Annotated in this window: 110 protein-coding genes, 3 tRNA genes and 5 pseudogenes (1 of these 118 running past the window's edge); 62 read left to right on the top strand and 56 right to left on the bottom strand. The window is 70.5% G+C overall.

Annotation, left to right across the window (positions count from 1 at the left end; all coding sequences use genetic code 11):
• The 3 genes and pseudogenes from ACWGKQ_RS04535 to ACWGKQ_RS04525 form a co-directional block, all read left to right on the top strand.
• Positions 1–1,039 carry the 3' portion of a GAF domain-containing protein gene (locus tag ACWGKQ_RS04535; RefSeq protein ID WP_453290374.1) on the top strand. The gene continues 218 nt to the left of window position 1, outside the view, so 1,039 of the gene's 1,257 nt are visible here — the last part of the coding sequence; the start codon falls outside the window, past its left edge; the stop codon is at positions 1,037–1,039.
• 96 nt (positions 1,040–1,135) lie between these two features.
• Positions 1,136–2,659 (top strand): aldehyde dehydrogenase, encoded by a 1,524-nt coding sequence (adh, locus tag ACWGKQ_RS04530; RefSeq protein WP_453290373.1) that lies wholly within the window; start codon positions 1,136–1,138, stop codon positions 2,657–2,659.
• Positions 2,660–2,748: 89 nt separating this feature from the next.
• A pseudogene (locus tag ACWGKQ_RS04525) lies at positions 2,749–2,853 on the top strand (IS5/IS1182 family transposase); the annotation flags it as partial.
• An 82-nt stretch (positions 2,854–2,935) separates the two neighbouring features.
• Here ACWGKQ_RS04525 and ACWGKQ_RS04520 read toward each other — a convergent pair.
• A complete protein-coding gene (locus ACWGKQ_RS04520; RefSeq protein WP_453290372.1) occupies positions 2,936–3,277 on the bottom strand; it encodes an ArsR/SmtB family transcription factor in 342 nt (113 codons plus the stop codon).
• Between the two features lie 96 nt (positions 3,278–3,373).
• Between ACWGKQ_RS04520 and ACWGKQ_RS04515 the strand changes: the two genes are divergently transcribed.
• A complete protein-coding gene (locus ACWGKQ_RS04515) occupies positions 3,374–4,108 on the top strand; it encodes an SDR family oxidoreductase (protein WP_453290371.1) in 735 nt (244 codons plus the stop codon).
• Positions 4,109–4,200: 92 nt separating this feature from the next.
• On the opposite strand, the gene ACWGKQ_RS04510 is transcribed toward ACWGKQ_RS04515, so the two are convergent.
• Positions 4,201–5,199 (bottom strand): aminoglycoside phosphotransferase family protein, encoded by a 999-nt coding sequence (locus ACWGKQ_RS04510; protein WP_453290370.1) that lies wholly within the window; start codon positions 5,197–5,199, stop codon positions 4,201–4,203.
• Between the two features lie 38 nt (positions 5,200–5,237).
• Between ACWGKQ_RS04510 and ACWGKQ_RS04505 the strand changes: the two are divergent.
• Positions 5,238–5,467, top strand: a pseudogene (locus ACWGKQ_RS04505) (IS5/IS1182 family transposase); the annotation flags it as partial.
• A gap of 182 nt (positions 5,468–5,649) precedes the next feature.
• Here ACWGKQ_RS04505 and ACWGKQ_RS04500 read toward each other — a convergent pair.
• Complete coding sequence (locus ACWGKQ_RS04500; protein ID WP_453290369.1) at positions 5,650–6,270, bottom strand: TetR/AcrR family transcriptional regulator C-terminal domain-containing protein; 621 nt, start codon at positions 6,268–6,270, stop codon at positions 5,650–5,652.
• A gap of 64 nt (positions 6,271–6,334) precedes the next feature.
• On the opposite strand from ACWGKQ_RS04500, the gene ACWGKQ_RS04495 reads away from it, so the two are divergent.
• A complete protein-coding gene (locus ACWGKQ_RS04495; RefSeq protein WP_453290368.1) occupies positions 6,335–7,054 on the top strand; it encodes an alpha/beta fold hydrolase in 720 nt (239 codons plus the stop codon).
• A gap of 424 nt (positions 7,055–7,478) precedes the next feature.
• On the opposite strand, the gene ACWGKQ_RS04490 is transcribed toward ACWGKQ_RS04495, so the two are convergent.
• The gene (locus ACWGKQ_RS04490) at positions 7,479–8,414 is read right to left on the bottom strand and encodes a LysR family transcriptional regulator (protein WP_453290367.1); all 936 of its coding nucleotides are present in this window, start codon (positions 8,412–8,414) and stop codon (positions 7,479–7,481) included.
• A gap of 104 nt (positions 8,415–8,518) precedes the next feature.
• Between ACWGKQ_RS04490 and ACWGKQ_RS04485 the strand changes: the two genes are divergently transcribed.
• Positions 8,519–9,616, top strand: coding sequence for an FAD-dependent monooxygenase (locus ACWGKQ_RS04485; RefSeq protein ID WP_453290366.1), 1,098 nt, complete (start codon positions 8,519–8,521; stop codon positions 9,614–9,616).
• 747 nt (positions 9,617–10,363) lie between these two features.
• Here the strand turns inward: ACWGKQ_RS04485 and ACWGKQ_RS04480 are convergent.
• Positions 10,364–11,800, bottom strand: a complete 1,437-nt coding sequence (locus ACWGKQ_RS04480; protein ID WP_453290365.1) for an MFS transporter — start codon at positions 11,798–11,800, stop codon at positions 10,364–10,366.
• Between the two features lie 129 nt (positions 11,801–11,929).
• Here ACWGKQ_RS04480 and ACWGKQ_RS04475 point away from each other — a divergent pair, with 129 nt between their 5' ends.
• Positions 11,930–12,562 carry a TetR/AcrR family transcriptional regulator gene (locus ACWGKQ_RS04475; protein ID WP_453290364.1) on the top strand — a complete coding sequence of 211 codons (633 nt, stop codon included), beginning with the start codon at positions 11,930–11,932 and terminating at the stop codon, positions 12,560–12,562.
• A 145-nt stretch (positions 12,563–12,707) separates the two neighbouring features.
• Here ACWGKQ_RS04475 and ACWGKQ_RS04470 read toward each other — a convergent pair whose 3' ends face one another.
• The 5 genes from ACWGKQ_RS04470 to ACWGKQ_RS04450 all read right to left on the bottom strand — a co-directional run bounded on the left by ACWGKQ_RS04470 (position 12,708) and on the right by ACWGKQ_RS04450 (position 16,821).
• Complete coding sequence (locus ACWGKQ_RS04470; protein WP_453290363.1) at positions 12,708–13,010, bottom strand: hypothetical protein; 303 nt, start codon at positions 13,008–13,010, stop codon at positions 12,708–12,710.
• A gap of 117 nt (positions 13,011–13,127) precedes the next feature.
• The gene (locus ACWGKQ_RS04465) at positions 13,128–13,958 is read right to left on the bottom strand and encodes an IS5 family transposase (RefSeq protein ID WP_453290362.1); all 831 of its coding nucleotides are present in this window, start codon (positions 13,956–13,958) and stop codon (positions 13,128–13,130) included.
• A gap of 82 nt (positions 13,959–14,040) precedes the next feature.
• Positions 14,041–15,168, bottom strand: a complete 1,128-nt coding sequence (locus ACWGKQ_RS04460) for a hypothetical protein (protein WP_453290361.1) — start codon at positions 15,166–15,168, stop codon at positions 14,041–14,043.
• 604 nt (positions 15,169–15,772) lie between these two features.
• Positions 15,773–16,405 (bottom strand): DUF1345 domain-containing protein, encoded by a 633-nt coding sequence (locus ACWGKQ_RS04455; RefSeq protein WP_453290360.1) that lies wholly within the window; start codon positions 16,403–16,405, stop codon positions 15,773–15,775.
• A gap of 137 nt (positions 16,406–16,542) precedes the next feature.
• Positions 16,543–16,821, bottom strand: coding sequence for a hypothetical protein (locus ACWGKQ_RS04450; RefSeq protein ID WP_453290359.1), 279 nt, complete (start codon positions 16,819–16,821; stop codon positions 16,543–16,545).
• A gap of 467 nt (positions 16,822–17,288) precedes the next feature.
• Between ACWGKQ_RS04450 and ACWGKQ_RS04445 the strand changes: the two genes are divergently transcribed.
• On the top strand, positions 17,289–17,813 hold the full coding sequence (locus ACWGKQ_RS04445; protein ID WP_453290358.1) for a hypothetical protein: 525 nt from the start codon (positions 17,289–17,291) through the stop codon (positions 17,811–17,813).
• Positions 17,814–18,266: 453 nt separating this feature from the next.
• Here the strand turns inward: ACWGKQ_RS04445 and ACWGKQ_RS04440 are convergent, their stop codons facing one another.
• Positions 18,267–19,751 carry a UDP-N-acetylmuramoyl-L-alanyl-D-glutamate--2,6-diaminopimelate ligase gene (locus tag ACWGKQ_RS04440; RefSeq protein ID WP_453290357.1) on the bottom strand — a complete coding sequence of 495 codons (1,485 nt, stop codon included), beginning with the start codon at positions 19,749–19,751 and terminating at the stop codon, positions 18,267–18,269.
• A gap of 406 nt (positions 19,752–20,157) precedes the next feature.
• Positions 20,158–20,360 (bottom strand): annotated as a pseudogene (locus ACWGKQ_RS04435) (GNAT family N-acetyltransferase); the annotation flags it as partial.
• A gap of 520 nt (positions 20,361–20,880) precedes the next feature.
• Here ACWGKQ_RS04435 and ACWGKQ_RS04430 point away from each other — a divergent pair.
• Together ACWGKQ_RS04430 and ACWGKQ_RS04425 are read left to right on the top strand one after the other, a co-directional pair.
• Positions 20,881–21,288, top strand: coding sequence for a hypothetical protein (locus ACWGKQ_RS04430; RefSeq protein ID WP_453290356.1), 408 nt, complete (start codon positions 20,881–20,883; stop codon positions 21,286–21,288).
• A gap of 147 nt (positions 21,289–21,435) precedes the next feature.
• Positions 21,436–22,617: an MFS transporter gene (locus tag ACWGKQ_RS04425; RefSeq protein WP_453290523.1), complete on the top strand. Its 1,182-nt coding sequence runs from the start codon at positions 21,436–21,438 to the stop codon at positions 22,615–22,617.
• Between the two features lie 549 nt (positions 22,618–23,166).
• Here ACWGKQ_RS04425 and ACWGKQ_RS04420 read toward each other — a convergent pair.
• The 3 genes and pseudogenes from ACWGKQ_RS04420 to ACWGKQ_RS04410 all read right to left on the bottom strand — a co-directional run.
• A pseudogene (locus tag ACWGKQ_RS04420) lies at positions 23,167–24,426 on the bottom strand (tyrosine-type recombinase/integrase); the annotation flags it as partial.
• An 11-nt stretch (positions 24,427–24,437) separates the two neighbouring features.
• Complete coding sequence (locus tag ACWGKQ_RS04415; protein ID WP_453290355.1) at positions 24,438–24,737, bottom strand: helix-turn-helix domain-containing protein; 300 nt, start codon at positions 24,735–24,737, stop codon at positions 24,438–24,440.
• A 151-nt stretch (positions 24,738–24,888) separates the two neighbouring features.
• The gene (locus tag ACWGKQ_RS04410; RefSeq protein WP_453290354.1) at positions 24,889–25,452 is read right to left on the bottom strand and encodes a helix-turn-helix domain-containing protein; all 564 of its coding nucleotides are present in this window, start codon (positions 25,450–25,452) and stop codon (positions 24,889–24,891) included.
• 267 nt (positions 25,453–25,719) lie between these two features.
• Between ACWGKQ_RS04410 and ACWGKQ_RS04405 the strand changes: the two genes are divergently transcribed.
• The 5 genes from ACWGKQ_RS04405 to ACWGKQ_RS04385 all read left to right on the top strand — a co-directional run bounded on the left by ACWGKQ_RS04405 (position 25,720) and on the right by ACWGKQ_RS04385 (position 31,614).
• Positions 25,720–27,255 carry a DnaB-like helicase N-terminal domain-containing protein gene (locus tag ACWGKQ_RS04405; protein ID WP_453290353.1) on the top strand — a complete coding sequence of 512 codons (1,536 nt, stop codon included), beginning with the start codon at positions 25,720–25,722 and terminating at the stop codon, positions 27,253–27,255.
• Between the two features lie 294 nt (positions 27,256–27,549).
• A complete protein-coding gene (locus ACWGKQ_RS04400; RefSeq protein ID WP_453290522.1) occupies positions 27,550–28,839 on the top strand; it encodes a hypothetical protein in 1,290 nt (429 codons plus the stop codon).
• A gap of 241 nt (positions 28,840–29,080) precedes the next feature.
• A complete protein-coding gene (mobC, locus tag ACWGKQ_RS04395) occupies positions 29,081–29,488 on the top strand; it encodes a plasmid mobilization relaxosome protein MobC (protein WP_453290352.1) in 408 nt (135 codons plus the stop codon).
• Complete coding sequence (locus ACWGKQ_RS04390; RefSeq protein ID WP_453290351.1) at positions 29,485–31,155, top strand: mobilization protein; 1,671 nt, start codon at positions 29,485–29,487, stop codon at positions 31,153–31,155. Before mobC ends, ACWGKQ_RS04390 begins: the two co-directional genes overlap by 4 nt.
• 66 nt (positions 31,156–31,221) lie before the next feature.
• Entirely contained in the window at positions 31,222–31,614 is a 393-nt protein-coding gene (locus tag ACWGKQ_RS04385; protein WP_453290350.1) for a hypothetical protein, read from the top strand.
• Here ACWGKQ_RS04385 and ACWGKQ_RS04380 read toward each other — a convergent pair.
• Positions 31,556–31,942 carry a DUF317 domain-containing protein gene (locus ACWGKQ_RS04380; RefSeq protein ID WP_453290349.1) on the bottom strand — a complete coding sequence of 129 codons (387 nt, stop codon included), beginning with the start codon at positions 31,940–31,942 and terminating at the stop codon, positions 31,556–31,558. The two genes, ACWGKQ_RS04385 and ACWGKQ_RS04380, sit on opposite strands and share 59 nt — an antisense overlap.
• Before the next feature lie 4 nt (positions 31,943–31,946).
• Entirely contained in the window at positions 31,947–32,090 is a 144-nt protein-coding gene (locus tag ACWGKQ_RS04375) for a hypothetical protein (RefSeq protein ID WP_453290348.1), read from the bottom strand.
• A gap of 574 nt (positions 32,091–32,664) precedes the next feature.
• Here ACWGKQ_RS04375 and ACWGKQ_RS04370 point away from each other — a divergent pair.
• From ACWGKQ_RS04370 to ACWGKQ_RS04305, 14 genes and pseudogenes are all read left to right on the top strand, one after another.
• Complete coding sequence (locus ACWGKQ_RS04370) at positions 32,665–33,015, top strand: DUF190 domain-containing protein (RefSeq protein WP_453290347.1); 351 nt, start codon at positions 32,665–32,667, stop codon at positions 33,013–33,015.
• Between the two features lie 382 nt (positions 33,016–33,397).
• Positions 33,398–34,012, top strand: a complete 615-nt coding sequence (gene crcB / locus ACWGKQ_RS04365; protein WP_453290346.1) for a fluoride efflux transporter CrcB — start codon at positions 33,398–33,400, stop codon at positions 34,010–34,012.
• 97 nt (positions 34,013–34,109) lie between these two features.
• Complete coding sequence (locus ACWGKQ_RS04360) at positions 34,110–34,448, top strand: DUF190 domain-containing protein (protein ID WP_453290345.1); 339 nt, start codon at positions 34,110–34,112, stop codon at positions 34,446–34,448.
• Positions 34,448–34,801: pseudogene (gene crcB / locus ACWGKQ_RS04355) on the top strand (fluoride efflux transporter CrcB); the annotation flags it as partial. The gene ACWGKQ_RS04360 and the pseudogene crcB (ACWGKQ_RS04355), both read left to right, overlap by 1 nt.
• 914 nt (positions 34,802–35,715) lie before the next feature.
• A complete protein-coding gene (locus ACWGKQ_RS04350; protein WP_362648685.1) occupies positions 35,716–35,946 on the top strand; it encodes a hypothetical protein in 231 nt (76 codons plus the stop codon).
• The gene (locus ACWGKQ_RS04345; protein ID WP_453290344.1) at positions 35,924–36,436 is read left to right on the top strand and encodes a DUF6879 family protein; all 513 of its coding nucleotides are present in this window, start codon (positions 35,924–35,926) and stop codon (positions 36,434–36,436) included. Before ACWGKQ_RS04350 ends, ACWGKQ_RS04345 begins: the two co-directional genes overlap by 23 nt.
• Positions 36,437–36,459: 23 nt before the next feature.
• Positions 36,460–37,305: a helix-turn-helix domain-containing protein gene (locus ACWGKQ_RS04340; protein ID WP_453290343.1), complete on the top strand. Its 846-nt coding sequence runs from the start codon at positions 36,460–36,462 to the stop codon at positions 37,303–37,305.
• Positions 37,306–37,404: 99 nt separating this feature from the next.
• Positions 37,405–37,791 carry a hypothetical protein gene (locus ACWGKQ_RS04335; RefSeq protein WP_453290342.1) on the top strand — a complete coding sequence of 129 codons (387 nt, stop codon included), beginning with the start codon at positions 37,405–37,407 and terminating at the stop codon, positions 37,789–37,791.
• A complete protein-coding gene (locus tag ACWGKQ_RS04330) occupies positions 37,788–38,330 on the top strand; it encodes an NUDIX domain-containing protein (RefSeq protein WP_453290341.1) in 543 nt (180 codons plus the stop codon). Before ACWGKQ_RS04335 ends, ACWGKQ_RS04330 begins: the two co-directional genes overlap by 4 nt.
• An 82-nt stretch (positions 38,331–38,412) precedes the next feature.
• Positions 38,413–38,658 carry a hypothetical protein gene (locus tag ACWGKQ_RS04325; protein ID WP_453290340.1) on the top strand — a complete coding sequence of 82 codons (246 nt, stop codon included), beginning with the start codon at positions 38,413–38,415 and terminating at the stop codon, positions 38,656–38,658.
• Positions 38,659–38,719: 61 nt separating this feature from the next.
• Positions 38,720–39,520 (top strand): diaminopimelate epimerase, encoded by an 801-nt coding sequence (gene dapF / locus ACWGKQ_RS04320; protein WP_453290339.1) that lies wholly within the window; start codon positions 38,720–38,722, stop codon positions 39,518–39,520.
• Entirely contained in the window at positions 39,517–40,608 is a 1,092-nt protein-coding gene (locus ACWGKQ_RS04315; RefSeq protein WP_453290338.1) for a D-alanine--D-alanine ligase family protein, read from the top strand. The genes dapF and ACWGKQ_RS04315 overlap by 4 nt, the downstream gene beginning before the upstream one ends.
• A gap of 37 nt (positions 40,609–40,645) precedes the next feature.
• Complete coding sequence (locus ACWGKQ_RS04310) at positions 40,646–41,170, top strand: C39 family peptidase (protein ID WP_453290521.1); 525 nt, start codon at positions 40,646–40,648, stop codon at positions 41,168–41,170.
• Positions 41,170–41,532, top strand: a complete 363-nt coding sequence (locus ACWGKQ_RS04305) for a glutamate ligase domain-containing protein (protein WP_453290337.1) — start codon at positions 41,170–41,172, stop codon at positions 41,530–41,532. Before ACWGKQ_RS04310 ends, ACWGKQ_RS04305 begins: the two co-directional genes overlap by 1 nt.
• Positions 41,533–42,345: 813 nt before the next feature.
• Here ACWGKQ_RS04305 and ACWGKQ_RS04300 read toward each other — a convergent pair.
• The 5 genes from ACWGKQ_RS04300 to ACWGKQ_RS04280 all read right to left on the bottom strand — a co-directional run bounded on the left by ACWGKQ_RS04300 (position 42,346) and on the right by ACWGKQ_RS04280 (position 47,089).
• Positions 42,346–43,095 carry a sulfite exporter TauE/SafE family protein gene (locus ACWGKQ_RS04300; protein WP_453290336.1) on the bottom strand — a complete coding sequence of 250 codons (750 nt, stop codon included), beginning with the start codon at positions 43,093–43,095 and terminating at the stop codon, positions 42,346–42,348.
• A 145-nt stretch (positions 43,096–43,240) separates the two neighbouring features.
• Positions 43,241–44,605: a rhodanese-like domain-containing protein gene (locus ACWGKQ_RS04295; protein WP_453290335.1), complete on the bottom strand. Its 1,365-nt coding sequence runs from the start codon at positions 44,603–44,605 to the stop codon at positions 43,241–43,243.
• 188 nt (positions 44,606–44,793) lie between these two features.
• Complete coding sequence (locus ACWGKQ_RS04290) at positions 44,794–45,489, bottom strand: rhodanese-like domain-containing protein (RefSeq protein ID WP_453290334.1); 696 nt, start codon at positions 45,487–45,489, stop codon at positions 44,794–44,796.
• Positions 45,490–45,778: 289 nt separating this feature from the next.
• Positions 45,779–46,381 carry a helix-turn-helix domain-containing protein gene (locus ACWGKQ_RS04285; protein ID WP_362572679.1) on the bottom strand — a complete coding sequence of 201 codons (603 nt, stop codon included), beginning with the start codon at positions 46,379–46,381 and terminating at the stop codon, positions 45,779–45,781.
• Positions 46,382–46,450: 69 nt separating this feature from the next.
• Entirely contained in the window at positions 46,451–47,089 is a 639-nt protein-coding gene (locus tag ACWGKQ_RS04280; protein WP_453290333.1) for a class I SAM-dependent methyltransferase, read from the bottom strand.
• A 137-nt stretch (positions 47,090–47,226) separates the two neighbouring features.
• Between ACWGKQ_RS04280 and ACWGKQ_RS04275 the strand changes: the two genes are divergently transcribed.
• The 4 genes from ACWGKQ_RS04275 (at position 47,227) to ACWGKQ_RS04260 (ending at position 51,814) form a co-directional block, all read left to right on the top strand.
• Complete coding sequence (locus ACWGKQ_RS04275) at positions 47,227–47,577, top strand: hypothetical protein (protein WP_453290332.1); 351 nt, start codon at positions 47,227–47,229, stop codon at positions 47,575–47,577.
• Between the two features lie 10 nt (positions 47,578–47,587).
• A complete protein-coding gene (locus ACWGKQ_RS04270; RefSeq protein WP_453290331.1) occupies positions 47,588–48,649 on the top strand; it encodes an NAD(P)/FAD-dependent oxidoreductase in 1,062 nt (353 codons plus the stop codon).
• Positions 48,650–49,273: 624 nt separating this feature from the next.
• Positions 49,274–51,112, top strand: a complete 1,839-nt coding sequence (locus ACWGKQ_RS04265) for a GmrSD restriction endonuclease domain-containing protein (RefSeq protein ID WP_453290330.1) — start codon at positions 49,274–49,276, stop codon at positions 51,110–51,112.
• 495 nt (positions 51,113–51,607) lie between these two features.
• Positions 51,608–51,814 carry an IS1096 element passenger TnpR family protein gene (locus ACWGKQ_RS04260; protein WP_453290329.1) on the top strand — a complete coding sequence of 69 codons (207 nt, stop codon included), beginning with the start codon at positions 51,608–51,610 and terminating at the stop codon, positions 51,812–51,814.
• Between the two features lie 60 nt (positions 51,815–51,874).
• Here ACWGKQ_RS04260 and ACWGKQ_RS04255 read toward each other — a convergent pair whose 3' ends face one another.
• The gene (locus tag ACWGKQ_RS04255) at positions 51,875–52,288 is read right to left on the bottom strand and encodes a DNA-binding protein (protein ID WP_453290328.1); all 414 of its coding nucleotides are present in this window, start codon (positions 52,286–52,288) and stop codon (positions 51,875–51,877) included.
• Positions 52,270–52,554 (bottom strand): hypothetical protein, encoded by a 285-nt coding sequence (locus ACWGKQ_RS04250; protein WP_453290327.1) that lies wholly within the window; start codon positions 52,552–52,554, stop codon positions 52,270–52,272. Before ACWGKQ_RS04250 ends, ACWGKQ_RS04255 begins: the two co-directional genes overlap by 19 nt.
• A gap of 82 nt (positions 52,555–52,636) precedes the next feature.
• Here ACWGKQ_RS04250 and ACWGKQ_RS04245 point away from each other — a divergent pair, with 82 nt between their 5' ends.
• The gene (locus tag ACWGKQ_RS04245; protein ID WP_453290326.1) at positions 52,637–53,215 is read left to right on the top strand and encodes a GAF domain-containing protein; all 579 of its coding nucleotides are present in this window, start codon (positions 52,637–52,639) and stop codon (positions 53,213–53,215) included.
• 106 nt (positions 53,216–53,321) lie between these two features.
• Positions 53,322–53,831 (top strand): DinB family protein, encoded by a 510-nt coding sequence (locus ACWGKQ_RS04240; protein WP_453290325.1) that lies wholly within the window; start codon positions 53,322–53,324, stop codon positions 53,829–53,831.
• Positions 53,832–53,853: 22 nt separating this feature from the next.
• Here ACWGKQ_RS04240 and ACWGKQ_RS04235 read toward each other — a convergent pair whose 3' ends face one another.
• The 5 genes from ACWGKQ_RS04235 to ACWGKQ_RS04215 form a co-directional block, all read right to left on the bottom strand.
• Positions 53,854–55,665 carry a copper resistance CopC/CopD family protein gene (locus ACWGKQ_RS04235; RefSeq protein ID WP_453290520.1) on the bottom strand — a complete coding sequence of 604 codons (1,812 nt, stop codon included), beginning with the start codon at positions 55,663–55,665 and terminating at the stop codon, positions 53,854–53,856.
• A 212-nt stretch (positions 55,666–55,877) separates the two neighbouring features.
• Positions 55,878–56,651, bottom strand: a complete 774-nt coding sequence (locus ACWGKQ_RS04230) for an SDR family NAD(P)-dependent oxidoreductase (protein WP_453290324.1) — start codon at positions 56,649–56,651, stop codon at positions 55,878–55,880.
• Positions 56,648–57,121, bottom strand: coding sequence for a cupin domain-containing protein (locus ACWGKQ_RS04225; protein WP_453290519.1), 474 nt, complete (start codon positions 57,119–57,121; stop codon positions 56,648–56,650). Before ACWGKQ_RS04225 ends, ACWGKQ_RS04230 begins: the two co-directional genes overlap by 4 nt.
• The gene (locus ACWGKQ_RS04220; RefSeq protein ID WP_453290323.1) at positions 57,108–57,734 is read right to left on the bottom strand and encodes a GNAT family N-acetyltransferase; all 627 of its coding nucleotides are present in this window, start codon (positions 57,732–57,734) and stop codon (positions 57,108–57,110) included. The genes ACWGKQ_RS04225 and ACWGKQ_RS04220 overlap by 14 nt, the downstream gene beginning before the upstream one ends.
• Positions 57,727–60,465 carry a penicillin acylase family protein gene (locus ACWGKQ_RS04215; protein WP_453290322.1) on the bottom strand — a complete coding sequence of 913 codons (2,739 nt, stop codon included), beginning with the start codon at positions 60,463–60,465 and terminating at the stop codon, positions 57,727–57,729. The genes ACWGKQ_RS04220 and ACWGKQ_RS04215 overlap by 8 nt, the downstream gene beginning before the upstream one ends.
• Positions 60,466–60,600: 135 nt before the next feature.
• On the opposite strand from ACWGKQ_RS04215, the gene ACWGKQ_RS04210 reads away from it, so the two are divergent.
• From ACWGKQ_RS04210 to ACWGKQ_RS04195, 4 genes are all read left to right on the top strand, one after another.
• On the top strand, positions 60,601–61,227 hold the full coding sequence (locus ACWGKQ_RS04210; RefSeq protein ID WP_453290321.1) for an HhH-GPD-type base excision DNA repair protein: 627 nt from the start codon (positions 60,601–60,603) through the stop codon (positions 61,225–61,227).
• Between the two features lie 94 nt (positions 61,228–61,321).
• Positions 61,322–61,972, top strand: a complete 651-nt coding sequence (locus ACWGKQ_RS04205; protein ID WP_453290320.1) for an HdeD family acid-resistance protein — start codon at positions 61,322–61,324, stop codon at positions 61,970–61,972.
• A 112-nt stretch (positions 61,973–62,084) separates the two neighbouring features.
• The gene (locus ACWGKQ_RS04200) at positions 62,085–62,432 is read left to right on the top strand and encodes a hypothetical protein (RefSeq protein WP_453290319.1); all 348 of its coding nucleotides are present in this window, start codon (positions 62,085–62,087) and stop codon (positions 62,430–62,432) included.
• A 59-nt stretch (positions 62,433–62,491) separates the two neighbouring features.
• The gene (locus tag ACWGKQ_RS04195) at positions 62,492–62,632 is read left to right on the top strand and encodes a hypothetical protein (protein WP_453290318.1); all 141 of its coding nucleotides are present in this window, start codon (positions 62,492–62,494) and stop codon (positions 62,630–62,632) included.
• 55 nt (positions 62,633–62,687) lie between these two features.
• On the opposite strand, the gene ACWGKQ_RS04190 is transcribed toward ACWGKQ_RS04195, so the two are convergent.
• Positions 62,688–64,274 carry a helicase HerA-like domain-containing protein gene (locus ACWGKQ_RS04190; RefSeq protein ID WP_453290317.1) on the bottom strand — a complete coding sequence of 529 codons (1,587 nt, stop codon included), beginning with the start codon at positions 64,272–64,274 and terminating at the stop codon, positions 62,688–62,690.
• 112 nt (positions 64,275–64,386) lie between these two features.
• Here ACWGKQ_RS04190 and ACWGKQ_RS04185 point away from each other — a divergent pair, with 112 nt between their 5' ends.
• A complete protein-coding gene (locus ACWGKQ_RS04185; protein WP_003999914.1) occupies positions 64,387–64,683 on the top strand; it encodes a type II toxin-antitoxin system VapB family antitoxin in 297 nt (98 codons plus the stop codon).
• Between the two features lie 111 nt (positions 64,684–64,794).
• Positions 64,795–65,463: a LytR C-terminal domain-containing protein gene (locus ACWGKQ_RS04180; RefSeq protein WP_453290316.1), complete on the top strand. Its 669-nt coding sequence runs from the start codon at positions 64,795–64,797 to the stop codon at positions 65,461–65,463.
• Positions 65,464–65,540: 77 nt separating this feature from the next.
• Here ACWGKQ_RS04180 and upp read toward each other — a convergent pair whose 3' ends face one another.
• Positions 65,541–66,176, bottom strand: coding sequence for a uracil phosphoribosyltransferase (upp, locus tag ACWGKQ_RS04175; RefSeq protein ID WP_453290315.1), 636 nt, complete (start codon positions 66,174–66,176; stop codon positions 65,541–65,543).
• Between the two features lie 134 nt (positions 66,177–66,310).
• On the opposite strand from upp, the gene ACWGKQ_RS04170 reads away from it, so the two are divergent.
• The 4 genes from ACWGKQ_RS04170 (at position 66,311) to ACWGKQ_RS04155 (ending at position 68,058) form a co-directional block, all read left to right on the top strand.
• The gene (locus tag ACWGKQ_RS04170; protein ID WP_453290518.1) at positions 66,311–66,508 is read left to right on the top strand and encodes a hypothetical protein; all 198 of its coding nucleotides are present in this window, start codon (positions 66,311–66,313) and stop codon (positions 66,506–66,508) included.
• 384 nt (positions 66,509–66,892) lie between these two features.
• The gene (locus ACWGKQ_RS04165; protein ID WP_453290314.1) at positions 66,893–67,420 is read left to right on the top strand and encodes a tRNA adenosine deaminase-associated protein; all 528 of its coding nucleotides are present in this window, start codon (positions 66,893–66,895) and stop codon (positions 67,418–67,420) included.
• Positions 67,421–67,476: 56 nt separating this feature from the next.
• The gene (tadA, locus tag ACWGKQ_RS04160) at positions 67,477–67,908 is read left to right on the top strand and encodes a tRNA adenosine(34) deaminase TadA (protein WP_453290313.1); all 432 of its coding nucleotides are present in this window, start codon (positions 67,477–67,479) and stop codon (positions 67,906–67,908) included.
• A gap of 65 nt (positions 67,909–67,973) precedes the next feature.
• Positions 67,974–68,058, top strand: a tRNA-Ser gene (locus ACWGKQ_RS04155).
• Between the two features lie 45 nt (positions 68,059–68,103).
• Here the strand turns inward: ACWGKQ_RS04155 and ACWGKQ_RS04150 are convergent.
• A complete protein-coding gene (locus ACWGKQ_RS04150; protein WP_167449904.1) occupies positions 68,104–68,307 on the bottom strand; it encodes a PLDc N-terminal domain-containing protein in 204 nt (67 codons plus the stop codon).
• A 211-nt stretch (positions 68,308–68,518) separates the two neighbouring features.
• Between ACWGKQ_RS04150 and ACWGKQ_RS04145 the strand changes: the two genes are divergently transcribed.
• From ACWGKQ_RS04145 to ACWGKQ_RS04130, 4 genes are all read left to right on the top strand, one after another.
• Positions 68,519–68,695, top strand: a complete 177-nt coding sequence (locus ACWGKQ_RS04145) for a hypothetical protein (RefSeq protein WP_189262746.1) — start codon at positions 68,519–68,521, stop codon at positions 68,693–68,695.
• Positions 68,696–68,712: 17 nt separating this feature from the next.
• Positions 68,713–69,006 carry a Dabb family protein gene (locus tag ACWGKQ_RS04140; protein WP_453290312.1) on the top strand — a complete coding sequence of 98 codons (294 nt, stop codon included), beginning with the start codon at positions 68,713–68,715 and terminating at the stop codon, positions 69,004–69,006.
• Positions 69,007–69,196: 190 nt separating this feature from the next.
• Positions 69,197–70,117, top strand: coding sequence for an RNA polymerase sigma factor SigF (locus ACWGKQ_RS04135; RefSeq protein ID WP_453290311.1), 921 nt, complete (start codon positions 69,197–69,199; stop codon positions 70,115–70,117).
• 351 nt (positions 70,118–70,468) lie between these two features.
• Entirely contained in the window at positions 70,469–71,395 is a 927-nt protein-coding gene (locus ACWGKQ_RS04130; protein ID WP_453290310.1) for an RNA polymerase sigma factor SigF, read from the top strand.
• 277 nt (positions 71,396–71,672) lie between these two features.
• Here the strand turns inward: ACWGKQ_RS04130 and ACWGKQ_RS04125 are convergent, their stop codons facing one another.
• A complete protein-coding gene (locus ACWGKQ_RS04125; protein ID WP_453290309.1) occupies positions 71,673–72,041 on the bottom strand; it encodes a hypothetical protein in 369 nt (122 codons plus the stop codon).
• Between ACWGKQ_RS04125 and ACWGKQ_RS04120 the strand changes: the two genes are divergently transcribed.
• Entirely contained in the window at positions 72,031–72,273 is a 243-nt protein-coding gene (locus tag ACWGKQ_RS04120) for a hypothetical protein (protein WP_453290308.1), read from the top strand. The genes ACWGKQ_RS04125 and ACWGKQ_RS04120 overlap by 11 nt on opposite strands.
• A gap of 96 nt (positions 72,274–72,369) precedes the next feature.
• Here ACWGKQ_RS04120 and ACWGKQ_RS04115 read toward each other — a convergent pair whose 3' ends face one another.
• Entirely contained in the window at positions 72,370–72,573 is a 204-nt protein-coding gene (locus ACWGKQ_RS04115; protein ID WP_453290307.1) for a hypothetical protein, read from the bottom strand.
• Positions 72,574–72,779: 206 nt separating this feature from the next.
• On the opposite strand from ACWGKQ_RS04115, the gene ACWGKQ_RS04110 reads away from it, so the two are divergent.
• From ACWGKQ_RS04110 to ACWGKQ_RS04095, 4 genes are all read left to right on the top strand, one after another.
• Complete coding sequence (locus ACWGKQ_RS04110) at positions 72,780–73,364, top strand: MarR family winged helix-turn-helix transcriptional regulator (protein ID WP_453290306.1); 585 nt, start codon at positions 72,780–72,782, stop codon at positions 73,362–73,364.
• 20 nt (positions 73,365–73,384) lie between these two features.
• A complete protein-coding gene (locus ACWGKQ_RS04105; RefSeq protein WP_453290305.1) occupies positions 73,385–75,946 on the top strand; it encodes an MFS transporter in 2,562 nt (853 codons plus the stop codon).
• A 130-nt stretch (positions 75,947–76,076) separates the two neighbouring features.
• Positions 76,077–76,898 carry a YceI family protein gene (locus ACWGKQ_RS04100; protein WP_453290304.1) on the top strand — a complete coding sequence of 274 codons (822 nt, stop codon included), beginning with the start codon at positions 76,077–76,079 and terminating at the stop codon, positions 76,896–76,898.
• Between the two features lie 54 nt (positions 76,899–76,952).
• Positions 76,953–77,426 carry a PPOX class F420-dependent oxidoreductase gene (locus ACWGKQ_RS04095; RefSeq protein WP_350782099.1) on the top strand — a complete coding sequence of 158 codons (474 nt, stop codon included), beginning with the start codon at positions 76,953–76,955 and terminating at the stop codon, positions 77,424–77,426.
• A gap of 98 nt (positions 77,427–77,524) precedes the next feature.
• Here ACWGKQ_RS04095 and ACWGKQ_RS04090 read toward each other — a convergent pair whose 3' ends face one another.
• The 8 genes from ACWGKQ_RS04090 to ACWGKQ_RS04055 all read right to left on the bottom strand — a co-directional run bounded on the left by ACWGKQ_RS04090 (position 77,525) and on the right by ACWGKQ_RS04055 (position 87,682).
• On the bottom strand, positions 77,525–78,256 hold the full coding sequence (locus ACWGKQ_RS04090) for a TetR/AcrR family transcriptional regulator (RefSeq protein ID WP_453290517.1): 732 nt from the start codon (positions 78,254–78,256) through the stop codon (positions 77,525–77,527).
• A 158-nt stretch (positions 78,257–78,414) separates the two neighbouring features.
• Positions 78,415–79,797, bottom strand: coding sequence for an MFS transporter (locus tag ACWGKQ_RS04085; RefSeq protein WP_453290303.1), 1,383 nt, complete (start codon positions 79,795–79,797; stop codon positions 78,415–78,417).
• 132 nt (positions 79,798–79,929) lie between these two features.
• Positions 79,930–82,191: a glycosyltransferase family 39 protein gene (locus ACWGKQ_RS04080; protein ID WP_453290302.1), complete on the bottom strand. Its 2,262-nt coding sequence runs from the start codon at positions 82,189–82,191 to the stop codon at positions 79,930–79,932.
• The gene (locus ACWGKQ_RS04075) at positions 82,188–83,687 is read right to left on the bottom strand and encodes a glycosyltransferase (RefSeq protein ID WP_453290301.1); all 1,500 of its coding nucleotides are present in this window, start codon (positions 83,685–83,687) and stop codon (positions 82,188–82,190) included. The genes ACWGKQ_RS04080 and ACWGKQ_RS04075 overlap by 4 nt, the downstream gene beginning before the upstream one ends.
• A gap of 14 nt (positions 83,688–83,701) precedes the next feature.
• Positions 83,702–85,345 (bottom strand): ATP-binding protein, encoded by a 1,644-nt coding sequence (locus ACWGKQ_RS04070; protein WP_453290300.1) that lies wholly within the window; start codon positions 85,343–85,345, stop codon positions 83,702–83,704.
• Positions 85,342–86,082 (bottom strand): response regulator transcription factor, encoded by a 741-nt coding sequence (locus ACWGKQ_RS04065; protein ID WP_150134013.1) that lies wholly within the window; start codon positions 86,080–86,082, stop codon positions 85,342–85,344. The genes ACWGKQ_RS04070 and ACWGKQ_RS04065 overlap by 4 nt, the downstream gene beginning before the upstream one ends.
• Positions 86,083–86,337: 255 nt before the next feature.
• Entirely contained in the window at positions 86,338–87,222 is an 885-nt protein-coding gene (locus ACWGKQ_RS04060; RefSeq protein WP_453290299.1) for a DUF2797 domain-containing protein, read from the bottom strand.
• Positions 87,223–87,313: 91 nt separating this feature from the next.
• Positions 87,314–87,682, bottom strand: a complete 369-nt coding sequence (locus ACWGKQ_RS04055; RefSeq protein WP_453290298.1) for an HGxxPAAW family protein — start codon at positions 87,680–87,682, stop codon at positions 87,314–87,316.
• A gap of 135 nt (positions 87,683–87,817) precedes the next feature.
• Here ACWGKQ_RS04055 and ACWGKQ_RS04050 point away from each other — a divergent pair, with 135 nt between their 5' ends.
• Positions 87,818–88,309, top strand: coding sequence for a MarR family winged helix-turn-helix transcriptional regulator (locus ACWGKQ_RS04050; protein WP_453290297.1), 492 nt, complete (start codon positions 87,818–87,820; stop codon positions 88,307–88,309).
• Positions 88,310–88,339: 30 nt separating this feature from the next.
• On the opposite strand, the gene ACWGKQ_RS04045 is transcribed toward ACWGKQ_RS04050, so the two are convergent.
• A complete protein-coding gene (locus ACWGKQ_RS04045) occupies positions 88,340–88,894 on the bottom strand; it encodes a YcxB family protein (RefSeq protein WP_453290296.1) in 555 nt (184 codons plus the stop codon).
• Positions 88,895–88,970: 76 nt separating this feature from the next.
• Between ACWGKQ_RS04045 and ACWGKQ_RS04040 the strand changes: the two genes are divergently transcribed.
• Together ACWGKQ_RS04040 and ACWGKQ_RS04035 are read left to right on the top strand one after the other, a co-directional pair.
• A complete protein-coding gene (locus tag ACWGKQ_RS04040) occupies positions 88,971–89,639 on the top strand; it encodes a class I SAM-dependent DNA methyltransferase (protein WP_453290295.1) in 669 nt (222 codons plus the stop codon).
• Between the two features lie 30 nt (positions 89,640–89,669).
• Complete coding sequence (locus ACWGKQ_RS04035) at positions 89,670–90,314, top strand: methyltransferase domain-containing protein (protein WP_453290294.1); 645 nt, start codon at positions 89,670–89,672, stop codon at positions 90,312–90,314.
• Here ACWGKQ_RS04035 and ACWGKQ_RS04030 read toward each other — a convergent pair.
• Positions 90,306–91,562, bottom strand: coding sequence for an MFS transporter (locus ACWGKQ_RS04030; RefSeq protein ID WP_453290293.1), 1,257 nt, complete (start codon positions 91,560–91,562; stop codon positions 90,306–90,308). The genes ACWGKQ_RS04035 and ACWGKQ_RS04030 overlap by 9 nt on opposite strands.
• Positions 91,563–91,607: 45 nt before the next feature.
• Here ACWGKQ_RS04030 and ACWGKQ_RS04025 point away from each other — a divergent pair, with 45 nt between their 5' ends.
• A complete protein-coding gene (locus ACWGKQ_RS04025; RefSeq protein ID WP_453290292.1) occupies positions 91,608–92,630 on the top strand; it encodes an ArsR/SmtB family transcription factor in 1,023 nt (340 codons plus the stop codon).
• A gap of 182 nt (positions 92,631–92,812) precedes the next feature.
• Here the strand turns inward: ACWGKQ_RS04025 and ACWGKQ_RS04020 are convergent.
• The 4 genes from ACWGKQ_RS04020 to ACWGKQ_RS04005 form a co-directional block, all read right to left on the bottom strand.
• Positions 92,813–92,885 (bottom strand) — tRNA-Arg (locus tag ACWGKQ_RS04020).
• A 135-nt stretch (positions 92,886–93,020) separates the two neighbouring features.
• The gene (locus tag ACWGKQ_RS04015) at positions 93,021–94,529 is read right to left on the bottom strand and encodes an ABC transporter substrate-binding protein (RefSeq protein WP_453290291.1); all 1,509 of its coding nucleotides are present in this window, start codon (positions 94,527–94,529) and stop codon (positions 93,021–93,023) included.
• Complete coding sequence (locus ACWGKQ_RS04010) at positions 94,526–96,511, bottom strand: hypothetical protein (RefSeq protein WP_453290290.1); 1,986 nt, start codon at positions 96,509–96,511, stop codon at positions 94,526–94,528. Before ACWGKQ_RS04010 ends, ACWGKQ_RS04015 begins: the two co-directional genes overlap by 4 nt.
• Positions 96,512–96,711: 200 nt before the next feature.
• Positions 96,712–96,802: transfer RNA gene (locus ACWGKQ_RS04005), tRNA-Ser, on the bottom strand.
• Positions 96,803–97,007: 205 nt separating this feature from the next.
• Here ACWGKQ_RS04005 and ACWGKQ_RS04000 point away from each other — a divergent pair.
• Positions 97,008–97,466: an SSI family serine proteinase inhibitor gene (locus ACWGKQ_RS04000; protein ID WP_453290289.1), complete on the top strand. Its 459-nt coding sequence runs from the start codon at positions 97,008–97,010 to the stop codon at positions 97,464–97,466.
• A gap of 255 nt (positions 97,467–97,721) precedes the next feature.
• Complete coding sequence (locus ACWGKQ_RS03995; protein WP_453290288.1) at positions 97,722–101,855, top strand: PAS domain-containing protein; 4,134 nt, start codon at positions 97,722–97,724, stop codon at positions 101,853–101,855.
• Between the two features lie 100 nt (positions 101,856–101,955).
• Here ACWGKQ_RS03995 and ACWGKQ_RS03990 read toward each other — a convergent pair whose 3' ends face one another.
• The 8 genes from ACWGKQ_RS03990 to ACWGKQ_RS03955 form a co-directional block, all read right to left on the bottom strand.
• Positions 101,956–103,599, bottom strand: a complete 1,644-nt coding sequence (locus tag ACWGKQ_RS03990; protein WP_453290516.1) for a long-chain fatty acid--CoA ligase — start codon at positions 103,597–103,599, stop codon at positions 101,956–101,958.
• A 163-nt stretch (positions 103,600–103,762) separates the two neighbouring features.
• Positions 103,763–104,332 (bottom strand): SigE family RNA polymerase sigma factor, encoded by a 570-nt coding sequence (locus tag ACWGKQ_RS03985; RefSeq protein ID WP_453290287.1) that lies wholly within the window; start codon positions 104,330–104,332, stop codon positions 103,763–103,765.
• Positions 104,333–104,550: 218 nt separating this feature from the next.
• Entirely contained in the window at positions 104,551–105,717 is a 1,167-nt protein-coding gene (locus tag ACWGKQ_RS03980) for a lipid-transfer protein (protein WP_453290286.1), read from the bottom strand.
• Positions 105,714–106,175 carry a MaoC family dehydratase gene (locus tag ACWGKQ_RS03975; protein ID WP_453290285.1) on the bottom strand — a complete coding sequence of 154 codons (462 nt, stop codon included), beginning with the start codon at positions 106,173–106,175 and terminating at the stop codon, positions 105,714–105,716. The genes ACWGKQ_RS03980 and ACWGKQ_RS03975 overlap by 4 nt, the downstream gene beginning before the upstream one ends.
• A complete protein-coding gene (locus tag ACWGKQ_RS03970) occupies positions 106,165–107,190 on the bottom strand; it encodes an acyl-CoA dehydrogenase family protein (RefSeq protein ID WP_453290284.1) in 1,026 nt (341 codons plus the stop codon). Before ACWGKQ_RS03970 ends, ACWGKQ_RS03975 begins: the two co-directional genes overlap by 11 nt.
• A 1-nt stretch (position 107,191) precedes the next feature.
• Positions 107,192–108,172: a bifunctional MaoC family dehydratase N-terminal/OB-fold nucleic acid binding domain-containing protein gene (locus ACWGKQ_RS03965; protein WP_453290283.1), complete on the bottom strand. Its 981-nt coding sequence runs from the start codon at positions 108,170–108,172 to the stop codon at positions 107,192–107,194.
• Positions 108,156–109,337: an acyl-CoA dehydrogenase family protein gene (locus tag ACWGKQ_RS03960; RefSeq protein WP_453290282.1), complete on the bottom strand. Its 1,182-nt coding sequence runs from the start codon at positions 109,335–109,337 to the stop codon at positions 108,156–108,158. Before ACWGKQ_RS03960 ends, ACWGKQ_RS03965 begins: the two co-directional genes overlap by 17 nt.
• A gap of 153 nt (positions 109,338–109,490) precedes the next feature.
• Positions 109,491–109,808: a hypothetical protein gene (locus tag ACWGKQ_RS03955; RefSeq protein ID WP_362559575.1), complete on the bottom strand. Its 318-nt coding sequence runs from the start codon at positions 109,806–109,808 to the stop codon at positions 109,491–109,493.
• A gap of 361 nt (positions 109,809–110,169) precedes the next feature.
• Here ACWGKQ_RS03955 and ACWGKQ_RS03950 point away from each other — a divergent pair, with 361 nt between their 5' ends.
• Positions 110,170–111,045 (top strand): bifunctional DNA primase/polymerase, encoded by an 876-nt coding sequence (locus tag ACWGKQ_RS03950; RefSeq protein ID WP_453290281.1) that lies wholly within the window; start codon positions 110,170–110,172, stop codon positions 111,043–111,045.
• Positions 111,046–111,458 lie beyond the last annotated feature (413 nt).

Here is a 111,458-nt window from a genome sequence, read left to right as displayed (position 1 = left end):
GGCGGAGCATCCGCTGGCCCGGGTGATGCCGCTGTTCCGGGAGCTGATGGGCACGTTCGCGGCGGACGGCGAGCATCTGCTGGCGGTGTGCGACGCGGACGGCAGACTGCTGTGGGTCGAGGGGCATCCGGCGACCCGGCGCCGGGCGGACCGGATGAACTTCGTGCCGGGCGCCCGCTGGTCGGAGGCCGCGGTCGGGACCAACGCGCCGGGGACGGCGGTGGCCGTCGACCGGCCGGTGCAGGTGTTCGCGGCGGAGCACTTCATCCGCCGGGTGCAGCCGTGGACGTGCGCGGCGGCCCCGGTGCACGATCCGCGCACCGGACGGGTGCTGGGTGCCGTCGACATCACCGGCGGCGACCGGCTGGCGCACCCGCACAGCCTGGGCTTCGTCCAGGCGGTCGCGCGGGCCGCCGAGTCGCAGCTGGCGCTGCTCGATCCGCCGGTGCCCGCCGACGAGGAGCCTGCGCTGACGGCTCTCGGCCGGGACGAGGCCGAGCTCCGCCTGGACGGCCGCCGGCTGCGGCTCGGCCGCCGGCACAGCGAGCTGCTGGTACTGCTGTCCCGCCACCCGGAGGGGCTGACCGGCGATGAACTGCTGTGCGCGCTGTACGAGGACGAGTCGGTGACGCCGGTGACACTGCGAGCGGAACTGGTCCGGCTGCGCCGACTGCTGGGCCCGGGACTGCTCGCCTCCCGGCCGTACCGGCTGACCGCGCCGGTCGAGTCGGACGCGACCGTGGTGGAGCGGCGGCTGGAGGCGGGGGCGGTGACGGCGGCCGCGGGCGCGTACACCGGGCCCCTGCTGCCGGGTTCGCAGGCGCCCGCGGTCGTACGGCTCAGGCGGCGGCTGGCGGACGGGCTGCGGGCCGCGCTGATCGGGTGTCAGGACCCGGATCTGCTGGCGGACTGGGCGCACGCGCCGTGGGGCGAGGACGACGTCGAGGTGTGGCGGGCGCTCGCGGCGGTGCGGCCGACGGCGCTCGTACGGTCCCGGCTGGCGGCCCTGGAGGCGGAGCTCGCGGCGCCGGCCGGCTGACCTGCGGCGCAACGTGTTCGCAACGTCCGCTCCCCTAGCCTCCGCGCCGAGAGCTGCCCAACGGCGGGCAGCGCATCTGCAAGGAGGCAGGCCACCATGACCCGTTTCGCGGCGCCCGGCACCGAGGGCGCGATCGTCTCCTACCAGGCGCGCTACGACCATTTCATCGGCGGCGAGTGGGTGCCGCCGGCCCGCGGGCAGTACTTCGAGAACCCGTCGCCGGTGAACGGGCAGCCGTTCACCGAGGTGGCGCGGGGTACCGCCGAGGACGTGGAGCGGGCGCTGGACGCTGCGCACGCGGCCGCGCCGGGCTGGGGCCGTACGTCGGTGGCGGAGCGCTCCGACATCCTGCTCAAGATCGCCGACCGGATGGAGGCCCACCTCGAACCGCTCGCGGTCGCCGAGAGCTGGGAGAACGGCAAGCCGGTGCGCGAAACGCTGGCCGCCGACATCCCCCTGGCGATCGACCACTTCCGGTACTTCGCCGGGGCGATCCGAGCCCAGGAGGGTTCGCTGAGCGAGGTCGACGACGACACGGTGGCGTACCACTTCCACGAGCCGCTGGGCGTCGTCGCACAGATCATCCCGTGGAACTTCCCCATCCTGATGGCGACCTGGAAGCTCGCGCCGGCCCTCGCCGCCGGGAACGCGGTCGTCATCAAGCCCGCCGAGCAGACCCCGGCCTCCATCCACTACTGGATGAGCCTGATCGCGGACCTGCTGCCGCCCGGCGTGGTGAACATCGTCAACGGGTTCGGCGTGGAGGCGGGCAAGCCGCTGGCGTCCAGCCCGCGGGTGGCGAAGGTCGCCTTCACCGGTGAGACCACCACGGGGCGGCTGATCATGCAGTACGCCTCGGAGAACATCAAGCCGGTCACCCTCGAACTCGGCGGCAAGTCCCCGAACATCTTCTTCGACGACGTGTGGGCGCACGACGACGACTTCCGCGACAAGGCCCTCGAAGGCTTCACGATGTTCGCGCTCAACCAGGGCGAGGTGTGCACCTGCCCGTCCCGGGCCCTCGTCCAGCGCGGCCACTACGCCGAGTTCATGGAGGCGGCGGTCGCCCGCACCCGCCTGATCAAGCCGGGTCACCCGCTCGACACCGACACGATGATCGGCGCCCAGGCCTCCAACGACCAGCTGGAGAAGATCCTCTCCTATCTGGACATCGGCCGACAGGAGGGCGCGAAGGTCCTCATCGGCGGCGAACGCATCGACTACGACGGTGAGTTGAAGGGCGGCTACTACGTCCAGCCGACCATCTTCGAGGGCGACAACCGGATGCGGATCTTCCAGGAGGAGATCTTCGGTCCGGTCGTCTCGGTGACGTCCTTCGACGACTTCGACGACGCGATCAAGATGGCCAACGACACGCTGTACGGCCTCGGGGCGGGCGTCTGGACCCGCGACATCAACACCGCCTACCGCGCGGGTCGTTCGATCCAGGCGGGTCGGGTGTGGACCAACTGCTACCACGCGTACCCGGCGCACGCGGCGTTCGGCGGCTACAAGCAGTCGGGGATCGGCCGAGAGACCCACAAGATGATGCTGGACCACTACCAGCAGACGAAGAACATTCTTTGTTCTTACAGTCCTCAGAAGCTTGGCTTCTTCTAGAGCCTCAAGTCGGGTTGCCTGGAGGCATCGTTGGGCTCCAGGCAACCCGATACGACAGGTACCCGCTGTAGTCAATCGGGTCCTTCAAGCTGCTGTCTGACATCCAAGACGAGTTGTGGGCGGTGGTCGAGCCGCTGTTGCCCAGAGTCGAACGGCGGACCCGGCATCCGGGGCGCAAGCGGCATCCGGACCGGTGCGAGCGGACGGGACAACCACCAGTATCGGCGCAGGAGTTGTCCCGCCGCCGTCGAAAAGGCGATGGCCTGGCGGTCCGAGTCACCGCGTGCCGATACGTTCCGGGGCGGTGGCGAGCACCGCGTTCAGGAGGCCGGGGAAGTAGGCGTCGAGATCGTCTTTGCGCAGGCTGAGCATGCGCCGGGCCCCGTCCACCCGGACCTTGAGGACGCCTGCTTCGCGGAGCACCCGCTGGTGGTGGGAGAAGGTCGACCGGCTGATGGTGAGCCCCGCCGCCTGCTGCAACTCCGTGCATGGTGATTCGCCTATCGCGGCCAAGGCGCGCACGGCGCTGAGTCGCGCGGGGTCGGCCAGTGCTGCCAGGACTGTGGCCAACCGCAGGTCGGCCGAGTTCGGGTGCGGTGTCTCGATCGGCGTGCTCACTCTGGCGAGCGTAGTGGAGGCTTGCCGTCATGTCGATGATCATCGTAGTGTTCGATGACTATCGACATGATGGCTCCCCAACGGAGGCGGCTCAGTATGAGCATCGAGAAGGTAGCCCTGGTCACCGGCGGATCCCGCGGCATCGGAGCGGCCATCGCCCGGCGCCTGGCCAGCGATGGTCTGCGGGTGGCACTCACCTACTCGGCTTCGCCGGACCGTGCGGATCAGGTCGTACGGGAGATCGAACGCGCTGGCGGACGTGCGCTGGGTCTTCGTGCCGATGCCGCCGATCCAGACGCGGTCACGGCAGCGGTTGAAAGAACAGCCGCTGCTTTCGGGCGCCTGGACGTTCTTGTCAGCAGCGCCGGTGTCGCCAGTGCCGGCCAGGTGGAGGAACTCGAACCCGAACAGATCGATCGGATGATCGATGTGAACGTGCGCGGTGTCCTCCACGTCATCAGGGCCGCACTTTCCCACCTCGGTGAGGGCGGACGGATCATCACCATCGGCAGCATGATTGCCGAACGCGTGCCCTTCGCCGGGGGCGCCGCCTACGCCATGACCAAGGCCGCCATCGCCGGACTGGTGCGCGGCCTGGCAAGGGACCTGGGCCCGCGGGGCATCAACGTGAACAACATCCAACCCGGCCCCACCGCCAACGATCGCATGTCGGCCGACAGCCCGGCCGCGGACGCCATGCTCCAGTGGCTCGCACTGTCCCGCATTGCGACCCCGGATGAGATCGCCGGACTGGTCTCCTACTTGGCCGGCCCAGAGGCCGGCTACATCACGGGGGCCAGCCTTTCCATCGACGGCGGTTTCACCGCCTGACCCGGGGCGGGGCCACCGCGGGTCACTTGGCCCCTGATGCTGACCGAGCAGAAGAGCGCAGGCGGGCAAGCTGCGGCCGGCGGCCCCGACATTCAGATCGGTGGCTCGGCGAAGAGTTGCAGCAGCCAGTCGGCGCTTTCTGCAGCGCCTGTGGTTGTGGTTGCTCCGGGGAAGAGACGGCCCCAGGAGCACGCGCGGCCAAGAGCGCTCAGTCGCCACGCCAGAGTCACCGCGCGTCGCAGTTCTGCGCTCGTCCGACCACCTCCCGTCCAGGGTTCCAGGTAAGCGTCCCGTAGCCGTGGCAGCACTTCGGACCCGTATCGTGCACTGGCCGCCCGGGCCGGGACCAGGAAGCTGCAGAAGGGGTGGGAGACCGCAGCGTCGCCCCAGTCGAAGAACGTGAATCGATCTGGCTCTGGGTTGAACAGCTGGCCGTCGTGCAGGTCGGAATGGTCGAGGGAGTCAGCGATGCCCACGTCGGCAAGTTCCGTGCACCAGTTCACGAGACGCGGCCGGAGTTCGTACAGTTTGCTGAGGTCGTCCGACTGAAGTGTGGTGTTCTCCGCGATGACTCGGTCGAAGAGGTCAGGAAGCGCAGTGGTACGTGCGCTGGGGACACCGAGCAGCTCGATCTCCTGAGTGTGCGGGACGAGCGCGTGCTGCATGCTCGCGTACCGGCGCAGCGGCTCCTCCCAGGCGCGTGGATCGGCGGGGCTGCGGTTGAGCACGTCCCTGAACAGCTCGCCGCCGTGGGGAAGCAGCGACCAGCCGTGGTCGACATCGACGGCGAGTGGTTCCAGTACGTGCTCCGGCACCCAGTGGGCCAGAGCTGAGGTCAGCGCCGCCTCGAAGGCACTGGCGGGCGGGTTGGCTTTGAACCATACGGCGTTGTGTTCTTCAACCGACATGCGCAACAGCACAGACCACGGTCGTAGTCGCACTCTCCGTTGCCCTGTCTCGCGTAGGCCGCGAGCGGTGAGCTCGCGCTCAGCCCATCCGAGGGCGGCGTCTCGCCAGGCCTCTTGCTCCCAGGGCGTGACCGCATCCTGGTATTGGCCCCGGTCCACGACCATCGACGCGTCACGTTGCATCGCGCCATCCCAGCACCGCGCCCGCCAGTTCTCCATCGATTTCCGCGGTCATCTTCGTGGCCACCTCCGGCTGCACCTGGAACCAACTGTCCTCGGGTTTCAGGCTGTCGGGGGTGACCGCCTTCCGCCGGTTCACCGAGTGGACCGAGGCCGCGTGCGAGCCAAGCTCCACCACCTGGTCCTGGACGAACTCGGTTCCCGGGGCGGCCTGCTTCTGTCGATCGGTGTCTCCGCGGCGAACCTCCACGACGGCCAGGCCCTGATCCCGGGGAGTCCTGTCGGCCGCAACGCTGTCCGGGACGTCCTGGCGGGATGACCAACAGGTCTGTGGCCGGCGGGTTCGTGAACGACTGCACGATGCGTCCGAACCAACCGGTGCCCTCCGCCCGGCCGGGGCCCGGGCGGACGTGGGCTGCAGGGGAGTGCGGGCGGGTCCGGCTGGTGAGCCGGTCACGCACTTCGTGTCGGGCTGGGCGACACCTCCGCGCAGGCAAGGGCGTACGGCCAGATCGCAGCGCCGATCTCCTCGGGTGTGCCGGGGCAGCCACGGCGCAGCCAGTCGATGACCGTGCCCAGGACGGCGCCTGCCATGAACGCGGCGACCGGGTCATGGGGTGCCTCGGCGGAATGGTCGGCTCCAGCGGACGGAATCTCGTCGGTCAGGCCGCGGCTGATGCGGGCGGCGAGCGCGATGCGGTGGAGCAGGTGGTTGATCATCCGGGCGCTGCCCTCGTCGCACAGGAGGGCCCGGTAGAGGGGTGCGTGTTCGGCCACGTGGGCGAACAACCCGGGCATGGGGTTGCTCAACGTCCCGCCGTCAGGGTCGACCGGCCCGCGCGGAATCGGCGCGACGGCCACCAACCGGTCATAGGTCGCGGTGCACGCGGCGACGGCCAGATCATGGACGTCCACGTAGTGCTCGTAGAACGTCGACCGGTTGACGCCGGCGCGTTTGGTGAGGTCGGCGACAGAGATCTGGCTCAGCTCCCGCTCGGTGACCAGCTCGCGCAGAGCGGCTTCGAGGGCGGCACGGGAACGAAGAACACGACGGTCCGGGGGTTGCGCTGGCATACGTCGACCGTATCCTGTCCCACACCTGATGGATATCCGACAGGTGTTGGACAGGAGGCTCTCCATGGCCACGTACGTACTCGTCCACGGCGGCAGTCACGGCGGGTGGTGCTACCAACGCGTCGCCCGCATCCTGCGCTCGGCCGGCCACGACGTGTTCACCCCGACCCTGACCGGCGTCGGCGAGCGAGCGCATCTGCGCAGCCCCGACATCGACCTCGACGTCCACATCACCGACGTCGTCCAGGTCCTGCGGTACGAGGATCTGAACGACGTGATCCTGGTGGGCCACAGCTACGGGGGGATGGTCGTCACCGGCGTCGCCGACCGTGCCCCCGACCGCGTCGGCCACCTCGTCTACCTGGACGCCGCCACACCAGCGAACGGCCAGTCCCTGGTCGACCTCGCACCGGAGCTCATGACGGCCTCCCGCGCCTCGACCCGGGTGATCGACGGTGTGGAACTCGTGAACTTCCCCGGCGAGGGACCCATGCCGCACTACGGCCTGACCGATCCGGACGATATCGCCTGGCTGGAACCGAAGCTCACTCCCCACCCCTGGAAGTGCTTCGCACAGCCGTTGCGCCTGGCGAACGAGGCGAGCCTGCGCACCATCCCGCAGACTCTGATCGTGTGCACGTCGACCCTGCCCCACCGCGACCCGGCCGACCTGGAGGCCGCCCGTACGGCCGGCCGGCTGTGGGACATCGACACCGGCCACGACCTGATGATCACCGAGCCCGAAGCCGTCGCCGACCTCCTCCTGCGCGTCGTGACTGCGTGAGTTGTGCGCCAAGAACGGTCGCAGCCGCTCCCACTCCGCCGATCCCCACCCATGCCGGGAGCAACGACCGGATCAGCTCTTGGCTCTGTGCCGCGATGCCGGGCAGGAAGATGTCGACGCAGGCGATGAACTGATCGCGGTCATCGTGCTCGCGCAACCGTGTCGTCGCCGCGTATACGAACGGGTACCGGCTGGGGCCCAGTTGCGCCCATTGTTCGGCGGCGTTGTCCAGGAAGGGAGCTCGGTCCCTGTCGCTGCCGGCGTGGCGCCTGGCGTTCGCGGCGTTCTGCCCGGCGACGCCCATGACGGCTTCCACGGGGGTGTCGGCACCGCGAGGTGATCATCGCCCCGAGGACCAGCACCGGGCGACCTACTGTCCGTCGGACTGACCGACAGGATCGGCTGACCGACGACGCGGCCACGGCTACGCAGGGCCGTCGAGCGGAGCCGTGCCGGCGGGGTCCGGGACGTGCGTGAGGGCGGTGAGGGTCCTTGTGGTCAGGTCACGGAGCCAGCGGTGGCCGGCGTCGCGGTCGTGGCGGGCGTGCCAGGCGACGACGAGCGGGACGGGCTCGGCGGGCTCCGGCAGGGGGTAGGCGCGTAGTCCGGCGGGGAGGGAGTCCGTGCCGAGCAGCGTCGTGGCGACCGTGATCAGGTCGTCGCGAGCGGCCACCGTGCGCAGTGCCAGGGCGAGTGTCGGCACCGTGAAGGCGACCTTTCTACGCAGGCCGTGACGCTCCATCAGGTCGTCGAGCCGGTTGCGGGTGCGACCGCGCCGGGAGACCACGACGTGCGTCAGCGCGGCGAGGCCCTGCCAGGTCGTGGGGTCGTGCGGCAGCTTCCGGCGGCCGACCACGACCAGCGTGTCGGTGAGCAGGGTGACCGAGCGCGTGTCGGCGTGGTCCGGGGTCTCGTCGGAGATCCGGAGGTCGACCGAGCCACGCCGTAGCTCGTCCACGGTGGCGGCGGCCTCGCCGAGCACGCGCAGGCAGACGCCGGGCGCGGTGGCGGCGAGCGGGGCGGCGAGACGCGGCAGCAGCGCGCCGGCCACGATGTCGTTGCACTGCAGGGTGAAGGTGCGCTCCAGCGTGGCGGGGTCCACCTCGGCGGTCGGGGCGAGGACGACCTGGGCGCGGGTGACCAGGTGGTGGACCTCCTCGCGGATCTGCTCGGCGTACGGCGTGGGCAGCATCGAACGCCCGGCGCGGACCAGGATCTCGTCGCCGGTCGCATGCCGGATCCGGCTCAGCGTGCGGCTCATGGCGGGCTGCGAGAGGTGCAGCCGGTCGGCCGCGGCGCCGACGCTCCCCTCGTCGAGCAGGGCGTCCAGCGCGGTGAGCAGGTTCAGATCCAGATGCATGCAGGTAATCCTAGGCATCAGAAGTATGCATTTGAAGTTATCTGTTGCCAGGCCTTCACTGGATGTCGGGCGCCGACCGGTGCCGGTAACGGAAGGAGCGAGTCATGCGCACTGTCATCGCCGGAGGCGGCCTCGTCGGGCTCACCACCGCGGCGTCTCTCCAGTCGATCGGACACGACGTGACGGTCCTTGAGCAGGCACCGGAGGTACGAGCCGCAGGGGCGGGCATCGGCCTGTGGCCGAATGCGCTGCGGGAGTTCGACCACATCGGCATCGGCGCGGCCGTCCGCGGCATGGGCAGTGAGATCGACACCTGGTTCTTCGACGCCGCCGGCCGCCCGATACGCGCCGCCGGCTCCAGCGCGAGCGACCACCGGTTCCTGCTCGTGCCGCGACCCGCGCTGAACAGCCTGCTCGCCGATGCCGTCGGCCGGGAGCGGATCCGCCTCGACGCCCGCGTGGCCGGGTACACCGAGAAGGAGTCGGAGGTCGTCGTCCATCTCGCCGACGGCGAGGAACTGCGGGCGGATCTGCTGATCGGCGCGGACGGTGTGTACTCCCGCGTACGGGCCCAGCTCGTACCCGGCAGCGACGCCGTTGAGCACGCCGGACACTACGCGTGGCGCGCGATCGTGCCCGCCGGCGACGAGCATCCGCAGGGCTCGGTGCTCACGGTCGGCCGGGACCGCACCCGCGGCGGGTACGCCCGGGTCGCGGCGGGGCAGACCATGTGGATGGTCAACCAGTTCGAGGCCGGCCCGCTCACCGGCAGCAAGCGGGAGCGTGCCCTGCACCGCGCCCGGAACCTGGCCGAGGCGGGCTGGCACGACGACCTCCTGGAGATGATCGCCGCCACCCCCGAGGACGCCATCCTGGAGAACCAGATCATGTTCGTCCCTCCGCTGCCGTACTGGACGAGCAAGCGGATCGCGCTCATCGGGGACGCCGCGCACGGCCTGTCCCCGCACATCGCCGCGGGCGGCACCCTCGGCATCGAGGACGCCGGTGTCCTGCGCGCCGTCCTGTCTGCCGAGCCTCATCTGCCCCAGGCACTCGTCCGGTACGAGGCCGCCCGCACCGCCCGGTTCGACGACGTCCGCGAGCACGCCGTCGCCGTCGAACAAGCCACTGATGCCGCCGAGTTCGCGCTGCGGTACACCGACTTCAGCCACTGGATGCTGACCACGGCACCCGCCACCTGAGTCGGCCCGGCCGCTGACGTGGCCGCTCGGCCCAACAGCGTACGGGCCGGCACAAGCCGGGATGCCTGCGGAACCGGTGAAGGCTGGACTGCCGACCTGGCACGTCATCATGAACCGGGCATGACGCGACTACGAAGGGGCTGCTGGAGCCGGCCTAAGGCCCGAGCCGTTCGTAGCCGCGATCGGCGTACAGCCGTTTGGGCCGATTGCGGGGGCGACCGCGCAGTCCCCGGATACGTGGGATCGCTTCCAGCAGCGGCATCAGCCGGCCTTGGTCCAGTCCCGAAGCCGACGCCGACTGGTCACCCCTGAGCAGCCGACGACCTGAGCAGGAACATCCCGCCATGCGACGCCCTACCGCAGCACGCAGACGATGCCGGCCGGAGAAACTCGGTCCGGTACCGGCAGTCGCCCAGAATTGCGGTACCGCCGAGAACACCGCGGTGGGAGCGACGGAACTATCCGCTCCCACAGGTCATCAGGAACAAGATCGGCGGACATTCGGCAAAGCCTGCCCTGCCGCACCTTCAGCCGGGAGTCGTTAGAGGGCGGTATGCGAGTTGCTAGGCGATTTGTTGTCACCTGAATGTGTGGGACTGTGGCATTCCAGCCGGTCGGCGGACTCGGGCGTGCTGACCTGAACACCATGAGCGAGCGCAAGCTGTACAAGACCGACCGCACGGCGTAGCAGCGAAAGCGGCCGCCCCGGATGTGGCGGCCGCCTCTGTGGCCATCCGCGGCTTCCGGTCACGCCCGAGCGGTCGACGTTCCCCGGTCGGAGGCGGGCGCCTTGTCCTCGGCCCGCTGCTGCCTAGGCAGCGCCGCTGTCAGCGCCAGGGCCAGCAGCGTCACCCCGATGCTCACCATGAACGTCCTGACGGTGGCGGACTGGTATCCGTGGTCCGGTAGTAGGGAGAAGAACACCGTGCCGAAGAGCGCGATCCCCGAGGCCTGGCCAACTTGGGCGGTGGTGTTGACCAGGCCGGAGGCGGCACCGGCCTGCTGCGGCTGGATCTGCGTGAACGCCGTGCCGAACAGCGAGTTGAGCACGCCGCCGATGGCGAAGCTGAAGAAGATGATCGGGCCGAGTATCTGCCAGACGTTCAGGTCGTCGCCCGCGGCGTGGATCACCAGGGCGATGGAGGCCAGGCTCGCCGCCAGCACCGCGGTCATGGCCGTGACGAAGGGGCGTCCGATCTTGGCGGCCAGACTCATGGACAGTGCGTTGCCGACGACGATGCCGAGGACCCCCGGGGCGAAGGACAGCGCGGCCTGGACCGGCGAGAAGCCGAGCCCGAGCTGCAGGTACAGAGTCAGCATGAAGAACACGCCGATCGCCATCTGGGTGGTCAGCATCACGGCCAGGCTGGACGCCAGGCTGCGCTTCCGCATCATGGACGGCGGGACCATCGGCTCGCCGCCCCGCTCCTCCTGGCGGCGCTGATGCAGGACGAACAGGCCGGCCAGTGGCAGGGCCGCGACCATGAGCAGGATCGACCACAGCGGCCATCCCTGCTCACGGCCCTGCACCAGCGGATAGAACACCGCGAACCCGGTGACGGTCAGCAGCGCCAGACCGCCGATGTCCAGCCGGTGGCGCAGGAACCCCGGCCGGGCCTGCATGGTCGCCAGGGCGCCTACCAGGCCCGCCACCCCGATCGGGATGTTGACCAGGAAGATGGCGCGCCACCCTAACCCGAACAGGTCGGCCTCGGTCAGCACGCCGCCCAGGAGCGGCCCGAGGAGCCCGCCGAGCGGGAAGGCCGCGGCGTACAGGCCCATGGCCTTGGGTCGCTCGGCCTCGTCGAACTCGGTGTGGATGAACGACAGTACCTGCGGCACCATCAGGCCGGAGCCGATGCCCTGTACCACCCGGGAGGCGATCAGCAGGCCCGGCTCCGGGGCCACCCCGGCGCACAGCGAGGCCAGAGTAAAGACGCTCATGCCGGCCAGGAACATTTTCTTGACGCCGTACTGGTCGCCCAGTCGGCCGCCGGCGATCAGGGTGAGGGCGAATCCGAGGGCGTAGCCGGCGGAGATCCACTGCATCGCGGCCTCTCCGGCGCCGAGGTGGCGGTGGATGGCAGGCAGTGCCACGGCCACGATCTGGTTGTCGATCATGTCGACCAGGACGGCCAGGACGCATACCGCCAGCGCCCACCACCGCAGCGGGTGCTTTTCCATCACTTACTCCTTGGCTCGACCAGTGGTACCTGGCAGCCCACAATCAATGATCAAAACGACTGTGTCAACCAGTTGTTTGATTAAGCTGCCTCTGCGATTGATTCGGCCACTTGTGTGTATGGTTTGGGTATGACCGTGTCGAAGCCCCGCCGCTCCCCGAAGCCGTCGGAGCGGCAGCGCGATCCGGAGCGCACGCGCAAGCTGATTCTGGACGCGGCGGTGGCGGAGTTCGCCGCGCACGGCTACGCGGGCGCCCGCATCGCGGCGATCGCCAAGCGGGCGGGCGTCAACCAGCAGCTGATCTCCTACTATTTCGACGGCAAAGAGGGCCTGTTCCAGGCCATGTCGGACAGTTGGGGCGAGCGGGCGAGCAAGCTCGTCGAACCCGGCACCCCACTGCCCGAGCAGCTGCGCCGCTATGCGCTGGAGGCGCTGGAAAACCGGGACGGCATGCGGCTGCTGGCCTGGGGCGGCCTGGAGTACACCGGCCCGGAGGCGGACCCGGACCACGCGCCCCGCGCCGAGCGCCTCGCCCAGTCCGTGGCCGACATCCGTGAACGGCAGGCGGCCGGGGCCCTGCCGCAGGAGATGGACCCGGGCTGTCTGACCGTCATGCTGATGGCGGCGGCGATGGCCCCCGTCACCCTTCCGCACGTCATCGCGGGCGTCTGCGGGGACGACCCGCAGTCCCCGGAGTTCATCGAACGCTTCGCCGACCAACTCGCCCTACTGGTCCGCCGGCTCGGACTTGATACCGATTAAGGCGCCGGCCACGCGGCCCCAGCCGCGCCGGACCATCCCGGGGATGAACGTCCGCGCGACGCGCCAGCCGCCCAACAGGTTCACCTCTGACAGAGCGGTGCGTGAGCTGATGTCTGTTTCGCCGGCTGCGGCGTCGCCAGGGTTGCTACGGCCGCGGGTGGGTGAACAAGCCCTGCTCGGTCTCGATCAGGATTTTGCGCTCGGTCAGCCGCTTGTGTTTGAGGCGGGTGTTGTTGATGTTGTTGGGCGCGATCTCCAGGTCCCTCGCCTCGCACACCTGCCGCGCCCGCAGCGGCGCGTCGGCCGCGGCGAACATCGCCATGATCTGCTGGTAGGCCGGATGATCCGGCAGCTGCGGGGCCAGCGGCGCGGGCGGCTGCCGATCGGGCAGCCCCAGCAGCGTCGTGCGGGTGATCCGGACCCTCCTCGGCGGCCCGGCCGAGCTCATCCAGCCGTGCGGTCAGCTGCGCGATCTGCTCCCCCGTCGCCTCAGCCTGCGTGGCGATCTCCCGTTCCCGCTCCTCCATCCGCACCAGAACCGCCCCGAGGGTCAGCTCCCCGCCGGTCATGTGCTGCGCCAGGCCGCAGCGGTGGCCCCGGTCAGCCGGCGCAGTATCACCGCGGTCATCGCCCAGTACACCCGTGACTCCGAACTGCGTGGCAGGTGCTCGTGGTCGCGCACCAGCCGACGGTGCAGCATCAAGATCCCGTAGGCGCGCTCCACGATCCACCGTTTGGGGATCGGCACGAACCCGGTCTGGCCTGGGTTGCGCTCGACGACCTCCACCCCGATGCCCACCGTCTGGCCGTGTGCGACCACGGCGTTCTTGAAGCCCTGGTCGACCAGCGCCTTCTGAACGGTGTCGGTGTCGGCAGCGACCTTGTCCAGCAGCGCGATGCCGACGGCGTTGTCGTGCACGGATGCGGCGAGCACCACCACCGCGATCACCAGGCCCAGCACGTCAACGGCCAGGCCGCGCTTGCGGCCCGGTACTTTTTTTGCCGCATCACACCCCGTCGACTGTGCGGGCACCCCGGCCGCCGCGTGCACGCTCTGGGTGTCGAGCACCACCAGGCTCGGGTCCGCCTTCCGCCGAGCTTTCTCCCGCACCTGCCAGCGCAGCAGGTCGTGGATGGTCTGGTCGGTGCCGTCGTCGCGCCACTTGGTGAAGTAGTACATCACCGCGCCGCGCGGCGGCAGATCGTGCGGAAGCAGGTCCCACTGGCAGCCGGTACGGCCCTGGTAAGGGAGCGCGTTGACGATCTCCCGTATCTCGTACCGGCCCTGATGGCCGCTTACCGAGCGATGCGCGGCCTTCCACACGACGATCACGGGTTCAACCAGAACCCACTGCTCGTCGGACAAGTCGGTCTTGTAGGGCTTGCGCTCGCTCACGGTGTTCAACCCAGCACGCCCGAGCCCGCCGACCGGCTGGAATGCCACAGTCCCACACATTTAGGTGACAACAAATCGCCTATCAACTCGCATACCGCCCTCTTACATCGACCGGTGCCCGAAACGACCGACTCGCCTCTCGGTTTCCGAAAGCCGGATACCCCGGCAGCGGGGGCACGTCCCAGCCTCCCGCGATCTCACGCGACAGCAACCGCATCGTCTCCGCGAACGCCGGGAACTCCTCCAGCGTGCTCGCCATCTCCCAGCGATGCCTCAGCACTTGGCGCCTCGTCGGGACCGGACGCCTAGTGGGGTGCAGCGGCGCGTCCTCCACTGCGCGGGGCAGCAGCCGAACCGTCGCGTCCACCGTCCACACCGCTACGGCCTGCCTCATGCCCGCCTGCCACACCTCGTCCTCGGCCAGTGCCGGGTACACACCGACGACCTCCGCGCGATACGCCTGCTCGATCTCCGCGGCCGTCCCGGCAGGCAGGGTGAAGACGCACCAGCAGCTGGAGAACGGCATCCGGCAGTACGCGGCCGTCAGGAACACGGACTGGTAGCAGGCCGCCTCGAAGTCGATCAGCCGCAGCCCCTCCGGGGTGAGCAGGTTGTTGTCGGGGCAGGTGTCACCCGGGGTGAAGGCCGGATACTCCTCCCCACCCGCTGTCCCGATCCGGGCAAGCTCCTCTGCAAGGCCCGCCGGAACCGCGATTCCGGCGCCGTCGAGCAGCGCGGGCAGATCAGTGACCCGCTGCGCGATCCACGGCTCGTCCTCCCAGGACGGCATGCCCTTGTCGTACCGGGACCACAGCTGCGCGAGATCGGCACGCCGGTGCACAGATTCGGCAGCCAGCCGCCCGAGCCCACGAGCCCAGGCCAACAACCCGCTTTCCGCGACCGTCGGATCGCTCCCGAGCAGAACGTCCGCCAGAGTAGGCGCGTTCCCGAGATCCGCCATGACCAGCAAGGGGACCTCGGGGTCCACACCCAGAAGTTCGGGACCGGCGATCCCAAGAGACAGCCCGGCGGCCTCCGCCGTGAAGCAGCGCAGGGACTCCGGCTCACTGCTGAACGCCTTGACGATCACACTGCCGCCGCCGGCCCTCTCGCAGCGCAACACGGTGCTACGCGAGCTGCCACCGAGGTCGACCGGGCCGGTCAACTCGACATCCAACAGTTCACCGGCGGCGCGCAAGATCGACTCCACTCCGGCATTCTGCCACCAACACCTTGGACGCCCGTAGGCCGCTATTGACCGCCAACCATTTTGAAACGATCAGTAAGGCCTGCTACGGCTTCCAAACCCGTTCTTTTGTCCGCCTGTTGAGGGTGGGGTATCCCCCAGGGCAGAGACTGGAGTGAGCCCGCCGGAGCGGCTATGGGCATCGAACCTGGTCTCTGGCGCATCGCCAAAAGCGCCGCCACCTCGGGAAGGACGCCGCCGCCGCGGTACTGAGACTGCTGCCCGAGACGTGCGACGCCTAGGGCTGTGCCTTTCCGGCGGGATGTGGCGCGCGCCTTCCGGGACTTGGCAGACGACCTCGCGGCCGGGCACGTACGGGTCCAGGAAACCCGGCGTCGATGGCTTCCGCACACCACGAACAAGCGCCAGGCGCGCCGCAGTGGCTGTCGCCGACTCGGCTGGTTCAGGAGCACCTGACGGCAGTTCCCAGCTGCCCTTCTCGTCCACCAGCGGCAGACGCCCGTCGTACGCGACGCCCGCGTCCACCACGCTCCTGGCGGCCCGCTCCGTCTGACTGCCGGCCGGCCGGCCGGCCACGTCAGCGCGACCCTGCCCCGGAGTCTCCACCTCAGCCGCTGACGATTCCCACGACGAGATTGATGGCGGTGGCGAGAATGCCGGTGCCGAAGACGTAGGACAGCAATGTGTGACGCAGCACGATCGCCCGGATCGCCGAACTCGACACATCGGTGTCGGACACCTGGTAGGTCATGCCGAGGTTGTAGCTGAAGTAGAAGAAGTCCCGGTACGCCGGAGGGTCGTCCGAATTGAAGTCGATCCCGCCCCCGGACTCGTAATACACGTAGGCGTAACGGGCGGCGTACATCAGATGCAGCGCGGCCCAGGCCGTGAAGACGCCGCACAGGGCGGTCGCCGCCGCCACATGGCCGGGGTCGGACTTGCCGCGCACGAGCAGCAGCACGATGGCGGCGAGTCCGCACAGGGCCACCGCGACCACCACGAGTTCATCGGTCACGGGACGGAAGTCCTCACGCCGTGCATTGCGGTGGGTGGCCGTGGCGTCCATCGGCCACAGCACCGCCCAGCCCGCCAGGACGAAGGACAGTTCCGTCGCGGCGATCGCGGCCAGTGCGCCCAGGGCTCCATCGGTCGCCAGCGCCACGGCCACGCCGACCACCGATCCGACGATCGCCGCGCCGGTGAGGCGGGGCACGGCATCCAGGGGCAAGGAGCGTCTCATGCACCATCACGGTAGCCGCGTCGCCGCCGGTCAGCGCGCTTCACGGCATCTGATCGACACGGCAAGGCGCTGTGCCGTCCCAGTGGTGAGCGGCAGGAAGACGGTGGGGCGGCGACGTCAGGCAGTCGGTATGCCGGTCAGGTCTCAATCACGGCATCGCAGTCGGGGCAGACCACGGATGCGTATTCCTCGGGGTACCAGGGCGCTCCAGGGTGCTCGGAGGGCTTCCAGCGGGTCGTCTCCATCGCGAAGGTGTCCCTGCCGCAGAGGGTCCTCGGTCCCGTCGCGGTGGGCGCCCCTGGGACGGCGGGCGCCGCGTGCACCCTGCGCACGTGCCGGTGCTCACCGCTCGGCGCTCCCGAGGAGGACCGCGTGGCCACCGACTTGTCGAGCTCGTAGACGACGATCTCGCTCATGTCTCTACCGTAGGCGCTCGCGCGGCCGAACCGCCCACAGCCTCGGGCCGGTGGCTGCGATCGGGAGGGCGGGGCTCTCGTGCTCAGTGCGGCGGCTTGCTTGGCCGGTGGGGAGGAGTGCGGGCCTTTACCGCGCTGGCGCGCGATGCTCAGCACCCGGATCGCCTCGACCACGCCGCCCCGGCTCCTGGGGACACCTGTGGTCCGCCGCGCGAGTACGGCCGTCGCGGCGGCGTGGGCGTCGACCAGGTCGGACTTGCCCTTCCCCTTCATCCGCCCGGTCTTGCGTCAGGCCGGTCCACGTCGACGACCGTGACCCCGGCCGCCGTCAGTACACGGGCCGGCTCGGCCACGTGGGCGCGCATCCAGTCCAGCAGGTCGGGTGGATATCGGGGAGCGCTCAATTCCACCCCGACTCCACCCATGGGTCCAGGTGCTCCGGGCCTCGTCGCAGCAGTCTTGAGGGCATGACAACGACCGAGTGGATCACCGACATCGCCCTCATCCTCGTCGTCTTCCGGCAGCTGCGGGAAGGCCGACTCGACCTCAAGTCCTTCCTGATCCCGTTGGGGATCGTGGCCTTCGTGGCCCACTCGTACCTGGACAGCGTTCCCACCGCGGGCAACGACCTGGTACTGATCGGGGTCCTGATGAGCGCGGGTGCCGCGCTCGGCATCGCCGGCGGCATCTACACCCGGATCCGCAGCGTCGGCGGGCACGTCCTGATCAAGGCCGGTGCGGTGTCGGCGATCCTGTGGGTAGTGGGCATGGGGGCGCGGATGGGTTTCCAGATGTGGACCGAGCACGGCGGTGGCGCCGACGACGTCGCCCGGTTCAGCACCACTCACCACATCACCAGCGAGCAAGCCTGGGTAGCGGCGTTCGTGTTGATGGCCCTCACCGAAGTGGTCACGCGGCTGGCCACGATCTTCATACGAAGCCGGACCCGGACGGTGACCCACCCCGTGCTCGTCCTCGACCGTACGGCCTGACACGGTGCACCATGTTCTGCCCTTGTCCGCAACCCAGAGCACCCCGCCCCATGGGAACGCTGCGGCTCAGGGAGCGGGCCCGCGGCAGGTTCCTGGACACGACCCGTGCGTGCAGTGGGTGCTGACCCTCGCGGTCATCGTGGTCGGAATCCCGACGTGCGGAGGGCAGCCAGTGACCCGCCGCTCCCGACGCTCCGCCGCATCCGGCGCGGGCGCAGCGGACCGCTGCACAGTGAGCGTCGGATCAATGCGTACCTTGCGGAGCACGCGCCGGTTCCAGAGGTGGGCGATGCGAGCGGCCTCCCACGTCGCCCAGGTAGCCGCAGGGCCACAAGGTCTCGCGGGTAGCGGGCAGCGGGTCCCTGACGGCGCTGGAGGTCGGCGTGTGGAGCAGCTGCACGTCCTCGTGCCCGGCACTGCGACCAGCGCCGGGCGTCAAGAAGGCCGGTATGCCTACCGCGTGGCGAGTTCGCGTACCGTCGCCATGTCGCTGAACGGCAGCAGTTCCTCGTTGACGATCTGGTAGGGCTCGCTGCCCTTGCCCGCGATCAGGATGACGTCGCCGTGCCCTGCGGCGGACAGGGCGAAGGAGATGGCGCGGCGGCGGTCGGTGAACCGCTCGAAAGTGGTGCCGCTCGCGAGCAGGCCCGGGACGATCTGATCCATGATCGCCCGGGGGTCCTCGTTCCGGGGATTGTCCGAAGTGAGAACACACAGATCGGAGTAGGTGCCGGCGATCTCCCCCATCCGGGCGCGCTTGGTGACGTCCCGGTCCCCGCCGCAGCCGAATACCGTGACGACCCGGCCAGAGGCGAAGCCGCGGATGGTGGTCAGCACCTTCTCCAGTGAGTCCGGGGAGTGCGCGTAGTCCACGATGACGGACGTGCCGTCCGGGGTCTCGTAGCGTTCGAACCTTCCCGGGATCGGGGGCATCTGCTCGAGTGCGGCAACCAGTCCGGCCAGATTGGGCCCGAGGAGGTGGCAGGCTGCGACAGCGGCCAGTGCGTTGGAGACGGAGAAGCGTCCAGGCACGGGGATCGCCGCCGGATACTTGTGGCCGGCGTGGTGCAGGGTGAAGCGGGTGCCGACTGCGTCCATGGCGAGGTCGGTCGCCCGGTAGTCCGCCTCCGCGTCGATGCCGTACGTGACGACAGCACCGGGCATCATCGCCCCGATGCAGGCTCCGACCGGGTCGTCGGCGTTGACCACCGCACGCCGGCACAGCCCCTGGAACAGACGCATTTTGGCGTCGCGGTAGTTCTCCATGGTGCCGTGGTCGTCCAGGTGATCCTGCGTCAGGTTGGTGAACACCCCTATGTCGATGAACGAGTGGTCGAGGCGGTGGGTCAGCAGGCCCATCGACGTGGCTTCGAGCGCCACGGTGCCGACACCGCGGTCGCGCATGCACCCGAGCAGATACTGGAAGTCCGGCGACTCCGGTGTGGTCAGTACCGACCTCGGCATCGGGATCAGTTCGTCGCCGAACCGGCTGCCGCCCGTCCCGATGACCCCCACCCTGGCGTGCTCGGCGACCCTCAGCACCGACTCCACCATGGAGGAAACCGACGTCTTCCCGTTGGTGCCCGTGACGGCCACCATCTTCATCTGCCTGCCTGGCTCCCCGTGGTAGCGGGAGGCGACGACCGCGGCCGCCTTGCGCGTGTCCGAGACGGCTACCACGCATACACCGGCTGCCGACGCCCAGGTCGCGACCGGAAGTTGTGCCGCCGCGGAGTCGATGAGTATCGCCACCGCGCCGCGTGCGAGAGCCGGTCCGACGGACTCGGGGCCGCCCTCGCGATGGCCAGGTACCGCGATGAACAGGGATCCCGGAGCGGCGCGGTAAGCGTCGAAGTGGATGCCTCCGGTGATCCTCGTCTCCGGCTGGCCCTCGATGACTTCATGATCGTGCCCGGCGAGCAGCTCGCTCAGGTTCACAGGGGTCCTCTCGAAGATGCACCGGCTGCCGGTCATCCGGCGGTCGGCGCGCTGGCGGCGCCAGGGCACCAAGGGATGACGAAGCAGGGAATTGTGGCGAGGACCGTCGCCGTGCGGTCACGGAGGTGGGAGGGGTGGCCGCGCAGAAAATGGTCCGCCTACAGGGGCGGAATGATCTGGGAAATGCCGAGAACTGCCCGGAATCGCTAGCCGTGGCCGTGCAACGCGCGACAGCAGATCGCCGGCGCGTTCACCGGGCCGACGGCCGTCGCGCACGCGGCGGACGGGCACAGGGCACGAGCGGCCTGGAACAGGCACTCCCCCACTGCGCATGTGCGACCCATGTGTGGAGTGTACGTCCAGCCGCGGGGGCGATCGCCCATCGCCGCTTGTTCGCACAGCTGCGCTACTGCTGCCGCACTGTCTCCGGCATCCGCGCCATGAGGAACGCCGTGCGGTGGCGCAGCCGCAAGCCCAGCGACCCGTACAGCCGGACGGCGTCGGTGTTGCGCGCGGAGGTGTGCGGGAAGGGCCTCTCGTCGCGGGCACGGACGCCGGGGCCACCGCCAGGACCAGGCGGGTGGCCAGGCCCTGCCCGCCGAAGCCCGGGGGCGATGTGGACCGCACTGCCCGAGGAGCCCGACAGCGAGCCGCTGAGTGGAGCCGCGGACGACACCGAGGAGCTCACGACTCACTGACCGATGATCAAAACGATCTTGGTCGGGTGACAACTCCGGTGACGGACCGTGAAGGGGACGCTCCGCCCCGCAAGCACCGCAGCAATGTTGCCTACCTCCACCCCAAGCCGCCCCCTTCGGCCTTGGACATGCCTCCGGGGACTCGATCCCTGATCCCGGATGTCCGTCGAAGCAGCCCAGGCCCAAGACCCGCCGTCTCGCCCGTACGGGCACCACTCGCGCCGGCCACCCCCTCCCGACGTGCTGTGATGGGCTTCACCGTAAACATGAGGCCCCCCTCGAGTACGCTGGGCAGCGCCGAACATGAGGACCCCCTCAGGATGACCCCCACAGCTCGGCACCGGCTGATCCGGAATCTCCGGGTCGCACAACATGAACATGACAGCGACCGCCACATCGGCGGAATCGCAACACCTCACAAGGAATCGACTATGAACACGTGGATCAGGCGCGTCTCGATCGCCGTTGCTTCTACGACAGTGGCGGGCGGAGCCCTCCTCGGAGCCGTCGGCTCGGCATCGGCGGCGACGGCCTCGGGACCCGCGGAGCACACGCGATCCTCAGTCACCGGCCTCGCGACCGGCAGCGCCCGTGACGGCCACCGCGAGGACGGATACGAGAGCGGCCACCACGGGGAACAGGACGACGGCTGGGACGCACTCCGTGGCCGGTCCGACAACGACGACCGGCACCACTACCTCTCGCAGGAAGAGCGTCGGGACGGCCGCCACCTGTACGTCTGGGACGGGCACCGCTGGCAGCAGACGACGACGCGGTACGGCGTCGGCGACGACCGCTGGTACCTGGACCAGGTCGCCTGGTATCTGCACCAGCGCTGATGCGCCCGCAGACCGTCGCGGGGGGGGGGGGGGCGGGCCGGCCCGCCGCGGGGGGGGGGGGCGCGGCCCGCGCCGGGCGGACGCCCACGCCCCCCCCCGGCCCCCCGCCCCCCCCCGCGGCCCCCGCCCCCCCCCCCCCCCGCCGCCCTGCCTGCCCTGTGCGCCACTCAGATCACCAGCTGGGGAATCGTCTACTACGCCTTCCCCGTCCTGAATCCGCAGATCACCGGGGCCACGGGCTGGTCGGCAACCGCCACCACCGCCGCCTTCTCGGGCGGGCTCCTGGTCTCCGCCCTCACCGGCATCCCCGTCGGCCGCATCCTCGACCGCCGAGGCCCGCGCGCCGTGATGACCACCGGCTCCGTCCTAGGCGTCGTCGCCGTCCTGGCCATCGCCTACGCACCCAACCTCGCGGTCTTCACCGCCGCCTGGCTGCTGGCCGGCGTCGCCATGGCAGCCACCTTCTACCAGCCTGCCTTCGCCGCCCTCACCCGCTGGTGGGGCGAAGACCGGGTCCGCGCCCTCACCGTCGTCACCCTCGCCGGCGGCCTGGCCTCCACCGCCTTCGCCCCACTGACAGCCACGCTCGCCGAGCACCTGAGCTGGCGCACCACATACGCCGTACTCGCAGTACTCCTGGCCCTCGTGACCATCCCCGCTCACGCCCTGGCGCTACGAGCGCCCTGGCCGCCCGCGCCGGCGCCGCCCTCACCACGGGACACCCACAGCGGCTCGGTGGTCCGCAGCCGCCCCTTCCTGATGCTCGCCACCGCGCTCACGCTGAACAGCTTCGCCATGTACGCCGTCGTCATCGCCCTCGTCCCCCTGCTGATCGCTCGCGGAGCCAGCCCCACGGCCGCCGCCTGGGCCCTTGGGCTCGGGGGTGCGGGACAGACCCTCGGCCGCACCCTGTACGCCACCCTCGCCCGTCGTACCGGCGTCAGGACCCGCACCGTCGTCCTGATCGTTCTGGGCGGGATCACCACCGCCGCCTTCGCGATGGTCTCCGGCCCTTTCCCCCTCCTCGTGGGCATCGCGATCGTGGCCGGCATGGTGCGGGGCAACCTCACCCTGCTCCAAGCCACTGCCGTCACCGACCGGTGGGGCACAACGCACTACGGGCGTCTGTCCGGGCTGCTGGTCGCCCCGGCCACCATCGCGTCCGCCCTCGCCCCGTTCGCGGGAGCCGCGCTGGCCGAGCCGCTCGGCGGATACCCCGGCCTGTTCATCGCGCTCGCGCTGGCCTCCGCCGCCGCAGCCCTCTTCGCGGCGGGAGGCACACCGAGCAACCCTCAGCACCACGCCGACAGCACGTCTGCGGGTCCGTAACGGGCGGTGGGCTGCACCGTTCCCGGTACAGCCCACCCACTTCGTCTCCGGCTACCGCCCGTTGCTGTCGCCGTACTTACTCGGATCCTTCGCGCGATCCACAGCCTGTGCGCACGCCGCCGCAAAGGCCGCTGCTACGGCGCCTTCGTCCGTGCCGCTCGCCCGAACATCGATCTCCCCTCCCCGTCGGCGAACGGTGCTCCAGCGCACCACTTGGTCGGTGTAGAGGTCCGTTTCGAACTCCCAGGCGTCCACCGACCAGGGATCGGGACGAGTGGCCGATTCACGCGCCCCACCAGGCAGGAAAGCCGCCTGGGCGTGGTGCACGACGCGGCGGTCGGGAAGGCGGTCGCGGACGGCGCCCAGGCCACCAGCGCCCTCCCGCTCCCACTTCCGCCGGTCCCACTCCTCCATCTCGGCCATCTGCCCCGGCCGTTCGGAGCGCCAGCGTTCCACGAGGAGGTCGGCGTGCCCACGATCGCGGAAGGGGACGAGGTGCGCGCCTACGCGAGCGACGTACACCAACACCCCCGTAGGAGCGTCGGCCGTTTCGGCACGCTCTTCTCCCCCGCCGGCGACGGCAGGCCACAAAAGTCCGCCGACCTTGGCTGCCGTGTCCCTCAGAACGCGACCGGTCAGGTGCTGGTAGCGGCGGCGCATCCGGGCGGAGTTGCCGGGCTCCCAGCCCATGATCCGGTCGACCACGGCATCAGGGACGCCGAGGATGAGCAGCACGGTCGCTGCCGTGTGGCGGGCGTCGTGAAGGCGGCCGTCTCGGACATCGGCAGCCTTCAACAAGTCCTTCCACCGGTGGTAATCGGTGTTGGGGTTGAGCGGCTCGCCGGTCGGCGAGGTGAACACGTACCCCCTCTCCACCCACAGGTCGCGGGCGAGGGCGCGCTCGCGAGCCTGCTCCTCCTTGTGCTGCTGGAGCAGCTTCAGCAGCTCCTCGGGCACACCGATCGGGCGCTTGCCCGCCTTGGACTTCGTCCCTTTGGTCTCCTTGCGGATGTTGACCTTCTGCGGGCAGTACCCGGGCTTACGGCCGCAGCGATTGCCGCAGCCGTGCTTGTAGCGGGGCCGCAGGCGGCTCTGCCGTACACGGATCACAGCGGCATCGAAGTGGACGTCCTCCCACGTCAGGCCGAGGACCTCGCCCTGGCGCAGGCCGAGTGCGAGGGCGATGACCCAGCGGGCGGTGTTGCGGTGCTTCTCGGCTTCGAGGAGCAGACGCTGGACCTCTTCGATGGTGTACGGCTCGACCTCCTCTTCCTCCATCTTCGGCGCCTTGGCGATCGAGACGGGGTTGAGGGTGATGTGCCGCCGCCGTACGGCCTCGTTGAGGGAGGTGTTCAGGGTGCGGTGGGCCTGGTGCGCGGTGCCGGCGGCGCTGCCGGCCTCCTGCATCGTCTTGTAGAGCCGCTCGATGTGCTCGGGCTCCAGCTTCTCCAGGCGATGGGCTCCCAGGCCGGGGATGAGGTGGCGGTACACGGCGACGCGGTAGCCGTCGATCGTGTACTCGCCGACGCTCGGCGCGGCGATGTTCTCCACCCAGTGCGTGAGCCAGGTCTGCACCGTCCAGTGCTGGCCGGCCTTGCGGACGCTGCCGGCGTCGCGCTGGCGTTCCAGCTCGCGTACGACCTTGGTGATCTCGGCGCGCGTCTTGCGGCTGGCGTGGCGGCGGTCCGGGCTGCCGTCGTCCTTGACGCCAACGGTGACGCGGCCGTGCCAACGGCCGTCCTTGCCGAGGTAGATGGTGGAGGCGCCGTTGGGCTGCCGGGACGTGCGGGGCTTCTTCGGCTGTGTCATGCGCGCCCCGCTCAGGCCGCGGCGCCGAAGTCCGTGGTCCGATAGCGGCGGGCTAGGAATTCTCCGACCGCCTCGGCGGGTATGCGGCGCAGACTGCCGATCTTGACGGAGCGGATCTCGCCGGACGAGACATACTCGTACATCTTCGTCCGGCCGATGCCGAGGCGGCGGGCGGCCTCCTCGACGGTGAGCCCGACGAGGGTGGGGTCACCGGGTACGTCGTCCCGGTCGGGCATCAGGGCGCGCAGGGCTCCCTCGGGGATGCCGAGCAGCTGGGCGATCTGGGTCACGGGCAGGGGGAACTCGGGCAAGAGGGCTCCTCACCCCGGTCACGTACGGAGCGCCAACTCCGGTCGGACCGGTCAGTGGTGGTGTGTGGTTGGGCGGTTGCGCATACGCGCGAAAGTGCCGCACTGGAGGGCCCTGGGTGTTCGCAGCGCCGAGGGCCTTGCGGCGGGTGGGTTACTTGTCGACGTCTGCCTCGGCGGCCTGCGGGCTGAAGGCGTCGCCGAGCCAGCGGATCAGACGGGAGCGGGCTCCCTTGTGGCGGTGGAAGTCGCCGTTGGAGGCCGCGTCCAGTTCGTGGGCGAGCAGGTTGCGGACCATGGTGTCCTGGTCCGGGTTGGCCTTGGTGTACTCCCCGAGCTGGTCCTGGACGGCGTCCATGGACTTACCCAGGGAACGCCATTCCTTCCACAGCTCGACGTACTCGCCGACCAGCCGACGGATGATCGGGTTGGCCATCTGCCCTGGCGGGCTGGCCAGTTCGTCGAGGGTCATGTCGAAGACCTTGCAGAAGCCGAGCGCCTCGTCGGTGTTCACGCGGCGGCGGGGCTTGCCGCTCTCGATACGCCAGATCGCGGACTGGCCGATGGGGTGGCCGGCCTCGGCCATTTTCTCGGCCAGGGTGACCGAGCTCCAGCCGCGCGCCTCGCGCTCCAGCTTCACGCGCTCGGCGATGTTGTCCTCGACCGGAGGCCGCGCATTCGCCGCGCGGGCATCGTCGTCGCCCTTGCCCTCGGCCATCTTCACCTCCTCGTTGCGGGCCGAGCCGTACGGCTGTGGCCCAGGGTGAACTAGTTAACATCATTTGGAAGCCGAATGCAACTAGATGTTTCCCGAATGCCTGCGGTAGACTTATGGCGTCCGGCGGTGAACGCGGCTGGACAAGCAGAAACCCCCGGTGCTGGAACACCGGGGGCGAAGCGGAAACCCTCACAACCGCCCAACCATGACGATCTGGACCGGTGGCCGGAGTTGGCGCTCCATGTGGCCTGCCGGGAGAGGAGTCCTATGGCCCAGAGTACGGGCCCCCTGCCGGAGATGCCATCCCACTTCGGATACGGCCCCGAGCCGTCTCCGGACGAGCCTGGACAGGCTCCGTTCAACCTGGACGCCGAACGCGCGGTGCTCGGCGCCTGCATGCACGACTGCGACGTCATCGACACCGTGCGGCCCATCCTGGGCGAGGACGCCTTCTACCGGCCCGCGCACGAGACGGTCTGGCGCGCGCTGCTGGCCCAGCGCCGCGAGGACAAACCGACCGACCCGATCGTCCTGACCGAGCTGCTCCAGCAGCAGGGGGACCTGCAGCGTGTCGGCGGCGCCGTCTATCTGCACCAGCTAGCCGACGTGCACTACGGCAGCGGCAGCGCGGTGCACCACGCGGAGATCATCCGCGAAAAGGCCAACCTGCGCCGCCTGCTCGCCTCGGCGATACGCACCGTTCAACGCGCCCAGGAGCCCGGTGCCGACCCCGAGGCGATACGCAGCGAGGTCGAGGCGGAGATGCGGGCCGAGCGCGAGCGGGCACTCGCCTCGGGCCAGGGTCGTCTGAACCGCTTCGCCACCGACGGGTGGTCCTTCGTCAAAGAGACCGGCGCGGACGCCGAGCCTTTGTGGGGCACCCGCGAGAAGACCGTCTGGGCGCCGGGCGAGAGCCTGATGATCGTCGGCGCACCCGGGGTCGGCAAGACCACCCTGGCCCACCAGGTGGTCTTCGCCCGCCTGGGCCTGCAGGAGACGGTCCTGGAGATGCCGGTCGCCCCGAGCAGGCGGATTCTCTACCTGGCCATGGACCGGCCCCGGCAGATCGCCCGGGCCATGGACCGCCGTGTCTTCCCCACCGACGAGAAGATCCTGCGCGAGGGACTCGTCGTCTGGGAGGGTCCTCTGCCCGCCACCCTCGACAAGGAGCCCGACCTCCTCGCCGACCTCGCCGCCGTCCACCGGGCCGACACGATCGTGATCGACAGCCTCAAGGACGCTGTGAGCACGATGGTCGACGACAGCCTCGCGGTCGCCTTCCACAACGCCCGCAACCGCGCGCTGCGAGGCGGCGTGGAGATCCTGGAGCTGCACCACCAGCGCAAGGCCACCGCCGACGCCCCACGCGGCCAGCGCCCCAGCCTGGACCAGGTCTACGGCTCCACCTGGTACGTCTCCGGCGCAGGCAGCGTCCTGTTCGTCACCGGCAAAGCTGGCGACCCCGCCGTCACCCTGCACCACCTGAAGACCCCCACCGGCGAGATCGGCCCGCTGGACGTCACCCACGACCACGTGCGCGGCACCACCACGGTAGACCCCACCAAGGACCCCGCCGTCCTGATCCGCAACGCCCCGAACGGGATGACCGCCCGAGATCTGGCAGTCGCCCTGCTCGGCGGGGGCGACCCCGACCGCGCCGACGTGGAGAAGGCACGACGCCACCTGGGCCGCCTCGTCGACAGCGGCCTGGCCACCAAGGCCGACGGGATCGCCGGAGGAGCCGGAGGCGGGCAGCAGACCCGCTACTACGCCTCCGCACGCCACCTCACCGCCGTCGGCTGAGCCCCACAGGCCCTCACGAAGCGATCACGCGACCGTACACGCGGCCCCTGCGCACCGACGCCGCCGTGAACCGCTCACAGCGCGCATGATCACCGCAAAACCGCAGGTCAAGCGATCACGCGAGCGTCCACGCCGTACACGCGCCCAAGCGATCACGCGCGGGCCCCCCTTTAGAAGGGGGCCCGCGTGAACGCCCCCTCCGTGAACGCCCCTCACTCCATCGCCTTCCTTCCCTTGGAGACCGTCTGCATGACCCTCGGCAACACCGCACACGTAAGCGCCGACAGCGGCACCATGTCGCTCCTGCCTCACTGGACCACCTCGTCGGCGGCCGACGCAGTCCTGCCCCTCGTCGTGGCCCTGCTCGCCGGATGGCTGCTGCGCCGACGCAACCGGACGCCCAGTGTCGGGGAGCGCCGTGGCACCGCTGCCATCCCGGTCGCCGCAGTCGCCGCGATCGGCTGCACCGCCTACAGCGCGGACACCAGCTGGCGGTTCGCCGCCGACTACCTCAACATGGGCAGCGCCATCGAGCGGGCCGCGATGTTCGCCGCCGCCGAGCTCGCCCTGTTCGCCACCGCCCTGCTGGCCCGGCAGAACCTCAACAGCCCGAAGCAGGCGCCCGGCCTGCCCGGCACCCTCACCTGGGTGATCACCGCCGTGCAGATCGTGCCCGCCTACGCCGAGTCCGGCCCGGTGGGCGGCACCGTACGGGCCTTCGTCGGCCCGGTCCTGGCGGCGATGCTGTGGCACCTGGCCATGGGCATCGAACTGCGCAACCGCAGCCCGCACGCCGACTCCCACAGCCTGGCCGCCGTCCTCGCCCGGCAGATGCGGGAACGGCTGCTGGCCCGCCTGGGGATCGCCGACCGGGACGCGGACGCCGCCCGAATCATCCGCGAACGCGCCCTCGACCGGGCCGTCACCCTGATACTCCGGGCAGAGGCCATGACGCCCGAACGGCGTGCCAAGGGGCGAGGCCGGCGCCTCACCCGCCGCCTGCACCAGGCACTGGAGCAGGCCGACGTCGACCGCGACAACCGCCAGGACGAGCTGCTGCTGCGCAAACTCGCCACCCGGCAACAGGCCCTCGCTCTGGCCTCCATTCCCCTGCCCCGGCGCTGGCCCGCCCTCACCGCGGGCACGCCGAGCAGCTCCACGCCTGCCCGCCCGCGTGCCACAGCGACGAGGCGGGCAGAGAATCCGGGCCGCCCGCCCGAGAACGATGCGGGCGATGACACGGCCCACCGGGCTGCCCACCCGGAGCCCAAAAACCGCCCGCACCGGCCCGCCCGCACCACCACGAGCCCGGAACCGAAACCGGGCGAGGAAGAGCCCGATGCCGATCCGGGCAAGGCCGCACGGGCGAAGCCGAACCGCCCGGGCCCCAAACCGCGCGCGACACGGGAAGTTCTCACCGCCTACGCCCACCGCATCCACCGCGAGACCGGACGTCTCTCCCGCGATCTGCTGGAGGACACCGTGCGCGAGGACGGCTACAGCGTCGCCAGCGACACCGCCGGGGAGGTCGTCCGCACCGTCAAGGCCGAGCTACAGGCCGCTCGCGCCGGCCACCCCCACTGAACCCGCTCCACCCACAACGCCCAAGGAAGACCGCCCAATGCACGACTCGCACCACGAACTACCCGCCAGCCAAAAGGAGATGACCACCCCAACCACCAGCCCAGCAAGTTGTCGGGTAAGGAGTCCTTACCCGGCCTCCGCCCTGAGGGAGGCGGAGGCATCCGGCGCAGGGGCACCGGACTCGGCCGGCCCAGGGGGACCGACGGAGGAAGGGAACGAGACCAAGTCGTCGTCGCACTCTGTGCGATCGTCCACGCCGTACCGACGACTGCGCCAGCCGCGTCTGCGCGAGCGTCGCGTCCACCCCCGCTACGCCGACAGCGAGTTCGCCGAACTAGCACACGCCGCCGCCCTCAGCCGCATGCAGATCGGCGGCTACGTCGCCGAGGCATCACTCACCGCCGCCCGCGCCGAAGACCCCACCGCGGCGATCGCCGACTATCGCGCCCTGGTACAGGCGCTGATGGCTGCCAACCGGCAGCTCGCCGGCGTCGGCAACAACCTCAACCAGCTCACCTGGCATCTCAACAAGGACGGCGCCTGGCCCCAGCCTGACACCGTCCACCATCTCCTCGCCCGCATCGAGGCATCGATCGCCGACCTGGACACCGCCATCGCCCAGGTCACCGAGGGACGGTCAGGCCGGTGATACCGAAGATCATCACAGGCAAGGGCAGTACCCGTCGCCTGATCGCCTACCTCTTCGGCAAGGGCGACGCCAACGAGCACGTCGACCCACACCTGGTGGCGTCCTGGAACGACTTCGCCCCCGACCCCGGCCGCAGCCCGCACCGTGACCCGAAGGAGGTGGCGAAGCAGCTCTACACCCAGCTCGACCAGCCGGTGACCATGCTCGGCCCCCGGGCTCCCAAGACCACCGTCTGGCACTGCCCGGTCCGTGCCGCTCCCGAGGACCCGATCCTGTCGGACACCCAGTGGGCGGAGATCGCCCGCCGGATCGTGGCCGCCGCCGGCGTCGCTCCCGCCGGGGACACCGAAGCCTGCCGTTGGGTGGCCGTACGGCACGCCGACGACCACATCCACATCGCCGCCACCCTCGTCCGCCAGGACGGCCGCCGCCCCAAGCGCGACTACGACATCCGGGCCGTCCAGCGCGAAGCCCGCCAGATCGAAGTCGTTTACGGGCTCAGGCGGTTGAAGCCGGGCGACGGCACCGCCGCCAAGCGCTCCACCAGCAAGGAACACTTCAAGGCCAAACGCCTGGGCCAGGACGCCACATCCCGCGAGATCCTGCGCCTGCGTGTCCGTCGTGCGATGGCGGCTGCCTCCACCGAGGCCGACTTCTTCGCCCTGCTGGAGGCGACGGGTGTGACCGTGCGCCTCAAGCATGGCCCGTCCGGCGACGCGCTCGGCTGCAACTTCGCCCTGGCCGGCGACACCAACGCCAAGGGCGAGCCGGTCTTCTACGCAGGCTCCACCCTCGCACCCGACCTCTCCCTCCCCAAGATCTGCCAACGCCTCGCCACCACCAACCCCGAACCGGCCGCCGTCCGGCCGGGCAACCCCTGGCACCAAGCCACCGCAGCCACCGAACGCATCCCCCACCACCTCGCTCACAGCAACGGCGAAGTGGCCCAGGGCCAGCTGGCCGCACTCGGAGCAGCACTCGACCTGCTCCCGCTCACCGCCCCTGCCGCAGCGCGTGCCGAACTCGAACGCGCCGCCGTCGCCTTCGAGCGCGCCACCCGCTCACGCACCGCGGCCGACCACGCCAGTGCCCGCGTCCTGCGCCGCAGTGTCCAGGCGATCTGGAAGGACCCCGCACGGCATGGCGACGGTGCCGGGCTGGCGATGCTGCTGGACGTCGCGCTCACAGCGGTCGCCTACGCCATGCACTGGCACCGCACCCGCCACAACGCCCAGCAGCAGGCGGCAGCCGAGCAGACCCTCATTCACCTGCAGGCCGCGTACGCGCAGGTCACCGGGCCAATCCTGGCCGGCCTCGCCAGCCGGGCACCCAGCCCGCAGACCAAACGCCGCTACGCCCGCCACCTCCAGCACGCGGTCCCCGAGCACGCCGAACGCATCCTGACCGACCCCGCCTGGGACGCCCTTGCCACCGTGCTCGCCGAGGCGGAAGCAGCCGGACACAACCCGGCCGCGATCCTCGACCGGGCCCTCAACCAGCGCACGCTCGACGACGCCCACAGCCCCGCACGAGCACTGACCTGGCGCATCCGCCGCCTCGGCGAAAGACACGCACCCGGCCCACGAGCCCAGGCAGCCAACGCGCACCACACCGCCATGCCCGCCACCGCTCCGCGCCCGCACGAACCCCAGACACGGCGGCGCTGAACACCCCTACGCCGGACGCCGCCATCACCGACGCCGATCACAACGACACCGCACAAGGAACCGCGCATGCCCCAGCCCTCTGTTCGCCCCGACGTCGTCGTCCTCCTCACCGAAGTGGACAGCACCCGCCACGATGACCAGTGGCGCCTGTATCGCCCCGATGGGACCGCGTTCACCGCCGCCGAGCACGACCTGATCTACACCGCTACCCCGGCAGAGATGACCGCCGCGAACGCACAGCGACGGCTTGAGAACGAGTGGGCGCGTGAAACCCACGAGATGCAGAAGGCCCTCGCCGACCTGTTCACGAAGTACGCCGACCAACTCGCCGACGGCTCCCTGTGCAGCAACATCTACGCCACCATGACCGACGAGGACTACGCGGAATACGAGCGCTTGGTCAAGATCGTCGACGCACGAAACGGCTTCGAATACCGCGCCGAGCACGAAGACAACTGACCGGACGCACACCAACGGCGGCCCACCCGGTGGGCCGCCGTTGCGGCACGACTGAAGCAGCTGGCGGGTACGCGGAATGTGCCTCCGCTCGGGGATTTGCGACGAGCCGCCCGCTAGCGGCTCCTCCAGGTGCAGGGGCTTCAGTGCGGTGGACGACGGTGAGTCGGCCTTCGGCAGTCTTGGGCACGGTGCTGCGGGGCACCGGGACAGGTGACGCAAGCAAGGAGGCGAAGGCGGCGACCCGGCCGTGGGGGACGCTGGCACTGAAGCTGGCGCACCACACATACGGGGCGCCGAGAACGGGTTCCGCCCACGCCTGCCAGCCCATCAAGTCAGGGCGCGTCGGCATCCTGGACCAGCGGCGGCAGCAGCTCCAGGGACATGCTCGATGCGAATCCGGGATCCATGGCGGTGGTGCGGGGACGGTCCACGTCGCGGATCCAGCCCCGGGAGGTGAGCGAGGTTGGGGGGATCACAGGCGTGACCTGGGAATCCCTGCCTTGGGCAGCGTGGGGCGGTACGCACCCCGGCGAACCTCGATTCCCCGTGAGTCCCTGTCCGTTCGGGCACGGAAGTGGCACGCCGCGCGGCCCCCTCGATGCGAACCATGGGCGGGACGGTCGCTGAGGTCTGCTGGGCTGGTCAATTGGTCTGGCAGGGGTGTCGTACGTTGATGGCGGCCGTCCTGGTCGCTGTACTTCGGTGCTGTACTGCACAGCCGACGACCTATGGGGGCACAGTCGCACGGCAGGAAGTAGGGCGTGGTGTGGGTTTTCTCGTAGCGCTGTCGATCGACTCGCCGGGCCGCCTCGATCGCCCGGGGCTCGACCAGCCACTCCAGTCCGAATCCGGCGTCCAGGCGCTTCACACACGGTCTACGTGCTGATCACCCTCTCTCTCCTCGTTTCTGCACCACCCGGCCACGGGCCGCGGCCCGGAATCCTTGCTGGCCTGTGTCACGTGTGGTCCGATGGGCGTGCGGGGATTGTCGGTCGTCTGGCAGTTCCTCCGGATGATGGGCTGTCTCCCGCCGTCGGTTGAGGAGGAGCCATGGCCTCGCCAACACAATTCGGTCGGCTGACGATCTACCTCGATGGCGCGCGTCCGTCACGGCACGGGTCACCGACGGCCGAGCAGATCGTCCTGTGTGCCCATGAGAGCCGCCTGCTCGGAGCGAGTGCGCGCTCCGCTATCGCCGGGTTCGGAGATGGCGGCACCTTGCGGCAGGAGAGACCGTTCGCGATCGTTCGGCACCTTCCCGTCGAGATCGTGCTCGTGGACGACATGGTCGTCCTGCAGGCGTTCTTGATCCGCCTGGACCGCATGGGCCTGGGCATGGGCATGCTGGCGACGTTGGAGCCGATCGACATCGCGCCCACCGCAATCAGCCGCGCGAGCTGATCTCGACGAGGACGTCTCTGTGACGCGGCCGCATGCTCACCACGGCTGTCCGCAGGCCGCCTACCAGGACCGATTGGACAGCTCCGCCATTCGTCCTCCCCAGGTCGACGGCGTAAGCTGAAAGTGATGGCGGTGGGGCTCGCCGAAACCGCGACCGTGTACCTGGGTCGACAACAGTCCCTACCTGGTACCTGCCACGCAGGCACGCCCACAGGTAGGAGGACATCATGCCCCGCCCGTCCCGGACAGCGCCTCAGCCGAACAGGAGCAGTCGCAGCCCTGCGGTCACCCCTCGCGTCCAACCCACAGCTCGAGGAAGGCAGATTGCGGCGCGCGGACCACCGGCGGACTGGATCAGCGTAGCTCGGTGAGGAAACAGCCGATGTCCCCCGGAGAACCCCCAGCCCGGCCCCGCGACGACGCAGTGCCGCCAGCGGAAGTCCTGCCGGTCGACCCGGACGTCGAGGTCGGCGCCGAACCGCAGGCTGCTCCCCAGCCACCGGCCAAAGCCAAGCGCTCCCGCCAGGCGGACGTCCTGGCGGTGATCGCCTTGGGCGGCGGACTGGGCAGTGTCGCCCGCTATGGCCTCGCCCTCGCCTGGCCCACCCCGGCCGGCGGGTTCCCCTGGGCCACCTTCATCACCAACATCTCCGGAAGCTTCGCCCTGGGACTGCTCATGGTCTGCGTCCTGGAGGTGTGGCCGCCCAACCGGTACGTCCGGCCCTTCCTGGGCGTCGGCTTCCTCGGCGGCTACACCACCTTCTCCACCTACACCGTGGAGCTGCACCACCTGCTCTCGCTGGGCGACTGGTCAAAGGCCGACGCCTACGCCCTGACGAGCCTTCTCGCCGGGCTGGTCGCGGCATGGCTCGGTATCGCGGCCGCCCGCCGGGCCGCCGGACTGCCGGTGCGCCGTGGTCCCAGCCGCCGCAGCAAAGCACCCCCCGCGCCGACCGCCGGACCGGCCACCCCGCCCCCCAAGCGGTCCGTCCCGTAAGGAAGCAGCGATGAACCCGCACCTTCATCGGCACCACCCCGAGGAGAAGCCTCCCCCACGGCCACCGCGCTCCCCTCTGAACGGCCTGGTCCTGCGGATGACCATCTACCTGGGTGAGTGGGACCAGTGCCACCACAAGCCGGCCTACACCGAGATCGTCCACCGTGCCCACCACGCCGGGCTTTCCGGCGCCAGCGTCTTCCGCGGCTTTGAGGGCTTCGGCGCCTCATCGATGGTGCACACCACCCGCCTGCTCGATCTCGCCGAAGACCTCCCCCTGACTGTCGTCATCATCGACGAGGAGGACCGCATCCGCGCCTTCCTGCCTCAGGCCCGTGAGGTCGCTCCCGAGGCACTGATCACACTGGAACCCGTCCAGGTTGTCGCGCAGAGCAGCGAGGGACTCAGCCCCGTCACCGAGGAGCAGATCAATTGATCCCCGTCCTCCTTGTGTTCCTTGGGGGCATGCTCGGCGCGCCCCTGCGCTATCTCACCGACAAGGCCATACAGGCCCGCCACGACAGTGTCTTTCCGCTCGGCACCTTCACCGTCAACATCGCCGGGTCGTTCATCCTCGGTTCCCTGGCCGGGGCTGTAGCAGCCCACGGCCTGCCAAGGGACGTCATGCTGCTGCTGGGCGTCGGCGTGTGCGGAGCCCTGACCACCTTCAGCACCTTCAGTTTCGAAACCGTCCGGCTGCTCGAAGACGGCTCTCTCGCCGAGGCCGGACTCAACTCCATCGGCAGCCTCCTGGTCGGCCTCGCCGCCGCAGCCGCCGGCTACGCCCTTCTGACTTGGCTGTTACCTGTTCGCCCGCGGAACCGGGGAAGAGAGTGGCGGAAGATCAGGAGGCAGGCAGAGCCGCAGCGCGATAAACGAGCATGTTGAGCTGGCTGACCAGGCGCCGCGTCTGGCGTGCTCGGCCGGTTCGCTGGAGGAAGTAGTCCGCTCCGAGGTCGGCATACTCGGCGTCGTTGGTGAGCATGTGCCAGATCGAGGTCAGGATCGTGTGGCCGACGGCGGCCAGGGCCCGCTTCTTCCCGCGGAGGATCGCGACGCGTTTGTAGCGGGACGCGAGGTAGGTGTTCTTGCTGCGGGCCGCGGCGATGGCGGCGAGTCCGAGCGCGTTCTTCAGCCACGGGTCGCCGGGCCGGGACTTGCCGGAGGTGTGCTTGCCAGCGGACTCGTGATTGCGTCGACGCGGTCCAGCATGGTCCGTGCGAGGAAGGCGTGGTGGCCGGTGAACTGGCCGGTCAGTGCCTGCCGGTCCTGGCAGGGGCCGGGCGAGACGTCTGGACTGTATGCAGCGCCTGGGAGTGCTTCGACAAGTGAGGCGGGGTGACCCAGTACACCGGGTCTGGTAGTTCGGGTCGGAAAGGATCGCCGGGGTGGTGCGGTTGCAGGGGCGCCTCCGTAGGCTCGGGGACAGGTGACTGACGGTCGTTGACCTGGGGGTCCGGAAGGTCGTCCACGTTGACATGCTTGTTCGCGGTGCACCAGTAGTTATGGGATCTTCCGTGTCTGCATCCGGCGAACTGGTGGCCAGTCGACGCGGATCGCCTCCACGCGCCCGGCCCCGACAAGGATTCCCCGCTCGGCTGCCGCCCGAGGTCCTGGCAAGTTTGGGCAAGTTCCTGGCTTGAGGGCTCAGTCACGGGCAAGCTCTGGCACAGAGATCGTTACCGGCATCCGAGGAGGACATCATGGCCCTGCGTAAGCTCGGCAAGGACCCGGAGAGTCCCAGTGGCGGCTCGCCCACCATCTACCTCGACGAGGAAAAGGGCAGCTACCTCGTGCAGGGGTGGAAGGTGGAGGACGCCGAGCGCCTCGGGCAGATGGACATCCCCGGCCACGAGTCGGTGGTCGAGATTCCCCGGCGCATGGTGCAGTTCTTCTTGGAGGTGAAGAAGGATGACGAGGCCCCCGACGTTTGAGGAGCTCTTCCGCGACTGTCGGCGGACGGCCGTCCATCTGGAGATGCGCGACGCCTACATGAAGTCGGACCCGGCCTTCATCGACTGGAAGGCCGGCGAGGTCCTCGACCCCGCCGAGCGCTGGGCCGACTGGCATGCCATCGTCACGGAGGCGACCTCGCGAGGCGTCGAGGTTCGACGCGCCCGCCTCGTTTCGACGCCGGTCAGTGAGTACATCCGCTTCGAGCACGACGTGACGGACGGGCTGAACATCGCCGCCGGCGAAAGCGTGCGGTGGCTCTCGCGGCGCAACGCGACCGACATCGCTCTTCCGGGCAACGACTTCTGGCTGTTCGACTCCGGCCTCGTCCTCGTCAACCACTTCGACGGCGAGGGCGAGAACATGGAGGTGGAACTCACGGAGGACCCGGAGGTGGCGAAGCTCTGCGAGTCGGCCTTCGAGGCCGTGTGGAAGCGGGCGACGCCTCACGCCCAGTTCGAGCCGGCCTGACAGTTCAGCAGCCTCGCACCGACATGACATCACCATCTTCGAGCGTCCAGGAAGCCCGCAAGGCCCTCGGACAACGCCTCGCCGAAATCCGGAAAGCAGCCGGACTCACCAAGCGAGCGCTGGCCCAGAGCCTGGGCTGGCACGAGTCGAAGGCTTCGCGCTTCGAGAGCGGCACCCGCGCGCCCTCGGAGCGCGACCTTCGCGCCTGGTGTTCCGCGTGCGACGCCCAGGGCGAAGCCGAGGATCTCATCTCGACAGCCCGCGGAATTGAGGGCATGTATGTCGAGTGGCGGAAGATGGAACGCCACGGCCTCAAATGGGCACAGGAGTCCGTCCTTCCTCTCTGGGAGCGCACCGAGCGTTTTCGCATTTACTCGCCTTGGCTCATCCCCGGCCCCGTCCAGACGGCGTCGTACATCACCGCACTTCTGACCTCCATTCGCGACCGCCGCGGACTCATCGACGATGTGCCGGCGGCCGTCAAAGTGCGCGTCGAAAAGCAGCAGGTCGTGTACGGGAACCACACGTTCGCCATCCTTCTGGAAGAGAGCGTGCTGCGGTACCGCATAGGCGGCACCGAGGTCATGGCAGGCCAGCTCGGCTATCTCCTGAGCGTCATGGCTCTGCCGTCGGTGAGCATCGGAATTATCCCCCAGGACGCCGATCGATCGGGACTCTGGCCCGTTGAAGGGTTCTTCCTGTACGACGACGAGTTGGTGAACGTCGAATTGATCTCGGCCCATCTCACCGTCGTTCAGAAACACGAACTTGCCATGTATGCCAAGACGTTCAGCGAGCTGGCCGAACTTGCCGTCTACGGTCCCGCCGCACGTGAAATCATCACGACAGCCATCGAATCTCTAGGGTGAACGCCGGGCAAGTTCCGGCACATTCATAGAGGCCCGGACACTCCCCTTCCTAGCTTTGTCGTCACGGCTGAAAGCGCGCTCAGGAGGGGCCGGCCGGTGATGACAGTGGCAAGTACGGGCAAGAAGGCCGAGACGGCCGAGGACATCGAGGACGGCGACGCCCCCATCAACATAGAGGCGATCTCCTCGCATGCGAATTCCATCCTCGCCCTGCGGATGGGCACCACGACCCGCGCGGCGATGGAAAGGCAGGTGCCGGCGATCGCCCGTCACCTGAACCGGTTGCTCCGCGAGGACCTGGGAGCCGACGACGACAGCGAGGTCCGGCAGCTCCGCCGCAGGGGATCCAGGTTGGTCGATCTCACGAACCGGCCGAGCGCCGAGACACCTTCCTTCGGGACTTACCTGTACCTCCGCGATGCGGCCCTTCTCACGCGGCAACTGCTGTGGGTCTATTCCGAGCGGAACGGGCTGGAGGCGCCGTGAGCGTCAGGGACGACCAGATCGTTCGGGAGCTCTCCCACTACATCCACGAGCACCCCGCCGACAGGATGGCGTTGCTGCCGGTCTACGACGCGGCCCGCGACCACGCGCAGCGCCGAGCCTGTACCCATGACCGGCGCTGCCCCCTGGTGATGGCAGGAGCCGTCGTAGTCGACGAACGCAATCGCGTCCTGTGCCTGCGGCACGAGGGAGGTTACGCGCTCGCGGAGACGGAGCCGGAGAACGCAGACGACTCCCTCAGCGAGGCAGCCCTGCGCCTGTTGGCCGAGGAGGCCGGCATCTGGGACGTGTGGACGCAGCCCGGCGCTGAGGGGCCGTTCTTGGTCGATGTCACGAGGCCGGGGCAGCACCGGTACGGGCCCCGTCTCCGAGTCGGCATCCGATACCTCTTCCGGACCCATTCAGGTGCCGTTTTTCCGTCGGTGATCGAGACGGGTGCGGCAGCCTGGGTGCCCCTCACGGCGATAGGCATCCCATCAGTCCGCAGCCGTGTGGAGCGCCGCCTGATCGGAACCCTATGAGTCCCCGAAGCCAACAACTCGCCTACGCCGTGAGCCTCGTCGCCATCGGAGGCTCCCTCCTACTGGGCATATGGAGGGGCTGATGTACGAACGCAGGGCCAAGGAGCTGCCCTCTGTACCTCCTCCGCCGGTCGGAACGATGGGAACGAACCGGCCGCCGGGCGATGTCCGCGTCGGTGACTTCGTCTACCTGGACGGCGAGTACCAGCGCGTGCAGGACATGAGGTCCGCCGGCACCGCAGCCCACCGCGTACTGATCTTTGCCGGTCGTGAGCCCTGGGTCATGCGAGAAGCCCGGACGACATACCGACCCATCGATTTCGGCTGATCCCCCGCCCTGTTCGGGCGTCGCACCATCACTCTCACCTCACCATGCGAGGAGGTTTGCCATGCGCTTTCGGAAGATCCATGGCGCCGGAAACGATTTCGTCCTGCTCTCCGGCCGCGGGCTTGACGACGACAAAGAGTGGCCCACGGAAGCGGAACGTCTGTGCGCCCGGCGTACCGGCGTAGGTGCGGACGGCCTGGTCATCAGCAGGATGCTCAGCCACAGCCCACCTGTCATCGAAGTCACCTGTTTCAACGCGGACGGCTCGCTCGCCACCATGTGCGGCAATGCCCTGCGGTGCTCCGCCTGGGCCGCTCACCGCGATCACGGCTTCCGGCAGATGTGTCTCCACATGGCCGACGTGGAGCACCAGGCGGTCGTCTGCGACGACTCCGTGTGGGTCACGGCCGAGCTCGGCGAAATCCTCCCTCGGCGTTTACAGACGGTCATCAACGGCAGACCGACCTGGTTCGACAGTGCCCACACCGGCACGGAACACGTCGTGGCGATCGTGAACGACGTGGACGCCATCGACGCGGAGGTCGTCGGGCGCCTTGTCCGCCACCACGCCGACCTCGCCCCGCTGGGGACGAACGTCAACTTCGTCCAGCTCGCCGGCCACCAGACGCTGAAAATCCGCACCTACGAGCGCGGGGTCGAGGCGGAAACCCTCTCGTGCGGGAGCGGGGCAGTCGCAGCCGTCGTCGTCGCCACCGTGCGCGGACTGGTGGCACGACGCGCCGTCACCGTCCACAACCGCGCCGGAGAGCCACTCACGGTCCGGCCGCATGACGCCCGCCCGGACCGGACGCAATGGGTCGGGGGCCCGGTCACACACACCTTCGAAGGGGAACTCGCATGACTCTCTTCCTCAACACCACCTCGAACCTCGCGGTACAGAAGGCCGCCGAGGAGCTTCGCGAGTGGGGACAGAGCCGCCAGGGCCTCGGCGTCGCCCTCGTCTACGGTCCGGTGTCCGCCGAGGACAGGCTCTACCACGCGAAGTGTCCCGTCGAGCAGCGATCCGTCACCGCCCTGGCCGGGGCGCTGGAGGAGATCGGCGTCCGCTGGAAGGTGCTGGACCCGTGCGAGCCCGACTTCATCATGGAACTGGCCGAGTACGACGTGGTCCTCTCGAACCTGCACGGCCCGTACGGCGAGGACGGCCGGTTGCAGGGACTGCTCGACTACCTTCGCGTGCCCTACTGCGGCAGCGGGGTCGGGGCATCCGCGGTGGCCGCCGACAAGATCCTCTGCAAGCGGGTGATGCTGGCCCTCGGCGTCCCGACACCCGGCTGGCACGTCTGGACCGGCGTCCCGACGACGTGGAACGGGCGCCCGGTGATGGTCAAGCCGCCCTTCGGCGGATCCAGCGTGGGCATGAGCCTCGTGCGCGATCCGGCGGATCTGCCCAGCGCCCTGGCAGACGCCGCCGGCGAAGAGGGCACGTCCGTGCTCGTCGAGGAGTACGTCACCGGCACGCCGGTGACCGTGGGGCTCCTGGAGCTGCCGGGCGGCTCGGTCGTCGTCTTCCCGCCGCTGGCCACCGAGGCCACCTGCGCCGACTTCTACGACGCCGACACGAAGCTCGACGTGGACTCCAGCGGCACCGTGACCGTGCGCGCCGCCGACCTGGCGCCCGACGTGCTCGACAAGATCGCCGGGGACGCCCGAATCCTGTGGGACGGGGTCGGGCTGCGCGGCTCGGCGCGCATCGACTTCATCCTCACCGAGGACGGCGAGCCGTACGTACTGGAGGTCAACAGCACGCCGGGCATGTCCCGTGACAGCAACTTCGTGGTGGGGGCGGCGATGGTCGGACTCACGCACACGGCCGTCGTGTTGGCCATGTTGCACGAGGCCCTGGCCCGCCCGCCCTACGATGTCCCCCTGCCCACTCCCGCGTTCTCCAGCACCACATTGACCCGGGAGGCCGCCGTCTCGCCGTAGGAGCCCTGCCGCTGTGCCGCGCGTCCACGAGGTCCCCATGTGCCGTCAGCTCATCGCCCCCGCCGAATGGGATCTACACGGAGGATGGGCACTCGGGGACAGGATCGAATGGTCCAACCGGGCGTGCGGCCTGGCATCGCTGAGGATGATCCTGCTCGCCTACGGACGCGAGGCACCCACCATCACCGAACTGCTGAAACTCGCGGTCAAGCATGAGGTTCTGACCCCGCGTGGAGCACTTCATGCGGGCATCGCGCGCCTTGCGACCGACCTCGGCGTCCCCTCAACCGCCGAGCCCGTCCCGGTCGAAGACCTGACAGGGCGGCTCAGCCACGCTCCGCTCATCGTGTCCGTGACCGAGCAGTTCCCGGACGACGGCCGCGCCGGCGGCCACCTCGTCATCCTTCGCGGCTACGAGGACGGCCCTGACCCGACGATCCACTTCAGAGACCCGTCGGCCTGGGGCCAGACACACGATCACATCCCCCTCAGCCGCCTTTCCCCCTCCTACACCGGCCGCGCGATCACCTTCGCGGCCCTGAGTCCCAACGGAGAGTCCTGATGACCGAGGCAGACGGCGACGCGACCGAGGCCGCAGGCGGCCGGAGGATCGCCGTACTCGGAGAGATGCTGGAACTGGGCGACGAATCCGTCGAAGCCCACCGCGAGGTCGGACGCATGGCGGCCGAGAACGGCGTCGACCTCGTTGTGACGGTCGGGAACGCACTCGCCAAGCAGCTCGCGCTCGCGGCGGGAGCGGCGGGCGTGCCGGACATCGCGATGGTCGGCGACAACGGCACTGCCGCCGCCTACCTGGCCTCTATCCTCCGGCCCGGCGACGTCGTTCTGGTGAAGGCGTCCCGCGGCGGCCAGCTCTGGCAGATCGCCCAAGCACTCACAGGGCAACCCGTCACCAGCCTGTAAGCAGCCGCCGGCCTGCTGGCTCGCCGGCGCTGGTCGCACGGATTGTCTCCACAGTCATGGGCGTACTTGAGACGAAACCGGCTTCTTGCGAATGCGGACGTAGCCCGCATCCAGGTCGATGTCTTCCCAGTGGAACGGAGCGTCTCTCCTTGGCTGAGGCCGAGCGGCGGTGCTATGACCCATCGGCCGACGGCAGAGGCACTCGCTGGCTCACGAGCGGCCCTCTCAGGCGTTGGCTTGAATGTCGATGTCGGCGCCTTTCGCCCATGCGCTAATCATGTCGTGAGACCGGCATCCCCAGCCTGGCAAGTTGATCTTGCTGTCGTGGGTGAGCTGTTCGGCCTCGACGACTCCGAAGTGCTAATAGCAGTCGGCGAGCAGGTATCCGGGCCAGGCCAGGATCCGCTGCACAAGGAAGGGGACGCTTTCGCCCTCGGGAGCAGATCTTTTGAGGGTGTCTGGCAAGAGCGTGACCTGCGGGTTCGTAATCCAGCACCGCTACGCCGTGTCAGTTACGCCCGGCCGTTCGGCGCCGACGCGGACGAACGGGTGCCATGAGAGACAGACGGGCAGGTCGGCCGCGCTGGGCTCCGTGGCGACGAGGGACTCGATCCGTACAAAACCGCAGGTGTGCCAGACCCTCAAAAGATCTGCACCGACCGGGAAGGCGAACGCGAGTGAACCGCTGACGACGTGTCGTAAGTAGTAGATGACATCAAACCGGGGTGTCTACAGGATCCCGGGACGCGGGTAGGCGGCCGGGGATACCGAGCGGATGCGGGCCGTCGAAGTTGTCGCGGGCCCGAGCCGCCATCACGTCACGGCGTCGGCAAGCATGAAGGCGGCCACGACCAGCAGGACCATTGCGAAAATGTGCTGCAGGCGGTGCCCGGCGACCTTCGCGGCAATGCGCTTGCCGTCCCAGGCGCCCAGGATCGCGGTTCCGGTGAACGGGCCGATCAGCGCCCAGTCGAGCGAGGCGGCGGCGCCGGAGCGAGTGGCCAGGGAAGCCAGCGAGTTGGCCGTGATGACCAGCAGGCTGGTGCCGACTGCGGCCTCCATCTCGAAGGCCAGGACGGTGACCAGGGCGGGGACGGCGAGAAAGCCGCCGCCCACACCGAGCAGTCCGGTCAGCGTGCCCAGGCCGGCACCGGCCCCGGCTGCCTTGCCCGGCCGTACGCCGCCGCTTCCGGGACGGGCGGTGTCAGCGGGCCGGAGCATTTTGATCGCGGAGAAGACGGCTGTAGTGGCGAAGGCGACGGTGAGGACGGCTTGGGGCATGTGGGTGGCGGCGGCTCCAGCAGCAGCCGCCGGAAGAATCCCGGCGGCTGCGAATGCCGCTCCGGCCTTCCACCGCACGTGCCCGGCCCGGGCGTGCGCGTACAGGGCGGTCAGAGATGTGGCGGTGACGATGATCAGGCTGGCGGTGGTGGCCTCGGCGGGGGTGAAGCCGAGCAGGTAGATCAGCGCGGGCACCGCCAGGACGCTGCCGCCGCCGCCGAGGGCGCCGAGCGTCAGGCCGACGACGGCTCCTGCGATCAGGGCCAGGATCAGGACGGTCATGCTATTCGCCCGCTGTGTCCGCTGTCGCCGGCCGACGGCAGCCCGGTTCCGGTGACGCGGGGGTGGGCCTGTTCGGGGCCGAGACGGCCAGGACCGTGGCGTGGGAGGAACATCGTGTGCCTTCTGTGCAGGTGGAGCAGGGGATTCAGGGCTGGGTGAGGCTCAGGCCCGTGTCGGCGGCGGCCTCGAAGCCGTCATCGATGGCGATGACCTTTCGTCCGGTCGCGTCCAGGAGGGAAGCGGCAATCGCTGCGCGCATCCCGCCGGCGCAGTGCACCCACACCGTGCCGTCCGGCACCTCGCCGACTCGGCCGTGCAGTTCGTGGAGCGGGATGTGCGCGGAGCCCTTGATGAAGCCGTTCGCGCGTTCGGAATCCCGGCGCACATCCAGTACCACCACGTCCTCGCCGCGCTCGTGTGCATCGGCGAGGTCGGCGAAGCTTGCGCGGGGGAAGGAGGCGAGCTGTTCCCCTTCACGGACCCAGGCGGCTGGATCTCCGGTGGCGGCGGCGGCCGGGCGGTCGATACCGACCCGGGTCAGCTCCCGCTGCGCGTCGGTAATCTGCGCAGGGGTGTCACCGAGCAGGGTGACCGGCTTGCCCCACGGGATCAGCCAGGCCAGATAGGTGGCCAGCTTGCCGGTGCCCTCGAAGTTGAACGATCCGGCCACATGGCCGTCGGCGAAGGCGACCCGGCTGCGCAGGTCCACCACCCACTCACCCGACGCCAGCCGTTCGGCGATCTGTGCGGCGTCGGCGGGCTCGGGCGGGGTCAGATCGACGGGCGCGGGACCGGCGGCGTTGGCCGGGCCCATGTGCGTGTAGTAGGCGGGCACGTCTTCCAGCGCGGCCAGGACCCGCTTCACGAAGGTGTCCACGTCCAGGGTGAAAGCGTCGTTGCTGGTGCGTTCCTTGCCGATCGTGGTCGCATCGCCCTCGGCCTGGGAGGAGGAGCAGAAGCTGCCGAAGCCGTGCGTGGGCAGTACGGGTACCTCGTCGTCGAGCGTTGCCGCCAGCCGGTGGGCGGAGGCGTGCTGCGCGCGGGCCAGGTGCTCGGTCAGCCGCGGGTCCACCAGGTCCGGACGCCCCACGGTGCCGATCAACAGCGAGCCGCCGGTGAAGACCGCCACCGCGCGGCCGTCCTCCTCCAGCGCATATGAGGTGTGGTGCGGGGTGTGGCCCGGGGTGGCTATCGCACGCAGCACCAGGTGCCCGTCCACCACGAACGTGTCGCCATCCGTGACGGGAGTGCGGGCGAAGGAGACGTTGGCGTCGGCCGGGACCAGGTAGCGGGCACCGGTGAGGCGGGCCAGTTCCAGGCCGCCGGTGACGTAGTCGTTGTGCACGTGCGTCTCCGCCACGTAGGCGATGCGCACCCCTCGCCGGGCGGCGGCGGCGACCACCTGGTCGACGTCCCGCGGCGGATCGACCACGACCGCTGCTCTCGGACCGCCGGCCAGGTAACTACGGTTGCCCAGCCCCTCGAACTCCAGGGTGTCGACAAAAAACACGGTATGACTCCTTTCTGAGATGGCGTACCCGGGCAATTCCCGCCTCGGGAAATCGCCGCCATTTGCACAAACGATCACCGCCTGAAATGGCGGTAGGGAATTTCCCGAAGGGTGCGAGGCGGATGGCGTGCCCGGCCGGCCTCATGCCGGCGGACGTATGCGACGGTTATCCGCCGGTTCTGCTTTCGTCAGACCTCACGTACCGCAGCTTTGGCACGGTCGCCGTTGTTCACCGAGTCCTCGCGGTCGGGGAAGGTAACCGGCAGCCCTGCCGCTTCCCATGCCTCAAGGCCGCCTGTCACGCTGTAGACGGAGGACCGGCCCACGCGGATCGCCTGCGCGCCGCCCTGCATGCTGCGATTGCCCGTGCGGCAAACGAAGGCCAGTGGGCCGTCAGGCAAATCTGACAGCGAGGCCGGCAACGTGCTGAGCGCGGCGTGGACGGCGCCCGCCGGGTGACCCGCTGCCCATTCATCGTCTTCGCGGACATCGACCAGCGTGAGCTCCCCGCCCACGACGCGGCGACGCGCCTCGACAGGAGACAGGTCAGCGGGCGTGTGACCGTCGCCGGAGCCCGGGCTCTGCATCGTGGCGGGCAGGACCGTCCGGATCGCCTCGTAGTTCGAGGCATGGGCGACGGCTATCTGCTGTCCCATCATCGGGCAGACGTTCATCGCCTCTTCCCAGCGAGCGGTGGACTCCCATTCCGCCACGTTGACGAGAGAGAATTTGCTCCCCTGAACGATCGTGCGGAACATATACGTCCGAATGAAACCGGGCTGAGCTGCCATCACGTCCGCAGCGTCCTGCCAGGCGTCGAGATACGAGCTTTCCTTCTCCTCATCGATCTCGATCGAAATGATCACAACATGGCGATTTTCCATCTGCAGCCTCCTCCGTCTTGTAAGGCAATTACGACTTCTGACGTGCTGCTCAAGCCGGAGAGGTTCCAGGCGAATGAGGGAACACGGCCGAGTCCGAGAGATACCGGCTTTGGCTTGTGAGCCAGCACTTTCTGGATGCAGCCTGCGCGCACATGTCTATGAGAGGCAAATAGCCTTGCTGAACTCGCAAGTCAGTCGGTGCGGTCCGATACGCCGTCGGCGGATCGGGTGGCCACCACTGGCACAGCCGGGGCGCTGCGTCTGCCGCAAACGCAGGACGTGTCCGTGATCAGCACTGGCGGACGTGGAGCTGTTCGCCGCTGGTGGAGAACAGGGCCAGGACTTCGGCTGCCGCGTCGTGGTCGGCACTGGTCAGGGCGTGGGGTATGCGGGTGTCGAATTCGGCGGCTTCGCCGGCGCGCACGCGGGTGGTCGCGGTGCCGAGGGTGAGGTCGATGGCACCGGTCAGGACGTACAGCCATTCATAACCGCCATGCGTGCGCAGCGAGGGCTTCGGGGCGATCCGCAGGGGCGGGAGAACCATCTTGAACGCCTCCACGGGAGCTCCGCCGCGGGTGAGAGGGACGAAGGTGGTGCCGTTGTTGCGGATCGGCTTGACGTGGACGCGGGGGTCACCGGTGGGCGGGGCACCGATCAGGTCGTCCAAGGCGACCCGGTAGACGTGGGCCAGCGGCAGCAGGAGGTCCAGGTTGGGGCGGCGCCGGCCGCCCTCCAGGCGGGAGAGAGTGCTGGTGGAGATGCCGGTGCGTTCGGCGACGTCCGAGAGCGTCATGCGGCGGGCTTGGCGGGCGTCGCGCAGACGGGGCCCGACCGAGCCGAGCACGGCATCTGTGTCGTGAACGAGCTGGTCGTCCGTCGGTGTGGTGGACATGGCTCTCTTCTTCGTCGGGTGGGGAGGTAGGGGGCTCCGCTCGCTGCGGGTGTACGGGGGCGAGGCGGTTCAGGTGGTGCGGGTCAGGCGCCACACATGGTCGGTGCGGGTGCCCGAGCACCCCTCGGGTGAGGGGGCGGGCCGCTGGACGCCGGCGAGGGTGTCCACCTTCCAGGTGGGAGGCAAGGCAAGGGTGGCCAGCAGGCCCTCCAGGGTGGGGAAGACGACATCGGCGGGCTGCTGCGCGGCGGTGCTCCAGGTCGGCCATCCGGCGTGCATGACGATGATCAATGTGCCGCCCGGCGCGACGGCCCGGGCCGCCAGCCGCAGGATGGCCGTCTGGTCCAACGCGACCGGTGACTGCAGGTACTGCGCGGAGACGAGGTCGAAGCTGCCGCCGGGAAACGTCTGCCCGAGGTCGTGGTGCTGAAAGGTGACCTGCCCGGACAGGCCCAGCTCCATCGCCTGGGCGGCGGCCCGTCGCAAGGCTGTGGTGGAGATGTCGACAGCGGTCACCTGCCAGCCCCAGGACGCCAGCCACAAGGCGTCCGCACCCTCGCCGCAGCCCAGCTCCAGTGCACTTCCCGGTGCCAGATTGGCCGCTTCGCGGACCAGCAACTCGTTCGGCTGACCGCTCCAGACGCGTCCGCATTTGCGGTAGCGGTCCTCCCAGAACCGGGCCGGCTCGATGCTGTCGGGTGTGGTCATCAAGATCTCCTTACAGGCGCGGAAGGCGGCCCCCCGTGGCCAAAGTCCTCACCCGCCGCTCAGCAGGCAAGCTGCGTTGCTGGTCCAGCAAACGGCGGAAGCGGGGACGGGGGTGCAGGTTGCCGTCAGGCGGGCGCGTGGCTGAGCTGTCCGAAGAAGCTGCGCAGGTCCTCGACGAGGAAGCGGGGCTGTTCGACGGGGGCGAAGTGGCCGCCGAGCACGAGCAGGCCACGGAAGGTGACTGCGTCGTTTTGAATATCCTGGGCGCGACGGTTATCAACATCGCCATCAGCGAGCCAGCCGTAATGGCCGCCAGAGCCATCCAGCCAGGGGTCTTGCTCTCCGTTTCCCGGGAGAGTGCAGCAGGCGAATTCATCGGCCCGGCTCCTTCTTCAAACGAACTTGCTGAATACGCAAAACGCGAGCCGATGATCCGGTTCTTTGCAGAAACAGCAAGCCAGCTTGCTGTCAAAGGTGTTGCGGGGTGACGGTGCCGATATGGACACCGATGAGCTGAAGAGCACCGAAGACCGCACCTGGGACGTCGTCGTGGTCGGCGGGGGCGCCGCCGGCCTGTCCGCCGCGCTGCTGCTGACCCGCGTACGGCGCTCCGTCCTTGTCATCGACGCAGGCGAACCCCGCAACGCCCCCGCCGCGCGAGTCGGCGCCCACAACATCCTGGGCCGCGAAGGCATCTCCCCCCTGGAACTCCTTCGCGTAGGCCGGGAGGAAGTCGCCTCCTACGGCGGAGAAGTCATCAACGGCCGGGTCGAGCGAGTCGAACGTGGCGGCAGCACCTTCACCATCACCACCCAGGACGGACAGCGCGCCCGTGCCCGGCGCGTCCTGGTGACCACCGGCCTGATCGACGAACTGCCCGACATCCCCGGCCTGGCTGAGCGGTGGGGGCGCGACGTGATCCACTGCGTGTACTGCCACGGCTGGGAAGCCCGCGACACCAAGGTCGGCGTCCTGGGCAACTTCCACCAGGCCCTGCTGTTCCGTCAGATGACCGATCAGGTCACCCTCTTCGCCCACCACGCACAGGCGGAGCTCACCGACGAGCAGTGGGAACAGCTCGCCGCCCTCGGCATCGAAGTGATCCACGGCGGCGTCACCGCTCTGGAGACCGACACCGAACAGGACAAGCTGACCGGCGCCCGCCTGGCCTCCGGCACCGTCATCCCCCTCGACACCCTCGTCGTCGCCCCCACCTTCACCGCCCGCGGCGGCTTCCTCGAAGACCTCGGCCTCACCCTCAACCCCCATCCCGCCGTCCCCGGCGTCCAGGTCGCCGTCGACCCCTCCGGATTCACCGGCGTCCAGGGCGTGTGGGCCGCCGGGAACGTCAGCGACGTCCTCGCTGCCGTTCCCCAATCCGCCGGCGCCGGAAACACCACAGGTGGCGCCATCAACATGGACCTCATCCTCGAAGACGCCCGACGTGCCACCGAGGCCCGCGAAGCAGCATCGGCAACGCCGTTCGACGGCCCGATGGAAGCAGAAGTGTCACGACGCGTTCTGGGTACCCGCGCTCACGGTCTGGAAGGCCCCGCATAGCGAGCGGCGAGGCGCTTCCGCAACACGTCGTCATCGCCACCGCCAGGACCCTGCTGCCCGTGAGCACCGGCGCGTCGCACGGCCCCAGGCACTGCACCCGACCAGGCAGAACACTGAGCACCCTGGTCTCAGTTCTGGTCTCATTCGCCCCCGTCCAGCGCCGTCCAAAGCGGGTGCCATCATCCGTTCCACACCAGGTCAGAACACCTCCGTCCCCCACCGACCCCCCGGACGAAGACTTGGAAAGCGTGTTGGGGGCAACCCCTCACGAGTTCGAATCTCGTATCCTCCGCCAGTGCCTCACCGGGCACGTTGTCGAAGGGCCCCACCGTTCACGGTGGGGCCCTTCGACGTCGGGCCAGAGTGACCGAATTGCGACCAGAAGGCCCCTACATCCCGGTCGGCACTGGATCACGGGAGCTGTCTGTCCGGATCGCTCGCTGCCGGAGTGAAGACGGCCGGCGAATCCACAGGCACGTATGCCCCTGGCCTGCCCCTGTTGAAAATTTGAGCTGTTTTGCATTTCCGGCACCCGATGTCATGACACCGAGTAGTTTTTCGGTGACACGAGACAGGTCGACCTCCGGTGCCCACTCTGGTGACCGGCAGCCTCAGGGAGCCCATGTGCCCGACGAAGCGTTCAGCATCGACAAGCGACCGCTGCGGGATCTGCTACGGCAGGTCGAAGTCGGCAAGGCCCAGCTGCCGGAGTTCCAGCGGGGCTGGGTGTGGCCCTACCCGAACATCGCGAGTCTCCTCGCGTCGATCTCGCTGAGTTACCCCGTCGGCACCGTCATGTTGCTCAAGGCAGGTGGCGATGTCCGGTTCAAGTACCGGCCGATCGAAGGAGCCACCCCGGCCGGTGAGTCCGAGCCCGACACGCTCGTACTCGACGGGCAGCAGCGACTGACGTCGCTGTTCCAGGCCCTGAAACTGAAGGGCCCGGTGGTCACCCAGGACTTGCGCAGACATCAGGTGTCGGGCTGGTTCTACGTCGACATGATCCAGGCTCTCGACGAGAACAGCGACCGCGAGGACGCCATCAGGTTTCTGCCCGAAACGCGCAAGGTGCTCAATTTCCGGGGCCAGATCGTCGAGGACTACTCGACTCCAGAGCGCGAATACGAGGCGCATCTCTTCCCGCTGCACGCGGTCTTCGACGGCGGCGACTGGGGATACGAGTTCACCGACCACTGGGACGGCGACAAGGACAAGCGCACGCTGTGGCGTGACTTCAATGAGGCGTTCGTCCGTCCCTTCGACCGCTACCACGTGCCGGTCATCGAACTCGGGCAGGCGACCCCACGCCAAGCCGTGTGCCAAGTGTTCGAGAAGGTCAACACCGGCGGTGTCACCCTGACCGTCTTCGAGCTGCTGACCGCCACCTACGCCGCGGACGAGTTCGATCTGCGCAATCACTGGGAGCAAGAATGCCGGGCTGCCTGGGAGGCGCCCGAATACCGCATCCTTCGCGAGGTCTCCAACACGGACTTTCTCCAGGCAGTCACGCTGTTGGCCACGGCCGAGCGGCGAAGGCGCGAGGCGGAACGCGGGACGGAGGAGGAGCGGCTGCCGCGCATCGGCTGCAAGCGCAAGGACATGCTCGCTCTCTCCCTGGAGGACTACGTACGCTTCGCACCCTCCGTCATCACCGGGTTCAAGGCGGCGGCAAAGTTCCTGCACCAGCAGTTCCTCTTCGACACGAAGTTCCTGCCGTACGGAACACAGTTGATACCCCTTGCCGCGATCCTGGCCCTGGCGGGGGACGCCACACAGAGCGCCGGAGCCCAGCTCAAGCTCGCCCGCTGGTACTGGTGCGGTGTGTTCGGGGAGCTCTACGGCGGCTCGACCGAAACCCGCTTCAGCCAGGATCTGCCGGACGTCGTCGACTGGATCCGCGAGGATGCGGCAGAGCCCCGGACCGTCACCGCGGCACAGTTCGCCCCCGGACGCCTGCTGACTCTTCGTACTCGCAACAGCGCTGCCTACAAGGGGATTTACGCACTCCTGCTCAAGGCGGGGGCCCTGGACTGGCGCACCGGGGAGAAGGCCGAGGTCACTGGGTACTTCGACGAGTCCATCGACATCCACCACATCTTCCCCAAGACGTGGTGCGAGAAGGCCGGTTACGCTCCCGCCGACTACAACTCGATCATCAACAAGACCCCGTTGACCGCCCGCACCAACCGAATCATCGGAGGGGCGGCTCCCTCCGACTACCTGGGCCGTCTGGCCAAGAGCGCGCAGACCCCTCTCGAAGACGTCGCCGAACGCATCCGTTCTCACCTGGCCCAACCGGAACCAATGGCCACCGACGACTTCGACGGGTTCTTCACCGCTCGCAGAGCGGCGTTGCTCCGCAGCATCGCGGTCGCGATGGGTAAGCCGATCCTGGACGACGAGTCGAGGGCCGAGGATCCCGGAATCAACCTCGACACAGCGGATGACACCGACGATCTCTGACGTGCGAGGTCTCCGTACACCCTGCGATCAACCCACAGTCGAAAATGTCATGATTCAGGCATTCAGGAGAGTGAATCAGCCGAATTCGGACACAAATGGAGCGATCGGCTTCCCTGCCCCGAGACGATGGTTCGAGATGGGGCACCTTCGGCCGGACAGGGGAGGACGAATGGGTAAGCAGGTCACATGCGGGTCGACCAGGACCAAGACCGGCAAGCGGTGCCAGAACCCGGCGATGATCGGCTACTCCCGATGCCAGTTGCACCGAGGCGACTGGACTCCGCCGCAAAAGAAGAAGACCAAGAAGCGCTGATCCCGCGGGCCACCGAGTGGCGAAGACATTGGTCGTTGCCACCACAGGCCCCCGCTCCGCCCCTGGTCAGGACCTTCCCGAACTCACCGGAACGTCACGACGAACAGACGCGAGTGCTGGTCGGTCGGGTAGGCGCCGGCCGCAGCTGAGACAGCCACAGCCGGGCTTGCTCTCCGCACCGCGTGGATGGTGGCGGGGCACGCCCACCCGAGGACTGCGGCGGCGCCCCTGGCTACAGCGACCTCAATGCGATCCTCACCGACCCGGCGCATGCGGAACAACACGCCATTCTGGAGTGGCTCGGACTTCGGTCCGCCACGGCATTCGCCCCTGCCCGTTTCGCACCGGCCGAGGCCGACGCTCGGCTGCTGCGCCCTACGGCACCATGAAGACGAAACGTCCGGCCACGCAGCCGATCATGGCTCCGGTGTTCGGGTCTTGGGCGTCGACTACACGGCGAAGAGGCGCACTCTGTCGCCGCAGAGCTTCGTCATGTCGTCGGTGTCCGAGGTGAGCATGACGACCGGGCGGCGCTGACGCAGCGCCATCTCGGCCACGGCGGCGTCGATGGCGTATTTGTGACCGTGCAGCCCGGCGTTGATCAGCATGGCTGAGGCGGCCTTGGCCTCCTCGTCGCCGATGTGCACGATCCGCACGCCGGACAGGACCCACGCGAGCCGCGCCTTGTCGGTCCGGCGATGCACCGCTTCGATGATGGTGAGTGCGCTGATGACCACCTCCATACCCCGCGTGCGGGCCTCGGCGACGAGGGCGACGACGGGCTCGTGATCACTGACGAACTTCGACAGGCCCTCGCAGTCGAGAACGAGGGTGCCTTCGTGGCTCAGCTTGCGGCGGGCCACTGCCCCTCCTCCGCGAACACCTCGTCGAAGACCCGGCGTGCCCGCTCCTGCTCGTCCTCGGAGATCGGCCCCTGGCGGCGTTCGTAGTCGGCCAGGTACTCATCCAAGATCTGACCACGCAGCTCGCGCTCCACCGCTTCGGTGATGAACGCGGAGAACTCACGCTTGCCGACACGTCGGCGGATCGCCTCCGCCGTCCCCTCGGGGAGGGAGAGACTGACCCTGGTTGCCGGCCCTTCGCCGACGCCGTAAGGAATCTCGCTCATGACACCGACATTATCAAACAAGTAGGAATTCGACCGGGACGCAGCACCCGCCGAACGAGGCGGGCCGTCCACCTGTCACCTCGTGGTCTCGGTTCTGGTCTCATTCACGACGCGCTGGAGCTGCTCGCCGGTGGCGGCGTCGACGGCGTCGCCAGGGTGGGCCGCGCCGGTGAGTGGTCCTTCGCCGTCGAGTACGGCGGCGCGGTCGGCCCCACCGCCACCGGCTTGGCGGCCGTCTCGGCCGAGGGTGGAGGCGGTCAGCGGGAGAACATGCCTGCTGCCGAAGAGGGAGGCGTTCGACCGCCGACGACAGCACGGTCCTCAAGGCCGCGCTGCACCACACCCTCCAGGTCACCGGTGCCGCGATGGGAAGGTAACCGTCAAGGACGTCGACACCTGCGGCGCCTTCGACGAGGCCTCCCGGCGGGCGATCCTGCAGACCGGCAGCCGCGCCTGCCACAGCGCACCTCTGATCAGCCGCAGAGGCACCGTGATCGGCATGATCTCCTCCCACCACGACCAGCCCCTGCGTGACCTCGGCTCCGACCGGCTGGCGGCACTCGACCAGTTCGGGAGGCAGGTCGGCCGCTGGCTGATCTGGCACCGCAACACCACCGTCATCACCGCCCTCAACCACATCCACACCATCGCCACCCGCTGAGACTGACCGCGCCCCCTCGACCGGCTGCGCCGAGCCGAGTACGCGTCGCCATACTGCTGTCGCGCCCCGGTGCCGGAGCGGACTCAGCGGATGAGGAGTACGGACAGTGACGAACGACGACCGCCCAGGGCCGCCCGGTTTCGGCAGTGAGCGGGACATGTTGCGGGCCTTTCTCGACTTTCATCGCGCGACCCTCGCCATGAAGTGCGAGGGGCTCAGCGACGAGGAGTTGCGGCAGAGGTCGATGCCGCCGTCCGCGTTGTCGCTGCTCGGTCTGGTGCGGCACATGGCGGAAGTGGAACGCGCCTGGTTCCGCCGGGTGTTCGAGGACAATGACGCGCCCATGGTGTGGTCCGACGAGATCGACTTCCAGGCGGCGTACGACGCGAGCGAGTCGACCAGGGCGGAGGCGTTCGGCGCGTGGGAGGCCGAGGTGGCGGTCTCGCGCCGGATCGAGCGCGCGGCCGGCTCCCTGGACCAGGCCGGGTACCAGCCGAGGTGGGAGGAGGAGGTGTCGCTGCGGATGGTGATGCTGCACGTGCTCCTGGAGTACGGCCGCCACAACGGCCACGCCGACTTCCTCCGCGAGGGCGTCGACGGGACCGTGGGCGCCTGAGCAGCCGCCGCGAAGGACTCGGTCAGGCGGCGATCCGGATCTTCTTCGTCACCGTCACCTGGTCCAGGTCGGACACCCGTACCGTCATCGTGATCGTCCACTCGCCCGCGATGGGGATGTTGACGGAGTCTGCGGCCCAATAGCCCCCGCGGTCGGTCACGTTGGCGGGAAGCGGGCCGATCTTCTGGGCGCCGAGGGTGAAGGAGAGGCGGAGTTCGGGGACGGTGGAGATGCCGTTGTCGGGGCCGAAGACGACCGCCTGTACGGAGTTCGCGCCGACCCGGCCCGGGTCCAGGGTGATCTGCACCTTGCCGTGGCCGTTCGGGGTGCCGACGTCGAAGGGGACCATGGCGACGGCGGCCGCGGGGATGCCGGTCGTGTCCGACACCGTTCCCGACTCGGCCGCCTCGGCCGCGGCCCGGCCGGGCAGGGTGCCGGTCAGGATGGTGGTGATGCCCAGGACGGCGACGCCGATGGCCACCTCCGCGAGGACCGAACGGCGCAGGGCGGCCTGGTGGTGGCCGGCGGAGGGAGCGGGCGGCGATTCCTCCGGCGGTTCCTCCGGGCTGGTTGAATCCTCCGCAGCCGATGGGTCCGCGGGGGGCGGTGCGCCGACCGGCAGTGGGATGCGGTCGCGGGCCGCCGTGGCCGGGGCCGTCGCCAGTTTCGCCGTCCAGCGGCGGGACTGCGAGGCCGCAGCCAGCAGCAGCGTCACCGAGGCCAGTTTGATGACGAGGAGCCTGCCGTACGACGTGTCGGTGAGCGCCTGCCAGGAACCGAGGCCGCGCCAGGACTGGTAGACGCCGGTGACGACGAGGACCGTCACCGAGGCGAAGGCCACGCGGGAGAAGCGGGCTGCCACGGCGGCGGGGAGGGGCGTGGTGGCGCGGTGGAGGCTGATGAGGAGGGCCGTGAGGCCGCCGAGCCAGAGCGCCATCGACAGGAGGTGCAGGACCGTCGACGTCATCGCCAGCGGGACCTGGATGCCGGCCGAGGCATGTTCCGCCGCCGCCCAGGTCAGGGCCAGGGCGATGGAGAGGGCGGCGGCCGTGGCGAGCAGGGGGCGGGACGGGCGGGACGGGCTCACCCGCTTGCGGAGCAGGAGGTAGAGGGCCGCCGCGACCGCCAGCAGGGCCACCCTGGCCAGCAGGGCCAGTCCCGGGCGTCCCGTCGCCGACCTGCCGAGGGCGGAGAGGCTGAAGGCCGTCGCCGGGGAGGTGCCCTCCTCGTACGGGGAGCGGAGGACGAAGAGGAAGAGGGTCGCGGCGAGCAGGGCCCACCACGCCGTACGGATCGGGGTACGGAGGGCGGCGGGGTCCGGCGGGCGGCAGACGGCCAGGAAGGCGACGGCGCCTATGAGCAGCGCCACGGCTATGTACGCGACGTAGCGGCCGATGTTGTAGAGGCCGCCGGTGAGCGGGTTCTCGACGGAGCCGGTGGAGACGGGTGTCGTGGTCGCCGACGGCTTGCCCACGGAGAAGGTGAGGGCGCCGGAGACGGGGTGGCTGTCGGCCGAGACGACCCGCCACGCCACCGTGAACGTGCCCTTGCCCAGCTTCTTGGGGAAGGTGATCCGGGCGGTGTCCGAGCCGGCCGGGGCGTGTTCGGCGTCGCTGGTGGTCACCCGGTGGTTGGTGGGGTCGTACACCCGGAACGAGTCGTCGAGCAGGCTGACGGACTCGGAGAAGGTGAGGGTGACGGATCCGGGCGACGACTTGAGCACGGCGCCGTCGGCGGGGTCGCTGCCGCGCAGGGCCGCGTGTGCGGAGGCGGGGCCGGCCGAAGCGAGGAGGAGGGCGGCGAGGAGGGTGCCGAGGAGTGCGAGGGCGCGCAGGGCTCTGGCCCTGTTCCTGTGGTTGCCGGTCGGCGTCGCTCGCCGCCTTTCGTGTCCTTCGCTCACGTCACCCGCTCCGAGTTCGGCAACACGTGTTCTTGGGTCATACGGCTGGGATGGCTGTAGTGCTCATTTTGTCTGCGGGTGGGTGGGGGCTGGTCGCGCAGTTCCCCGCGCCCCTTCGGGGCGCTTTGGTTCGGGGGGCGGAAACGTCACCATGTCGGGCGTGTCGATACGCCGCCGTCGACCACCAGGTCGTGGCCGGTGATCCAGGACGCGAGCGGCGAGGTCAGGAAGACGACCGCGTTCGCCACGTCGTCCGCGCTCCCCAGCCGGCCCATGGGCACCGCCTCCTGCCATCTGCGCACGCCCTGCGGCCAGTCCTCCGCCAGCCCCTCCCGGTCGATCAGGCCCGGGGAGACGGTGTTGACGCGGATGCCGAGGGGGCCGTACTCCAGGGCCGCGGCCCGCGCGTGCATGACCACCGCCGCCTTCGCCGTGCTGTAGTGGGCGTGGCCGGGGGCCGGTTGGGTCGCCTCGATGGAGGCGATGTGGGTGACCGTGCCGCCGCCGGACTGGGCACGCATGATCTCGGCGGCGGCCTGGGTGCAGGCGAAGACGCTGGTGAGGTCGGTGTCGACGACCGCGCGCCAGTCGGCCGCGGTCATGCCGGGCAGGGGCTGTACGGGCTGTACGGCCGCGTTGTTGACCAGGGCCGTCAGCCGTCCGCCGCCCCAGTCGGCGGCCTCGCGGACGACGCGGTGGCAGGTCTCCTCGTCGCTCAGGTCGCCCTGTACGACCGTGGCCCGGCCGCCGGCGGCCGTGATGTCCGCGGCCGCCTCCTGCGCCGCCCGTACCGCCGTACGGCAGTGCACGGCCACCGCCGCGCCCTCCGCCGCCAGGCGGCGGGCGATGGTCCGGCCGATACCGCCGCTCGCGCCCGTGACCAGGGCGGTCTGTCCGTCGAGCAGGTGGGTGTGGGTCATGGACGGCAGAGTTCCGTGATGCGGGCGGCTTCGGACGGGTAACGCGCCGTGAGGTGGGCCGCGTTCCCGTGTTCGTACCCCTCGAAGGTGAATCCGGGGGCCAGCGTGCAGCCGAAGAGGGTCCAGGCGCCCGGGGATGCCACGCGGGCGCCCATCCAGGTGCCGGCCGGGACGGTCAGCTGGATGTGCTGGCCGCCCAGGAGGTCGGGGCCGAGGACGGGGGTGCGGGTGGTGCCGTCGGGGGCGAGGAGCAGGAATTCCAGGGGGTCGCCCAGGTAGAAGTGCCAGATCTCGTCGGTGGGGAGGCGGTGCAGGGCCGAGTAGTCGTCGGCGGTGAGGAGGCCGACGATCGCGGTGCCCTCGGGGCGGCCGTCGGCGCGTGCGGGACCGGCCCAGGTCTCACGGAACAGGCCGCCCTCGCGGGGGATCGGCTCCAGGCCGTAGTGGGCGATCAGGTCATCGGGAGTCAGCATCCGGGACATTCGGGAAGGCTACCGGCCGGGTGAGGAAAGCCAGTTGAGCGTGCTTCTCGGGCAGGTGGACGTCGGGGAGGTCGATCTCGGGGAGTACGACGGCCGGGCCGAGCTCGAAGCCCTGGCGCCGGAAGCGGGTGATCGCCCTCTCGTTGCGGACGTCCGGGTCCACGACGATGCGGTCGCGGTCGAGGGCGCGCAGGGCGTACGCCGTGAAGGCGGTCAGCAGGGCGTCCGTCCAGCCGGGGCGGGGGCCTTCGGGTCCGGCCGGGGCGAGCAGGACGTGGACGCCGATGTCGCCGGGGCGGGCGTCGTAGCACTCGCTCACCCGGTCGGCCGCCGGCTCGTACGTCTGGAGGAGCCCGACCGGGGTGCCGTCCTTCTCGGCGAGGTGGGCGTGGTGGGTGTCGAGGGTGGCCATGTGGGCGTAGATCTCGGCGACCTGGGGGCGGGTGAGGCCGGTCATTCCCCAGAAGACGGCGCGTTCCGCACTGACCCAGCTGTGGACGACGTCCGCGTCGCGCTCGGGGTCCAGGGGGCGGAGCCGGACGGTGCCGAAGCCGGGGACGGGGTGTTCGAAGACGGGGTGGTGTGCGGGGTGCTCAGACATCGGTCTTTGCGTTCTCTTCCGTGTGTTCGGTGAGTTCGGTGAGTTCCGTGAGATCTACGCGTTCCAGGCGGGCCCAGTCGGTGACGACCGGGGCCAGGTCTCCCTTGAGCCACAGGGGGAGTTGGTCGGTGTGGTGGGGTGCGCCGGGGGAGCCGTCCGCGCCGAGCGGGACCACCCAGCGGCTGTCGTCGCGGCGGGCCAGGTCCCAGACGTAGCGGGCGGCCGGGCCGCGCGCGGAGCGGTCGGTGAGGCCGGGGACGGCGGAGGTGCACAGCACGCAGTCGTGGTCGCCGGACAGGGCCGGTCCGTCGTCGTACGACGGCTCGGGCAGCGCCTGCCAGGGGGTGAGGCGGTGGGTGTCGCCCCAGGTGCCGGTGGGCGGGTCGGCCGCGACCTCCTCCACGGCCGCGCGCACGGCGGCGGGACGGTCGACGCCGTACAGCTCCTCCGCCCTCAGGAGGTGTTCGAGGGCGAAGGCGATCCGGGGGGTGAGGGCCAGCCAGGGGAGCAGGACCTCTGGGCGGTCCGGGTGTCGGGTGAGGGTAGCGAGGGCGGCGAAGGCGGGGTGGGCGGCGAGGTGGCGTACGACGGCGGAGCGTACGGCCGCGTAGGCGGCGGCGCCGGTGCTGTCGGCGTCCATCCGCCGGTCCCAGGCGAGGAGGCGGTCGCGGAGTTCGGCGGCGGCGGGGGTGAGGCCGTCGAGGGCGGTCAGGCGGTCGAGGAGGGGGGCGGCGGAGGCGAGGTGGGTGTCGGTGTGGATCGCGGGCATGTCGGCGGCGGACCAGGTGCGGCGCTCGGCGAGGAGGGTGCGGATGCGGTCGGCGCGGTGGGGCGGGGCGAACTCGACGCCGAGGGGGGTGGCCGGGCCGCGCTGGTTCGCCATCACGGCCACGCCGTCGGTGATGTCGCCGTACGGCATCTCGTGCCAGCCCTGCCAGTCGTGGCCGGGGAGCCAGGCGGGGGCTAGGCGGGTGCGGTTGGTGTGCGAGCGGACGGGGACGCGGCCGGCGACGCGGTGCAAGGTGCCTCCGGCGGTGTCGGCGGCGTGGACTACGTTGACGGGCTCGGTCCAGGCGTCGAAGGCTCGGTCGACGTCGGTGACGTGGCGGGCGCGGAGGAGGGGGAGGAGGGCGCTGAAGCCGAGGTCTTCGGTGACGCGGGGCGGGTAGCGAAGCGCCAACGCCTCGGCTTCGCCATCGGCGTGTGTTCTCCCACCCGCACCACCCGTGCAGCTTTCGTCGTCAGGTGCGGGTGGCCCCTGCAGGGGCCGACCACCGTCGGCGGCCGCGGGTGCGTGCGCGAAGAGAGGCGTGCGGCTTTCGCCGTCGGGTGCCGGTGGCCCCTGCAGGGGCCGACCACCATCGGCAGTCGCGGGCGCGTGCGCGACGTGAGGCGTGCAGCCTTCGCCGTCGGCGACCGGTGGACCCGGGAGCCGACCACCGTCAACAGCCACAGGTGCGTGCACGACGAAAGGCGGGCGGTCTTCGCCGTCGGCGACCGGTGGACCCGGGGGCCGACCACCGTCAGCAGCCACAGGTGCGTGCACGACGAAAGGCGGGCGGTCTTCGCCGTCGGCGGCCGGTGGACCCGGGGGCCGACCACCGTCGGCGGGCGCGGGTGCGTGCGCGAAGAGAGGCGGGCGGCCTTCGTCGGCGGGTGCCGGTGGACCCTGCGGGGGGCGGTCGCCATCGGCAGCCGCGGACTCGTGTGCGATGAAAGGCGGGCGGCTTTCGTCGGCGGCGGTTGTCGGTCGGTCGGCGGCGGCCGTCGTGGTCGCCGTAGCTCTCGTCGTTCCGGTGTTCGGTTCCTTCTCCGGGCCGCCGGTGATGACCGGGCCCCGGGGGGTTTCGAGTATCTCGATCTGTAGTGGGGGGTTGCCGGACACCTCGATCGTCTCTGTGTGGTGGTCGGCCGGGGTCCAGGTGCCGTCCGGGGCGAGGGCCTCGATGCCGGTCCGGGTGCGCCGCAGGCGCTCCCGGTAGAGGTCCTGGTAGTCGGCCATCGCGTTGGTGATGGACCAGGCGACCGTGCCCGTGTGGCCGAAGTGGGCGATGCCGGGGACGCCCGGGACCGCCAGGCCGATGACGTCGAACTCCGGGCAGGAGAGGCGGATCTGCTGGTAGACACCGGGCGCTTCGATGAAGCGGTGGGGGTCGCCGGCGAGGACGGCGTGGCCGGTGCTGGTGCGGGAGCCAGCGAGGAGCCAGCCGTTGCTGCCCGAGGTGCCCGGGCCGTCCGTGGCGAACAAGGGGACCGCCTCCTCGCCCAGGTGCCGTATCGCCTCCTCACGCCACAGCTTGGCCGGGAAGCCGGCGAACAGGATGTGGGTGGCCAGCCAGATGCACAGCGGGTGCCAGGGCTCCCAGGTACCGGGGGTCAGACCGGTGCGGGCGAACTCGGGCGTGCGGGCGGCGCCGGCCGGGAGGCCCTGGTTGACGCCGGCCACGTACGCCCGTACCCACTGAGCCGTCTCCGGGTCCCGTCTCTCCAGCGCCTCGAAGCAGCGTCTCGCCGTGTCCGCGAGGCGGGCCCGGCGGGCGAAGACGTCCCAGGCGGCGGCCGGGGCGCCGAGGAAGGACGCCGACGTGCCCTGCGCGCGGTGTCGTTCCACCTCCAGCTGCCAGGCCCGGTCATGGGCCGTGACCCGGCCCTGCGCACGGGCGAGTTCACGGGCGTCGGCCGCCCGCAGATGCGGGATGCCCCAGGCGTCGCGGTACGTCTCGATGGTCACCTGGTGACCCCCTTGTCTGAGGTTAGCCTTACCTAAGTTGAATCGCGGAGGAATCGTACGTGAGGGGTGAGAGGGTCGAGGAGGCCGGGCTGCCGCGGGCGCGCGAGGGCGGTCCGGGCGCGGGATCATCGAGCCATGGACGCCAACGCCGACACCGGCTCCCCCGCCCTGCATCTCGCCCAGGACCCCGAGGCCGACGCCCTCCTCAGCCGCAGCAGGCTCGCCGCGCTCACCGGCATGCTGCTCGACCAGCAGGTGCCGATGGAGTGGGCGTTCAAGGGACCGGCGACCATCGCGCGGCGCATGGGCACGGACGACCTGGACGCGCACGAGATCGCCGCGCAGGATCCGGAGGCGTTCGCCGCGCTGCTCTCCGAGAAGCCGGCCGTGCACCGGTACCCCGGTTCGATGGCCAAGCGCATCCAGCAGCTGTGCCAGTACCTCGTCGAGCACTACGACGGTGACGCCGAGGGCATCTGGCGTGACGTCGACAGCGGGGCGGAGCTGCTCGGACGGCTCCAGGAACTGCCCGGGTTCGGGAAGCAGAAGGCGCAGATCTTCCTGGCCCTGCTGGGCAAGCAGCTGGGGGTGACGCCGAAGGGCTGGCGGGCGGCGGCGGGAGCGTACGGGGAGGCGGCGGCGTTCCGGTCGGTGGCCGACATCACGGGGCCCGAGTCGCTGGCGAAGGTGCGGGCGCACAAGCAGGAGATGAAGGCGGCAGCGAAGGCGGCCAAGGGCGGGGGTGGCGGCGGGGGCAAGTAGCGGACAGGGCGGCCGCGGTACGCGGTCCGCGGTACGTCACCCGATCGGCCGTTCCCTGCTGGCCCGTCCGGCTCCCCCGGTCTCAGCTGGAACCATGACCGAGCCCCCCAGCACCGGCCCCGCCGACGACGACCGGAAGGCGCACGCCACCGGCACCGCTCGGCCCGAGCCCGAACCGCCCTTCGAGGGACCGCTGCACGCCCTCTCCAAGGCCGCCTGGCAGACCGTCCTGCTCACCGGGATCGCCTCCCTGATCCTCGGCATCCTGATCCTCGTCTGGCCCGGTGCCTCGCTGCTCGCCGCCGGCGTGCTCTTCGGCATCTACCTGCTGATCAGCGGCGTCTTCCAGCTGGTGTCCGCGTTCGGCACGCACAAGGCGACCTCGCTGCGCGTCCTGGCCTTCATCAGCGGCGCGCTGTCGATCCTGCTCGGCCTGTTCTGCTTCCGGGGCCCTCTGGAGTCGATCCTGCTGCTCGCCCTGTGGATCGGGATCGGCTGGCTGATCCGCGGGATCACCCAGACGCTCGCCGCCGTGCACGACCACAGGATGCCCGCACGCGGCTGGATGATCTTCCTCGGGATCGTCACGTTCATCGCCGGCGTCGTGCTGATCGTCTCGCCGTTCCGGTCGGTCGCGGTGCTCACCCTCGTCGCGGGCATCTGGCTGGTCGTCGTCGGCATCGTCGAGATCGTCACGGCGTTCGGCATCCGCAGCCGCGCCCAGCAGATCCCACAGGCGCTGTGAGCGCCGCCGGTCCCGCCGGCTTCGTCAACTTCGCGCCTCGGTGGTACGCCGAGCGAGCGGAACTCGCGTCCCGGACGATGAACACCCCCCACCGCGCGGGGAGATGACCGCCATGAGCAGCGGTCGCCCGACCGGACGCCGCCCGTGGTCAGGCCCCGCCTGGCCGCGGGCGCTCGTGCTGCTGCTGGCCCTGCTGCTGGTCGGCGTCCCGAAGGCGGCCGAGGCGCTCGCGGCGGCCACCGCGGCGGCCGTCTCGGCGGAGACCGCCGAGCACGACGTCCTCGACACCCCGCTGCGGCCCCCCGCCCGCGCCGTCCACCGCGCCGACGTACCCCAGCGCCCCGCGCCGCTCCCCGCCGCGGCGTCCGCAGGCCCGGCGGACTGCCACCGCCCCTGCCCGACGGCACCGCGCCCGCCGTACGCCACGCCCCTCCTGCGCACCGTGGTCCTGCGCTGCTGACCGACCGGCCTGTCCCGCACTCCCCCCAGGTCAGTCAGCTCTACGCAAGGAACACAGTCATGTCCTCAGACCCGTACGCGGTCCTGCGCGCCCTGCTGCGCGCGGAGGCCGTGCGCAGCACACCGAAGCCGGCGCTGAAGACGGCCCCGAAGACGGCGGAACCGCCGAGCACGCGGCCGCAGGAGCAGAAGCACGGTTGATCCTGCGACCCTGAGCCGGGCGGCCCGTGCGGGCGCCCGGCTCACCTCGCCCGGCTCACCTGCGCCTGCGGGCCGTACCGAACAGCGAGCGCGTGATCTCCCGGCCGAGCTGGGTCCCCACCGACCGGGCGAGGGACCTGAACATCCCGCTGCCGACGACCTGTTCGACGAGGGAGGGTTCCTCTTCCCTCGCCGCGCCCTTCGGAGCGGCCTTCGGAGCGGCCTTCGGCTCGGCGGCGGGCGCCTGCCGCAGCTTCTCGTACGCCGACTCCCGGTCCACAGCCTGTGCATAACGTCCCTGGAGCGCGGACCCGCGCACCGCCGCGTCCAGTTCCGCCGTGTCCACCGGCCCCAGCAGGGACTCGGGGGCCCGCAGCCGGGTCGCCGCGACCGGCGTCGGGGCGCCCTGCTCGCCGAGCACGGTCACCACGGCCTCGCCGATACCGAGCCCGGTGAGCAGCTCTTCGAGGTCGTACGACGACTTCGGAAAGGTCTGCACGGTGGCCCGCAGCGCCTTCTGGTCCTCCGGGGTGAAGGCCCTGAGCGCGTGCTGGACGCGGTTGCCGAGCTGGGCGAGGACGTCGGACGGTACGTCCTTCGGGGTCTGGGTGACGAAGAAGACGCCGACTCCTTTCGAGCGAATCAGGCGCACGGTCTGCGTGATCGAGTCCAGGAACGCCTTCGAGGCGCCGTCGAACAGCAGATGCGCCTCGTCGAAGAAGAAGACCAGCCGCGGCCGGTCGGCGTCGCCGATCTCGGGGAGGTCGTGGAAGAGGTCGGCGAGCAGCCACATCAGGAAGGTGGAGAAGAGAAGCGGTCTGTCCTGGACGGCGGGGAGTTCGAGGACCGAGACGACGCCCCGGCCGTCCGGTGCCGTCCGCAGGAGGTCGGCCGTGTCGAACTCCGGCTCGCCGAAGAAGTCCGCCATGCCCTGCGCCTCGAAGGCGGTGAGCGAGCGCAGGATCACCCCGGCGGTGGCCGTCGACAGCCCGCCGATGTCCCTCAGTTCCGCCTTGCCCTCGTCGGAGGTGAGGAAGGCGACCACCGCCCTGAGGTCCTTGAGGTCGATCAGCTCCAGGCCCTTGGTGTCGGCGTAGTGGAAGATCAGGCCGAGGGACTGCTCCTGGGTCCGGTTGAGCTGGAGCACCTTGGAGAACAGCACCGGGCCGAAGCTGGTGACGGTCGCCCGGACGGGGATGCCGTGGCCGAGGCCGCCGAGCGCGAGGAACTCGGCGGGGAAGCCGGTCGCCGTCCACTCCTGCCCCACCTCCGCGGCCCGGCCGCGCACTTTGTCGTTCACCTGCCCGGGGCGGGCGATGCCGGACAGGTCGCCCTTGACGTCGGCCAGGAACACCGGGACGCCGCGCGCCGAGAGCTGCTCGGCGATCAGCTGGAGCGTCTTGGTCTTGCCGGTGCCGGTGGCGCCCGCGACCAGGCCGTGGCGGTTGAGCATGGCGAGGGGGATGCGCACCGGGGCGTCGGGACGGCACCGCCCGTCCCAGAGAAGCGCACCGAGATCCAGCGCCTGACCGGCGAAGGCGTACCCGGAGGCGATGCCGGCGGCGGTCCCGGAGACGGCCCCGGAGACGGTCCCGGAGACGGCCTCGGAGACCGTGGGGTCGGGCTCACCGGAACTCATCATCGGACCCCCTGTTCCCTTTTAGCCCGTTTGACGGCCTTTGCGATGTCTTTTCCAGCGTCGCACTCGCTCGCCATGGCTGCGCCCGGAACGTCTGGACCGGTAGGCTTTCCGTGTGATCTTCAAGCGCATCGGAAACGGCCGGCCGTACCCCGACCACGGCCGGGAGAGCACCCGGCAGTGGGCGGACGTCGCACCGCGCCCGGTCCGCCTCGATCAGCTCGTGACGACCAAGGGGCAGCTCGACCTGGAGACCCTCCTCGCCGAGGACTCGACGTTCTACGGCGACCTCTTCGCGCACGTCGTGAAGTGGCAGGGCGACCTGTACCTGGAGGACGGGCTGCACCGTGCGGTCCGCGCCGCCCTCCAGCAGCGCCAGGTGCTGCACGCGCGCGTGCTCGAACTCGACTGACACCCGCTCGCCACCCGGCATTTGCCGCCGGTTGCCCCTTTCGGGTTGGACCGGGCACCGTCAGATGATCATCTATTAGTCAACGCTCGCGTGGCGCACTACGCTGCGCTCATGAGCATGCTGACTCCCCCCGGCATGGGCGGCCAGTACCGGATCACAGGGGACAAATACCCTCGCATGCGCCCGCGCCGACGGCGTGCCCGGCTCGTCCTCTCCGTGGCCGCCTCCGTGACCGCGCTCGGCCTGGTCGGCTGGGGCACCCTGCAGCTCATCGACGTCTTCACGGGCGGCGGCGGGACGGCGTCCGCGGCCGGCTCGGCGGGGGACTGCGTCAAGCAGGCCGCCGCCAGCGCGAGTCCCGCGGCCGGTGCGTCGGCCGGTGCCCGGGCCGCGGTGCTGCCGAAGCCGGCCCAGATCACGGTGAACGTCTACAACGCCACGACCCGCACGGGCCTGGCCAAGGACACCGCGGACGAACTGAAGAAGCGCGGCTTCAAGATCGGCGACGTCGGCAACGCGCCGGCGAAGTTCGACCAGAAGGTCAAGGGCACGGCGATACTGCTCGGCCCGCCCTCGGCCCTGAAGACCTCGCTCCCGGTCCTGGCCACCCAGGTGACGGCCGCCGACCAGCGCACGGAGGCGGGCCGCAAGGGCGCCGCCGTGGACCTGATCATCGGCAACGCCTTCAAGACCCTGACCCCCCAGGCAACGGCCGCCAAGGCGATCACGGCCCTGTCGGCCCCCAGTCCGACGGCGTCGACCTCGAAGAAGAGCTGCTGAACCGGCACAGCCGGGACCACAGGGAACAGACGGCTCGCCAGGCGCCCTGAAAGGGGCGCCGAAGCGAACGGCTCGTGCTACTCGGCCGCCCCGTACAGCCGGTCCCCCGCGTCGCCCAGCCCCGGCACGATGTACCCGTGCTCGTTGAGGTGGTCGTCCACCGCCGCCGTCACGACCGTGACCGGCGTTCCGGCCAGCTCCCGCTCCATGAGCTCGACGCCCTCGGGCGCGGCCAGCAGGACGACCGCCGTCACGTCGTCCGCGCCCCGCTTGATGAGCTCGCGGATCGCCGCGACCAGCGTGCCGCCGGTGGCCAGCATGGGGTCCAGGACGTACACCTGGCGCCCGGAGAGGTCCTCCGGCATCCGCGACGCGTACGTGGACGCCTGGAGCGTCTCCTCGTTGCGGATCATGCCCAGGAAGCCCACCTCGGCGGTCGGCAGCAGCCGGACCATGCCGTCCAGCATGCCGAGCCCGGCCCGCAGGATCGGCACCACCAGCGGCCGCGGCCGGGCGAGCTTGACGCCGGTCGTGGCGGCCACCGGGGTCTGGATGTCGACGGCCTCGGTCCGCACGTCCCGCGTCGCCTCGTAGGCGAGCAGGGTGACCAGTTCGTCGGCGAGCCGCCGGAACGTCGCGGAGTCGGTGCGCCGGTCGCGCAGCGTGGTGAGCTTGTGGGCGACCAGGGGGTGGTCGACGACGTGGAGACGCATGTCCACAACAGTAACCGCGCCCCCTCACACCTCGCGCACGCCCGCGCTCGCCCGCCCTGGCATCAAACCCCCCATCCGGGGGAAAGTGGGAGTGTCGGACCGGGGGTGATGCGACGTTGCCTGAACTGCCTGCGCTGCCTGGTCCGGCCGACCGGCCGGACCGTGCGTACGGCGCGCCCGAGGGCGAGACGGAGGCCGAGCGGCGGCGGCGCCGGGCCCGGTTCCTGCGTGAACTCGCCGAGGCGCGGGCGCTGCGCGACCGGGTCCAGCCCCGCCGCGCCAAGGCGGCCCGGCTGCGGCACGCGCTGCGCATGCGGACGTTCCGCTGGTAGGAATCGGTAGGAGTGCACAAGACTCGCCAAGAGTCGGCAAGACTCGGCAACAGTCGTAAAGCCGATCCTTCGGCAAAGATCCACTCCTTGTGGCGCGTTGCGGTCCGTCATGGGGAAGGCCGTGCGTGGGCTGCGGGAAAACCCGCGTACGATCCGCAGGTGGCGGCAACGAGTGCGCTGGTGGCTGCGTTGACGGACGCATGGATGCCTCTTTGCATACGTGCGATCAAAACTGCCAGACACAGGGAGCCGAAGACGTCCCCTGAACGCCTTGTTTCTGCCACGATTCCGAGTGGGCGGGGCTCGGAGCACAGCTCTCCCCGCCCAGAACCTCCGCCGGGGGGACCCCCAACCGGCACGCCTAAGACCAGTGGGAGAGTCACGGTGTACTTCGCCGCACTGCTCGCGCGCACCGAAGACGGGTGGGAAGCGAGCGACACAGAGCTCGACGATGTGGAGACCCTGTCGGACCTGGCCGACCTGGCCCGGGAATCGGCCTCGGAGGCCGACGACACGGTGCTCGTCTTCATCGAGCAGGAAGACGCTTGGTTCGGCGTGGTGCGCGTCGACGGGGAGGAGGACCCCCGGGTCTTCGTCTCCAGCGCAGCCGCCGCCGCCCGGAGCTCGTACGGCGAGCTCCTGCTCACCGACGAACTGCTCGGAAGGGAGCCCAAGGACGACGATGACGACCTGGACGCCCTCGACCTCGACGGCACCGAGGACGGTGAACCGGAGGCCGAGGCCGACGACGACGCGGACGGCTCCGCCGTGCCGGCCGGCCCGGTCGGCGACGCCGCGATCCTGGACGACCTGGGCGTGAGCGCGAAGGAGCTGCTGGCACTCAGCGACGACGCGCTCAGCGAGATCGCCGAGGCCCTGGGCGCCTCCGACGTCCTGGAGACCGTCCGCTGACGCTCCACGGGGCATCCGGGTCCCCCGACCCGGTACGCGACCGCTGGCGGGCCGTGATGCGGCTCGCCCTGGACGAGGCCGGCCGGGCCGTCCGGGGCGGGGACGTCCCCGTCGGCGCCGTCGTGCTGTCCCCGGACGGTACGACGGTCCTCGCGACCGGGCACAACGAGCGCGAGGCCACCGGCGACCCCACCGCACACGCCGAGGTCCTCGCCCTGCGCCGGGCCGCCGCGGCGCTCGGGGAGTGGCGGCTCACCGGCTGCACCCTGGTCGTCACCCTGGAGCCCTGCACGATGTGCGCCGGCGCCCTGGTCCAGTCCCGGGTGGACCGGGTCGTCTACGGCGCCCGCGACGAGAAGGCCGGCGCCGCGGGGTCCCTCTGGGACGTCGTCCGCGACCGGCGCCTGAACCACCGCCCCGAGGTCGTCGAGGGCGTCCTTGCGGACGAATCCGCCCGCCTCCTCACGGATTTCTTCCGCACCCGCTGACGCCCCGTCCGCGGCCCCGAATACCGATTTCAGAGCACGGGCCCCCGTGCTGTAAGGTCTCCCTCGGTAGCGTGTCCGAGCGGCCGAAGGAGCTCGCCTCGAAAGCGAGTGTGGCGCAAGTCACCGAGGGTTCAAATCCCTCCGCTACCGCTGTCACGTGAAGGGCGGCTCCGCATCGGAGCCGCCCTTCGTGCGTTACGCCGACGGCTCGGGGCGCTTGCCCGCGTAGTTCCAGACGAGGGCCCCGAAGACCGGGGCGTGCAGCAGGAACAGCAGCCAGAGCCACTTCGGGACGTACCTGACCCGCTCCGCCGGTGTGCGGACGCAGTCGAGCAGCGCCGCCACGACGAGCACGATCAGCAGGGCGACGAGCCCGAAGGCCATCGTTGTCATCAGCATCTGTGCGTTCCCTCCGTCTTCGTTCCCTCGGCCCTTCATCGGAGCGGCCCCCGCGATCGGTTCACGCTTCGGGGCATCGGATCTTCGGGGCATCGGATCTTCGGAGAATCGGAGAAAAAATCCGGCACACATCGTGCCGTTGGTCATACAAAACGATCGGAGGGTTACACTCGCGCCCGGAAAACGGGGGAACGGACAGGGGAGAGGCCAGGTGGCCGTGAACGCCAAGAAGATCGCCGTCTACGTACTCGTGATCTTCGCGCTCTACGTGATCATCACCGACCCGCCCAGGGCGGCGGACTGGGTCCAGATAGTCTTCCAAGGCATATCGGACGCCGCGAAGTCCGTCGGCGACTTCTTCACCTGGCTGGCCGACGGGGCGAAGTAGACGCACTGGGAGTGCCCATGATCCGCCACCTGGTCCTCTTCAAGCTCAACGAGGGCGTCGGGCGCGACGATCCGCGTGCCGTCGCGGGCGCCGCCGCCTTCTTCGCCCTCGGCGAGCAGATCGAGGAGCTGCGCTTCTGGGAGTGCGGCTGGAACATCACCGACCGCCCCATCGCCCACGACTTCGCGATCAACTCGGCGGTCGAGGACCAGGACGCGCTGAAGCGGTACCTGGAGCACCCGGCCCACCAGGCGGCCGCGGCGCAGTGGCGGGAGTTCGCCACCTGGGTGATCGCCGACTACGAGTTCTGAGCCGTACGGCCACCTCCGGATCCTGAGCCCCTCGCCGCGACGGCGGGGGGCTTTACTGCGCCTTATGCCTCAACTTGCCAGTATTAATACCCAACACGACGTTATGCGGTGCTTGCACACAGTGCACATGTCTTGTGATGCTATGACCGCTTTTGACGGATGATTGACCGATGAAGAGGTGGCGTTGACCGTGTCGGCCAGTTCTGCGCCGCCCCAGGAAGAGGCGCCCGCCCCTACTCAGACCCCCGCCCAGACCCCCGCCCAGGCCTCCACCCAGACCCCCGCCCAAGCCGCCACCCAGACCGCCGCCACCCCCGCCCAAGCCGACGCCCCCGCCCCGGAGAAGCGAAGGGGCGCCGACACCCGGGCGCTGACCCAGGTGCTCTTCGGCCAGCTGAAGGAGCTCAAGCCGGGCACGCCGGAGCACAACCGGGTGCGCGCGGCGCTCATCGAGGCGAACCTCCCGCTCGTGCGCTACGCGGCCGCCCGCTTCCGCTCCCGCAACGAGCCGATGGAGGACGTCGTCCAGGTCGGCACCATCGGGCTCATCAACGCCATCGACCGCTTCGACCCGGACCGGGGCGTGCAGTTCCCGACCTTCGCGATGCCGACCGTCGTCGGCGAGATCAAGCGCTACTTCCGGGACAACGTCCGCACCGTGCACGTCCCGCGCCGGCTGCACGAGCTCTGGGTCCAGGTGAACAGCGCGACCGAGGACCTGACCACCGCCTTCGGCCGGTCCCCCTCCACCGCCGAGATCGCCGAACGGCTGCGGATCAGCGAGGAGGAGGTGCTCTCCTGCATCGAGGCCGGCCGGTCGTACCACGCGACCTCCCTGGAGGCCGCCCAGGAGGGCGACGGGCTGCCGGGCCTCCTGGACCGCATCGGCTACGAGGACCCGGCCCTGGACGGCGTGGAACACCGCGACCTGGTCCGCCACCTGCTCGTCCAACTGCCCGAGCGGGAGCAGCGGATCCTGCTGCTGCGCTACTACAGCAACCTCACCCAGTCGCAGATCAGCGCGGAGCTCGGCGTCTCCCAGATGCACGTCTCCCGCCTCCTGGCCCGCAGCTTCCAGCGCCTGCGCTCGGCGAACCGCATCGAGGCCTAGGGCAGGCACAGGGCCCGTCCGGGCCCCCACCGCCGGGCCCGTTACCGGTCCGAGACCCGCCCCGAGCGACTTGGTACGGCCGTAACCGCAAACAGGATCGAGCCATCACCGGCGAGAGCGAATCGCTCACCAGCGCACTTCCCGACAGTTGAGGGTCGAAAAAGCGTCAGACCCCCTTCATCCAGGGCGGATTCGCATCTCGCATGTCGACATGTCACTACAGCGTGTTGCCGACATGTGACATTCTGCCGGAAGCGCGTTTGCCGGGGCTCCGGCTCCGGTATTCAGGTGAAGGCATCGTTCCTAGCAGGGAACGCCGCCGCGACCGTCCCGCGACCCAAAGGGGGTGGCATGTCCGCAGACCAGGGCAGCTCGAAGGTGCTCATGCCCACGAAGAGCGAGGCAGCGCCCAAGGAGCTCGACGCCATCGACGTGCTCGACAGCATCGATGGCGCCATCGAAGGCGCCCCGGCGCTGGAGGCCCCTCCGACCCCGGAAGTCCCGGTGGTCTCGGAGAACCTCGACACCCGCACCCTGTCCCGCTCCCTGTTCCTGCGCCTTGCCGCACTCGGAGAGGACAGCCCCGAGCGTGCCTACGTCCGGGACACCCTGATCGAACTCAACCTCCCCCTCGTGCGCTACGCGGCGGCCCGCTTCCGCAGCCGCAACGAGCCGATGGAGGACATCGTCCAGGTCGGCACCATCGGCCTGATCAAGGCGATCGACCGCTTCGACTGCGAACGGGGCGTGGAGTTCCCGACGTTCGCGATGCCGACGGTCGTGGGCGAGATCAAGCGCTTCTTCCGCGACACCTCGTGGTCGGTGCGCGTGCCGCGCCGCCTCCAGGAGCTGCGCCTGGCCCTCACCAAGGCCAGCGACGAGCTCTCCCAGAAGCTGGACCGCTCCCCGACGGTGACGGAGCTGGCGGCCGTCCTGGGCGTCTCCGAGGAGGACGTGGTCGACGGCCTCGCCGTCGGCAACGCCTACACCGCCTCCTCCCTCGACTCCCCGGCCCCCGAGGACGACGGCGGCGAGGGCTCCCTGGCCGACCGCCTCGGCTACGAGGACACGGCCCTGGAGGGCGTCGAGTACCGCGAGTCGCTGAAGCCGCTGCTCGCCAAGCTCCCGCCGCGCGAGCGCCGGATCATCATGCTCCGCTTCTTCGCGAACATGACCCAGTCCCAGATCGGCGAGGAGGTCGGCATCTCCCAGATGCACGTCTCCCGCCTGCTGACCCGCACCCTGGCCCAGCTCCGCGAGGGCCTGATCTCGGACTGAAGTCGTGCCTACGGCTTCCTTACTGACGGAGTGTCAGCCACACTGGCGCGATGCCGCTCCGCAGGACAGGGATCCGTAGGGCACCGATCCACCGGACGCCGAGGACACCGACGACACCGAGCGGCCGCCGGACCGACGCCCCCGCGGCACCGGCGGCCGGCCCGACGCGTCGACGCAGGGCGTCGGGCGGCCGGTGGGGCACCGTCACGGCGGCCTCGGCGGTCGCCGCCTGCCTGGCCGCCGCACTCACGGCGTGCGCGGGCGGGGACAACGGCGGCTATACGGCGGTGGGTGCGGCAGGCGGCGAGCCGAGAACGTCGGCACGGCCGACGGGGTCGGTGACGCTGGTCCCGCTGGACGGGGCGAGGAAGGCGGGCGGACCGACGGCTGCGGTGACCGGGCCGGCGCCGGCCGCCACCACGACCGCCGCGGCCGCCACTTCACCGTCTCCCGCGACGGGTTCACCCGGTTCCTCTTCCCGCCGCAACGGCACCCAGCCACGACGAAGCGATCCGGCGGCGCCGAACTCACCGCAACCCGGCGCCTCTTCGGCCTCCCCCGCGCCCGCCGCACCCGCCGCGCTCACCTGGAGCACCCCCACCCGCGAGGCCACGGACAAGAGATGGTGCGAGAAGGTGACCGTCACCTTCGTCAACTCCGGCGGTACGGCGGTGCGTTCCGGCACGGTCACGCTCGGCACGCACATCATCGACCTGCTGGGCATCGACTGGTCGACGATCAGGTCGACCGAGGCCCTGCCGGCGCCGATCGACCCCGGCTCCCGTGAGAACAAGACCTGGACGGTCTGCGTGGACGACTGGCGGGTGCCGCTCGGCATGCACGTCGAGACCCGGGTCGTGGCGGTCGACTGGAGCTGAGCATGACGAAAGCCCGGGGCGCGGGACCCCGGGTTCGCCTTCGTCGCTCCGTCGGCGTGACCGCCGTACGGCGGCTGTCCTGCGACAGCCGCCGTCCTACATGAGCGCGAGCCAGGCCACCGCCGCCACCACGACCACCACGGCGACGATGCCGAGGATCAGGCCGAGGCGGGGGCCGGAGGAGGAGTAGGTGGTCGCCGTCTGCTGGGGCGTCTGCGGGGCCTCGTCGACGAACGCGCGGAACATCTGGGTGCTGCCGGCGGGGTCGTAGTTGCCCTGGGGGCCCTGGGTGTTAGCCATGGCCCGAGACACTAGCGAATCCGGGGGTGTGGCCCAAGTGGGGGGCCTCCGCTGTAACCAGGCGACCCCACCTGCGCGTTTACGTCAGCAATACTTGCCTTTGCCAAGTTTTTATCCCCACCCCCCGCCGATATATTTGCCTGTGGCAACCAAGCAGTTCTATGGTTGCCCCAAGCAACGAATACGGTGGTGAGGAGGTGTACGTGATGGCGAGGCAGGCGCAGTTCGAGGAGCTGGCGCGTCAGCTCAGCGCCGTCGGAGCCGTGAAGCGGGACCTCGCGCGGATCATGCCGCACGACTGCCCGGCCGGTTCCGCGGCCGTACTGACGCTGCTCGGCCGTCACGGCTCCATGCGCATGAGCAAGCTCGCCGAGCTGCTCGCCGTGGACATGTCCGTGACCAGCCGGCATGTGGCGCACGTCGCCGAGCGCGGCTGGATCGAGCGCTCCGCCGACCCGGCGGACAAGCGCTCCCGCATCCTGCACCTCACGCCCGCGGGCGAGGCGACCCTGCTGGAACTGTCCCGGCGCAGCACCGAGCTGCTCGCCGAGCGGCTCGGTGACTGGAGCGACGAGGAGGTCGACCAGCTGATCGGGCTGATGACCCGGCTCCGGGACAGCTTCGGCGACTGCCGGGCCCCGGCCCCGCACCCCCGGCCCGCCGTCGGCACGGCCCCTGCCCCCGGCGCCCCGAAGGCCACGGGCGAGGCCAGGGCCATGGCCGGCGTCACCTCCGCCGCCCGCGCCCCCACCCCCGTACTCGAACCGACGACCACCCGTACACCCGCATAACACGTAAGAAAAGGAAGCCCATGGCAACGACCACACCAGCCGGTGTGCGGGCCCACGCCAAGCACGGGGGAGGCGGCTCCGGCAGCTCCGTCGAGCAGGCGCCGATGTCCCACCGGCAGATCATGGAGGCCATCTCCGGCCTGCTGCTCGGCATGTTCGTGGCGATCCTGTCGTCCACGATCGTCACCAACGCCCTGCCGCACATCATCAGCGACCTCGGCGGCGGCCAGTCCGCCTACACCTGGGTCGTCAGCGCCTCGCTGCTGGCCATGACGGCCACCACCCCGCTCTGGGGCAAGCTCTCCGACCTGTACAGCAAGAAGGCGCTCGTCCAGATAGCCCTGGTCATCTACGTCCTGGGCTCCGCGGCGGCCGGTCTCTCGCAGAACTCCGGCATGCTGATCGCCTGCCGTGTCGTCCAGGGCATCGGCGTCGGCGGTCTGTCGGCGCTCGCCCAGATCGTCATGGCCGCGATGATCTCGCCGCGTGAGCGCGGCCGCTACTCCGGCTACCTGGGCGCGACCTTCGCCGTCGCCACCGTCGGCGGCCCGCTGCTCGGCGGTGTCATCACCGACACCTCGTGGCTGGGCTGGCGCTGGTGCTTCTACGTCGGCGTCCCCTTCGCCGTCATCGCGCTGATCGTGCTGCAGAAGACCCTGCACCTGCCCACCGTGAAGCGGGACGTCAAGGTCGACTGGGCCGGCGCGTTCTTCGTCGCCGCCGCCGTCTCGGTGCTGCTGCTCTGGGTCACCTTCGCCGGTGACAAGTACGACTGGATCTCCTGGCAGACGTACGCGATGGTCGGCGGTTCGATCGTCCTCGCCCTGATCTTCCTCCTGGTCGAGTCGAAGGCCAAGGAGCCGATCATCCCGCTGCGGCTGTTCCGCAACCGCACCATCACGCTGGCCTCGCTGGCCTCCCTGTTCGTCGGTGTCGCGATGTTCACCGGCACGGTGTTCTTCAGCCAGTACTTCCAGCTGGCCCGCGACAAGTCCCCGACGATGTCCGGTGTGATGACGATCCCGATGATCGGCGGTCTGTTCATCTCCTCCACCGTCTCGGGCCAGTTCATCACCCGCACCGGCCGCTGGAAGGCCTGGCTGGTCAGCGGTGGCGTGCTGGTGACGGCGGGCCTGGGCCTGCTCGGGACCATCCGCTACGACACGGCGTACTGGAAGATGTCGATCTTCATGGCGCTGCTGGGTCTCGGCATCGGCATGATGATGCAGAACCTGGTGCTCTGCACGCAGAACCAGGTCGCCCCGAGCGACCTCGGCTCGGCCAGCTCCACGGTCACCTTCTTCCGGTCCCTCGGCGGTGCGGTCGGCGTCTCGGCGCTGGGCGCGGTGATGGCCAACCGGATCACGCACTACATCACGGACGGCATCGCCTCCCTCTCCCCCAAGTACCAGGCCGCCCTGGCCGGTTCGAGCTCGTCCACGGACAGCATCCCGGACCTGGGCAAGTACCCGAAGCCGATCCGCACCCTCGTGGAGAGCGCGTACGGCCACGCCATCGCCGACGTCTTCATGATCGCCGGCGGGCTCGCCGCCCTGGCGTTCCTGATCAGCCTGTTCATCAAGGAGGTCCCGCTGAAGACCAAGGGTGGGCTCGCCCAGGCCGCCGAGGCGGAGAACGCGGGGAGCGTCGAGAGCGCCCCGGTCGCTGCCGCCGTCGCGGCTCCCGTTCAGGAGCAGCAGGTCCCCAGCTGGGCCGCCCCCGTCGTGAGCAGCGCCACCGAGGCCGCGGCCGCGCCGGAAGCCACCCTGCAGTTCGCCGCCGTCGCCACCATCGCCGCCCCGGAGCAGTCGGCCGGCTCCGGCGGCACCCCGGTGCACGGATTCGTGCGCGGCGCCGAGAGCGCCCCGGTCGCGCAGGCCGCGGTCACCCTGATCTCGCTGTCCGGCCGCCAGCTGGGCCGTTCGGTCGCGGGGTACGACGGTTCCTACCGCCTGGACGCGCCCGGCGCGGGCTCGTACGTGCTGATCGCCTCCGCCGACGGCTACCAGCCGCAGGCCTCCACCGTCATGGTGGGCGAGGAGCCGGTGCCGTACGACATCCTGCTCAGCGGCACCAGCGGGCTGAGCGGTGTGGTCCGCGGCGCGGGCAGCGCGCTCCCGGTCAAGGACGCCATGGTCATCGTCACCGATGTGCGCGGCGACCTGCTGGCCACCGCGGCCACCGGTGAGCAGGGCGACTTCCGCTTCGGCGAGCTGGTGCCGGGCGTCGTGACGGTCGCGGTGAACGCGGCCGGGTACCGGCCCCGCGCCCTGCCGGTCGAGATCGGCACCACCGGGGTCACCCGGATCGAGGTCGACCTGGACGCCGGCGCCCAGCTGCTGGGTGTCGTACGGGCCCCGCACGGACCGCTGGCGGACGCCCGCGTGACCCTCGTGGACGCGGCGGGCAACGTGGTCGGCACGGCCACCACCGGCACGGACGGCGCGTACGCCTTCGCCGACCTGGACGGCGGTGACTACACCGTGATCGCGACGGGCTACCCGCCGGTCGCCACGGCCCTGAACGTCACCGGTACCGGTGTCGACGGCCACGACATCGAACTCTCCCACCCGGGCGAGTAGTTCCCACTCCGGCCCGTGGCGGGCGCGCCCACAAGGAGGCGCCCGCCGCGGGCCGGTTCCATAAGGCCGATTTGTAATTGTTTGACTGTCGGACGGTATGAACGTCCGAGTGTTCGCAGGGAGAAACGGGATGGGACTGACCGCGAGGATCCGCACCCGGGACGGATGGGCCGTGTCGCACGCGGTCGTCACGGTGACCGACATGACCGGCTCGCAGGTGCTGCGCGCCGAGACCGACGACGAGGGCACGGTTCGCGACCCGAACCCGCTGGCGCCCGGGGCGTACACCGTCATCGTCACCGCACTGGGCTACGCGCCCGCCGCCTCCAGCGCCATCGTCACCGCGAGCGGCCGCGCCGAGATCGGCACGGTGACGCTGGCGCGGCAGGGCGGCACCGAGCTGCCTCCGCCGGGCCCGTGGACGGTGGACCCGGCGCACTCCACCGTGGGCGCGGTCGCCCAGCACCTGGGCATCTCCAGCGTCCGCGGCCGTTTCACGGACTTCTCCGCCGTCATCGAGATCGCCCCCGACGACGTCGCCAAGTCCCGGGTCCAAGCGGTGATCCGCGCGGCCTCGATCGACACCGGCAACGGCATGCGCGACACCCACCTGCGCTCCGCCGACTTCCTGGACGTCGAGCGCCACCCCGAGATCACCTACATCTCGACGGGCCTGACGGCGGCCGGCTCCGACCGCTGGACGGTCCACGGCGAGCTCTCGCTGCACGGTGTCGTACGACCGGTCGACCTCGCCCTCGCCTACCTCGGCACCGGCGCCGACCCGTGGGGCGGCACGCGAGCCGCGTTCCGCGCGACGACCGAGCTGCACCGCGAGGACTTCGCGATGAACTACAACCAGGTCGTGCAGGCGGGCATCGCCGCCATCGGCACCACCCTCAAGATCGAGCTGGAGATCCAGGCGGTCCAGGGCGAGTCACTGCCGCAGGCGTGAACATGAGCCCCGCAGGGACAGGCTGAGCGGGCCCTGCGGCCCTAGGCTGACGCCATGGCACCGAACATCGCGACGAACACCGCCGTCTCCCTCGACGAACTGCTGGACTTCGTACGACCCCGCCACCGCGCGATCCTGCTCACCCGACGCGCCGACGGGAGCCCGCAGGGGTCGCCGCTGACCTGCGGGGTCGACGACTCCGGGCGCATCGTCGCCTCCACCTACCCCGAACGGGCGAAGACGCGGAACGCGAAGCGGGACGAGCGGGTCAGCGTGATCGTCCTGAGCGACGACTGGAACGGGCCGTGGGTGCAGGTGGACGGGCGGGCCGAGGTGCTCGACTCACCGGAGTCGGTGGAGCCGCTGGTGGAGTACTACCGGAACATCGCCGGGGAGCATCCCGACTGGGACGAGTACCGGGCGGCGATGGTGAAGCAGGGGAAGTCGATCATTCGGGTGACGCCGGAGAAGTGGGGGCCGGTGGCGACAGGGGGCTTTCCTGCGCGGTTGGCTTCGCCGGACGCCTAGTGGGGTGGGGTGCGGTGTGAGTGCGCGAGTGCGGGTTGTGTGTGGTTGCTCGCGCCCACGCGGCGGAGCCGCATATCGGACACAGCCCCGCGCCCCTTTCAGGAGCGCTGCACCATGGCCTCGATTCCAGCGATCAGCAGATCCAGTGCGAACGTGAAGTCCCTGTCCAGCATTTCGGCGACCGTGTCGCCGCCCCTTGCCGCCATGAGGTCCCTGGACTCCTCAATGATCGCCGCTGTCTCCGGGGTCTCGGTCACCGCGGTCATCGCGGTGCTGAAGTATTCGTCCGGGGTCATGCCGGCCGCTGCCACGCGCTCGGCGAAGTGGCCCTCGATCGTGCCGTAGCCGTAGACGAACTGGAAGACGGCCGAGATCGCGCCGGTCACGCCGTGTGCGGGCAGGCCGGCGCGGCGGACCACCTGCTGGACCACCCGGGAGAAGGCGAGCGAGTGGGGGCCGATGTTGAGGTAGCGGCCGGCCAGCGGGGAGAACCAGGGGTGGCGGACCAGCAGGGCGCGGTACTCCGTGGCCAGCGCCCGCAGTTGCTCCCGCCAGTCGCCGACGGCGGCATCGGGCAGCGACAGCTCGCCGAAGGCCGCGTCGAGGGCGAGTTCGAGCAGGTCGTCCTTGGTGTCGACGTACCAGTACACGGACATGGCGGTCACCTTGAGCTCGGCCGCCAGCCGCCGCATGGAGAACTTGTCGAGCCCGTCGGAGTCGAGGAGCCGAACGGTGACGGAGGTGATACGGGCCCGGTCGAGACCGGATGGCTGACCACTCCGACCGCCCTTACCGGCCTTCTCCTCCAGCCACACACTGGCCCGCGCCATCACGACACCTTCCTCCACGACCACTTCTCAAGATGCTAAGACCGCAACGCCCCGTTTTTTTAGGGGCGCGGGCGGTGTCCGACATGCGGCTCCGCCGCGTGGGCGCGATCAGCCACAATCCACCCCGCACCCGCCGCTGGACATGTACCCCCTCCCCTTCAGGCGACATTCTTCTCCGCCTTCCTGAGAAGCGCCGCAGCCACGAACCCCCCGGCAACGACGGCCGCGGCCCCCACCAACTGCCCCGCCCCCAACCCCGCCGACAGCGACTTCCCCGACGCCACCCAGGAACTGAGCACCGCGCCCAGCACCGCCACCCCCAACCCGTTCCCGAACTCGGCCAGCGTGCCGTTGATCCCGGCGCCCACCCCGGCCTTCTCCGGAGGAATCGCGCTCATGATGGCGTGGGCCATCGCCGGGTTGGCGATCGCGCACCCCGCGCCGATCAGCAGCAGACCGAGCAGGGTGCCGCCGTAACCGCTCGAATCGAGTACGGCGATCGACACCAGGCCCAGTGACATCAGCAGCATCCCCAGGGCTATCGCCACCGGCGTGCCCAGTCGGGTCGCCCACCTGGCCGACAGGCCGCTGAAGTTGAGGGCGACGACCGTCAGCGCGAGCGGTGCCGTGCGCAGGCCGGCCTCCAACGGGCGGTAGCCGAGGACGAACTGCAGGTGCTGGGTGAGGAGGAACAGCGCTCCGCCCATACCGAAGGTGATGAGGACCGCCCCGGCGAGGGCGCCCATGAAGCGGCGGTCCCTGAAGAAGTGCGGGTCGAGCATCGGGTATGCGATCCGGTTCTCCCAGTACGCGAAGAGGCTCAGCACCGACACGGCCACGGCGGCCGTGCCCAGCACCCGCGCCGACGTCCAGCCGTGCTCCGGGCCGGAGATGATCGCGAAGACCAGCGCGGCCATGCCGACCGTGGAGAGCAGCGCGCCGAACAGGTCGGGGCGGTCGCCCTGGGGGTTCTTCGACTCGGGGACCAGGGTGATGACGGCGGCCAGGGCCAGCGCCGCCACCGGGAGGTTGATCAGGAAGATCGCGCCCCACCAGAAGTGGTTGAGCATGAACCCGCCGATCAGCGGACCGGCGGCGAAGCCCAGCGCGTTGACGGCGCTCCAGATGCCGATGGCCCTGGGCTGTTCGTCGGGGGTGAAGATCTGCATCGCCACGGCCAGGGTGGTCGTCAGCAGCAGCGCGCCGCCCACGCCCATGCCGGCCCGCGCCGCGACCAGTTGGCCCGTCGATCCGGCCAGGCCCGCGGCCAGCGAACCCGCACCGAACAGGACCAGGCCCGCGACCAGCATCTTCTTGCGGCCGTAGCGGTCGGCCGCGCTGCCCGCCGTGAGCAGCAGGCCGGACTGGACGAGCGAGTACGCGTTGATCATCCACTGGATGTCGGCGGTGGCCGCGTGCAGCTCCCGGGTGAGGGAGGGGATGGCCACGTTCAGAACGGTGTTGTCGAGCAGCACGGTGAGCTGTGCGAGGCAGATGACACCGAGGATCAGCCAGCGTCGGGGGTGGCCCTGAGAAGTCATGTTGTACACCGTAAGGCGGTTCCTATACGGCGTACAACAGAGTTTCTCCCGGGCCGCCCGGCAAGGGCAGCGGCAACGGCAAAGAGCGGTGACCGGGAGGTCACCGCCCTTGCGCCGCTGCTCAGGAGTTCGTCAGCTGGTGCTCGCCTTCTGTGTGAGGTCGTAGAAGGTGGCCGAACCCACCGTCACCTTCTTGAAGTTCTTCTCGACCCAGGTGGAGATCTGCGAGGACGTGCCGCTGCTGCTGCCGCCCATCATTCCGCCGCCGGTGCCGGAGGAGATGAAGTAGTGGATCTTGCCTTCGGCCACGTACTTCTCGAACTGGGCCAGCGTCGGGGACGGGTCGGTGCCGTTGAAGCCGCCGATCGCCATCACCGCGTCGCCGGTGGAGAGCTGGTAGCTCGCCGCGTTCTGGGCGCCGATGGCCGCCGCGACCCAGGTGTACTGGGAGGAGTTCTTCTGCAGCAGGGCCTTCGCCGCGGAGCTGACGGTCGCGCCGTTCAGCAGACCGCCGGCGCCACCGCCCATACCGCCGCCCATGCCACCGGCCTCGCCCGTCCGGCCGGCGCCCGGGAAGCCGCCGGTGCCGTTCTGCGTGCTGCCGTTGCCGTTCTGCTGGTTCTGGCCCGGCATGCCGCCGCCCGGGAAGCCGCCGGTGCCGTTCTGGCCCTGGCCCTGCGTGGTGCCGTTGCCGCCCTGCTGGTTCTGGCCGAAGCCGCCGCCCGTGCCGCCGCCGAAGCCGCCCCGGCCGCCGCCGGGACCGCCACCGCCGCCGAAGCCCATCGTGCTCGCGCCCGCCGGGCCCGCCGTCGGGATGGAGCCGGTGTGCGCGGAGCCCACCGTGCTGAAGGTGTACGCCGTCGGGCCCGCCAGCGCGGCCACCAGGCCGACCGCGGCCGCGCCGAGGGCGAGCTGACGCGAGATCCGGCCCGCGAAGATCAGGCCGAGCGCGGCGGCCAGGCCGCCGGTCAGGACCAGGTACTTCAGCCAGGGCAGGTAGGTGGAGGTGCGGTCGAGCAGGACGTAGCCCCAGACCGCGGCCGAGACCACGGCGGCGGCGAGGGTGATCGACGCCCACAGCTCGGCGCGCTTCTCCCAGAGCAGGCCCGCGCCCATGCCGACCACGGCGGCGATGTAGGGGGCGAGGGCGACCGTGTAGTACTGGTGGAAGATGCCCGCCATGTAGCTGAACACGATCATGGTCATCAGCAGCGAGCCGCCCCAGACCAGGAACGAGGCCCGGGTCACCGAGGTCCGCTTGAGCTTGCGGGTCGCCACCAGACCGGCGGCCAGGAGGATCAGCGCGGCCGGGATCAGCCAGGAGATCTGGCTGCCGATCTCGTCGTTGAACATCCGGTTCCAGCCGGTCGCGCCCCAGCGACCGGTGCCGGTGCCGCCACCGCCGCCGACGCTGCCGGTCTCGTCGCCGCTGATGCGGCCGAGGCCGTTGTAGCCGAAGGTCAGCGACAGGAAGCTGTTGTCCTGCGAGCCGCCGATGTAGGGGCGGGAGGAGGCCGGCCACAGCTCGACGATCGCCACCCACCAGCCGCCGGAGACGACCAGCGCACCCGTTGCGAGGGCCAGTTGGCCGATCCGCTTCTTCCACGTGTGCGGGCCGACGGCCGCGTACACGAACGCCAGCGCCGGCAGGATCAGGAAGGCCTGGAGGGTCTTGGCGAGGAAGGCGAAGCCGATCGCCACACCCGCCCACACCAGCCACTTCGTCCGCCCGTCCTCGACGGCCCGGACCACGAAGTAGCAGGCCAGCGCCATCAGCAGGGCGAGCATCGCGTCCGGGTTGTTGAACCGGAACATCAGCGCCGCGACGGGGGTGAGCGCGAGCACGGCGCCCGCGATCAGGCCGGCCGCGGGGCTGAACCGGCGGCGCACGGAGGCGTAGACGACCGCGACCGTGCCGACGCCCATGAGGACCTCGGGGCCGAGGATCGTCCAGGAGTTCAGGCCGAAGATCCGGGCCGCGATCTCCATCGGCCACATGAACGCCGAGGGCTTGTCGACGGTGATCGCGTTGCCCGCGTCCAGCGAGCCGAAGAACATCGCCTTCCAGCTCTTGGTGCCCGCCTGGACGGCGGCCGAGTAGAAGGAGTTGGAGTAGCCGTTGACGCTCAGGTTGTAGAAGTACAGCACCGCGGTGGCGAGCAGCAGGCCGAGGAAGGCCGGGCGCACCCAGCGGGGGTCCTCGGGGCGGCCGCGCCACAGTCTCTGGGCGAAGGGCGGCTCGGGCTCGCCCGAGCCCGTCTGCGGCGCGGGCGCGGGGGGCTGCACCTCGGGCGCGTGCTGCACCTCGGGCGCGTGCTGCGGCTGCGGGGGAGCGGCGGGCGGGGCGGTCGGGGGCGGGCCCCACTGGGTGGTGGGATCGGTGTTCGTACTCATCGGGGTTCCCCCGGGTCGCTGTCGTGCGGGCGCACCGGCTGCAACTGCATGGTGCTGTCCCTCCAGGTGCCGTCCGCGGCTTCACCGGCGCGGAACTGGGTGGTCGTGGTGCCGCTCTGGGCGTACGGCTGGTGCGTCGGGCGCTGCGGGAGCGGGCCCTGCGGCTGGTACTGCTGCTGTCCGCCGGTCTGGTAGGTCGGGGACGACGGGTTGTGCGTCGCCACCACCATCGACTCGTGCGGACCGGTGCCGGTGCCGTCGCGGTCCGGGAAGACCCAGGCGCGGAAGAGCAGGAATCGCAGCACGGTCGCCGCGAGGTTGGCGGCGATCAGCACCGCCAGCTCGGTGGAGTGCGCGGGGTCGGTGGTCGCCGCGTTCAGGGCGGCGAGGGAGCCGCTGGTGAGCGCGAGGCCGATCCCGAAGACGACCAGGCCCTGCGCCTGGTGCCGGACCGCCCCGCCCCGGCCGCGTACTCCGAAGGTGAGGCGCCGGTTGGCGGCCGTGTTCGCCACCGCCGACACCAGCAGCGCGAGCGCGTTGGCTATCTGCGAACCGGAGAACTCCCGGAAGAGGCTGTAGAGGACCAGGTAGAAGAGGGTCGACAGGCCGCCGACCACGCAGAACCCGACGAGCTGGCGGGCCAGGCCCTTCGGCACGTCCTGGATGTCGCGGTCGCGCGGGTCGTCGCCGAACGGGCGGGCGACCCGGTCCAGCGGCAGCGAACCGGTGGCCAGGGCCTTGCCGACCCGCCACACGCCCTTGAGGTCCTCGGTCGCCGTCTTCACGATGTGCACGGTCGAGTTCGGGTCGTCGACCCAGTCGACCGGCACCTCGTGGATGCGCAGGCCCGCACGCTCGGCGATCACCAGCATCTCGGTGTCGAAGAACCAGCCGGTGTCCTCGACCATCGGCAGCAGCACCTGGGCGACATCGCGCCGGATCGCCTTGAAGCCGCACTGCGCGTCCGAGAAGCGGGCCTGCAGCGAACCGCGCAGGATCAGGTTGTACGAGCGGCTGATGAACTCCCGCTTGGCGCCGCGCACCACGCGCGACGAGCGGGCCAGCCGGGAACCGATCGCCAGGTCGGAGTGGCCGGAGATGAGCGGCGCCACCAGCGGCAGCAGCGCGTTCAGGTCGGTCGACAGGTCGACGTCCATGTACGCGAGGATCGGCGCGTCCGAGGCCGACCAGACGGTCCGCAGCGCGCGGCCGCGGCCCTTCTGCTCCAGCCGGAACGACTTCACCTCGGCGATCTCCGCCTCAAGCTGCTTGGCCACCTGGGGGGTGGTGTCCGTGGACGCGTTGTCCGCGATGGTGATGCGGTACGCGTACGGAAACGTTCGCTTGAGATGCTCATGCAGTCTGAGGACGCATGGGCCGAGGTCCTTCTCCTCGTTGTAGACGGGGATCACAACGTCCAGGACAGGCGTTCCGGCATTGCCGGCCGGGAGGTGCTCCCGCGCCGGCAGGGTGCCGGGAGAAGAGTCGGTTCGCATGGCATCGACTCTCGTCAAGCGCCCTGTTGCACCCATGTGGTGGCACTGTGCTGTGCCTGTGAGTGCGATTGCCAATTCGTTTCGGGGGAAGGCTGCGGAGCCGCCGGGGCAAGCGCGGGCAGATAGAGGGTGAACACCGTACGGCCGGGGACGCTGTCCACGGTGACGGCGCCGCCGTGTGCGGACGCGACGGCCTGCACGATGGCGAGGCCGAGACCGGTGGAGCCCGTGGACCGTGAGCGCGCGGAGTCGCCGCGCGCGAACCGCTCGAAGACGTGCGGCAGCAGATCCGGCGGGATGCCCTGGCCGTTGTCCTCGACGTCCACGCACATCCAGGGCCCGCGCCGCTGGATGCGCGCGGTGACCGTGGTGCCCGGCGGGGTGTGCTTGCGCGCGTTGCCGAGCAGGTTGATCAGCACCTGCTGGATCCGGGCCGCGTCGGCGGCGACCAGCGCCGGCTCGTCGGGCAGGTCCAGGCGCCAGTTGTGGTCCATGCCGGCGGCACGCGTGTCGCTGATCGTGTCGACGACGAGCGGGATGAGGTCGGTGTGCTCGAACTGCAGCGGACGGCCTGCGTCCAGCCTGGCGAGCAGCAGCAGGTCCTCCACCAGGAGGGTCATCCGGCCCGCCTCGGACTCGATACGGCCGAGGGCGTGCCGGGTGTCGGGCCCGACCTGCTCCCTGCCGCGCCGGGTGAGCTCCGCGTACCCGCGGATCGAGGCGAGCGGGGTCCGCAGCTCGTGACTCGCGTCGGCGACGAACTGCCGTACCCGCATCTCGCTCTGCTGGCGGGCGTGCAGGGCGCCGTGCACGTGGTTGAGCATGCGGTTGAGCGCGGCACCGACCTGGCCGACCTCGGTGTGCGGGTCGCACTCGGTGTCCGGCACCCGCTCGCTGAGGTTCACCTCTCCGGTGTGGAGGGTGAGTTCGGAGACGCGGGTGGCGGTGGTGGCGACCCGGCGGAGGGGGCGGGTGGCGACGCCGACGATGACGGTGCCGGCGAGGGTCGCGGCGATCAGGCCGGAGACGGTGAGGCTGATCTCGACCAGGATCAGGGTGCCGATGGTGCCGTCGGCGTCGGAGGTCGGGATGCCCACGTAGTAGGTGCCCTTGTTACCGCTGACGGACTGGACCTGATAGCTGCCGAGACTGGGAATGCTGACCGTGTGCGGCTTGCCGTCCTGGGCGACAGAGCCGATCACCTTGATCTGGGCCTCGGTGAGGGTCTCGGCGCTCATGTCCGTGTAGCCGGCGGAGTTGTTCTCCTTGGTGCCGACCTTGCCGCTGGTGATCGACCCGTTCTCGACCCTGGCCACGAGAGTCCGCTGCGGCTGCGGCCCCTGGGAGACGAACTTGGTGAGGTCGGTCGTCTGGTCGGACGGATCGAGCGCCTTGCCGCCGAGAAGGTTGCCCGTGCCGCCGGGGCCCTTGCCCTCGGGGCCCCCGTTCGGTCCGCCGGAGGCACGCGCGGCGACCTCCCGCAGGTTGCTGTCCAGCTGCCCGTACAGATGGTCGCGCAGCACGAGGGTGGTGACGGTCCCGATCACCGCGCAGACCACGGCGATCAGCGTCACCGACACGACGACGAGCCGAGTCCGCAGGGTGCGCGGCTTTCCCGCTCGTCGCTTCTGCGTCTGCGGCCGTCGTCGCCCGCTCATGAGGCGGCTGGCTTGATCAGGTAGCCGGCGCCGCGCCGGGTGTGGATCATCGGCTCCCGGCCGGCGTCGATCTTCCGGCGCAGGTACGAGATGTAGAGCTCGACCACGTTGGCCTGCCCGCCGAAGTCGTACGACCACACCCGGTCGAGTATCTGGGCCTTGCTGAGCACGCGCCGCGGGTTGCGCATCAGGAAGCGCAGCAGCTCGAACTCGGTGGCGGTGAGGTGGATCGACTCCCCGGCCCGCGAGACCTCGTGGCTGTCCTCGTCCAGGGTGAGGTCACCGACGACGAGCACCGAGTCGGACCGCCGGTCGGCGGCACCGGAGCGGCGGATGAGCCCGCGCAGCCGGGCCACGACCTCTTCGAGGCTGAAGGGCTTGGTGACGTAGTCGTCGCCGCCGGCGGTGAGACCGGCGATGCGGTCCTCGACCGCGTCCTTCGCGGTCAGGAACAGCACCGGCACGTCCGGCAGTTCGCGCCGCAGGCGCCCCAGCACGGTGAGGCCGTCCATGTCGGGCAGCATCATGTCGAGGACGACGGCGTCGGGCCGGAACTCCCGTGCGGTCTGTATCGCACCCTGGCCGTCACCGGCACTCCTGATCTGCCAGCCCTCGTAACGGAGGGCCATGGAAAGGAGTTCGGTGATCGACAGCTCGTCGTCCACCACAAGCACCCGGACGGGGCTCCCGTCCGGCCTCAGCAGTTCGGTGCGCCCCTGGGGCGAGGTCGTGGTCATGGTGGACACCATGTCGGGGTCCTCTGAGAACACGCTTTCACTAATCTGTGATTTCCCTAAGAAACACACAGGCGCCTCTCAGGGAACGCCTGGGAATCCCATCACGTGCGCATGAACTCGTGACCGCGCCCGCGCCGGGCTGTGCGGATCATGTACGTCCGGGCCCTGCCCCGCACCGTTCATGAAGGGGCGATGAACCGCTGATGAGAGCGTACCGAGGCGGAGCGGGTCCCGCGCGGTGCGGCTCCGCGGGGTTCAGAAGAGCCCGTCCTGGGGTGCCGCGAACTCCCTTACCGGCACGCTGACTTGCCCTTCCTCCTCGGTACGGGCGGCGGTCAGCTCCCAGCCGGGCAGCAAGCGCGTGTCGAGGACGACGACACCGCGCCGGGCGGCGAGATGCAGATCCGGCCCGGCCGCCGCGACCAGCTCACCGCTCACCACACCGCCCGGCACCAGCTCGGTCACCTCGCCGACGGCGGCGGGAACCCCGTCCAGCCCGAACACCCCTAAATGGTCGACCACTTGGCAGGGCTCGGGGACGAGGGACTCGGGCCAGCCGCCGAGCGCGACAGAAAGCGCGTGCAGTTCTTCGATCTCGGCCGCCCGTTCGGCCCGGGTCGCCGGCAGCAGGGCGCGTACGGCGCGCTTGTCCCCGTACGGGATCCGGTCCGGCACCCGGAGCGCGGCCCGCAGCAGCTCCTCGGCCCGCCGGGCGGCCATCAGCGGCCCGGCACCGAGCCAGCTGAAGCACACGGCGCCCTGCTCCAGCAGCCGGGCCGGCCCCCGCTCGACGGCCGTGATCCCCACCTTGACCATGCCGGGCCCGAACCACGCCAGGTACACGTGGTACGGCCGGGGATCGTCGGCGAGGGTGTCGGCGGCCACGGAGTGCGCCCGGTCCAGCCGCGCACACTCCTCGCATCGGGCACCGGTACTCCTGCCGGACACGGATGTCCGGGTCGGGCAGGCATGCCCCCGCGCCCCCACACACTCCCGCACCCCCTTGCCCGCGCGCCCTTCCGCGATCGCGAAGGCCACACGCTTCCCCCGGGCGAGCGGACTGCGCCGCCCGCCGCTCCACACCAGCACGGGCCCGTCGTCCGACCACCGCAGCCCCGAGCATTTCCATACGTGTGCCATCACTTGCGAGGGTAGGGGCAGGCACTGACAACGGGACGGGACGGGACAGGACGGGGCGGGGCAGGACGGGGCGGGGCGGGGCAGGACGGCCTCAGCCACCCGCCTCCGCGGTCACCGTCTCCGCCTCACCGGCGGCGGACACCGGCTGGAGCTGGGACGCGGTACGCCGCCCCCGGCCCGCCAGCCGGCACGAGACGCATCCGGGGTGGCCCTCGCGGGCGCCGGTGTCCCGCACCCGGAGGGGCCACTGTGCCCGGGGCCGCGGCCCCGGCGGCTTGCCCCAGCCCGCCAGATGCAGATACCAGGTGACCAGGACGCTCACGGCACACACCGCGAGCCCCGCGACCAGGGCGGCGGCCGAGACCGTACACACACCCAGCCCCAGCAGACCGCTTCCGACGGTCGCGATCGCGGTACCGGTCCACCCTGCCACCGTGTGGCCTTCGTCGTGCTGACTCACGTACCCGTCTCCCTCTCATGGGCAGCGGAAACACACAGTCCGACGCGAGGGCGACTAGAATCCCTCACCGGGTAAGAAATTTACTCCCCATACCTCTCACGCGCTAAGGGAATTCCCCAGGGAAACGGAATCCACATGCACGGCAAGCCGCGACCGGCCGCGGACGCGGCCCGGGCGCTGTCCGCGATGGACCACCTCATCGCGGCCCATGTGATCGGCCAGCAGGAGCTGGCCCGGCGGCTCGGGCTGAGCGTCACGGACCTCACCTGCTTCGCCTTCGTCCTGGAGGCGGGCGACGACCTGCTCACCGCAGGCGACCTGGCCGGCCGCGCCCATGTGACGACGGGCGCGGTGACGGGCATCCTCAACCGCCTGGAACGCGCGGGATACGTCACCCGCCGCCCCGACCCCGACGACCGCCGCCGGGTCCGCGTGGCGGCCGTCCCGGAAGCGGTGACCCGCGTCGAGGCGGTCTACGCCGGCCACTACGCACGCCTCAGCGACCTGTTCGCCGACTACACCCCCGACGAACTCGCCACCCTCACCGACTGGTTCACCCGGGCCACGGCCCTGGCACACGAGTACCTGGAGCGGCTCAACAGGGACGACTCGGCGGAACCCTGCTGAACTCGGGCGCGGCACGAAGCCGTTGCCCGCCTAGAGCCGCTTCAGGTTCCGGTCCAGGATCCCCCGGAGCCGCTCCACGTCCGCCTCGTCCCGCGCCCCTCTCTTGGGCAGTACGGCGAATCCGACCGCCCGATCGCCGCCGAGCAGCACGAAGAGCCCGGGTGTCTCCAGGTACTCCCGGTACACCGTCCACGCGACGGTGCTGGAGACCTGCTCACCGGTGATGGCCGCGCCGTGTTCGTCGGCGACCAGGCGGGTCTGCCCGTAGCTCTCCATGAAGCCGGCCATCCTGCGGGCCATCCTGCGCAGCCCGCGTACCGCACCCCAAGTGGTGACCGCCACGCAGAGCACCAGCGTGATGATCGCGACGGTCGGCGTGGTGTCGGTGAAGACCGAGACGGCGACCACGGCGACAGCCGCGGCGAGCGGCGCCATGAGCATCTGCGCCCGGGCCGCCGGCGACCGACGCGCCCGCGCCCGGAGGGCCTCTTCGAAGTCCGCGGCCGTCAGCCGGTACCCGAACTCGACGGCCGTGCCGTCATCCGCACCCTGCCGCAAGGAATCCCCACCCATTGACGTGTCCACGAGCAGAGATCCTAACGATGGGCGGCTGTCTCTGAATCGTCCTGACGGCCATCGCGCCGGGTCCTATCGTTGGCCGATGCGCGCACACCACATTGACCGCCCGGCCGATCTCGACGTGGTCCGTGAGTCCTACGACCGGGTGGCCGACAACTACGCCCACATGGTGACGACGACGGGTATCGGCGACATCCGTCGCCACCCATGGCTCAAGGCATCGATCGACGCCTTCGCCGACACCGTGGGCGAGTCCGGGCCCGTCCTCGACGTCGGCTGCGGCCCCGGTACGGTGACCGCCTACCTCGCCGAACGCGGACTCGACGTGTCCGGGGTGGATCTGTCTCCGCGCATGATCGAGAACGCGCGCCGTCGTCATCCGCACTGCCGCTTCAGCGTCGCCTCCGCCACCGACCTCGACCTCGGCGAGGCGTCCCTCGGCGGCGTGCTCGGCTGGTGGTCCCTCTTCAACCTCCCCCGTGACGTCCTTCCCCAGGTGTTCGCCCTGTTCGCGCGCGCGTTGAAGCCAGGCGGCCACTTCATCACCGCGACACACGTCGGGGACGAGGACGCGGTGCGCACCGAGGCGTACGGGGGCGTGCCCGTTCGCTGGACGACACACAAATGGCGGCCGGAACAATTCGTGAACCTGATCGAGCAGGCCGGCCTGGATCCGGTCGCCGAACTCCGGCTCCCCCCGGAGGAGTACAGCGGACCGGGCCTGGTCGTCATGGCCCGGCGCCCCGACTGACCTTCGGACCTCGGCAGTCAGGAGCCGCGCATGGACTGGCACAAGTGGCAGGACCGCTACGACGCCCCCGCCTCACCCCTCGCCCGCCGACTCGTCACCGTGCAGAAGCGCATCCGTGCGGCGCTGGACGACTGCCCGCCCGGCCCGCTGCACGTGCTGAGCCTCTGCGCGGGCCAGGGACGCGACCTGCTGGAAGTGCTGCGTACTCATCCACGCGGCCAGGACGTACGCGCACGGCTGGTGGAACTCGACCCGCGGAACGTCGAATCGGCGGCCGAGACGGCCAGGTCGGCCGGGCTGCAGGGGATCGAAGCCGTGGCCGCGGACGCCGCGTTGCTCGATCACTACGCCGGGATGGCACCGGCCGACGTGGTGCTGATCTGCGGGGTGTTCGGCAACATCGCGGACCCGGACATCGAGCGCACCGTCAGCGCGTGCCCGCAGCTGTGCAGGACCGGGGGCCGCGTCATCTGGACGAGGAACCGCAAGCCACCGGACCGTGTCCCCCTGATCTGCGACTGGTTCACCGAGCACGGCTTCACATCCGAGTGGCTCACCGCCCCGGACGAACTCCAGGCGGTGGGCGTACACCGCTTCACCGATCAGCCCAAGCCCCTCCGACTCGGCACCCGCGTCTTCACCTTCGTGGGGTACGACAAGCTCCAGTCAACCTGACACCGCTCCGGCCCGGTCGTCCCCGCTCAGGAGGCTGAGGCGGGCCTCATCGAATGCGCGGACGGAGAGGTTGCGCCACACCAGTACGACACCTACGGCCTGGGCGGCGGCCGCGACGGCCCACACGGTGCCGAGGCCCCATGCTGCCGCGACGATGCCGCCGGCTGCGGCACCAAGCGGCGCGACGCCCCACGACAGGGCCCGATGGCTTGTCAGCACCCGCCCCAGCAGTTCCGGTGGTGTGAACCGTTGCCTGCTCGACTGGGAACCGACGTTCCAGACGAATGTCGCGAACGCGTGAACCGCCAGCACGGTTCCCGTTGCGGCCCAGTGGGGCGGGATGACGGCGAGCAGCAGCTTGCAGGTGACCTCGCCGACGATCGCGGCGCGCATCGCCGTGGGACAGCCGAGCCGGGCGACGAGGCGGGCGGAGAACGGGGCCGCGGCGGCGAAGCCCGCGGCCATGCAGGCCAGCAGTACGCCGTACCACCAGCGGTCGAGACGGAGGACCTGCTCGACGTAGAGCGCGAGCGTCGCGTATCCCATGAACCAGGCGAACGACGCGGCCAGCACCTCGATCGTGATCGACCGGAGCAGTCGGCTGCCGACGAGATGGCGCAGGCCCAACTGCACCTCGTGGACCGGGCGCAGGCGCGGGGCTGCGGGCCGGGCAGCGGGGGCTCGCAGCCGCTTCGTCAGCAGCATTGTCACCGCTGAGACGGCACAGGCCGCCCAGCCGACGGAGTCCGGGCGCCAGACCACGAGGAAGCCGGCCAACGGCGGGATCAGAAAGCGGACGACACCCACGTCGATGAACAGCAGCCGGGCGTTCGCGGCGTCCAGGCCGGCCGGCCCCACCGCCCACGGCACCAGGGCTGCGCGGGTGCCTTCGCCGACCACCTGGCCCACGACGACCACGAATGCCACCGCCATCAGCGCCGGCAGCGATGCCGTGCCTGTGAGGACGGCCACCGCGAGGCTCAGGTATCCGGCCGTCTGCATGCCCAACGCGACACCGAGCAACGGCGGCTTGCGGACGTGGTCGATGACCACACCCACGGCCAGGGGAAGGATCAGCCACGGCGCCTGGCTCGCGGCCGTCACCAGCGAGACGCCCCTGGGGTCGGTGGTGACGGCCACGGCCATCACCGGCAGGGCGGTGAGCAGCAGCCCCTCCGCGCTGGACGCGCCCAGTGCGATGCCCTGCAGGTTCCGCCAAGCCGACGGTCGTACAGCGGTGTTCCCCATACGCGCATGGTCGCGAAGAGCCTCGGTGCTCCCTACATTTCAGCTGTGGCTAAACAGTCGGGCACGCAGCAGCAGGCGGTCGCTCTCACCGGCCAGGTCGCCGAGGGAACGCGGTTCTCGGTGTCGCCGCTGTGGGAGACGGTGTCCGGCCTCCGCGTTCTCGCCCGTTCCCGGCGCCAGGCCGTGTACGGGCGATGGGCCGCCTGGGCCGACGGCCGGCTCACGCATCTGCGGGACGATCGATGGTTCCGTCTCCTCCTGTGGTTACTGACCTCAGGAGCCGAAGTCCCGGAATTCCTGGTGGTCACGCCGGGCCTGCGTTCGGTGTCCATCGCCACCGAGATCGACGCCGTGATCGCCACTCCCGCGGTGCGGGTGCGCGCGGCCTTCGAGTCGGCCTTCGGTGACGACGAACTCCCCGCGGCCGTACGTGCGGCCGCGGACCGGCCCGAGGACACCTGCCGGAGACTCGGTGAACGGCTTGCCGCCTGTCACGACGCTCTGATCACGCCGATATGGCCGCGGCTCGCGGGCGTACTGGAAGGCGACATCGAATGGCGCGCGGCGCAGCTGGTGGAGTTCGGCGTCCCCTACGTGGTGCCCCGGCTCCATGACTCGGTCCGGTGGGTCGCCGGCTCGATCGTGATCGGTGATCCGGCGCGGGCGACCGCCCGGCCCGCGAACGACCGCGACCTGGTGTTCGTGCCCTCCGCGTTCGTGTGGCCCGACGTCTACCTGAGATACACCCCGCACCGGATCGCACTCTGCTACCCGGCCCGGGGCTTCGGCTCACTGTGGCAGCACACCCGCACACCATCGGGCACCGCGCTCCAGGCGGTGCTGGGGCGTAACCGCGCCCGCCTGCTCCGGGCACTCGAACATCCTGCGACGGTGGGCGAACTCGCCGATCAGCTGGGCATCACTCCCGGCGCGGTGTCGCAGCACCTGGCGCTCCTGCGGGCAGCCGGCCTCGTGGTCAGCAGACGAACCGGCCGCGAGACCACATCCCTGCGCACCGCCCTGGGCCACGCGTTGGTCGACGGACAACTACCCGTGACCCCCATCTGACCCCACGATCCCACGGCACGGCCCGCATCGCCTTGCGCCGGCGTTGCCTCACACGGCGGCCACGGCTGCCGCGATCGTGGCGGTGATGCAACGGGACCCGCCCTGGGCCCGTTGCTGTACTTCGCTCCCGTACGCCCCTGAAACGCAAGAAGCCCCGGATCTCTCCGGGGCCCTCACCTGTGTGCACTCGGCAGGATTCGAACCTGCAACCTTCTGATCCGTAGTCAGATGCTCTATCCGTTAAGCTACGAGTGCTTGTTCTGTTTTTCTGTCGCCGTCCTGGCCATTCGGGGCCGTTCGTGGCGACAGGAAGAACATTACATGACTGCCGCCGCCATGTGAAATCCGTTAGGTCCACCCCTTGTGACCTGCGGAAACGGTGTTTCGGGGCTATGGCTTGATCACCTGCTGGAAGGCGTAGCGGCCCTCCGGTTCCAGGCGGACGAGGGCCATCGGCTTGTTGCGCGGGTTGCCGTCGGAGTCGAGCTGGATGGGGCCGGTGACGCCGGATGCCGTCACTCCGGTCACGAGCTGGCTCAGGGTGCTCTCGGCGTTCACGGGGGCGGAGCCGTCGTCGCCGGCCGCCAGGTGGACGGCGACGCCCAGGGTCCAGACGGCGTCGTGGCCGAGGATCGCCTGGCCGTCCTGGAGGTCGTCCTCGCCGGCGCCGCCGAACGTGCGGTGGTAGAGGTCGAGGAAGGCGGGGAGAGGGTTGTCGGCCTTCTTGTAGAGCCTGTTGGCCAGTTCGGGATGGCCGAGGGCGGTGTAGAACGCCGTCACCCGGCTGGTCGCCCAGTCCCGTTGGAACTGCTTCACCGTCGCGTCGGCGGTGCCGGCGTCGTAGTACACGCCCACCGCGTCGTCCCCGGTCAGTACCGTCACGGGGCAGCGGCGGCCGGCCGCCGACATGGCGATGACGAAGCCGCGGAGGTTGGCCCCGCGGCCCGCGAAGAAGATCGCGTCGGGTTTCTTGTAGCAGACCTGCTGGGCGACCGCCGAGAAGGCGTTGCTGATGCCGTCGATCCCGGAGGCGTACTGCACCTCGCCGTCCATGAGGGCGAGCCCCTTGGTCCGGGACGCCGACATGAAGTCCTGGTAGAGGGAGGTGTTGTAGATGTCGTCCTCGTTGCGGTCCCGGATGACCAGCACCTTGTAGCCGTGCTGCGCCTTCTGCCGGCCGGCCAGGTAGGCCGCCGCCGCGCTCGCCTGGTCGGCGTTGGGCGCGGAGACCCGGAAGAAGCCCACCGTGCTCGCCGAGCTCAGGCCGTCGGCCGTCACCGTCGAGCCCATCATCGGCACCTTCGCCGCGCGCAGCGCGTCCACGGCCTTCAGCGTCCCGCCCCGGCTGGTGCCGAAGCCCGCGACCGCCACCAGCCGGTCGCTGCCCCCGTGGGCCATGGCGATCAGCTGGTCGGTCAGCGGCTTCCACTGCTGCGACCGTTCCCCGATGTTGGCCACGAGCAGCCGGATCTGGGGGAGGTCGCCGACTCCGCCGAGCTGGTTGTCGTTCAGCTGCCGCTGGGCCAGGTAGGCGCCCTTCAGCTCCTCGATGACCTGGTACTTGGCCGACTCGTCGGCCGGGTCGGACGAGAGCGGTTCGACGTAGGCGACGCTGACCCACTTGCGGTGGGAGTTCTCGACCCGCCGGTTCTCGTCCCTGATCTTGTCCATGACGGGCTTCAGGGAACTGCGGAAGGCGTACGAGCCGTCGCTCACCCCGATGCACTCGTGCTGCGGGCCGGTCTTCCGCACTCCCGGCCCGCACTCGTCCATCTCGTGCGTGACCTTGCGGAACGCGAACACGCCGGCCAGCACGAGCACCAGCACGCCGGCCACCCAGGGCCACTTGCGACGCGGTGGCCGGGGCGGTTGCCGGATGTCCGGGTCGTTGGGGCTCACCAGGGTTTCCTCTCGTACTGTTCGGCCCGCTCGCGGAAGACGAACAGGTCGTTCGCGTCCCGGGCGAGCCTGCGCAGCGCCCTGAAGTCCTCGGCGATGTCGCCGTACAGCTCGGCGTAGGGGTCGCCGAACGGGTCCTCGTACAGCTCCGCGCACGGGTCGGTACGCGGATGCGCGGTGATCCAGCCCGCCACCAGCAGCCGGGTGATCACCTGGCGGGCCTCGTCGCCCACCGCGCCGCCCACCAGCCGCTCGTACCGCGCCCGGGCCGGTTCGGGCAGGCCGCCCCACCAGCGGGCGGGGGCGCGCTGGAGCCAGGACAGGTCCGCGCACCACTGGGCGGCCGGCACCTCGCCGAACCGCCGCCGCAGGTACTCGACCGCCCCGGTGACGTCCTCGCACGCCAGGTCGTAGTAGGCCCGCGTCCGCTCGTCACCGGCCGCGGCCCGCAGGATCCGGCAGGCGTTCTCCCACGGGCCCGCCCCGCGGTCCCCGGGTGCCGCGTCGAGCAGGCGCAGCAGCAGGAAGCGCACGACCGGCTGGGCCACGTCCGTGGCGACCGCCTCGTACCAGTTGCGCGCCGACAGGCTCGGGAGCAGTCCCGGCGCGGCCTCCGCCTGGTCGGGTGTCAGGGCGGCGGCGGTGCTCGGCAGCGCCCGCCACAGCGCGGTCTCCAGGTGGGGCAGCAGCCGGTCGAGGATCTGTTCCGCGGCGGTCGGCTCGGGGTCGAGGCCGGACACCGCCCGCGGCAGGGCCAGACACTGGCGGACCCGGCTCTCCCAGTCCGTGTCGGCGGGGAACCGGCCCAGCGCCCGCAGCACCACGCCGGTCGCGGCGGGCTGGCCCCGGGTGGCCCCGTACACCACCCATCCCAGCCACTCCGCCGGGTCGCGGGCCTCGGGCTGTGCCGCCCGCTCGGGCAGCGCCTTGAGCACCTCGGCCGCGTGGTGCAGTACCTCTTCGCGGTTCAGGTCGCGTAACCAGCCGACGGACAGGCCCCGTACCCGGACCGGCGCGAAGGCCGTCTCGTCCGGCCAGCTCCCGGTGCGGTAGTCCAGCACGGCGGAGAGGGTGCCCTCCTCCCGCCGGGCCAGCACCTCCGGCCGGGTGCGGGCGGCGGCCACGACGAGCAGCGGGTCGGCGTGCTCCCGGGCGGTACGGGACTCCAGCAGCAGCCTCAGCAGCCGGTTCCCGGCCTCGTGGTCGGCGTTGTCGAGGAGCAGCAGGCAGTTCGCGTTACGGCGTCTTCGGCCGCGCCTGCCCGTGTAGACGGCGCGCAGATCGGCCAGGAAGGCCCGCATCAGCAGCGCCTCCGCCTCGTCCCGCTGCACGGACGGGCCGTTGAAGAGCCGGTTGACCCGCACCAGGAAGTCCATGGGCGCGTGGTGGTGGCCCGCGTCGCGGGCGGCGTGCGAGACCCTGCGGCGGATCTCCACCGCGGCGCGGATGCGCTGGCCGCCGCGGATGACCGGGATGACCTGGGTGACCCAGGCCGGCACCCCGCCGACCGCCGTCGCGACCCCCTGGATCAGCGGCTGGAGCTTCTCGTAGGCGTACTCCTGCTGCCCGTCCTGCCCGTCGGGCTGGAAGGCCGCGCGCATCTCCTGCACGGCCCGCTCCCGGGACTGCGTGCTGACGCCGGTGACGACGGCCATGAGCAGCACGCTGAAGGAGGGGAACACCAGCGGGGGGTAGTCGTCCTTGACCTCCTGGAGCCTGAAGACCACCTCGGTCAGCGCGTCGAAGAACGACTTGCTCTGGCCCTCGGAGGTGGCGGCGGCCAGGTCGACCGAGGCCAGGGGATGCCGCTGCGCCCAGTGTTCGAGATACCCCAGCAGGGAGCTCTTCCCGCTGCCGTGCGGCCCGAGCAGCAGCAGAGCGGGCGGGGTGGTCAGGTCCGGCCCGGGCGTGCGGTCCACGTGCTCATCGACGTAACGGCGTATCGCCTGGTCTCTGGCCGACCGCCCAGGCCACTCCGGCATGGCACACTCCCCCTGGCATGCGCCTACGTGACGTATCCACGTGATGACTCAGATCTGCGTGATGACCCAGAGTGCATCAATCGCCTTGTATGACAAGCGTTTTCCCCGTTTCCCTCACGGACCACACACAGATCGGGTAACGCCGTGAAAACGTCTCAGGGAGCCCATGCCATGAGGCATGGACTCCCTGAGACGGAGAGCGGAGGCGGAGGGATTTGAACCCTCGATGGGCTTTAAGGCCCAAACCGCATTAGCAGTGCGGCGCCATAGACCGGACTAGGCGACGCCTCCAGCACAGCCGCTCGCGTGAGCGCGAGTGGTGCGTGCAGATGATGACACAGTCGAGCGCGCTGTCACCAATCGGCTCCCACGGTACTAGGCAGCCGGGCCGCAGGGCAAAGCCCTTCCCGTCGGCGGGGCGCCGCAACGTCCGGACGGGCCGCGCGTTGGGCAGGGCATGTCTCACGTCTCGTCTCGGATCAGGCCGCGTTCCGCCGTGCGGGGCGCCCTCGGGGCCGTCGCCGCCGTCCTGGGGTCCGCCGCCGCCCTGCCCGCCTCTGCCTTTGCCTCCGCCCTGCCCGCCTCCGCCTCTGCCTCCGCCCTGCCCGCCTCCGCCGCCGCCGTGACGGCCGACCACCTCACCGTCACCGTCCGGCACGCCGGGGACGGGCGGGACGGGACGTACGAGCTGTCCTGTCACCCCGGCGCCGGCAGTCACCCGGACGTGGGCGGGGCCTGCCAGGCGCTGGACCGGAACACCCGCTGGGGCCGGGACACCTTCGCCCCGGTCGCCCCAGGCACCGCCTGCACCATGCTCTACGGCGGCCCGGCCACCGCCCATGTCACCGGGGCCTGGGCCGGCCGCCCGGTCGACGCCGTGTACGACCGCAGCAACGGCTGCGAGATCGGGCGCTGGAACCGGATGGTGCCGCTACTGCCCGACCTGGGCCCATGAGCCGTACGAGCGGCAATCGAGCGGCGCAGTCGGTTCACGGGCGCGGCCCCGCTGCCGTGAAAGTCCCGCGAAGGGATGACGGAGGTGAGGCGTGTCGGTCACATGTTCGCCGTCACTTCGTCGTGCGACCTCCCTCTCATCCGGCGTCGCGAGCGCAACGGGTGCCTTTAGACTCCCTCGCGTGACACGTCGCGGGCCGGTTGGCAAGATGGCCCGAGCGGTCGGCAAGGTGCGGTAACAGGGAGGAAGCGTCTCGTGAGCAGCAGGCCATCCCGAGGCGCTGCTCGCCTCGCAGCCATACTGGACGCGCTGCCGGATGCGTTGGTGCTGGTCAACGCCAACGGCACCGTCGTCAACGCGAACACCATCGCCCTGGAGGCCTTCGAGGCGCCGGGCACCGCGCTGGTGGGACGCGGGCTGCTCGATCTGCTCCCGCAGTTCGACTCCCGGCTGATCCCGGGGTCCATGCGGCGGCCCGACCACATGGATCCCCGTGGCCGGACGAAGCCGACGCGGATGGTCGCGCGGCGCACCGACGGGACCGAGTTCCCGGTCGAGGTCACCAGCGCCAACCTGGAGAACGGCCAGCAGGCGTACGACGGTTACGGCTACAGCGCCGACGAGCTGCTGATGCTCGTCGTCCGCGACCTGACCGGCACCGTGGACACCGAGGCCGAGCTGGCCCGCTCGCAGCGGCAGACCGAGATGATCCTTCGGGCGGCGAGCGAGGGTGTCGTGGGGACGGACACCGACGGGCGGATCGTGCTCGTCAACCCGGCCGCCGCCCAGATACTGGGATACCGGGCCGGTGAGCTGGGCGGCAAGGAGCTGCACGACCTCGTGCTGCACTCGCGCGCCGACGGCTCCCCCTTCCCGTACGCCGAGTCGCCGCTCGCCGACACCCTGCGCTCCGGACGCAAGCACCGGGTGCGCGGGCAGGTGCTGTGGGCCAAGGGCGACAAGAAGGTGCCGGTCGACCTGACGACCGCGCCGGTGCGCGACGGCGACCAGCTGGTCGGCGCCGTGATGACCTTCACCGACCGGCGGCCGTACGACACCGTCGTCGACGAGAAGACGGCCCAGGAGAAGGCGCACGCCGACGAGCTGGAGAAGCTCTCCGAGGAGCACGCCTCCGACCTGACCGCGCTGCGCCAGAAGCACGTCACCGAGGTGGAGGAGCTGCTCGAACGGCATGCCGAGGAGCTGGCGGCCGGCGAGGACCGGTACGCGGCCCTCGGCGAGCGCGAGAAGGACCGGTACGAGGCCCTCTCCGGACGCCACGAGCAGCTGCTGACGCTGCTCGCGCAGTCGCTGCGCGGCCCCCTCGACGAGCTGCGCCGGGAACTGGCCGCGCTCGCCGCCGACGACGCCGGGCAGCTGTGGCCCGAGGCCAACCAGGTGCTTCACCATCTCTCGGCCGGTTACTCGCGCATCACCCAGCTCATCGACAACGTGCTCGGCTACCAGGCGCTGGACGCCGGGACCGAGGACATCACCCGTACGAAGGTGATGCTCGACGCCGTCGTCTCCGCCGGTGTGGAGGGCGCGGTGGAGCTGATCGGCCCCGGGCGGGTGCAGTTCGCCGTGCACGCGCCGCCCATCGAGGCCGAGGTGGACCCGCAGCGGCTCGCCGTCGCGCTCGCGCATCTCATCGCGGACGTGGCCGGTGTCGACGCGACCGGCAACGCGCCCGTCTCCGCGGGCGGCTACATGGACAACACGGTGGTGGTCGCGGCGGCCCAGCGCGGCGAGGTCGTCCGTATCGAGGTGCGCGGGCCGTACGCCGGGGGAGACCCGGTGCACGAGCCGATCGTGCGCGGGATCGTGCGGGCCCACGGCGGAGTGCTGCAGACCCATGAGGTGCCGGGGATGAGCGGCAGCGCGTTCGTGCTGGAGGTGCCGATCGGGGGCGGTGCCGGAGCGGTGCCCATGCCGGCCGGAACCGAGGTGGCCACGATCCCGGCCGCCGCCGAGGCCGTCGGCGAGGCCGGTGTCGAGACCGGTGGCCGGCGGCGGGCCCGGCGGTCCTCCGTGGACGCCTTCCTGGAGAGCGATGTTCCCGGCGAGCCGGGCGGCGAGGGCGAGGTACCGACCGCGCCGACCGGGCGGCGGCGCCGGCGGGCCGCCGACGCGGAGGCTCTGGAGAGCGGGCCCGCCGCGCTGGAGAGCGCGGAGTCGGCGTCCGGCGGTACCGGTCGGCGGCGCGGGCGCCCGGGCGACGGTGACCCGGGGGTCGCCGAGGGTGCCGTGATGACGGCGGCCGAGCAGGGCGCCGGGGCGGCCGCCGTGGGTACGGGCCTGGGCGGCACCGTTCCGCCGCAGGGCGTGCCGGTACCTGCGTCGGGGCGGCGCGCCCGGCGTGAGCCCGACGAGCGGCAGGCGCTGCCGCCGGCGCTGCCCTCGGCCCCGTCCGAGCCGGCCGCCGAAGAGGGCCGGTCCGGCGGACGCCGGCGCCGTGCGCTGGCCGCCGCGGCCGAGCGGGCCGAGCAGCAGCAGGCGGGTCCCCGCCCGGTCTTCGCGCTGCCGCCGGCCGAGGCCGACCGCGCCCCCGAGCCGGCCGAAGCCTTCGAGGCGGTCGGTTCGATCGAGGCGGCGGGCGACGAGGGCCGGCACGACGCCGTGGCGCACGACCAGGCCGAGGACCACACCCCGCCGCAGCCGCACCCCACCAACGCGCCGACCGGCCGCCGCCGACGGGCCGTGGGCCAGCCGGCGGCGGAGCACACCCAGGACGCCCCGGCAGCCCCGAACGCCCCGGCCGGGCCGGCGGTGCCGACGGTGCCCGCGCAGGCGGCCGCTCCCGGACAGCCGCAGCCGGTGCAGCCGCAGGGCATTCCCGTCCAGGCCGGGCAGCCGCAGGGCGTCCCGGTGCAGGGCGGGCCTGCGGGCCAGGGCCAGGGCCGGCCGGCGCTTCCGGCCGCGCAGGCGCTGCCGGGCGCTGCCGTACCGGCGCAGGCGCCGCCGCAGGCGCAGGGTGCCGCTCCGGTGGTTCCCGGGCAGCCTGCCCCGGCCGCCGCCGAAGCCGCCCCGGCTCCCGCCCAGCCGCTTCCGGCGGAGGCCGCGCAGGCGGCCGCCGTACCGCAGCAGTGGCCGGGCGGCGGCGACGCCCCCGCCGCCGCTCAACCGGCGCGTGCCGCACAGCCGTTGCCCGCCGAGGCGACCGCAGCCGCGGCGGCACCGGCCCCCGCACCCGCCCCCGCCCCGGCACCGGCACCCGTCGACCCGGACTCCACGCAGGGTCGGGCGTTCAGTGTGCGGACGCTGGGGCAGGGGGTGCCGTTCTCGCGGCAGGCCGCGCAGGTGCAGCAGCCGACGGCGACCCCGCCCCCGCACCAGCCGGGCGGCAACGGCCGGCGCCGCAAGCTGGGCACGCCCCCGGACCCGGGCACCCGTGCCGAGCAGCCGCAGCCGCAGCCCGAGCAGTCGGCCCGGCCGCATCCGCCGGCCGAGCAGCCGGTCGCCGCCAAGCCGGCCGCCGCCCAGCCGCTGCCGCAGCCGTCGCTGGCCGGGCAGTCCCGGCTGGTGGGCGCCACCGACGGCGCCGGACGGTCGTACGCGATAGGCGCCCCGGACGTGAACGCCGCCGAGGGCCCGGAGCCGCTGGACGGTCCGGGCGGGGCGGTCGAGGTCGCGGACCCGCCGCGCCCGCAGCCGATGGACGACGAACTGCCCCCGGAGCCGCTGGACAACCCGCGCCGGCTGCTGGTGTGGCCCGCACCGGACGTCACCACCCAGCAGGAGCTGAGCGACCGCGGCTACCGGCCGGTGATCGTGCACTCCCGTGAGGAGGTCGACGCGCAGATCGCCGCGTTCCCGGCGGCGCTGTTCGTGGACCCGCTGACCGGGCCGATCACCCGGACCGCGTTGCAGTCGCTGCGGCAGGCGGCGGTGGCGGCCGAGGTGCCGGTGATGGTGACGGCCGGGCTGGGACAGGCGACGCGCGAGGCGGCGTACGGCGCCGATCCCGCCGTGCTCCTGAAGGCGCTCGCGCCCCGGGACAGCGAGCAGCATCCGCCGCGGGTGCTGCTGATCGAGGAGCACGCGGAGATCGCGCTGGCGCTGACCTCGACGCTGGAGCGGCGCGGTATGCAGGTGGCGCGGGCGGCGAGCGACGCGGACGCGGTGACGCTGGCCGGGCAGCTGCGGCCGAACCTGGTGGTGATGGACCTGATGCAGGTGCACCGCCGGCAGGCCGGGATCATCGACTGGCTGCGGGCGAACGGGCAGCTGAACCGGACGCCGCTGGTCGTCTACACGGCGGCCGTCGACCAGGCGGACCTGCCTCGGCTGGCGTCGGGGGAGACGGTGCTGTTCCTGGCGGAGCGGTCGACGAGTTCCGAGGTGCAGAGCCGGATCGTGGACTTGCTGGCCCGCATCGGGACGAACTGAATCGAGCGCCGTTGGGGAACTGCCGACCTTCGGCCGCGGGTTGTTCGTGGCTGGTCGCGCAGTTCCCCGCGCCCCTGCGGGGCGCTCCAGTGCGGGGCGCTCAGAGGCTGGTGACGTCCAGTTCCCCGTCGGCGTACCGCCTCCTGAGTACCTTCTTGTCGAACTTGCCCACGCTGGTCTTCGGCACCGACTCGATGACCGTCCAACGCTCGGGGAGCTGCCACCTGGCGATCTTGCCCTCCTCGGCGAGGAAGATGCGCAGGGTCTCGAAGGTGGCCGTGGAGCCCTCCCGCAGGACGACCGTCGCCAGCGGGCGCTCGCCCCACTTCTCGTCGGGGACGGCCACGACCGCGGCCTCGGCGACGTCCGGGTGGGACATCAGCGCGTTCTCCAGCTCGACCGAGGAGATCCACTCGCCGCCGGACTTGATGACGTCCTTCGCGCGGTCGGTGAGGGTGAGGAAGCCGTCGGCGGAGATGGTGCCGACGTCGCCGGTCTTCAGCCAGCCGTCCTCGCTGAACTTGTCGGCGGGGCGCAGCGGTTCGGCGTCGGGGCCGTTGTAGTAGGCGCCCGCGATCCAGGGGCCGCGCACCTCCAGCTCGCCCGCCGACTCGCCGTCCCAGGGGAGGCGTTCCCCGGCGGGACCGCTCAGCCGGGCCTCTACGGACGCGGGGAAGCGGCCCTGCGTGAGGCGGTACGCGAACTCCTCCTCCGTGCCCACCACATGGGCCGGCGGGCGGGCGATGGTGCCGAGCGGAGAGGTCTCGGTCATGCCCCAGGCGTGGCAGACCCGCATGCCCAGCTTGTCGAAGGCCGTCATGAGGGAGGGCGGGCAGGCGGCGCCGCCGATGGTGACCTGGGTGAGCGAGGAGACGTCCCGGGGGCGGGCGGTGAGCTCGCCGAGCAGGCCCTGCCAGATGGTGGGGACCGCGGCCGCGTGCGTGGGGCGCTCGCGCTCGATCATCTCGGCGAGCGGGCCGGGCTGCAGGAAGCGGTCCGGCATCAGCAGGTTGACGCCGGTCATGAAGGTGGCGTGCGGCAGGCCCCAGGCGTTGACGTGGAACTGCGGTACGACGACCAGCGAGGTGTCCTGGTCGGTCAGGCCCATCGACTGGGCCATGTTGACCTGCATGGAGTGCAGGTAGATCGAACGGTGGCTGTAGACCACGCCCTTGGGGTCGCCGGTGGTGCCGGAGGTGTAGCACATGGCGGCGGCCTGGCGTTCGTCGAGCTCCGGCCAGTCGTAGGCGGTCGGCTTGCCGGCGAGGAGTTCCTCGTACTCGTGCACGGTCGCGGTCGCGCCGTCGAGGAGGGAACGGTCCCCCGGGCCGGAGACCACGATGTGCTCGACGGTCGGCAGCTTGGCCAGCAGCGGCGCGATCATCGGGATCAGCGAGCCGTTGACGAGGACGACCTTGTCGGCCGCGTGGTTGACGATCCAGACCAGCTGGTCGGCAGGCAGGCGGAGGTTGAGGGTGTGCAGGACCGCGCCCATGGAGGGAATCGCGAAGTACGCCTCGGTGTGTTCCGCGTTGTTCCACATCAGGGTGGCCACGCGGTCGTCGCCCCTGACCCCGAGGTCGTCCCGCAGGGCGTGCGCCAGCCGGGCGGCCCGGTCACCGATCTCGGCGAAGCTGCGGCGGTGCGGCTCGTCCTCGCCGGTCCAGGTGGTCACCTGTGATGCGCCGTGAACCCTCGACCCGTGGGTCAGGATCCTTGAGATCAGCAGCGGTACGTCCTGCATGGTGCTCAGCACGGCGTCCTCCCGGGGGCGACATTGCCTACTCGGTGGTAAAGGGGCTGCGCTGATTCTGCTCACATACCAGGCGGTATGTCACTAGGAGAAAGCCAACAAAGCCCGTCCTGCCCCGGTCCGGCTGCTCCGGCAGCTCCGGCTGCTCCGGCCGCTATCGGGCGAGGACCAGCTCGGGGTCCTCGCGCAGCTTGCCGAGCGCACGCGACACGGCCGACTTCACCGTGCCCACCGACACCCCGAGCACCTCGGCCGTCTGCACCTCGCTCAGGTCCTCGTAGTACCGCAGCACGACCATCGCCCGCTGCCGCGCGGGCAGTTTCATGATCGCCCGCCACATCGCGTCGCGCAGCGCCTGCCGTTCGGCCGAGTCGTCCTCGCCGGCCGCCGGCTCGGGCTCGGGCAGCTCGTCGCAGACGAACTCGTCGACCCGGCGCTTGCGCCACTGCGAGGTCCGCGTGTTCAGCAGGGCCCGGCGCACATAGCCGTCGAGCGCCCGGTGGTCCTCGATCCGCTCCCAGGCCACGTACGTCTTGGCGAGCGCGGTCTGGAGCAGGTCCTCGGCATCACTCGGGTTCGCGGTCAGCGAACGGGCGGTGCGCAGCAGGACCGGCTGGCGGGCCCTGACGTACGACGCGAACGACGGGTAGGGATGGGCGTACGGGCGGGTCTGCCTCGCCGAGACAGCGGCGTCCGACGCGCTGGTGCAGACGGGTGTGGTCATGGCTCCACGCTATGAGCGAGCGGTGTCGCGGCGGATCGGCCGCAGGTCCCGAAGCAAAGTCCCCCTCAGGTTGTAGGGGTGGGGCTGCCTACACCTCCTGAAGGTGGAGTACGGGTGCAATACTCCTGCGGGTTTACCCCTGAGGGAGGAGTACGACAGGTGCCGCGGCCTCACCCGTCCGAGGTCGGGAGACCGCACCTGTCCGCGGTCGGGAGACCTCACTCGTCCGAGGTCAGGACCAGCCCGGACGTCGGTACGCCGGTGCCGGCCGTCACCAGGACCCGGTTCGCCCTCGGTATCGGGTTCGCAGCCGTGCCGCGCAGCTGGCGCACCCCCTCCGCCACCCCGTTCATCCCGTGCAGGTACGCCTCCCCGAGCTGTCCCCCGTGCGTGTTCAGCGGTAGCCGCTCCTCGGCCACGAAGTCCGCCGCCTCCCCCCGCCCGCAGAACCCGAACTCCTCCAGCTGCATCAGCACGAACGGGGTGAAGTGGTCGTACAGGATCCCCACGTCGATGTCGGCCGGGGCCAGTCCGCTGGTGCGCCACAGCTGCCGGGCCACCACGCCCATCTCCGGCAGCCCGGTCAGGTCGTCCCGGTAGAAGCTGGTCATCTGCTCCTGGGCCCGGCCGGCGCCCTGTGCGGCCGCCGCGATCACGGCCGGCGGGTGCGGCAGAGCGCGCGCCCGCTCCACCGAGGTGACGACGAGGGCCTGTCCGCCGTCCGTCTCCTGGCAGCAGTCCAGGAGACGCAGCGGCTCGACGATCCAGCGGGAGGCCGCGTGGTCCGCGAGGGTGATGGGGCGGCCGTGGAAGTAGGCGGCCGGGTTGGTCGCCGCGTACTTCCGGTCCACCACCGCCACATGCCCGAACGCCTCCGGGGTCAGCCCGTACGTGTGCAGGTAGCGCTGGGCCGCCATCGCCACCCAGGACGCCGGGGTGAGCAGCCCGAACGGCAGTGCCCAGCCGAGTGCCACCCCCTCCGCGGACGGCTCCCGGTGCTGCACGCCCGAGCCGAAGCGGCGGCCCGATCTCTCGTTGAAGGCGCGGTAGCAGACCACCACCTCGGCGATCCCGGCCGCCACGGCGAGCGCCGCCTGCTGGACGGTCGCGCAGGCCGCGCCGCCGCCGTAGTGGACGCGGGAGAAGAAGGACAGCTCGCCGATCCCGCAGGCCTGGGCCACGGTGATCTCCGGGCTGGTGTCCATCGTGAACGTGACCATCCCGTCCACGTCGGCCGGGGTCAGCCCCGCGTCGTCCAGCGCGGCCCGCACCGCCTCCGCCGCCAGCCGCAGCTCGCTGCGCCCCGAGTCCTTGGAGAACTCGGTGGCCCCGATGCCGACGATCGCCGCCCGCCCGCCGAGCGAGTCCCGGCCCCGCACGCTCATGAGGCCTCCTCGTCGGTGAGGGTGACGGTCGCCGTGGCTTCGGGGAAGGCGACGGTCACCGTGCCGGTCACGTGGTTGCCGATGCTGTTGGCGCCGACCACCCGGACCGTCGCCGTCGCCGCCCCCGTACCCGTCTCGACGTCCAGTTCCTCGATCCGGCCGGACAGCACCATCGTGTCGCCCGGGTAGTTGGGCGCCCCCAGCCGGATGGCGACCTTGCGAAGCACGGCCGCCGGGCCGAAGTGGTCGGTGATGTACCGGCCGACCAGGCCGTTCGTCGTCAGGATGTTCATGAAGATGTCCGGGGAGCCCTTCTGCCGGGCCAGTTCGGCGTCGTGGTGCACGTCCTGGTAGTCCCGGGACGCGATCGCCCCGGCCACGATCAGCGTCCGCGTGACCGGGATCTCCAGCGGCGGCAGCGCCGTGCCCGCGGCCAGGCGTGTCGTCTCAGTCGCCATTCGCGATCAACTCCCCCAGTTCCTGGAGCACTTCGCCCCCGCTGCCCAGATACGCGTCCAGTTGCCGTCCCCACAGGAAGTGCCGGTGCACCGGGTGGTCGACGTCGGCACCCGCGCCGCCGTGGAGGTGCTGGCCCGTGTGCACCACCCGCTGCCCGGCCTCGGACGCCCACCAGGCCGCGGTCAGCGCGTGCGTGGCGTACGGCAGTCCGGCGTCCCGCCGCCAGGCCGCCTCGTACGCCGTCACCCGGATCGCCTCGGTGTCCATGTGGGCGTCGGCGGCGCGGAGCTGGACGCCCTGCCGGGTGGCGAGCGGGCGCCCGAACTGCTCGCGGGTGTTGGTGTGCGCCACGGCCCGGGCGAGCGAGCCGGCGCAGACGCCCGCCTGGAGGCCGGCGAAGGCGGTGCGGGCGGTGGCCAGGACGTCGGCGCAGGCGTCCTCGCCGCCCAGGATCTCGGCGGGTGCCTCGTCGAGCGTGAGGCGTCCCGCGGACCAGGGTGCGGTCAGCTCGACCTCCTCGGTGCCGGTGCCCTCGCCGAGCGGCACCAGCCACAGCCGCCGGCCGGTGTCGGCGACCAGGACATGCGTGGCGTCCCGCAGCCACGGGACGACGGGGACGGTGCCGCTCAGCGCGGGACGCGCGGTGGGTCGTACCGCTGCCTGGGCCGGAAGCGCACCGGTCACCACCACCGACCCGTCCCCGATGCCCGGCAGCAGCCGCGCCCGCTGGTCGTCCGTGCCGTGCGCGGCGATCGCCAGCTGCCCGTACACGCAGCTCGCCGCATACGGCACCTGGGCCGTGGTACGCCCCTGTTCCTCCAGGAGGAGCACCAGTCCCAGCAGGCCCAGCTCCGCCACCGCGGCCACCAGTCCGGCCGCGCACAGCGCCTTCCACAGCTCCGGGTCGCTGCCGGTGCCGGCCGCCCGCAGCCGCTCAGGGGTGGCGAGGTCGGCGAAGATCCTGGCGGCCAGGTCACGGGCCTCGGCCTGGGCCTCGGTTGGCGTGAAGTCCATGTCAGGCCTCCCCGCCGGGAGCACCGGCGACACCGGGGGCTCCGAGCGCGTCGGCGGCCCGGAAGACGGGCAGGGTCAACGCCCCCGCCTCGTCCTCGTACCGGCGGAACTCCACCCGTACCGGCAGCCCGATCCGCACCTTGTCGTACGGCACCCCCACCACGCTGCTCACCATCCGCACGCCTTCGGCGAGTTCGATCAGGCCGACGGCGTACGGAGGGGCGAAGGCCGGGAAGGGCGGGTGGTGCATCACGACGTACGACCAGACCGTGCCCTCGCCGCAGGACTCGACCGTGTCCCAGTCGAGGGAGCCGCAGGCGTTGCAGCCCGGCAGCCAGGGGTGGCGCAGGGTGCCGCAGTCCGCGCACCGCTGGATGAGGAGGCGCTCCTCGGCCACGCCCTCCCAGAAGCCGGCGTTGTCCCGGTTGACCACCGGGCGGGGGCGCGGCGGCGGCTTGCGCCTGCGGCCGCTCGGCGCGTACTTGAGGACACGGAAACGGTGGGTGCCGACGAGGTCGTCCCCGACGCGGACGTCCGTACGGGTCGTGACGAAGTAGCCCGTGCCCAGCTTGGTGGTCTTCCGGTCGGAGACCGACTCGATCACCGTGTCGAAGGCGACCTCGTCGCCCGGCCGCAGGGGCCTCAGGTACTCCTGCTCGCAGTCGGTGGCGACGATCGACGTGCAGCCCGCCTCGTCGAGGAGGGTGAGCATCTCGTCGTACGCGCCGGTGCGGGACGTGTGCCCGGAGAGGCCGCCCATCGTCCAGGCCTGGAGCATGGTGGGCGGGGCGACGGCGTCCGGTCCCTCGTACGCCGCGGAGGTGTCGCCCATCGCCTCGCACCAGTGCCGGATCATGGGCAGGTTGACCGGGTCCTTGGCGATGCCCGCGCGGGCCGCCGGCTGCCCCTCGTACGCCCTGAGCCGTACTCCGAGACCGTCCGTCGGCGACCGGTCCCCGGATGCGTCACTCGCCCCTGCCACGGTCGCCACCCCTCCCCGTCCTCCGCATCCCGAGCCGCATCGTCGCGACGATCTCCCGCTGCACCTCGCTCACCCCGCCCCCGAACGTGTTGATCTGCGCCGCTCTGTTGAGCCGCTCCAGCTCGCCGTCCTCGAACGCCCCCGGCGAACCGGACCGGACCAATGCCGTCTCGCCGACGATCTCCTGACACATGCGATACGTCGCGACTGCCGATTCCGTTCCCGCGAACTTCACCCCGCTGGCCTCCGCGGGGGCCACCCGGCCCGCCCCCGCGTCCCCCACCAGACGCCAGCTGAGCAGGCGGTTCGCCGCCAGCCGGGCATGCGCTTCGGCCAGCCGGAAACGAATCCACGGCTCGTCAACACGGCGTCGACCCGTCACCGGATCGGGGGTGCGGGCGGCGGTGAGCGCGGCCGCGTAGAAGTCCTCGGCCTGCATGCCGGTCGCGGCGAGGGCGACCCGCTCGTGGTTGAGCTGGTTGGTGATGAGCGACCAGCCGTCGTGCTCGGTGCCGACCAGGTTCCCGGCGGGGACGCGGACGCCGTCGTAGTACGTCGCCGTCGTGACCTGGCCGCCCACCGTCTCGATCGGCGTCCAGGAGAACCCGGGCGCGTCGGTGGGGACCAGCAGGATCGAGATGCCGCGGTGCTTCGGTGCCTCGGGGTCGGTGCGGCAGGCCAGCCAGATCCAGTCGGCGTGCTGGGCGCCCGAGGTGAAGATCTTCTGCCCGTCGATCCGCCAGCCGTCGCCGTCCCGTACCGCCCGGGTGCGCAGCGAGGCCAGGTCGGTACCGGCGGAGGGTTCGCTGTAGCCGATGGCGAAGACGAGGTCGCCGCGGAGGATGCCGGGCAGGAAGCGGGCCTTCTGCTCCTCGCTGCCGTACTTCATCAGTGTCGGCCCGACCGTGTTCAGGGTGACCATCGAGACGGGGGCGCCGGCCCGGTACGCCTCGTCGAAGAACACGAACTGCTCGTCGGCGCCCCGGCCCTGACCTCCGTACTCAACGGGCCAGCCGAGTCCCAGCAGGCCGTCCGCGCCGATGCGGCGCAGCAGGGCACGGCGTTCGGCGGGGTCCTCGGGGGCGGGGGACGGGATCAAGGACCGGAAGTAGGCGCGGAGTTCGGCACGCAGCCGCTGCTGGCGTTCGGTGGGAGCCAGATGCATGGTTTCTGACTGTCCGTCAGATACCGCTCGCTGTCAAGGTCGAACGGACTGTGCGCGGACCGGAAAACGCCTGCGCGGCGGTGCCGAAGCACCGCCGCGCGGACGCACTGCCCATCCCCACAGACCACACCCCCACCAGGGTTCAACCGGGGCTTACCACAGCTGGGTGAAGTGGACGGCGACGTTGTCGTTGCCCTGCTGGATCGCGGTCCACGCGGAGCCCTTGACCTGAGCGGTGTTGCTCTGGTTCGAGGCACCGTTGCCCACCGCGTTCTGCTGGGTGGTGGAGGAGTTGCCGTTGTTGTCGTGGCCGACCCCGCTGCCGATGATGCCCGCGACGCCGGCGTTGGCGCTCGATCCGTTGTCCGCGATCGCGCCGTTGTCCGCGGCCGCGACACCGGCGAAGAGGGCGGCGGCGAGCGGGAGGGCGGAGACGGCGGCGAGAACGCGGGCGGTACGGATGCTTGCCATGTTGTTTCCTCTCAGAGCCCGGCTGTGCCGGAAGTACGTCAAGTAAGGCTTTTTCCGGAGCAGTTGGCCGACCGCTTCGGTGGTTTTCATCGACGTCGCGAGACCAGAGTTGCCCACCGAATCCCCGGCGAACCACCCCGGAAGCCGCTATTCGCCCTCAAGCGTGATGACAAGTCGATAAACCCCTTTCGCCATTTTTGGTCGACTCCAGCCCCACTCGTGACGACTCCGGACATCAACTGCCATCAAGCGCGGCAAGGGAAAAATCGTTCCGGCCCCACCTCGCGACCACCTCACCGCTCTCGGCGTGTCACACCGAGGCCCTCTTCCCTTTTTCGAACGTACGTACGAACATGGATGCATGGCCACCACCGACCGGCAGGCCACGACGCTGGCCCTCGCACACGCCCTGTCAGCCGCCGAGCGCGGCCTGGCCGTCATCCCCCTGTCCCGGACGAAACTCCCCGCCCTGCGCTCCCCCCACCACCACGACCCGGACCCCGCGCCGCCGCCCTGCCACGGCGAGTGCGGCCGCCCCGGCCACGGGGTGTACGACGCCACCACCGATCCGGCCCGCATCCGCGAACTGTTCGCCGCGGCGCCCTGGGCGACCGGCTACGGCATCGCCTGCGGGCTGCCCCCGTACCGCCTCATCGGCGTCGACCTCGACGTGAAGTCCGGTACGGACGCCACGGCCGCCCTGCGCGAACTAGCCCTGCGGCACCTGTTCACCATCCCGCCGACCGTCGTCGTCCTCACCCCGAGCGGCGGCCGCCACCTCTGGCTGACCGGGCCGCCGGACGCCGTCGTCCCCAACTCGGCCGGCCGGCTCGCCCCCGGCATCGACATCCGCGGGGCCGGCGGCTACCTGGTCGGCCCCGGCTCCCGCACCGACCACGGCGTCTACGCCACCGCCCCCGGCACCGAGCACCTGGTCCCCGCCCCCTGCCCCCCGTCCCTCCTGCGCCTCCTGCTCCCGCCCCCGCGCCCACCCCACCCCTCGACCCACCCCTCGGTCGGAAACCGGGGCCAGGGCCTGGTCCAGTTCGTCCTCTCCGCCCACGAGGGCCAGCGCAACACCCGCCTCTTCTGGGCGGCCTGCCGCGCCTACGAGAACGGCATCGGCCGCGCCCTGCGGGCCCCGCTGATCGACGCGGCGGTCCACACCGGCCTGACGGAACACGAGGCCCGCGCGACGATCGCCTCGGCGGCCCGGATGACCGGCCACCGGCCCTGAGACAACCCCGACGCCCGCCCCTGAGAGCTCGCACACGGCCGCTCCTGAAAATCGAACACCGCCGGCCCCCGACCGCCCGACCTGCCGCCCAGTCGACGTACGGCGGGCTGCTGGAGGGATATCCGCACCGGACGCTCAACGAGCGTGCCATCAAAGGTTTGTTGGTCGCGGCCGGGGACCCCCGCACCTCGGCCCGTCCGGTCCCGCTCCCGGTGCGACTTCGGGATGTCGAGACAGCTACGAAAGATGGGCGGGCGCAGACTTTCGGGAGCTGATCCGGGCGGGGTCCGCTCGCCATGCTGGCGGTATGGATCAGGCGAAGATTTCCCGGCGGGCGCTGGTGGGCGCCGCCGCCACCGCCGCCACCGCCGCCGCCACCACCGTCGCCGTCGCGGCCGCCACGGTGACAGCCG

The sequence above is a fragment of the Streptomyces sp. NPDC054770 genome, from assembly GCF_053611985.1.
Note: the sequence above shows the minus strand (reverse complement) of the source record. Positions and strands in the feature narration are given on the sequence as shown.

Coding starts and splice junctions, on each gene's coding strand:
- ACWGKQ_RS04400 (WP_453290522.1), top strand. CDS start 27,550: ATGTCGCTCCTGCCTCACTGGACCACCTCGTCGGCGGCCGACGCAGTC.
- ACWGKQ_RS03955 (WP_362559575.1), bottom strand. CDS start 109,808: ATGGCAAGCATCCGTACCGCCCGCGTTCTCGCCGCCGTCTCCGCCCTC.
- ACWGKQ_RS04380 (WP_453290349.1), bottom strand. CDS start 31,942: ATGGGCTGGCAGGCGTGGGCGGAACCCGTTCTCGGCGCCCCGTATGTG.
- ACWGKQ_RS04110 (WP_453290306.1), top strand. CDS start 72,780: ATGGCGAGGCAGGCGCAGTTCGAGGAGCTGGCGCGTCAGCTCAGCGCC.
- tadA (WP_453290313.1), top strand. CDS start 67,477: ATGCGGCTCGCCCTGGACGAGGCCGGCCGGGCCGTCCGGGGCGGGGAC.
- ACWGKQ_RS04030 (WP_453290293.1), bottom strand. CDS start 91,562: ATGGGGAACACCGCTGTACGACCGTCGGCTTGGCGGAACCTGCAGGGC.
- ACWGKQ_RS04470 (WP_453290363.1), bottom strand. CDS start 13,010: ATGAGCTCGGCCGGGCCGCCGAGGAGGGTCCGGATCACCCGCACGACG.
- ACWGKQ_RS04060 (WP_453290299.1), bottom strand. CDS start 87,222: ATGGCACACGTATGGAAATGCTCGGGGCTGCGGTGGTCGGACGACGGG.
- ACWGKQ_RS04500 (WP_453290369.1), bottom strand. CDS start 6,270: ATGCCAGCGCAACCCCCGGACCGTCGTGTTCTTCGTTCCCGTGCCGCC.
- ACWGKQ_RS03980 (WP_453290286.1), bottom strand. CDS start 105,717: ATGAGCGTGCGGGGCCGGGACTCGCTCGGCGGGCGGGCGGCGATCGTC.
- upp (WP_453290315.1), bottom strand. CDS start 66,176: ATGCGTCTCCACGTCGTCGACCACCCCCTGGTCGCCCACAAGCTCACC.
- dapF (WP_453290339.1), top strand. CDS start 38,720: ATGCGCTTTCGGAAGATCCATGGCGCCGGAAACGATTTCGTCCTGCTC.
- ACWGKQ_RS04195 (WP_453290318.1), top strand. CDS start 62,492: ATGTCCTCAGACCCGTACGCGGTCCTGCGCGCCCTGCTGCGCGCGGAG.
- ACWGKQ_RS04310 (WP_453290521.1), top strand. CDS start 40,646: ATGTGCCGTCAGCTCATCGCCCCCGCCGAATGGGATCTACACGGAGGA.
- ACWGKQ_RS04065 (WP_150134013.1), bottom strand. CDS start 86,082: ATGACCACGACCTCGCCCCAGGGGCGCACCGAACTGCTGAGGCCGGAC.
- ACWGKQ_RS04010 (WP_453290290.1), bottom strand. CDS start 96,511: ATGCCGGAGTGGCCTGGGCGGTCGGCCAGAGACCAGGCGATACGCCGT.
- ACWGKQ_RS04080 (WP_453290302.1), bottom strand. CDS start 82,191: ATGAGTACGAACACCGATCCCACCACCCAGTGGGGCCCGCCCCCGACC.
- ACWGKQ_RS04490 (WP_453290367.1), bottom strand. CDS start 8,414: ATGCATCTGGATCTGAACCTGCTCACCGCGCTGGACGCCCTGCTCGAC.
- ACWGKQ_RS03975 (WP_453290285.1), bottom strand. CDS start 106,175: ATGGCGACTGAGACGACACGCCTGGCCGCGGGCACGGCGCTGCCGCCG.
- ACWGKQ_RS04075 (WP_453290301.1), bottom strand. CDS start 83,687: ATGCGAACCGACTCTTCTCCCGGCACCCTGCCGGCGCGGGAGCACCTC.
- ACWGKQ_RS04480 (WP_453290365.1), bottom strand. CDS start 11,800: ATGGAAAAGCACCCGCTGCGGTGGTGGGCGCTGGCGGTATGCGTCCTG.
- ACWGKQ_RS04430 (WP_453290356.1), top strand. CDS start 20,881: ATGAACACGTGGATCAGGCGCGTCTCGATCGCCGTTGCTTCTACGACA.
- ACWGKQ_RS04280 (WP_453290333.1), bottom strand. CDS start 47,089: ATGACCACACCCGACAGCATCGAGCCGGCCCGGTTCTGGGAGGACCGC.
- ACWGKQ_RS04335 (WP_453290342.1), top strand. CDS start 37,405: ATGACAGTGGCAAGTACGGGCAAGAAGGCCGAGACGGCCGAGGACATC.
- ACWGKQ_RS04070 (WP_453290300.1), bottom strand. CDS start 85,345: ATGAGCGGGCGACGACGGCCGCAGACGCAGAAGCGACGAGCGGGAAAG.
- adh (WP_453290373.1), top strand. CDS start 1,136: ATGACCCGTTTCGCGGCGCCCGGCACCGAGGGCGCGATCGTCTCCTAC.
- ACWGKQ_RS04230 (WP_453290324.1), bottom strand. CDS start 56,651: ATGACCCACACCCACCTGCTCGACGGACAGACCGCCCTGGTCACGGGC.
- ACWGKQ_RS04205 (WP_453290320.1), top strand. CDS start 61,322: ATGACCGAGCCCCCCAGCACCGGCCCCGCCGACGACGACCGGAAGGCG.
- ACWGKQ_RS04105 (WP_453290305.1), top strand. CDS start 73,385: ATGGCAACGACCACACCAGCCGGTGTGCGGGCCCACGCCAAGCACGGG.
- ACWGKQ_RS04180 (WP_453290316.1), top strand. CDS start 64,795: ATGAGCATGCTGACTCCCCCCGGCATGGGCGGCCAGTACCGGATCACA.
- ACWGKQ_RS04305 (WP_453290337.1), top strand. CDS start 41,170: ATGACCGAGGCAGACGGCGACGCGACCGAGGCCGCAGGCGGCCGGAGG.
- ACWGKQ_RS03985 (WP_453290287.1), bottom strand. CDS start 104,332: ATGACCACACCCGTCTGCACCAGCGCGTCGGACGCCGCTGTCTCGGCG.
- ACWGKQ_RS04360 (WP_453290345.1), top strand. CDS start 34,110: ATGACCATCTACCTGGGTGAGTGGGACCAGTGCCACCACAAGCCGGCC.
- ACWGKQ_RS04325 (WP_453290340.1), top strand. CDS start 38,413: ATGTACGAACGCAGGGCCAAGGAGCTGCCCTCTGTACCTCCTCCGCCG.
- ACWGKQ_RS04130 (WP_453290310.1), top strand. CDS start 70,469: ATGTCCGCAGACCAGGGCAGCTCGAAGGTGCTCATGCCCACGAAGAGC.
- ACWGKQ_RS03970 (WP_453290284.1), bottom strand. CDS start 107,190: ATGGACTTCACGCCAACCGAGGCCCAGGCCGAGGCCCGTGACCTGGCC.
- ACWGKQ_RS04210 (WP_453290321.1), top strand. CDS start 60,601: ATGGACGCCAACGCCGACACCGGCTCCCCCGCCCTGCATCTCGCCCAG.
- ACWGKQ_RS04385 (WP_453290350.1), top strand. CDS start 31,222: ATGCCCCAGCCCTCTGTTCGCCCCGACGTCGTCGTCCTCCTCACCGAA.
- ACWGKQ_RS04450 (WP_453290359.1), bottom strand. CDS start 16,821: ATGAGCGAGATCGTCGTCTACGAGCTCGACAAGTCGGTGGCCACGCGG.
- ACWGKQ_RS04035 (WP_453290294.1), top strand. CDS start 89,670: ATGGACTGGCACAAGTGGCAGGACCGCTACGACGCCCCCGCCTCACCC.
- ACWGKQ_RS04315 (WP_453290338.1), top strand. CDS start 39,517: ATGACTCTCTTCCTCAACACCACCTCGAACCTCGCGGTACAGAAGGCC.
- ACWGKQ_RS04095 (WP_350782099.1), top strand. CDS start 76,953: ATGGCACCGAACATCGCGACGAACACCGCCGTCTCCCTCGACGAACTG.
- ACWGKQ_RS03950 (WP_453290281.1), top strand. CDS start 110,170: ATGGCCACCACCGACCGGCAGGCCACGACGCTGGCCCTCGCACACGCC.
- ACWGKQ_RS04350 (WP_362648685.1), top strand. CDS start 35,716: ATGGCCCTGCGTAAGCTCGGCAAGGACCCGGAGAGTCCCAGTGGCGGC.
- ACWGKQ_RS04345 (WP_453290344.1), top strand. CDS start 35,924: ATGACGAGGCCCCCGACGTTTGAGGAGCTCTTCCGCGACTGTCGGCGG.
- ACWGKQ_RS04200 (WP_453290319.1), top strand. CDS start 62,085: ATGAGCAGCGGTCGCCCGACCGGACGCCGCCCGTGGTCAGGCCCCGCC.
- ACWGKQ_RS04300 (WP_453290336.1), bottom strand. CDS start 43,095: ATGACCGTCCTGATCCTGGCCCTGATCGCAGGAGCCGTCGTCGGCCTG.
- ACWGKQ_RS03990 (WP_453290516.1), bottom strand. CDS start 103,599: ATGCAGGACGTACCGCTGCTGATCTCAAGGATCCTGACCCACGGGTCG.
- ACWGKQ_RS04220 (WP_453290323.1), bottom strand. CDS start 57,734: ATGTCTGAGCACCCCGCACACCACCCCGTCTTCGAACACCCCGTCCCC.
- ACWGKQ_RS04455 (WP_453290360.1), bottom strand. CDS start 16,405: ATGAGACGCTCCTTGCCCCTGGATGCCGTGCCCCGCCTCACCGGCGCG.
- ACWGKQ_RS04085 (WP_453290303.1), bottom strand. CDS start 79,797: ATGACTTCTCAGGGCCACCCCCGACGCTGGCTGATCCTCGGTGTCATC.
- ACWGKQ_RS04040 (WP_453290295.1), top strand. CDS start 88,971: ATGCGCGCACACCACATTGACCGCCCGGCCGATCTCGACGTGGTCCGT.
- ACWGKQ_RS04370 (WP_453290347.1), top strand. CDS start 32,665: ATGGCCTCGCCAACACAATTCGGTCGGCTGACGATCTACCTCGATGGC.
- ACWGKQ_RS04140 (WP_453290312.1), top strand. CDS start 68,713: ATGATCCGCCACCTGGTCCTCTTCAAGCTCAACGAGGGCGTCGGGCGC.
- ACWGKQ_RS04250 (WP_453290327.1), bottom strand. CDS start 52,554: ATGAGCGAGATTCCTTACGGCGTCGGCGAAGGGCCGGCAACCAGGGTC.
- ACWGKQ_RS04405 (WP_453290353.1), top strand. CDS start 25,720: ATGGCCCAGAGTACGGGCCCCCTGCCGGAGATGCCATCCCACTTCGGA.
- ACWGKQ_RS04285 (WP_362572679.1), bottom strand. CDS start 46,381: ATGTCCACCACACCGACGGACGACCAGCTCGTTCACGACACAGATGCC.
- ACWGKQ_RS04510 (WP_453290370.1), bottom strand. CDS start 5,199: ATGCAACGTGACGCGTCGATGGTCGTGGACCGGGGCCAATACCAGGAT.
- ACWGKQ_RS04475 (WP_453290364.1), top strand. CDS start 11,930: ATGACCGTGTCGAAGCCCCGCCGCTCCCCGAAGCCGTCGGAGCGGCAG.
- ACWGKQ_RS04190 (WP_453290317.1), bottom strand. CDS start 64,274: ATGATGAGTTCCGGTGAGCCCGACCCCACGGTCTCCGAGGCCGTCTCC.
- ACWGKQ_RS04485 (WP_453290366.1), top strand. CDS start 8,519: ATGCGCACTGTCATCGCCGGAGGCGGCCTCGTCGGGCTCACCACCGCG.
- ACWGKQ_RS04150 (WP_167449904.1), bottom strand. CDS start 68,307: ATGCTGATGACAACGATGGCCTTCGGGCTCGTCGCCCTGCTGATCGTG.
- ACWGKQ_RS04410 (WP_453290354.1), bottom strand. CDS start 25,452: ATGGCCGAGGGCAAGGGCGACGACGATGCCCGCGCGGCGAATGCGCGG.
- ACWGKQ_RS04115 (WP_453290307.1), bottom strand. CDS start 72,573: ATGGCTAACACCCAGGGCCCCCAGGGCAACTACGACCCCGCCGGCAGC.
- ACWGKQ_RS04515 (WP_453290371.1), top strand. CDS start 3,374: ATGAGCATCGAGAAGGTAGCCCTGGTCACCGGCGGATCCCGCGGCATC.
- crcB (WP_453290346.1), top strand. CDS start 33,398: ATGTCCCCCGGAGAACCCCCAGCCCGGCCCCGCGACGACGCAGTGCCG.
- ACWGKQ_RS04270 (WP_453290331.1), top strand. CDS start 47,588: ATGGACACCGATGAGCTGAAGAGCACCGAAGACCGCACCTGGGACGTC.
- ACWGKQ_RS04100 (WP_453290304.1), top strand. CDS start 76,077: ATGGGACTGACCGCGAGGATCCGCACCCGGGACGGATGGGCCGTGTCG.
- ACWGKQ_RS04340 (WP_453290343.1), top strand. CDS start 36,460: ATGACATCACCATCTTCGAGCGTCCAGGAAGCCCGCAAGGCCCTCGGA.
- ACWGKQ_RS04290 (WP_453290334.1), bottom strand. CDS start 45,489: ATGGAAAATCGCCATGTTGTGATCATTTCGATCGAGATCGATGAGGAG.
- ACWGKQ_RS04445 (WP_453290358.1), top strand. CDS start 17,289: ATGACAACGACCGAGTGGATCACCGACATCGCCCTCATCCTCGTCGTC.
- ACWGKQ_RS03960 (WP_453290282.1), bottom strand. CDS start 109,337: ATGCATCTGGCTCCCACCGAACGCCAGCAGCGGCTGCGTGCCGAACTC.
- ACWGKQ_RS04050 (WP_453290297.1), top strand. CDS start 87,818: ATGCACGGCAAGCCGCGACCGGCCGCGGACGCGGCCCGGGCGCTGTCC.
- ACWGKQ_RS04495 (WP_453290368.1), top strand. CDS start 6,335: ATGGCCACGTACGTACTCGTCCACGGCGGCAGTCACGGCGGGTGGTGC.
- ACWGKQ_RS04090 (WP_453290517.1), bottom strand. CDS start 78,256: ATGGCGCGGGCCAGTGTGTGGCTGGAGGAGAAGGCCGGTAAGGGCGGT.